104 protein-coding genes and 1 tRNA gene (2 of these 105 only partly in view) are annotated in these 114,346 nt (G+C 71.0%); 46 read left to right on the top strand and 59 right to left on the bottom strand.

Annotated elements, in window-relative coordinates:
- A protein-coding gene (locus OG841_RS29290) for a purple acid phosphatase family protein (RefSeq protein WP_371567125.1) crosses the window boundary here: on the top strand, positions 1-259 show its end. The gene continues 1,304 nt to the left of window position 1, outside the view; 259 of the gene's 1,563 nt are visible here — the last part of the coding sequence; its start codon lies off the left edge, out of view; it ends in the stop codon at positions 257-259.
- 11 nt (positions 260-270) lie between these two features.
- Here OG841_RS29290 and OG841_RS29295 read toward each other — a convergent pair whose 3' ends face one another.
- The 12 genes from OG841_RS29295 to OG841_RS29350 all read right to left on the bottom strand — a co-directional run bounded on the left by OG841_RS29295 (position 271) and on the right by OG841_RS29350 (position 15,681).
- A complete protein-coding gene (locus OG841_RS29295) occupies positions 271-1,164 on the bottom strand; it encodes a DUF4429 domain-containing protein (protein ID WP_328638796.1) in 894 nt (297 codons plus the stop codon).
- A gap of 23 nt (positions 1,165-1,187) precedes the next feature.
- Positions 1,188-2,723, bottom strand: a complete 1,536-nt coding sequence (locus OG841_RS29300) for an RICIN domain-containing protein (protein ID WP_371567127.1) — start codon at positions 2,721-2,723, stop codon at positions 1,188-1,190.
- 125 nt (positions 2,724-2,848) lie between these two features.
- Complete coding sequence (locus OG841_RS29305; protein ID WP_371567129.1) at positions 2,849-4,621, bottom strand: IucA/IucC family protein; 1,773 nt, start codon at positions 4,619-4,621, stop codon at positions 2,849-2,851.
- Complete coding sequence (locus tag OG841_RS29310; protein WP_371567131.1) at positions 4,618-5,169, bottom strand: GNAT family N-acetyltransferase; 552 nt, start codon at positions 5,167-5,169, stop codon at positions 4,618-4,620. The genes OG841_RS29305 and OG841_RS29310 overlap by 4 nt, the downstream gene beginning before the upstream one ends.
- Positions 5,166-6,443 carry a lysine N(6)-hydroxylase/L-ornithine N(5)-oxygenase family protein gene (locus tag OG841_RS29315; protein ID WP_371567133.1) on the bottom strand — a complete coding sequence of 426 codons (1,278 nt, stop codon included), beginning with the start codon at positions 6,441-6,443 and terminating at the stop codon, positions 5,166-5,168. The genes OG841_RS29310 and OG841_RS29315 overlap by 4 nt, the downstream gene beginning before the upstream one ends.
- Positions 6,427-7,869, bottom strand: coding sequence for a lysine decarboxylase DesA (desA, locus tag OG841_RS29320; RefSeq protein WP_328638791.1), 1,443 nt, complete (start codon positions 7,867-7,869; stop codon positions 6,427-6,429). Before desA ends, OG841_RS29315 begins: the two co-directional genes overlap by 17 nt.
- Before the next feature lie 138 nt (positions 7,870-8,007).
- Positions 8,008-8,841, bottom strand: a complete 834-nt coding sequence (locus OG841_RS29325) for a siderophore-interacting protein (RefSeq protein ID WP_371567136.1) — start codon at positions 8,839-8,841, stop codon at positions 8,008-8,010.
- 34 nt (positions 8,842-8,875) lie between these two features.
- On the bottom strand, positions 8,876-9,922 hold the full coding sequence (locus OG841_RS29330; protein WP_328638789.1) for an ABC transporter substrate-binding protein: 1,047 nt from the start codon (positions 9,920-9,922) through the stop codon (positions 8,876-8,878).
- A 128-nt stretch (positions 9,923-10,050) separates the two neighbouring features.
- Entirely contained in the window at positions 10,051-11,211 is a 1,161-nt protein-coding gene (locus tag OG841_RS29335; protein WP_328638788.1) for an acyl-CoA dehydrogenase family protein, read from the bottom strand.
- Positions 11,212-11,218: 7 nt separating this feature from the next.
- The gene (locus OG841_RS29340; protein WP_328638787.1) at positions 11,219-12,139 is read right to left on the bottom strand and encodes a hydroxymethylglutaryl-CoA lyase; all 921 of its coding nucleotides are present in this window, start codon (positions 12,137-12,139) and stop codon (positions 11,219-11,221) included.
- Positions 12,136-14,058, bottom strand: a complete 1,923-nt coding sequence (locus OG841_RS29345) for an acetyl/propionyl/methylcrotonyl-CoA carboxylase subunit alpha (protein WP_328638786.1) — start codon at positions 14,056-14,058, stop codon at positions 12,136-12,138. The genes OG841_RS29340 and OG841_RS29345 overlap by 4 nt, the downstream gene beginning before the upstream one ends.
- A gap of 6 nt (positions 14,059-14,064) precedes the next feature.
- Entirely contained in the window at positions 14,065-15,681 is a 1,617-nt protein-coding gene (locus OG841_RS29350) for a carboxyl transferase domain-containing protein (RefSeq protein WP_371567139.1), read from the bottom strand.
- Between the two features lie 97 nt (positions 15,682-15,778).
- Between OG841_RS29350 and OG841_RS29355 the strand changes: the two genes are divergently transcribed.
- From OG841_RS29355 to OG841_RS29365, 3 genes are all read left to right on the top strand, one after another.
- Entirely contained in the window at positions 15,779-16,372 is a 594-nt protein-coding gene (locus OG841_RS29355; RefSeq protein ID WP_328638784.1) for an SACE_7040 family transcriptional regulator, read from the top strand.
- A gap of 96 nt (positions 16,373-16,468) precedes the next feature.
- The gene (locus OG841_RS29360) at positions 16,469-17,626 is read left to right on the top strand and encodes an acyl-CoA dehydrogenase family protein (RefSeq protein ID WP_365115018.1); all 1,158 of its coding nucleotides are present in this window, start codon (positions 16,469-16,471) and stop codon (positions 17,624-17,626) included.
- Between the two features lie 35 nt (positions 17,627-17,661).
- Positions 17,662-18,537 carry an acyl-CoA thioesterase gene (locus OG841_RS29365; protein WP_328638782.1) on the top strand — a complete coding sequence of 292 codons (876 nt, stop codon included), beginning with the start codon at positions 17,662-17,664 and terminating at the stop codon, positions 18,535-18,537.
- A gap of 23 nt (positions 18,538-18,560) precedes the next feature.
- Here the strand turns inward: OG841_RS29365 and OG841_RS29370 are convergent, their stop codons facing one another.
- Complete coding sequence (locus OG841_RS29370; RefSeq protein ID WP_328638781.1) at positions 18,561-19,349, bottom strand: phosphatase; 789 nt, start codon at positions 19,347-19,349, stop codon at positions 18,561-18,563.
- A gap of 70 nt (positions 19,350-19,419) precedes the next feature.
- Positions 19,420-20,880 carry a PucR family transcriptional regulator gene (locus OG841_RS29375; protein WP_328638780.1) on the bottom strand — a complete coding sequence of 487 codons (1,461 nt, stop codon included), beginning with the start codon at positions 20,878-20,880 and terminating at the stop codon, positions 19,420-19,422.
- Positions 20,881-20,991: 111 nt separating this feature from the next.
- Here OG841_RS29375 and speB point away from each other — a divergent pair, with 111 nt between their 5' ends.
- Together speB and OG841_RS29385 are read left to right on the top strand one after the other, a co-directional pair.
- Complete coding sequence (gene speB, locus OG841_RS29380; protein ID WP_328638779.1) at positions 20,992-21,960, top strand: agmatinase; 969 nt, start codon at positions 20,992-20,994, stop codon at positions 21,958-21,960.
- Positions 21,957-23,639, top strand: coding sequence for a thiamine pyrophosphate-binding protein (locus OG841_RS29385; protein ID WP_328638778.1), 1,683 nt, complete (start codon positions 21,957-21,959; stop codon positions 23,637-23,639). The genes speB and OG841_RS29385 overlap by 4 nt, the downstream gene beginning before the upstream one ends.
- An 8-nt stretch (positions 23,640-23,647) precedes the next feature.
- Here the strand turns inward: OG841_RS29385 and OG841_RS29390 are convergent, their stop codons facing one another.
- Entirely contained in the window at positions 23,648-24,454 is an 807-nt protein-coding gene (locus OG841_RS29390) for an endonuclease I family protein (RefSeq protein ID WP_328638777.1), read from the bottom strand.
- A 189-nt stretch (positions 24,455-24,643) separates the two neighbouring features.
- Positions 24,644-26,881 carry a glycosyltransferase family 39 protein gene (locus OG841_RS29395; protein ID WP_371567152.1) on the bottom strand — a complete coding sequence of 746 codons (2,238 nt, stop codon included), beginning with the start codon at positions 26,879-26,881 and terminating at the stop codon, positions 24,644-24,646.
- A 143-nt stretch (positions 26,882-27,024) separates the two neighbouring features.
- Between OG841_RS29395 and OG841_RS29400 the strand changes: the two genes are divergently transcribed.
- The 5 genes from OG841_RS29400 (at position 27,025) to OG841_RS29420 (ending at position 34,763) form a co-directional block, all read left to right on the top strand.
- A complete protein-coding gene (locus tag OG841_RS29400; RefSeq protein ID WP_365115030.1) occupies positions 27,025-27,867 on the top strand; it encodes a serine hydrolase in 843 nt (280 codons plus the stop codon).
- A gap of 48 nt (positions 27,868-27,915) precedes the next feature.
- Complete coding sequence (locus tag OG841_RS29405; RefSeq protein WP_365115032.1) at positions 27,916-28,941, top strand: esterase-like activity of phytase family protein; 1,026 nt, start codon at positions 27,916-27,918, stop codon at positions 28,939-28,941.
- A 93-nt stretch (positions 28,942-29,034) separates the two neighbouring features.
- The gene (locus OG841_RS29410; RefSeq protein ID WP_365115034.1) at positions 29,035-32,751 is read left to right on the top strand and encodes an ABC transporter ATP-binding protein; all 3,717 of its coding nucleotides are present in this window, start codon (positions 29,035-29,037) and stop codon (positions 32,749-32,751) included.
- A 73-nt stretch (positions 32,752-32,824) separates the two neighbouring features.
- On the top strand, positions 32,825-33,214 hold the full coding sequence (locus tag OG841_RS29415) for a hypothetical protein (protein WP_365115036.1): 390 nt from the start codon (positions 32,825-32,827) through the stop codon (positions 33,212-33,214).
- Between the two features lie 109 nt (positions 33,215-33,323).
- On the top strand, positions 33,324-34,763 hold the full coding sequence (locus OG841_RS29420) for a S28 family serine protease (protein WP_328638771.1): 1,440 nt from the start codon (positions 33,324-33,326) through the stop codon (positions 34,761-34,763).
- A gap of 24 nt (positions 34,764-34,787) precedes the next feature.
- Here the strand turns inward: OG841_RS29420 and OG841_RS29425 are convergent, their stop codons facing one another.
- Together OG841_RS29425 and OG841_RS29430 are read right to left on the bottom strand one after the other, a co-directional pair.
- A complete protein-coding gene (locus OG841_RS29425) occupies positions 34,788-35,429 on the bottom strand; it encodes a hypothetical protein (protein WP_328638770.1) in 642 nt (213 codons plus the stop codon).
- A 134-nt stretch (positions 35,430-35,563) separates the two neighbouring features.
- Positions 35,564-37,348 (bottom strand): glycoside hydrolase family 3 protein, encoded by a 1,785-nt coding sequence (locus tag OG841_RS29430; protein WP_328638769.1) that lies wholly within the window; start codon positions 37,346-37,348, stop codon positions 35,564-35,566.
- Positions 37,349-37,725: 377 nt separating this feature from the next.
- Here OG841_RS29430 and OG841_RS29435 point away from each other — a divergent pair, with 377 nt between their 5' ends.
- From OG841_RS29435 to OG841_RS29450, 4 genes are read left to right on the top strand one after another with little or no spacing between them, the layout of a single operon-like run.
- Positions 37,726-37,983: a hypothetical protein gene (locus tag OG841_RS29435; RefSeq protein ID WP_328638768.1), complete on the top strand. Its 258-nt coding sequence runs from the start codon at positions 37,726-37,728 to the stop codon at positions 37,981-37,983.
- Between the two features lie 60 nt (positions 37,984-38,043).
- Positions 38,044-39,303 carry a 3-phosphoshikimate 1-carboxyvinyltransferase gene (aroA, locus tag OG841_RS29440; protein ID WP_371567159.1) on the top strand — a complete coding sequence of 420 codons (1,260 nt, stop codon included), beginning with the start codon at positions 38,044-38,046 and terminating at the stop codon, positions 39,301-39,303.
- 7 nt (positions 39,304-39,310) lie between these two features.
- The gene (locus OG841_RS29445) at positions 39,311-39,943 is read left to right on the top strand and encodes a GNAT family N-acetyltransferase (protein WP_365115043.1); all 633 of its coding nucleotides are present in this window, start codon (positions 39,311-39,313) and stop codon (positions 39,941-39,943) included.
- A 13-nt stretch (positions 39,944-39,956) separates the two neighbouring features.
- The gene (locus OG841_RS29450) at positions 39,957-40,475 is read left to right on the top strand and encodes a GNAT family N-acetyltransferase (RefSeq protein ID WP_328638765.1); all 519 of its coding nucleotides are present in this window, start codon (positions 39,957-39,959) and stop codon (positions 40,473-40,475) included.
- A 347-nt stretch (positions 40,476-40,822) separates the two neighbouring features.
- On the opposite strand, the gene OG841_RS29455 is transcribed toward OG841_RS29450, so the two are convergent.
- The 4 genes from OG841_RS29455 to OG841_RS29470 form a co-directional block, all read right to left on the bottom strand.
- A complete protein-coding gene (locus tag OG841_RS29455) occupies positions 40,823-42,058 on the bottom strand; it encodes an MFS transporter (RefSeq protein WP_328638763.1) in 1,236 nt (411 codons plus the stop codon).
- Between the two features lie 93 nt (positions 42,059-42,151).
- Positions 42,152-42,952, bottom strand: a complete 801-nt coding sequence (locus tag OG841_RS29460; RefSeq protein ID WP_328638762.1) for a sugar phosphate isomerase/epimerase family protein — start codon at positions 42,950-42,952, stop codon at positions 42,152-42,154.
- Between the two features lie 299 nt (positions 42,953-43,251).
- Positions 43,252-44,184 (bottom strand): bifunctional helix-turn-helix transcriptional regulator/GNAT family N-acetyltransferase, encoded by a 933-nt coding sequence (locus OG841_RS29465; RefSeq protein WP_328638761.1) that lies wholly within the window; start codon positions 44,182-44,184, stop codon positions 43,252-43,254.
- Positions 44,185-44,262: 78 nt separating this feature from the next.
- The gene (locus tag OG841_RS29470) at positions 44,263-44,859 is read right to left on the bottom strand and encodes a dihydrofolate reductase family protein (RefSeq protein WP_371567163.1); all 597 of its coding nucleotides are present in this window, start codon (positions 44,857-44,859) and stop codon (positions 44,263-44,265) included.
- Between the two features lie 246 nt (positions 44,860-45,105).
- Here OG841_RS29470 and OG841_RS29475 point away from each other — a divergent pair, with 246 nt between their 5' ends.
- Positions 45,106-45,699, top strand: coding sequence for a DinB family protein (locus tag OG841_RS29475; protein WP_328638759.1), 594 nt, complete (start codon positions 45,106-45,108; stop codon positions 45,697-45,699).
- 65 nt (positions 45,700-45,764) lie between these two features.
- On the opposite strand, the gene OG841_RS29480 is transcribed toward OG841_RS29475, so the two are convergent.
- Positions 45,765-46,811, bottom strand: a complete 1,047-nt coding sequence (locus tag OG841_RS29480; RefSeq protein WP_326668186.1) for a LacI family DNA-binding transcriptional regulator — start codon at positions 46,809-46,811, stop codon at positions 45,765-45,767.
- Positions 46,812-47,076: 265 nt separating this feature from the next.
- Here OG841_RS29480 and OG841_RS29485 point away from each other — a divergent pair, with 265 nt between their 5' ends.
- Genes OG841_RS29485 through OG841_RS29495 form a run of 3 tightly spaced genes read left to right on the top strand, consistent with a single transcriptional unit; the run spans position 47,077 to position 50,212 of the window.
- On the top strand, positions 47,077-48,234 hold the full coding sequence (locus OG841_RS29485) for a Gfo/Idh/MocA family protein (protein WP_328638758.1): 1,158 nt from the start codon (positions 47,077-47,079) through the stop codon (positions 48,232-48,234).
- A complete protein-coding gene (locus tag OG841_RS29490; protein WP_328638757.1) occupies positions 48,231-49,385 on the top strand; it encodes a dihydrodipicolinate synthase family protein in 1,155 nt (384 codons plus the stop codon). The genes OG841_RS29485 and OG841_RS29490 overlap by 4 nt, the downstream gene beginning before the upstream one ends.
- On the top strand, positions 49,382-50,212 hold the full coding sequence (locus OG841_RS29495; RefSeq protein ID WP_328638756.1) for a sugar phosphate isomerase/epimerase family protein: 831 nt from the start codon (positions 49,382-49,384) through the stop codon (positions 50,210-50,212). The genes OG841_RS29490 and OG841_RS29495 overlap by 4 nt, the downstream gene beginning before the upstream one ends.
- A gap of 705 nt (positions 50,213-50,917) precedes the next feature.
- Here OG841_RS29495 and rbsD read toward each other — a convergent pair.
- The 5 genes from rbsD to OG841_RS29520 all read right to left on the bottom strand — a co-directional run bounded on the left by rbsD (position 50,918) and on the right by OG841_RS29520 (position 56,769).
- On the bottom strand, positions 50,918-51,307 hold the full coding sequence (gene rbsD, locus OG841_RS29500) for a D-ribose pyranase (protein WP_328638755.1): 390 nt from the start codon (positions 51,305-51,307) through the stop codon (positions 50,918-50,920).
- Positions 51,304-52,206, bottom strand: coding sequence for a ribokinase (locus OG841_RS29505; RefSeq protein WP_328638754.1), 903 nt, complete (start codon positions 52,204-52,206; stop codon positions 51,304-51,306). Before OG841_RS29505 ends, rbsD begins: the two co-directional genes overlap by 4 nt.
- 66 nt (positions 52,207-52,272) lie before the next feature.
- The gene (locus OG841_RS29510) at positions 52,273-54,222 is read right to left on the bottom strand and encodes an ABC transporter permease/substrate-binding protein (protein WP_328638753.1); all 1,950 of its coding nucleotides are present in this window, start codon (positions 54,220-54,222) and stop codon (positions 52,273-52,275) included.
- Positions 54,212-55,732, bottom strand: coding sequence for a sugar ABC transporter ATP-binding protein (locus OG841_RS29515; RefSeq protein WP_328638752.1), 1,521 nt, complete (start codon positions 55,730-55,732; stop codon positions 54,212-54,214). Before OG841_RS29515 ends, OG841_RS29510 begins: the two co-directional genes overlap by 11 nt.
- On the bottom strand, positions 55,729-56,769 hold the full coding sequence (locus OG841_RS29520; RefSeq protein ID WP_328638751.1) for a LacI family DNA-binding transcriptional regulator: 1,041 nt from the start codon (positions 56,767-56,769) through the stop codon (positions 55,729-55,731). The genes OG841_RS29515 and OG841_RS29520 overlap by 4 nt, the downstream gene beginning before the upstream one ends.
- A 205-nt stretch (positions 56,770-56,974) precedes the next feature.
- Here OG841_RS29520 and recD2 point away from each other — a divergent pair, with 205 nt between their 5' ends.
- Entirely contained in the window at positions 56,975-59,230 is a 2,256-nt protein-coding gene (gene recD2 / locus OG841_RS29525; RefSeq protein WP_371567170.1) for an SF1B family DNA helicase RecD2, read from the top strand.
- Between the two features lie 231 nt (positions 59,231-59,461).
- A complete protein-coding gene (locus OG841_RS29530; protein WP_057609626.1) occupies positions 59,462-60,751 on the top strand; it encodes a citrate synthase in 1,290 nt (429 codons plus the stop codon).
- Positions 60,752-61,363: 612 nt separating this feature from the next.
- On the opposite strand, the gene OG841_RS29535 is transcribed toward OG841_RS29530, so the two are convergent.
- The 3 genes from OG841_RS29535 to OG841_RS29545 form a co-directional block, all read right to left on the bottom strand.
- Positions 61,364-63,586: a heavy metal translocating P-type ATPase gene (locus OG841_RS29535; protein WP_365115051.1), complete on the bottom strand. Its 2,223-nt coding sequence runs from the start codon at positions 63,584-63,586 to the stop codon at positions 61,364-61,366.
- A gap of 69 nt (positions 63,587-63,655) precedes the next feature.
- Positions 63,656-63,895 carry a heavy-metal-associated domain-containing protein gene (locus OG841_RS29540; RefSeq protein WP_328638748.1) on the bottom strand — a complete coding sequence of 80 codons (240 nt, stop codon included), beginning with the start codon at positions 63,893-63,895 and terminating at the stop codon, positions 63,656-63,658.
- Between the two features lie 138 nt (positions 63,896-64,033).
- Positions 64,034-64,690 (bottom strand): TetR/AcrR family transcriptional regulator, encoded by a 657-nt coding sequence (locus tag OG841_RS29545; RefSeq protein WP_328638747.1) that lies wholly within the window; start codon positions 64,688-64,690, stop codon positions 64,034-64,036.
- 122 nt (positions 64,691-64,812) lie between these two features.
- On the opposite strand from OG841_RS29545, the gene OG841_RS29550 reads away from it, so the two are divergent.
- Both OG841_RS29550 and OG841_RS29555 read left to right on the top strand, forming a co-directional pair.
- Positions 64,813-67,116, top strand: a complete 2,304-nt coding sequence (locus OG841_RS29550; RefSeq protein WP_371567174.1) for an MMPL family transporter — start codon at positions 64,813-64,815, stop codon at positions 67,114-67,116.
- Positions 67,067-68,110 carry a zinc-dependent alcohol dehydrogenase family protein gene (locus OG841_RS29555; RefSeq protein WP_328638745.1) on the top strand — a complete coding sequence of 348 codons (1,044 nt, stop codon included), beginning with the start codon at positions 67,067-67,069 and terminating at the stop codon, positions 68,108-68,110. Before OG841_RS29550 ends, OG841_RS29555 begins: the two co-directional genes overlap by 50 nt.
- On the opposite strand, the gene OG841_RS29560 is transcribed toward OG841_RS29555, so the two are convergent.
- From OG841_RS29560 to OG841_RS29575, 4 genes are all read right to left on the bottom strand, one after another.
- Complete coding sequence (locus OG841_RS29560) at positions 68,091-68,657, bottom strand: GNAT family N-acetyltransferase (protein ID WP_328638744.1); 567 nt, start codon at positions 68,655-68,657, stop codon at positions 68,091-68,093. The two genes, OG841_RS29555 and OG841_RS29560, sit on opposite strands and share 20 nt — an antisense overlap.
- Before the next feature lie 222 nt (positions 68,658-68,879).
- Positions 68,880-69,080, bottom strand: a complete 201-nt coding sequence (locus tag OG841_RS29565; protein WP_020116516.1) for a helix-turn-helix transcriptional regulator — start codon at positions 69,078-69,080, stop codon at positions 68,880-68,882.
- A gap of 439 nt (positions 69,081-69,519) precedes the next feature.
- Positions 69,520-70,398: a helix-turn-helix domain-containing protein gene (locus OG841_RS29570; protein ID WP_365115337.1), complete on the bottom strand. Its 879-nt coding sequence runs from the start codon at positions 70,396-70,398 to the stop codon at positions 69,520-69,522.
- A 204-nt stretch (positions 70,399-70,602) separates the two neighbouring features.
- Complete coding sequence (locus OG841_RS29575) at positions 70,603-71,520, bottom strand: sugar phosphate isomerase/epimerase family protein (RefSeq protein WP_328638742.1); 918 nt, start codon at positions 71,518-71,520, stop codon at positions 70,603-70,605.
- A gap of 131 nt (positions 71,521-71,651) precedes the next feature.
- On the opposite strand from OG841_RS29575, the gene iolC reads away from it, so the two are divergent.
- The 8 genes from iolC to OG841_RS29615 all read left to right on the top strand — a co-directional run bounded on the left by iolC (position 71,652) and on the right by OG841_RS29615 (position 83,053).
- Complete coding sequence (iolC, locus tag OG841_RS29580; protein ID WP_328638741.1) at positions 71,652-72,602, top strand: 5-dehydro-2-deoxygluconokinase; 951 nt, start codon at positions 71,652-71,654, stop codon at positions 72,600-72,602.
- Positions 72,599-73,480: a Cgl0159 family (beta/alpha)8-fold protein gene (locus tag OG841_RS29585; protein WP_328638740.1), complete on the top strand. Its 882-nt coding sequence runs from the start codon at positions 72,599-72,601 to the stop codon at positions 73,478-73,480. The genes iolC and OG841_RS29585 overlap by 4 nt, the downstream gene beginning before the upstream one ends.
- A gap of 10 nt (positions 73,481-73,490) precedes the next feature.
- Positions 73,491-74,306, top strand: coding sequence for a 5-deoxy-glucuronate isomerase (gene iolB, locus OG841_RS29590; RefSeq protein ID WP_326668219.1), 816 nt, complete (start codon positions 73,491-73,493; stop codon positions 74,304-74,306).
- On the top strand, positions 74,303-76,180 hold the full coding sequence (iolD, locus tag OG841_RS29595) for a 3D-(3,5/4)-trihydroxycyclohexane-1,2-dione acylhydrolase (decyclizing) (RefSeq protein ID WP_328638739.1): 1,878 nt from the start codon (positions 74,303-74,305) through the stop codon (positions 76,178-76,180). Before iolB ends, iolD begins: the two co-directional genes overlap by 4 nt.
- Before the next feature lie 14 nt (positions 76,181-76,194).
- On the top strand, positions 76,195-77,697 hold the full coding sequence (gene mmsA, locus OG841_RS29600; RefSeq protein WP_328638738.1) for a CoA-acylating methylmalonate-semialdehyde dehydrogenase: 1,503 nt from the start codon (positions 76,195-76,197) through the stop codon (positions 77,695-77,697).
- Positions 77,698-77,868: 171 nt separating this feature from the next.
- Positions 77,869-80,517: an alpha/beta fold hydrolase gene (locus OG841_RS29605; protein WP_328638737.1), complete on the top strand. Its 2,649-nt coding sequence runs from the start codon at positions 77,869-77,871 to the stop codon at positions 80,515-80,517.
- Positions 80,514-81,380 (top strand): ABC transporter permease, encoded by an 867-nt coding sequence (locus tag OG841_RS29610; RefSeq protein ID WP_311719663.1) that lies wholly within the window; start codon positions 80,514-80,516, stop codon positions 81,378-81,380. The genes OG841_RS29605 and OG841_RS29610 overlap by 4 nt, the downstream gene beginning before the upstream one ends.
- A gap of 146 nt (positions 81,381-81,526) precedes the next feature.
- Positions 81,527-83,053: a vWA domain-containing protein gene (locus tag OG841_RS29615; protein ID WP_328638736.1), complete on the top strand. Its 1,527-nt coding sequence runs from the start codon at positions 81,527-81,529 to the stop codon at positions 83,051-83,053.
- Between the two features lie 26 nt (positions 83,054-83,079).
- Here the strand turns inward: OG841_RS29615 and OG841_RS29620 are convergent, their stop codons facing one another.
- The 3 genes from OG841_RS29620 to OG841_RS29630 all read right to left on the bottom strand — a co-directional run bounded on the left by OG841_RS29620 (position 83,080) and on the right by OG841_RS29630 (position 85,088).
- Positions 83,080-83,718 (bottom strand): chaplin, encoded by a 639-nt coding sequence (locus tag OG841_RS29620; RefSeq protein WP_328638735.1) that lies wholly within the window; start codon positions 83,716-83,718, stop codon positions 83,080-83,082.
- 284 nt (positions 83,719-84,002) lie between these two features.
- Complete coding sequence (locus OG841_RS29625) at positions 84,003-84,278, bottom strand: hypothetical protein (RefSeq protein WP_328638734.1); 276 nt, start codon at positions 84,276-84,278, stop codon at positions 84,003-84,005.
- 75 nt (positions 84,279-84,353) lie between these two features.
- On the bottom strand, positions 84,354-85,088 hold the full coding sequence (locus OG841_RS29630; RefSeq protein ID WP_328638733.1) for a hypothetical protein: 735 nt from the start codon (positions 85,086-85,088) through the stop codon (positions 84,354-84,356).
- A 465-nt stretch (positions 85,089-85,553) separates the two neighbouring features.
- On the opposite strand from OG841_RS29630, the gene OG841_RS29635 reads away from it, so the two are divergent.
- From OG841_RS29635 to OG841_RS29645, 3 genes are all read left to right on the top strand, one after another.
- A complete protein-coding gene (locus tag OG841_RS29635; protein WP_328638732.1) occupies positions 85,554-86,045 on the top strand; it encodes a hypothetical protein in 492 nt (163 codons plus the stop codon).
- A gap of 155 nt (positions 86,046-86,200) precedes the next feature.
- Positions 86,201-86,491: a hypothetical protein gene (locus OG841_RS29640; RefSeq protein ID WP_328638731.1), complete on the top strand. Its 291-nt coding sequence runs from the start codon at positions 86,201-86,203 to the stop codon at positions 86,489-86,491.
- Between the two features lie 154 nt (positions 86,492-86,645).
- Positions 86,646-86,939, top strand: a complete 294-nt coding sequence (locus OG841_RS29645; RefSeq protein WP_328638730.1) for a hypothetical protein — start codon at positions 86,646-86,648, stop codon at positions 86,937-86,939.
- A gap of 129 nt (positions 86,940-87,068) precedes the next feature.
- On the opposite strand, the gene OG841_RS29650 is transcribed toward OG841_RS29645, so the two are convergent.
- The 6 genes from OG841_RS29650 to OG841_RS29675 all read right to left on the bottom strand — a co-directional run bounded on the left by OG841_RS29650 (position 87,069) and on the right by OG841_RS29675 (position 91,106).
- Entirely contained in the window at positions 87,069-87,407 is a 339-nt protein-coding gene (locus OG841_RS29650) for a hypothetical protein (RefSeq protein ID WP_328638729.1), read from the bottom strand.
- 324 nt (positions 87,408-87,731) lie between these two features.
- Positions 87,732-88,076 (bottom strand): hypothetical protein, encoded by a 345-nt coding sequence (locus tag OG841_RS29655; protein WP_328638728.1) that lies wholly within the window; start codon positions 88,074-88,076, stop codon positions 87,732-87,734.
- 121 nt (positions 88,077-88,197) lie between these two features.
- Positions 88,198-88,536 (bottom strand): hypothetical protein, encoded by a 339-nt coding sequence (locus OG841_RS29660; RefSeq protein WP_328638727.1) that lies wholly within the window; start codon positions 88,534-88,536, stop codon positions 88,198-88,200.
- A 36-nt stretch (positions 88,537-88,572) separates the two neighbouring features.
- Positions 88,573-88,818, bottom strand: a complete 246-nt coding sequence (locus OG841_RS29665) for a hypothetical protein (RefSeq protein ID WP_059205245.1) — start codon at positions 88,816-88,818, stop codon at positions 88,573-88,575.
- A gap of 213 nt (positions 88,819-89,031) precedes the next feature.
- Complete coding sequence (locus OG841_RS29670) at positions 89,032-90,444, bottom strand: condensation domain-containing protein (protein WP_328638726.1); 1,413 nt, start codon at positions 90,442-90,444, stop codon at positions 89,032-89,034.
- Between the two features lie 269 nt (positions 90,445-90,713).
- A complete protein-coding gene (locus tag OG841_RS29675; RefSeq protein ID WP_328638725.1) occupies positions 90,714-91,106 on the bottom strand; it encodes a rodlin in 393 nt (130 codons plus the stop codon).
- A gap of 246 nt (positions 91,107-91,352) precedes the next feature.
- Between OG841_RS29675 and OG841_RS29680 the strand changes: the two genes are divergently transcribed.
- From OG841_RS29680 to OG841_RS29690, 3 genes are all read left to right on the top strand, one after another.
- Positions 91,353-91,745, top strand: a complete 393-nt coding sequence (locus OG841_RS29680) for a rodlin (protein ID WP_328638724.1) — start codon at positions 91,353-91,355, stop codon at positions 91,743-91,745.
- A 199-nt stretch (positions 91,746-91,944) separates the two neighbouring features.
- Positions 91,945-92,196, top strand: coding sequence for a chaplin (locus tag OG841_RS29685; protein ID WP_328638723.1), 252 nt, complete (start codon positions 91,945-91,947; stop codon positions 92,194-92,196).
- A gap of 119 nt (positions 92,197-92,315) precedes the next feature.
- Complete coding sequence (locus OG841_RS29690) at positions 92,316-92,999, top strand: chaplin (protein WP_328638722.1); 684 nt, start codon at positions 92,316-92,318, stop codon at positions 92,997-92,999.
- A 71-nt stretch (positions 93,000-93,070) separates the two neighbouring features.
- Here the strand turns inward: OG841_RS29690 and OG841_RS29695 are convergent, their stop codons facing one another.
- Positions 93,071-94,363 (bottom strand): FAD-dependent oxidoreductase, encoded by a 1,293-nt coding sequence (locus tag OG841_RS29695; protein ID WP_328638721.1) that lies wholly within the window; start codon positions 94,361-94,363, stop codon positions 93,071-93,073.
- The gene (locus OG841_RS29700; protein ID WP_328638720.1) at positions 94,363-95,679 is read right to left on the bottom strand and encodes a carboxylate--amine ligase; all 1,317 of its coding nucleotides are present in this window, start codon (positions 95,677-95,679) and stop codon (positions 94,363-94,365) included. Before OG841_RS29700 ends, OG841_RS29695 begins: the two co-directional genes overlap by 1 nt.
- Positions 95,680-95,848: 169 nt before the next feature.
- Between OG841_RS29700 and OG841_RS29705 the strand changes: the two genes are divergently transcribed.
- Complete coding sequence (locus tag OG841_RS29705) at positions 95,849-97,138, top strand: glycoside hydrolase family 26 protein (RefSeq protein WP_328638719.1); 1,290 nt, start codon at positions 95,849-95,851, stop codon at positions 97,136-97,138.
- 28 nt (positions 97,139-97,166) lie between these two features.
- Here OG841_RS29705 and OG841_RS29710 read toward each other — a convergent pair whose 3' ends face one another.
- Genes OG841_RS29710 through OG841_RS29750 form a run of 9 tightly spaced genes read right to left on the bottom strand, consistent with a single transcriptional unit; the run spans position 97,167 to position 106,715 of the window.
- Complete coding sequence (locus tag OG841_RS29710; protein WP_328638718.1) at positions 97,167-98,288, bottom strand: GNAT family N-acetyltransferase; 1,122 nt, start codon at positions 98,286-98,288, stop codon at positions 97,167-97,169.
- The gene (locus tag OG841_RS29715; protein ID WP_328638717.1) at positions 98,285-98,941 is read right to left on the bottom strand and encodes a lipopolysaccharide biosynthesis protein; all 657 of its coding nucleotides are present in this window, start codon (positions 98,939-98,941) and stop codon (positions 98,285-98,287) included. The genes OG841_RS29710 and OG841_RS29715 overlap by 4 nt, the downstream gene beginning before the upstream one ends.
- Positions 98,938-100,092, bottom strand: coding sequence for a glycosyltransferase (locus OG841_RS29720; RefSeq protein ID WP_328638716.1), 1,155 nt, complete (start codon positions 100,090-100,092; stop codon positions 98,938-98,940). Before OG841_RS29720 ends, OG841_RS29715 begins: the two co-directional genes overlap by 4 nt.
- 1 nt (position 100,093) lies before the next feature.
- A complete protein-coding gene (locus OG841_RS29725) occupies positions 100,094-100,837 on the bottom strand; it encodes a polysaccharide deacetylase family protein (RefSeq protein ID WP_328638715.1) in 744 nt (247 codons plus the stop codon).
- On the bottom strand, positions 100,821-102,479 hold the full coding sequence (gene murJ, locus OG841_RS29730) for a murein biosynthesis integral membrane protein MurJ (protein ID WP_328638714.1): 1,659 nt from the start codon (positions 102,477-102,479) through the stop codon (positions 100,821-100,823). The genes OG841_RS29725 and murJ overlap by 17 nt, the downstream gene beginning before the upstream one ends.
- Positions 102,476-103,789, bottom strand: coding sequence for an O-antigen ligase family protein (locus OG841_RS29735; protein WP_328638713.1), 1,314 nt, complete (start codon positions 103,787-103,789; stop codon positions 102,476-102,478). Before OG841_RS29735 ends, murJ begins: the two co-directional genes overlap by 4 nt.
- A 4-nt stretch (positions 103,790-103,793) precedes the next feature.
- On the bottom strand, positions 103,794-105,218 hold the full coding sequence (locus tag OG841_RS29740) for an exopolysaccharide biosynthesis polyprenyl glycosylphosphotransferase (protein ID WP_365115072.1): 1,425 nt from the start codon (positions 105,216-105,218) through the stop codon (positions 103,794-103,796).
- Entirely contained in the window at positions 105,215-106,390 is a 1,176-nt protein-coding gene (locus tag OG841_RS29745) for a glycosyltransferase (protein ID WP_365115074.1), read from the bottom strand. The genes OG841_RS29740 and OG841_RS29745 overlap by 4 nt, the downstream gene beginning before the upstream one ends.
- 49 nt (positions 106,391-106,439) lie before the next feature.
- Complete coding sequence (locus tag OG841_RS29750) at positions 106,440-106,715, bottom strand: hypothetical protein (RefSeq protein WP_365115076.1); 276 nt, start codon at positions 106,713-106,715, stop codon at positions 106,440-106,442.
- Between the two features lie 254 nt (positions 106,716-106,969).
- Here OG841_RS29750 and OG841_RS29755 point away from each other — a divergent pair, with 254 nt between their 5' ends.
- From OG841_RS29755 to OG841_RS29790, 8 genes are all read left to right on the top strand, one after another.
- Positions 106,970-107,209 (top strand): chaplin, encoded by a 240-nt coding sequence (locus OG841_RS29755; RefSeq protein WP_328638709.1) that lies wholly within the window; start codon positions 106,970-106,972, stop codon positions 107,207-107,209.
- Between the two features lie 246 nt (positions 107,210-107,455).
- Positions 107,456-108,118, top strand: coding sequence for a hypothetical protein (locus OG841_RS29760; RefSeq protein ID WP_371567189.1), 663 nt, complete (start codon positions 107,456-107,458; stop codon positions 108,116-108,118).
- Between the two features lie 165 nt (positions 108,119-108,283).
- Positions 108,284-108,565: a hypothetical protein gene (locus OG841_RS29765; RefSeq protein ID WP_328638707.1), complete on the top strand. Its 282-nt coding sequence runs from the start codon at positions 108,284-108,286 to the stop codon at positions 108,563-108,565.
- Between the two features lie 187 nt (positions 108,566-108,752).
- On the top strand, positions 108,753-109,250 hold the full coding sequence (locus tag OG841_RS29770; protein WP_328638706.1) for a DUF5949 family protein: 498 nt from the start codon (positions 108,753-108,755) through the stop codon (positions 109,248-109,250).
- A complete protein-coding gene (locus tag OG841_RS29775; RefSeq protein WP_328638705.1) occupies positions 109,250-109,834 on the top strand; it encodes a vitamin K epoxide reductase family protein in 585 nt (194 codons plus the stop codon). Before OG841_RS29770 ends, OG841_RS29775 begins: the two co-directional genes overlap by 1 nt.
- A 116-nt stretch (positions 109,835-109,950) precedes the next feature.
- Positions 109,951-110,466: a hypothetical protein gene (locus tag OG841_RS29780; protein WP_328638704.1), complete on the top strand. Its 516-nt coding sequence runs from the start codon at positions 109,951-109,953 to the stop codon at positions 110,464-110,466.
- A gap of 178 nt (positions 110,467-110,644) precedes the next feature.
- Positions 110,645-111,136: a tyrosinase family oxidase copper chaperone gene (locus OG841_RS29785; RefSeq protein ID WP_328638703.1), complete on the top strand. Its 492-nt coding sequence runs from the start codon at positions 110,645-110,647 to the stop codon at positions 111,134-111,136.
- Entirely contained in the window at positions 111,120-111,986 is an 867-nt protein-coding gene (locus OG841_RS29790; RefSeq protein WP_328638702.1) for a tyrosinase family protein, read from the top strand. The genes OG841_RS29785 and OG841_RS29790 overlap by 17 nt, the downstream gene beginning before the upstream one ends.
- 86 nt (positions 111,987-112,072) lie before the next feature.
- Here the strand turns inward: OG841_RS29790 and OG841_RS29795 are convergent, their stop codons facing one another.
- From OG841_RS29795 to OG841_RS29810, 4 genes are all read right to left on the bottom strand, one after another.
- Positions 112,073-112,414 (bottom strand): chaplin, encoded by a 342-nt coding sequence (locus OG841_RS29795; protein ID WP_328638701.1) that lies wholly within the window; start codon positions 112,412-112,414, stop codon positions 112,073-112,075.
- A 132-nt stretch (positions 112,415-112,546) separates the two neighbouring features.
- A complete protein-coding gene (locus tag OG841_RS29800) occupies positions 112,547-113,506 on the bottom strand; it encodes a D-2-hydroxyacid dehydrogenase family protein (protein ID WP_328638700.1) in 960 nt (319 codons plus the stop codon).
- Between the two features lie 126 nt (positions 113,507-113,632).
- Positions 113,633-113,727: transfer RNA gene (locus OG841_RS29805), tRNA-Arg, on the bottom strand.
- 98 nt (positions 113,728-113,825) lie between these two features.
- Positions 113,826-114,346: the 3' portion of a hypothetical protein gene (locus tag OG841_RS29810; RefSeq protein WP_328638699.1), read on the bottom strand. Its footprint extends 100 nt past the window's final position; 521 of the gene's 621 nt are visible here — the last part of the coding sequence; its start codon lies off the right edge, out of view; the stop codon is at positions 113,826-113,828.

Genomic DNA, 114,346 nt, shown 5'->3' on the forward strand with positions numbered 1-114,346 from the left:
CCTGTACGCGTTCAGCGCGCCGGACTCGTACGAGGGCCACCTCAACGAGCAGGACTCGGTCGCCTCCTTCATCAACACCAAGGACGGCAAGGTCAACGAGACCGTCGCCTGGTCCCGGGTGCGCTACCTCAACTACTCCTTCCTGCGCGTGGACGTGGAACCCGCCTCCAAGGGCCACTACGCCAAGCTGAAGGTGTCGGGCATCGCCGAGACCGGCGACCGCATCGACCACTTCACGGTGGCGCGCAAGGCCAAGTAACCCGCCTCGGATCACATCCGTTTGAGGATCGCCTGCTTGGCCATCGTGAACTCCTCGTCCGTCAGGACACCCGTGCGGTGCAGCTCACCGAGCTCGCGCAGCCGGCGCAGGAGGGCATCGTGACCGTCCTCGGCGGAGCCGACCGGAGAAGAAGGCGTTTCCGGTCGTACGTCCCGTGTGGTGCGTACGTCGATGGCGGCGGCCCGGGCCGGGTGCGGAAGCCTGGCCTGGACCGCCGCCGCGACCAACGCCATCAGCGGGTCCTTCTTGAAGCCCCACAGCTCCACCGCGTTCGGGTCGTACTTCGGCGGGGCCTTCGTCGGAGCGTGCCGCACGGTGAAGCGCAGGTGGCCGTTCTCCAGGCCGGCCGCGGGCTGCCACTCCACGGCGACGACGTCGGTCAGGGCAAGAGTGCGGGGCCCCGCGGAGGCCTTGGCGTCCTCCGTCTTCCAGTTCCACTCCAGCCGGATGTGCTCGCCGTCGAAGGCGGCGGTGCCGTCACCCGCGGACACGGCGAGGGGGACGGCCGGGCCCGCGAGCAGATACCCGTCCACGGGGTCGGTGGGGACCTGGTCCAGGAGCAGCGCGCCCCGGACCTCGTCCACGAAGTACTCGGCCACGCCGTAGCGGTCCGACTCCACGGTCAGCTGGTAGGGGTCATGCGGCTCGGTCAGCCGGCCGCCGGTCGCGTGCAGCAGGGGATCGGCGCCGTCGCGCAGCCGCAGCCTCAACCGGCCTGTCTTCTTTCCCTGTTCGAAGGAGATGCCCGCCAACGCGCCGAGCGGGACGACGAGTTCACCCAGTTCTCTGCGCAGCAGCCCGACGTTCTTGTCTCTTCCCGGAGTCAGCCGCAGAGCGTCGCCGTCGAAGACCCATGTGCCGTCCTTCTGGAGGATTTCCGCCATGGGGAAATTCTGGCATTCGGGGCTCAGTTGCCCAGCGCCTTGTCCAGGTCGTCGTCGAGGGCGAAGCGGGTCGCCGCGCCGGAGGTCCCGGCCGGCAGCATGCGGATCTCGCCGTTCGTGATCCCCACGGCGATGGCGGGCTTGTCCTGGCAGACCAGGGTGAAGGTCTTGTCCTGGTGGGCCTTGAGGAGGAAGGCCTGGTCCTCGGGGTAGGGGGCCGCGTCTCCCTGCGCGTAGGCGCACGGCCGCAGTTGCATGGGGTCGCCCACCGCCCGGTCGCCCGCGATGTCCAGACAGAACGTCGACGCCACATGCTGCAGAGCGAAGGCCCCGTCCCCGATGTCGACGACCCGCCACTGCTGTGTCGTGCCTCCGTCGCAGGCGCCCGGCGCGGGGATGCTGTCCAGGGCCTCACCGGCGGCCGCTCCGACACAGGTCCCGGGCCCGGCCGCGCTCGTCAGCGCGACGGTCGCGAGCACGGTCCCCACTCCCTGCGAGACCGAGACCGAGGGCGAGGCCGCGGGGGACCGCGGGGGCCCCGCGGGCGGCGGACCGTAGGAACCGGCGCTCCGCTCGCTCTGCCCGACCCCGGACAGCAGATGCAGCGCTACGGCGGTGGCGGCGGCGGTCACCACGACGGCGATGGCGATGGCGAGCACCGGTCGGCGGGGGCCGGGGTCGGCGGAGCGGGGTTCGGTCGGGGTGGGGGGTGCCGGGGGAGGGGCGCCGAGGGCGAGGGGGGCTGAGGGTGCGTTCGGTGCGCCGGTGGCGCTCGGCGTGTCGGAGGTGAGGAGCTTCGCGGCGGCGTCCGGGGCCGCGGGCCGCACCGCGCGGTAGGCCGGGCCGCCCCACACCAGGAGCCGGTCGACGAGCAGGGGCCGTAGCTCCTGCGTACCCCCCGAGGTGAGCGTGCGCAGCAACGTGATGTCGTGGGCGCAGAACTCGCAGGTCTCCAGGTGCTGTTCGAGATCCGCGGGGGTCTCGCGATGCGTGCCGCGGGCGATCGCGCCGAGCATGCCGCCGTAGTGGACGCAGCGGGCGTCGGCCGTGTGCTCGGCACGCAGCCGCAGGAAGGTGTCGGCGAGACGGGAGCGGGCCGACTCCGCCATCGACTCGGCGAATTCCTGCGAGGTGTTCAGCACCCGCGCGGCGAACGCCGGTTCACCCTCCGCCAGGCACAGCCACAGCGCGGCCCGTGACTGGTCGGCCAGCTCCCCGAACGCCCGCAGCAGCGGCGCGTCGTGCTCCACGAGCCGCAGCGTGTCCGTCGTACCGAAGGTCTCGCCCGCACGCTGGGCCCACTCCCGGAAGTCGCGGCGAAGCAGTCTTGAGCGGCTGTCCCGCAGCCACCCGAAGGCCGTGCGCCGTACGTCCGCCAGGAGCGCCGGACGCGCGGCGGGCCCTTGCTGTCCCGTCAGCACCTCCCCGGCGAGCTCCGCCGCCGTGGCGGGCCTGCCGCAGAACGCGCCCGCGTAGGCGTGGACGGCCGCGACGTCCTCCGCCGGTAACCCAATCGCCGGGTCGTGCAGGACCTGCTGCGGCGTGTGCTCGGACGTCATCGTCTCGTCCCCCCAAGGAACGCGGTCACGGCAAGATGCGGACCGTAGTGGCACTCACTATGACGATGCTGTGCACCCCGTGTGCTCAAGAGACGCAAGAAGAGCCAGAAACAGACGGGGCCGTTCTACAGGCCCGCGATGGGGTTGTTCAGCGTGCCGACCAGCTGGAGCGCGCCCGAGGGGTCCGCCAGGTCCACCATCTGCTTGTTGTTGCGCAGCTGGAGGCGGTTGAGGCAGGACAGGGCGAACTCGGGCGCGAACATGTCGTACTGCCGGAACTTGTCGGCCAGTTCGGGCACCGAGTGCTGGTAGTCGCGGGTGACCTCGGCGACCGTGCGCCAGAAGTCCTCCTCCTCCAGGGTTCCCTCGGCGGCGAGGTTCGCGGCGAGGAAGCGGAAGAAGCAGTCGAAGACGTCCGTGAAGATCGACAGCAGCTTCTTGTCGTCGGGGACCTCGACGCGCAGCCGCTCGACCGTCGGCGGCAGCACCGCCTCAGCGTCCATGACGGCGATCTCCTCGGCGATGTCCTTGTAGATCGCCCGCTCGACCACGCCGTCCTTCACGACCAGGACGACGTTCTCGCCGTGCGGCATGAACACCAGGTCGTAGGCGTAGAAGCTGTGCAGGAGCGGGGTGTAGTAGGCGCGGAGGTAGCGGCGCAGCCAGTCGGTCGGGGTGAGTCCCGACCGCTCGATGAGGGCGCCCGCGAAGGACCGGCCCTCGTGGTCGACGTGGACCAGCGAGGCCATGGTGGCCAGCGACTCGCCGTCCTGGAGCGACGGGACCGGGCTCTCGCGCCACAGTGCGGCGAGCATCTTGCGGTACGGCGAGTAGCGGTCGGTGGCGGCCTCGTACTCCAGGTGCCGGTAGCCCACGGCCGCGCGCTCGCGGATGATCGTGAGGCCCGTCGCCTTCAGCACCGGATCGCCCTCGATCAGCCCGGCGAGCCAGTCGTTGATGGCCGGGGTCGCCTCCATGTACGCGGCCGAAAGTCCGCGCATGAAGCCCATGTTGAGGACGGACAGGGCCGTCTTCACGTAGTGCTTCTCCGGGTTCGACCGGTTGAAGAAGGTCCGGATGGACTGCTGGGCCAGGTACTCGTCGTCGCCCTCGCCCAGGCAGACCAGCAGCCCGCGGGCGACCTCGGCGGCGAAGGTGACGGCGAGCTTGTTCCACCACTGCCAGGGGTGGACCGGTATGAGGAGGTAGTCGGCGGGGTCGAGGTCCTTGTCGCGCAGGACGCCGTAGAAGCGCTCGACGGTCTCCTCGCCCAGCTCCTGGCGTACGAAGGACTCGTACTCGATGCCGACCCCGGCCGTGAACGCGGCGCGCGAGCGGTGCGCGGCCAGCCAGACCAGGCGGACCGGGCTCGCGGTCTCGGGGGCGTACGAGAGGTACTCGTGGATGCCGAAGCCGAGCCGGCCGTTGTTGGCGACGAAGCAGGGGTGGCCCTCGGTCATCCCGGTCTCGATGTCCTGGAAGGAGCTCTGCGCGAGTTCGGCGACCGGGACCTGGGGCTTGGTGAGCTTGTAGCAGGTGCCCGAGAGGGTGGAGGAGATCTCCTCCAGGTAGACCGGCAGGATCTCGTCGCTCAGGCCCAGGGTCTGCTTCAGTTCGATGAAGAAGTCCAGGGCGGCGAGGGGGAGTTCGGTGCCGTCGCGGTGGCGGGTGATCGAGTCGGCGTCGATCTGCCAGTGGTCCAGGGCGCGGCGGACGGCGGTGAAGTCGTAGCGGGTGTTGCCGTCGTCGCTGCGGACGACGTACTGGTCCTTGTCGGTCTCCTCGGGCTCGATCAGCCGCTCGTGCGCGAACTCGGCGATGCCCTTGCGGACCAGCAGGCGGTTGGCGGTCTCCCAGCGCTCGGGGGACAGGTGGGCCACGGCGTCGGCGAGGCTCATGCGGTCACCCCCGTGGCGGCCACGCTGTGTTGAATTTTGAAGAAGCGTTCCCGTGTGCAGAAGCTCAACAGGGCCATTTTCTCCGGCTTCTGTATCTCTCGCTCGGGCACGAACCCGACGGCCTCGTTCAGGGCGTGGACCGCCTTGTTGGCGACGTCCGGCTCCACGACGACCCGCTCGACGGCCGGGTCCTCGAAGAGATGGGCCATCACGGCGGTGATGACGGACCGGGTGAACCCGTGGACGGGCGCGCTGGTCGCCGGGGTCAGGAAGTGCATGCCGACGTCGCCGGGCCGGGGCTCGTACAGCCCGACGAGCTCGCGGTGGGCGGGGTCGTACTTCTCCATCAGGAAGGCGGGTTCGCCGTCCTCGCGGAGCCCCAGCAGTGCGTGGTGGTGCTCGTCGGCCGCGATGTCCATGTACGCGCGCTCGACGTCCTCGAGCTTCGCGTCCCGCATCATCCAGAACGCTGCCTTGGGGTGGGTGACCCAGCCGTGCAGGAGCTCGGCGTCCTTCACGGGGTCGAGGGCGCGGAAGGTGAAGGTCATACGGCGAACTCCTGGAACGCGATCGTCTTCTCGACCGGGTAGTACTCGGTGCCGAGCAGCTCTCGGACGATGTAGCTGTTGCGGTAGGCACCCATGCCCAGGTCGGGGCTGGTGATGCTGTGGGTGTGGACGCCGGCGTTCTGGAGGAAGACGCCTCTGCCCGTCACGTCGATCGCGTAGTTGCGGGAGACGTCGAAGTTGCCCTGGGAGTCGTACACCAGGCGGTCCTTGACCGGCGCCAGGAACTCCGGCTCGGCGTACTTGTAGCCGGTCGCGAGGACCAGACCCTGCGACTCGATCTCGAAGTCCTTCTCCTGCTCCTCCTGGCGGAAGGCGAGCGTGTACGTGCCGTTCTCGTGGCGCGCGCTGTTCAGCGAGGAGTTGGTGAGCAGGCGGGTGGGGACCGGGCCGCCGAGGTTCTTCTGGTAGAGCAGGTCGAAGATCTCGTTGATCAGGTCGCCGTCGATGCCCTTGAACAGGCCCTTCTGCTCGGCGGTGAGCCGGTAGCGGGTGGCCTCGGGGAGCTCGCGGTAGTAGTCGATGTACTCCGGGGAGGTCATCTCCAGGGTGAGCTTGGTGTATTCGAGGGGGAAGAAGCGGGGGGAGCGGGTGACCCAGTTCAGCCGGTAGCCGTGGACGTCGATCTCGCCGAGGAGGTCGTGGTAGATCTCCGCGGCGGACTGACCCGAGCCGACGACGGTGATCGACTCCTTCTTCACCAGCTCCGAACGGTGCTGCACATAGCGGGAGTTGTGGATGAAGTCGCCGTCGAGTCCCTGGCAGGCCTCCGGGATGTACGGCGGGGTGCCGGTGCCGAGGACCAGGTGGCGGGCGCGGAACTCTTCACCGGCCGCGGTCTTCACGACGTAGAGGTCGTCCTCGTACGTCACCTCGGTGACCGTCGTGCCGAAGCGGACGTTGCTCAGTTTGTTCGCGGCCCAGCGGCAGTAGTCGTCGTACTCCACCCGCAGGGGATAGAAGTTCTCGCGGATGTAGAACGAGTACAGCCGGCCCTTCTCCTTCAGGTAGTTGAGGAAGGAGTACGGCGAGGTCGGATCCGCGAGGGTGACCAGGTCCGACATGAACGGGGTCTGGAGGTGGGCGCCGTCCAGGAACATGCCGGCGTGCCACTCGAAGTCGGGCTTCGAGTCCAGGAAGATCCCGTCGAGTTCGTCGATGGGCTCGGTGAGGCAGGCCAGGCCGAGGTTGAAGGGGCCCAGCCCGATACCCACGAAGTCATAGGTCGCGGGCGGGTTTTCAGGACGCGCGGTCAAGGGACTCTCCCAGGTACTGCTCGGCGTGGCCGGCGATCAGGTCGAGGACGACGGACATGTCCTCGACCGTCGTCTCGGGGTTGAGCAGGGTGAACTTCAGGTAGTGGCGGCCGCTCACCTTGGTGCCCGCGACCACCGCGTCGCCGGAGGCGAACAGGGCCTTGCGGGCGTACAGGTTGGCGCGGTCGATCTCGGCCGGGTCGGTGACGGAGGCCGGGATGCAGCGGAAGACGAGCGTGGAGAGCGAGGGCTCGACCACGACGTCGAAGCGGGGGTCGGCGGCGAGCAGTTTCCAGCCCTCGACGGCCAGGTCGCAGACCTCGTCGAAGAGCTGCCCGATGCCGTCGGCGCCCATCACGCGCAGGGTCATCCACAGCTTGAGCGCGTCGAAGCGGCGGGTGGTCTGGAGGGACTTGTCCACCTGGTTAGGGATACGTTCCTGCACCATGCGGCGCGGGTTGAGGTACTCCGCGTGGTAGGTGGCGTGTCGCAGGGTCGAGGAGTCCCGTACCAGCACGGCGGACGAACTCACCGGCTGGAAGAAGGACTTGTGGTAGTCCACGGTGACCGAGTCGGCGCGCTCGATGCCGTCGATGCGGTCCCGGTACTTGACGGAGGCGAGCAGCCCGCAGCCGTAGGCCGCGTCCACATGCATCCAGGCGCCGTACTGCTCGCAGAGCTCGGCGATCTCGGGCAGCGGGTCGATGGAACCGAAGTCGGTGGTGCCCGCGGTGGCGACGACGGCCATCGGGACCAGGCCGTCGCGGCGGCAGCGCTCCAGCTCATGGGCGAGGGCGACGGTCTGCATGCGCTTGTCGTGGTCGACGGGGACGGAGACCACGGAGTCCTGGCCGAGCCCGAGGAGCTTGGCCGACTTCTTCACGCTGAAGTGGCTGACCTCGGAGGCGAAGACGCGCAGTGTGGCCGTCGTGTTCGCCTTGGCCTCCTCGCGGGCGAGCAGCAGCGCCTGCAGGTTGGACTGCGTCCCGCCCGAGGTGAACACACCGTCCGCGTTGTCCCCGAGACCGATGCGCGCGGTCGTCCAGTCGATCAGCTTGCGCTCGATGAGGGTGCCGCCGGCCGACTGGTCCCAGGTGTCCAGGGAGGAGTTGACGGCCGAGAGGATGGCCTCGCCGAGGACGGCCGGGATGACGACCGGGCAGTTGAGGTGGGCGAGGTAGCGGGGATGGTGAAAGTAGACCGCGTCCCGGAGATATACCTCCTCCAGCTCGTCGAGCACCGCTGCCGTGTCCAGCAGGGGCTTGTCGAGGTCGATCGCGTCGATGCGGGGAGTGAGGGCGTCGACGGTGACTCCGGTGAACGGCCTTGTGGTGGTGGCGAGTTTGGCCGCCACCCGCTCGATTCCTTCGGTCACGGAGCGGCGGTAGCTCTCCGCGGTCGTGTCATTGAGCAGGTGCGAGCGCATGTGGGGGCCCTCCGGTGGGGAAATCCGTGCGGGACGGGGCAGGAGCGGGGCGGGGCCCGACTCAACTTAGGTAAGCCTAACCTAATTAACGTGCGCGAAAACCTGCCTCACCAGTGACTGGCGTCACTTGGGCGGGAGTTACTCGGCCGCCCGCAGCTGCTCTTCGGTCATCCCCTGCCGCCAGTACCCGACGAAGGTGACCCGGCGCCGGTCGATCCCGCGCTCCCGCACGAAGTGTCGCCGCAGCTCCTTCACACACCCGGACTCGCCCGCGATCCAGACGTACGGGCGCTCGGCGTCCTGCAGCCGGGCGTTCCGAAGGGCGCCGAGGGCCATGGGGGAGCACTCGGCGCCGGTCTCTTCGGTCACGAGCCAGGTGATCTCGGCGTCCGCCTCGGTCGCGAGGTCCTGGATGTCTCCGGCGTCGCGCACCTCCAGCCAGACGCGGGCGCGCTGCCCGGCGGGGAGGGCTTCGAGGATCGCGGAGACGGCGGGGAGGGCGGTCTCGTCGCCCCACAGCAGCACCAGATCGGTGTCCTGCGGCGGCCGGAACCGGATCGCCCGGTTGTCGGCGACGGCGGGCCCGAGCAACTGGACCTGGTCGCCCGCGGCGGCACGTGCGGCCCACCGGGAGGCGGGCCCGGCGGGCTCGTGCAGCACGAAGTCGATGTCGATCTCGTCGGGGTCCCGGCGGAGCGAGCGCAGCGTGTACGACCGCATCACGGCCCGTACGTCGTCGGGGAGTTCACGCCACGCCTGCCACCATCCGTCGCCGAGCTCGACGGGCACCCCGGGCTCGGTCCGGCCTTCGGCGGGGAGGAAGAGGGACAGCGACTGATCGCGTCCGTCGGAGAAGAAGTACCGGAGGTCCTCTCCGGTGAAGCTGACCCGGACGAGGGACGGGCCGAGCCGCCTCGTCCGTACGACCTGGAGGGAGAAGAAACGGAACGGGGCGGCTACGGCCGTGGTCATGTGAGGCTCCCGGGGCTCAGGAAGGGGTGCGTGGTCAGCTGACCTTCTTCGCGGTCTCGATCGCCTTCGCGAGGTTCTCCACCATCGCCACGCACTTGTCGTACGACGGAATCGGCTCCGGCGACCGCGAGATGACCTGCCCCGCCTTCACCGCGGGCAGCTTCTTCCAGGTCGCCTCGGTGATGTCGGCCGGCTGGATGGTGGCCGTACGGTCGTCCATCATGATGATGTCGGCCGCATACTTGTCGACGTTCTCCCAGCTCAGCGACTCGTACCAGCCGCCGGAGGCCTTGAGCGCGGACGCCGGGGGCTCCACGAAGTTCACGCCGAGCGCCTTGAAGTACTCCAGGTCGATGGACAGGTTGGTGCCGGACACGTAGAAGACGTCCTGCGCCGCGGACCCGGCGAGCACCTTGATGTCGGGGTGGGCCTTGGCGGCCGTGCGCAGCCGCTCCGACGCCGCCTCGAACCGCTTCTTCGCGTCGGTGACCTTCGCCGCCGTCATGTCGGCGCCGAGGGACTCGGCCAGCTCCCACACCCGCTGGAGCGGCGTGGTGATCTGGCGGTCGTAGACGGAGACGGCCACGCTCGGCGCCAGCTTGGCGATCTTGGACGCGGAGGCCGCGGGGACGTACCAGAGGGTGCCGGCGCTGTCGAAGGTCGTGGTGATGAGGACCTCGGGCGCGAAGGCCGCGTACTGCTCGACGTTGAACTGGTCCCAGACGTTGCCGAAGACCGTCAGCTTGCTGACGTCCATGTCGCCGGCCTGGACGTCGGCCTTGCCGTCCTTGGTCTTGGTGGGGCCGAAGACGCCCTTGACCTCGATGCCGTAGTCGTGGAGCGCGGCGGCGACACCGACGAAGGCGACGATCTTCGTGGGGACCTCGTCGAGCTTCACGGTCGTGCCGCGGTCGTCCTTGAAGGTCCAGGGGCCGGACTTCGCGGCCGTGGTCTCCTTGCTCGAGCCCTCGCTGCCGGAGTCGTCGTCACCGCAGGCCGCGAGCACGGCGCCGAGGCCGAGTGCGCCGCCCGCGGCGAGGATGCCACGGCGGGTGAGATGGGCGGCTCGTGCGTGGGACATGTGTGGCTGCTTTCGAACGGGGCGAAGCGCCCGCCGGACAAGTTCGAATGTAGGTTAGCCTAACCTCACTGAATGTCCAGAGGGCGGGCGCCGCCCGCCGAAGCTGTGGGTGCCCTGTGGTCCGCGGTCTAAGCCGGCAGCCCCAACTCCCGGGCGATCAGCATCCGCTGGACCTCGCTGGTGCCCTCGCCGATCTCCAGGATCTTGGAGTCGCGCCACATGCGGGCGACCGGGTACTCGTTCATGAAGCCGTAGCCGCCGTGGATCTGGGTGGCGTCGCGGGCGTTGTCCACGGCGATCGTGGAGGAGTACAGCTTGGCGAGGGCCGCCTCCTTCTTGAAGGGCTCGCCGGAGACCAGGCGTGAGGCCGCGTCCCGCCAGGCGAGGCGGGCCGTGTGGGCCTTCATCTCCATGTCGGCGATCTTGAACTGGATCGCCTGGTTGGCGCCGATGGGCCGCCCGAAGGCCTCCCGCTCCTTCGCGTACTTCACCGACTCGTCCACACAGCCCTGCGCGAGCCCGGTCGCGAGGGCCGCGATGGCGATCCTGCCCTCGTCGAGGATGCGCAGGAACTGGGCGTAGCCGCGGCCCTGTTCGCCCAGCAGGTTCGCCGCCGGGACCCGGACGTCGGAGAAGGACAGCTCACGGGTGTCCGAGGCGTTCCAGCCGACCTTCGAGTACGGCGCCGCGACCGTGAAGCCCGGGGTGCCCGAGGGGACGATGATCGAGGAGATCAGCGGCTTGCCGTCCGGCTTGCGCCCGGTGACCGCGGTGACGGTGACCAGGCCCGTGATGTCGGTGCCGGAGTTGGTGATGAAGCACTTGGTGCCGTTGATGACCCATTCGTCGGTGTCCGGGTCGAGGCGGGCCGTCGTCCGGGTCGCCCCGGCGTCACTGCCGCCGTCCGGTTCCGTGAGGCCGAACGCGCCCAGGATCTCGCCCGAGCACAGCCGGGGCAGCCACGCGCGCTTCTGCTCCTCCGTGCCGAACAGGTGCAGCGGCATGGCGCCGAGGGAGACGCCGGCCTCCAGCGTGATCGCCACCGACGAGTCCACGCGCGCGAGTTCCTCCAGCACGAGGCCCAGCGCCAGGTAGTCGCCGCCCATGCCGCCGTACTCCTCGGGGAACGGCAGCCCGAACAGGCCCATGCGGCCCATCTCACGGACGATCTCGTACGGGAACTCGTGGTGCTCGTAGAACTCGCCGATCTTCGGCGCTACGACGTCATGGGCGAACTCCTCGACCGTGCGGCGGAGTTCTTCCAGCTCGGGGGAGAGGCGGTGGTCCATGGGTGGGTCACTCCTGGTGGGAGAGGGCGCGGACGGTACGGGACGGGCTGGGTCGGCCCAGGTGTTCGGCCATCCACACGCTGGTGGCGACGAGACGGCCGAGGTCGACGCCGGTGTCGATGCCGAGGCCCTGCAGCATCCACACGAGGTCTTCGGTGGCGAGGTTGCCGGTGGCGGACTTGGCGTACGGGCAGCCGCCGAGGCCGCCCGCGGAGGCGTCCACGGTGGTGACGCCGTGCTGGAGGGCGGCGTAGGTGTTGGCGAGGGCCTGGCCGTACGTGTCGTGGAAGTGCACGCCCAACCTGTCCACGGGGACGTCGAGTCCGGTCAGCAGAGCCCGTACGTGGCCCGGAGTCGCCACCCCGATCGTGTCGCCGAGGCTGAGTTCGTCGCAGCCCATGTCGAGCAGGGCACGGCAGACCTTGGTGACCTGAGGGATCGGGACGGCGCCCTCCCACGGGTCGCCGAAGCACATCGACAGATAACCGCGGACATGGACGCCCTCGGCCTTCGCCCGGCCGACGACGGGTTCGAACATCGCCAGGGACTCGTCCACGGTGCGGTTGAGGTTGGCCTTGGCGAAGGACTCGGTGGCGCTCGCGAACACGGCGACCCGGCGGGCCCCGAGGGCCAGCGCGCGGTCCAGGCCGCGTTCGTTCGGGACGAGCACCGGGAGGTCCGCGGGCACCCCGCTCAGAAGGGGGAACAGCCTTTCCGCGTCCGCGAGTTGGGGCACCCACTTCGGGTGGACGAAGCTCGTCGCCTCGATGGTCGTCAGCCCCGCCTCGGCCAGGCGGCGCACGAACTCCGCCTTGACCTCGGTGGGCACGGTCGACTTCTCGTTCTGCAGGCCGTCGCGGGCGCCGACCTCGTGGATACGGACGCGGGCCGGCAGGCCGGGCTCGGGAACGGTCATGGGCAGGGTCACCGCGCCACCTCCTCGTGCGGTGCGATCACGGCCAGCACCTGGTCCATGGCGACGGTCGTGCCCGCCGTGACGTCCAGCTCGGCGACCGTGCCGGCGTGGGGGGCGGAGATGACGTGCTCCATCTTCATCGCCTCGACCACGAGCAGACTCTGACCGGCGGCCACCTCGTCCCCGACCGCCACCTTCACGACGGTCACCGTGCCGGGCATGGGGGCGGTGAGGGAGTCGGCGCCGGCGTGACCGCTCCGGGTGAGGGCCGCGGCCACCGGGTCGTGGTCGCGCACCTGCCAGGCGTCGCCGTCACGGCCCACCCAGTCACCGGCGCGGTGGAAGGTGTGGCGGACGCCGTCGAGGGTGACGGTGACCTGGTCGTCGGTGACGGTGTGGGTACCGCGGCTGTGGTGCGTGACCGGTTCCAGTCCCGTCACTCCCAGCGGGAACCCGACGGGCTTCCCGAGGCCCCCCATCCGCCAGCCGCTCGGCACCGAGAACGGATCGGTCCACCCGTCGCCCCGCGGCCGCAGCGCTTCGAGCCGTACGGCCGCCGCCGCCTCGTACACCTCCTCCGGTACGTCCGTGGAGACCAGGTCGTCCACCACGCGCTCGACGAGCCCGGTGTCCAACTCGCCCGCGACCACCGCCGGATGGGCCAGCAGCCGCCGCAGGAACCCCGCGTTGGTCTGCACGCCCAGCGTCACCGTCTGTGCGAGGGCCGCCCGGAGCTTCCTGAGCGCCGTCGCGCGGTCCGGGCCGTACGCGATGACCTTGGACAGCATCGGGTCGTACAGGCTGCCGACCTCCGTGCCCTCGCTGAGCCCGGAGTCGGTGCGGACGCCGTCGCCCTGGGGCTCGTGGAGCCGGAGAACGGTGCCGCCGGAGGGGAGGAAGCCCTTCGCCGGGACCTCGGCGCAGATCCGGGCCTCGATCGCGTGCCCGGTGAGTGTGATGCCGTCCTGCCCGCAGGGAAGCCGCTCGCCCGCCGCCACCCGCAGCTGCCACTCCACCAGGTCCAGGCCGGTGATCAGCTCGGTGACCGGGTGCTCCACCTGGAGTCGGGTGTTCATCTCCATGAAGTAGTACGACGACGGGTCGTCGCCCGGGACGATGAACTCCACGGTGCCCGCGCCCCGGTAGCCGCAGGAGCGGGCCGCCTCGACCGCGGCCTTGCCCATCGACGCGCGCGTGCCCTCGTCCAGGAGGACGCTGGGCGCCTCCTCGATGATCTTCTGGTGCCGGCGCTGGAGGGAGCACTCGCGCTCGCCGAGATGGATCACGTTCCCGTGGCCGTCCGCCAGCACCTGGATCTCGATGTGCCGGGGCCGGTCGACCCACCGCTCCACGAGCAGGGTGTCGTCGCCGAAGGAGGCGCGTGCCTCGCGGCGGGCGGCGGCGATCTCCTCTTCGAGGGCCGTCAGGTCCCGGACCAGCCGCATGCCCTTGCCGCCGCCGCCCGCGCTGGGCTTGAGCAGCACGGGCGCGCCCAACGCGCGCGCGGCCTCGGCGAGATCGGGGTCGCGGCCGCCGGGCACCACGGGCACCCCGGCCGCCTCCACGGTCTCCTTGGCGCGGATCTTGTCGCCCATCAGCGCGATGGAGTCCGCCGTCGGCCCGATGAAGACCAGCCCGGCGTCGGCGCACGCGCGCGCGAAGGCCGCGTTCTCCGCGAGGAAGCCGTAGCCGGGGTGGACCGCCTGGGCGCCGGTGCGGGCGGCCGCCTCAAGAAGCCGCTCGACGGACAGATAGCTCTCCGAGGCCGGCGCCGGGCCCAGTCGTACCGCTGTGTCCGCCTCCCGGACGTGACGCGCGTCCGCGTCCGCGTCGGAGAAGACGGCCACGGAGCGCACGCCCATGGTGCGCAGGGTGCGGATGACGCGGACCGCGATCTCGCCCCGGTTGGCGACAAGCACTGTGTCAAACATGGGTCCTCACATCCGGAAGACGCCGAACTGGGGGTCGCCCAGCGGCGCGTTGGCGCATGCGGTCAGGGCCAGGCCGAGCACCTGCCGGGTGTCGAGCGGGTCGATGACCCCGTCGTCCCAGAGGCGGGCGGTGGCGTAGTAGGCGTTGCCCTGGCGCTCGTACTGGGCGCGGATCGGGTCCTTGAAGGCCTCTTCGTCCTCGGCGGCCCAGGCATCGCCGCGGGCCTCCGACTGATCCCGCTTGACGGTCGCGAGGACCGACGCGGCCTGTTCGCCGCCCATGACGGAGATCTTGGCGTTGGGCCACATCCACAGGAAGCGGGGGGAGTAGGCCCGGCCGCACATGGAGTAGTTCCCGGCGCCGTACGAACCGCCGACGACCACGGTCAGCTTGGGCACGCGCGTGCAGGCGACCGCGGTCACCATCTTGGCGCCGTGCTTGGCGATGCCGCCCGCCTCGTAGTCCTTGCCGACCATGAAGCCGGAGATGTTCTGGAGGAACAGCAGCGGGATGCCGCGCTGGTCGCACAGCTCGATGAAGTGGGCACCCTTCTGGGCCGATTCGGAGAACAGGATGCCGTTGTTGGCGACGATCCCGACCGGGTGGCCGTGGATCCGGGCGAAGCCGGTGACCAGGGTCTGCCCGAACTCGGCCTTGAACTCGGCGAACCGGGAGCCGTCGGTGACGCGCGCGATGATCTCGCGCACGTCGTAGGGGGTGCGGGAGTCGGTGGGGACGGCGCCGTAGAGGCCGTAGGGGTCGACCTTGGGCTCCACGGCGGGCCGGACGGACCAGGGCAGCGGCCCGCGCGCGGGGAGCGTGGCGGCGATGTTCCGCACGATCCTCAGGGCATGGGCGTCGTCCTCGGCGAGATGGTCGGTGACGCCGGAGATCCGGGAGTGCACCTCGCCGCCGCCGAGCTCCTCCGCGGTGACGACCTCGCCGGTGGCGGCCTTCACGAGCGGGGGCCCGCCGAGGAAGATCGTGCCCTGGTTCCGGACGATGACGGCCTCGTCGCTCATGGCGGGGACGTAGGCGCCCCCTGCCGTGCACGAGCCGAGCACGGCGGCGATCTGCGGGATGCCCGCGCCGGACATCCTGGCCTGGTTGTAGAAGATCCGCCCGAAGTGCTCGCGGTCCGGGAAGACCTCGTCCTGCATCGGCAGGAAGGCGCCGCCGGAGTCGACGAGGTAGATGCAGGGGAGGCGGTTGTCGAGGGCGACCTCCTGCGCGCGCAGGTGCTTCTTCACCGTCATCGGGTAGTACGTGCCGCCCTTGACGGTGGCGTCATTGGCGACGACGACGCACTCCCGGCCGCTCACCCTGCCGACCCCGGCGATGACGCCGGCGGCCGGGGCCGCTCCGTCGTACAACCCGTCGGCGGCGAGGGGAGCGAGCTCCAGGAAGGGTGAGCCGGGGTCCAGGAGGGCGTCCACCCGGTCCCGGGGCAACAGCTTTCCGCGCGCGGTGTGCCGTTCGCGCGCCCTCTTCCCACCGCCCAGCCGGGCCGCCGCGAGCTTGTCCCGCAGCTCGTCCACGAGTGCCCGGTGGGCCGCCTCGTTGGCCTGCCAGGCCTCCGACGCGGGGTCCGCCGCGCTCGTCAGCTCGGGTGCCTGATCCATGTCCCGCGGTCCCCTCACCCAGTGATCGCCTGTTAATGAGCGTTAACCATTTCCTCCAGGTTAACGACCGCTAACCTCCCTGTCTAGAATTGCTTCCATGGCCACGAGAACCGACGCACCCACCCGCCGCGAGCAGATCCTCAAGGAGGCCGCGCGGCTCTTCGCCGAGCGTGGGTTCCACGGCGTGGGCGTGGACGAGATAGGCGCGGCGGTCGGCATCAGCGGGCCCGGCCTCTACCGGCACTTCGCGGGCAAGGACGCGATGCTGGCGGAGCTGCTGGTGGGGATCAGCGGGCAGTTGCTGACGGGGGCGAAGCGGCGGCTGGCGGAGTCGGACGGCACGCCCGCCGAGGCGGTACTCGACTCGCTCATCGAGGGGCACATCGACTTCGCGCTCGACGACCGCCCCCTGATCACCCTGCACGACCGCGAGCTGGACCGCCTCCGGGACAGCGACCGCAAGCTGGTCCGGCAGCTGCAGCGGCAGTACGTGGAGCTGTGGGTGGAGATCCTGCGCGGGGTCTACCCCGACCTCGCCGAACCCGCCGCCCGCTCGGCGGTGCACTCCGTCTTCGGGCTCCTGAACTCCACCCCGCACCTCGGCCGCCCCGGCTCGCTCCCGGGCCGCGGTGCCACCGCGGAGCTGCTGCACCGCATGGCGAGGGGGGCGTTCGCCGCCGCGGCGGCGTGACGAGCGTTACGGGATCACCTCTGGACGCCTCTCCTTACCGGCCGGTACCTTAGTGGTCTGAGCAAGCGCTTAGACACGTACCTGGAGGTGGCGGCGGTGCGCCGTACTGTGTTCAACGAGGACCACGAGGCGTTCCGGGAGACCCTGCGCGCCTTCATCGAGGCCGAGGTCGTCCCCGTCTACGACGAGTGGTTCGCGGCCGGTCAGGCGCCGCGCGACTTCTACTACAAGCTCGCCGAGCTCGGCGTCTTCGGTATCCGCGTGGACGAGGAGTTCGGCGGCGCCGGCATCGACTCGTACAAGTTCGAGGCCGTGATGTACGAGGAGACCGCCCGCGCGGGTGTCCAGTTCGGCGGCTCCGGTGTGCACGTCCTGCTCGGACTGCCGTACATCAAGATGCTCGCCACGGACGAGCAGAAGAAGCGCTTCCTGCCGAAGTTCGTCTCCGGCGAGGAGATGTGGGCCCTCGCGATGACCGAGCCGGGCACCGGCTCCGACCTCGCGGGCATGAAGACCACCGCCAGGCTCTCCGAGGACGGCACGCACTACGTCCTCAACGGCTCCAAGACCTTCATCACCGGTGGCGTCCACGCCGACCGCGTGATCGTCTGCGCCCGCACCTCCGCGCCCACCGCCGAGGACCGTCGCCACGGCATCTCCCTGTTCGCCGTGGACACCAAGTCCGAGGGCTACTCCATCGGCCGCAAGCTCGACAAGCTCGGCCTGAAGACCTCCGACACCGCCGAGCTCGCGTTCGTCGACGTCAAGGTCCCCGTCGAGGACCTCCTCGGCGAGGAGAACAAGGGCTTCTACTACCTCGGCCACAACCTCGCCTCCGAGCGGTGGGGCATCGCCTTCGGCGCCTACGCGCAGGCCAAGGCCGCCGTCCGGTTCGCCAAGGAGTACGTCCAGGAGCGCACCGTCTTCGGCAAGGCGGTCGCGTCCTTCCAGAACACCAAGTTCGAGCTGGCCGCCTGCCAGGCCGAGGTGGACGCCGCCGAGGCCGTGGCCGACCGCGCCCTCGAGGCCCTCGACGCCGGCGAGCTCACCCCCGCCGAGGCCGCCTCCGCCAAGCTGTTCTGCACCGAGGTCGCCCACCGCGTCATCGACCGCTGCCTCCAGCTGCACGGCGGCTACGGCTTCATGAACGAGTACCCGATCGCCCGCCTGTACGCGGACAACCGCGTCAACCGCATCTACGGCGGCACCAGCGAGATCATGAAGTCGATCATCGCGAAGGACATGGGCCTGTAAGGTCCCGGAAATTACTGACCAGTAGAAATGGCTTCATGAGCCAGGCACTTCAGGATCTCCTCGATCTGCTCGACCTCGAGCAGATCGAGGAGAACATCTTCCGCGGCCACTCCCGCGCCGCCGTCGTCCCCCGCGTCTTCGGCGGGCAGGTCGCGGCACAGGCGCTGGTCGCCGCCGGGCGGACGGTCCCCGAGGACCGGCTCGCCCACTCCCTGCACGCGTACTTCCTTCGCCCGGGCGACCCCGGCGCGCCGATCGTCTACACCGTCGACCGCATGAACGACGGCCGGTCCTTCACGGCCCGCCGGGTCCTCGCCGTCCAGCACGGCCAGCCGATCTTCGCCCTCTCCGCCTCCTTCCAGCGGCACGAAGAGGGCTTCGACCACCAGGCCGCCATGCCCACGGCCCCCGACCCGGCGACGCTGCCCACCTCGGCGGACCGGCTGCGCGGCTACGACCACCTGGACCCGGCGGTCGTGGAGCGCTTCCTGGAGGCCCGCGAGGCGATCGACCTGCGCTACGCCGACGACCCGCCGTACGGAAGGTTCGGCGAGCCGCGTGAGCCGCACTCCCAGGTCTGGTTCCGCACCAACGGCAAGCTCGGCGGTGCTGTTGACGAACCGCTGCTCCACGTCGTCCTCGCCACGTACGTCTCCGACATGACGCTCCTCGACTCGATCCTCCTCGCGCACGGCCGCGGCGGCTGGGCCGTAGGTGACGTCGTCGGGGCCTCGCTCGACCACGCGATGTGGTTCCACCGCCCCTTCCGCGCCGACGAGTGGCTCCTGTACGACCAGGAGTCCCCGTCGGCCCAGGGCGGCCGCGGACTCGGCCAGGCCCGCATCTACACGCAGGACGGCCGGCTGGCCATCTCGGTGATCCAGGAGGGCGTGGTCCGCGCACCCAGGTGACGGCCGCCCCCCCGGGCCCGTGTCTAGGCCAGGCCCGCTTCCGCCAGCAGATACGCCGTCATCGGGTCGTAGTAGCGCGGGCTCACCACGTGGTCGTCGAGGGGCACGGTCACCTGGACCGTCCCCTCGGCCTCCGCCAGGAACAGCGCCGGGTCGTTGGAGTCGGCGTAGCCCACCGAGTCCACGCCGTGCTGTCCGGCGTAGCCCGCCCAGCCGTGGTCGGCGACGACCAGGTCGGGCAGCGGACGGCCCTCGCGCTCCAGGGCCGTGAGGATGGCCTTCATCGGGTCGCCGGAATGCGTGTGCCACAGCGTGGCGCCGTGCTCCAGGACCGCCACGTCCGCGAACTGCATGACGTACCCCTCGTCCGTCTGGAGCCCGTCCGGGATGACGACGATCTCGCAGCCGGCCGTGCGCAGCGCGGCGGCCGTGGCGTGGTGGACGTCGAGCATGCCGCCGGGGTGGCCGGTGGCGCACAGCACCCGCTGCTGTCCGTCCGCCGCCTTGCGCAGCCGGGCCGCCATCCGCTCCAGACCGCCGACGGTCAGCTCCGGGTCGATGGTGTCCTGGCCGTACCGGTACTCCGGGTCGTCGTTGACCCCCACCCGCTCCGCCATCACCGCGAGCACGTCCTGCTCGTCACTCCAGCGGTCCCCGAGCTCCAGGCCGAACCAGTAGTGGCGGTTGCCGTTCGCCAGCTGGCGGTAGTGGGAGAGGTTGTTCTCACGCGGCGTGGCCACCTCACCCGCGATACGGGTCTTCACAAGGTGGTCGACGAGCTCGGCGCGGCTGGGTGTCCCGGGTATCGGCATGTCTCCCATTCTGATGCACGCCTTCACGGGATCGCCGCGCATCCCGCACGCTGGGACGCGGGTCACGCGATCATGGTCGCCGCAGCGCGAACCACAGCTCCATCCGTACGTCCGGGTCGTCCAGGTCCCGTTCCAGCAGCGTCGCGCACTTCGCGATCCGCTGCCGCACGGTGTTGCGGTGCACGCCCAGCGCGACCGCCGTACGGTCCCAGCTGCCGTGCAGGGACAACCAGGTGCGGAGGGTCTCGGCGAGGGCGGGAGCGAGCGGGGCCAGGAGTGCCCTGGCGTGTGCCTCGGCGTCCGCCTCCGGCACCAGGTCGGCGAGTGCGGGACGGGCCCCGTACCGGACCAGCCCGGCCCGGGTCGCACGGGCGCGGGCCAGCGCACGGCCCGCCTGGGCGTCGGCGGTGGCCCACTCCCGCGGTCCGGCGACGGCACTGACCCCCAGCGTCCACCCCGGCTGCGGGGCGGGTTCCGGGCCGGCGGGCAGCAGCACCCGTACGACCTCCCGCGCCACGTCGATGAGCGGCGACCCGAGCGCCGCGCCCAGGGCGGAGGCGGCGACCGGGTCGGGAGCGGCGAGGGTGTCGGGCCGGGCGTGCACGACGACCCACCGCTCGCCTCCGAGGAGCGGGGCCACGTCCTGTGCGGGGGCGCCGAGCAGCAGCCGTACGAGAGCGGACGAGCGCGCCGCACCCGAGCGGCTCTGATGCTCACCGGTGAGCAACGACAGGAGCACGGCGGCGACGGAGGCGATCGTGTGGTCGCCGGGATCCCGCCGCGGGGCGGCGACCCCGAGCACGAAGCCGTGCCCGGCGCCGAGGGAGTAGGCGGCGAGGTGGACGTCCGCGGTCGCATGACTGGCGGAGGTCGGCGTCCCGGGGCCGGAGGGGCGTACGACCTCCGCGAGTCCGGTCAGCGCCTCCCGGGCGGCTGTCCCCACCGGCCGCCCGGCGGATGCGAGCTCCACCCCGTCGGGCCCGTACAGCACCGCCCACCCCCCGACCCGCCGCGCCAGCTGCCGCAGCACCGACGGCACCGGGTCGGGGCGGGACGCGGCCGCTGCCAGGCTCTGCTGGGCCTCGGTGACGCGGCGCAGTTCCGCGTGGCGGGCCTGGGCCATCAGTTGCCAGACCGCGCGGGCCACGGCGGAGAAGGTCGTCCGGGGCGGGACCTCGATCAGGGGCAGCTCGTAGGAGTCGCAGGCCGCGACCAGGGCGCGCGGGACCGTGTCGTGCACCGGGGCCACACCGAAGCCGAGGGCCGCACCGCCCGCCGCGACGACGCGGGAGACGTAGTCGTCGAAGTAGGTGCCCGACCCCGCCGCCTCCAGGATGTGCACCCCCGCCGTCAGCAGCAGCTCACCGCCCAGCAGATACGGGTACGGGTCCGCCATCTCCGAGGTGTGCGCCCAGTGGACCACCGCGGAGGGATCGGAAGGCCCCGCGATCTGCCGCAGCCCGAGATCCTCGCGGGCCAGCAGCGCGGCCAGCGGGACCGGCGGGGTGGGCGGGACAGCCGGGTCCGGCATGGTGGACGTTCCCTCCATCCAGTACCGCTCGAATGGATGAAACGTACACTTCGCAGCCCCTTTGCGGCCACCTAGTGTCGACGTCAGACGACAGAAGGAAGGCATACGACCATGAGCTCTCCCGAGACCCCCCGCGGCCCCGTCGACTCCTCCCGTATCCCGCGCTACGCCGGCCCCGCGACCTTCGCCCGGCTGCCGCGCCTCGACGAGGTCGGGCGGGCCGAGGTCGCCGTCGTGGGGGTGCCCTTCGACTCGGGAGTCTCCTACCGGCCGGGCGCCCGCTTCGGCGGCAACGCCATCCGCGAGGCGTCCCGGCTGCTCAGGCCCTACAACCCGGCGCAGGACGCGTCCCCCTTCGCGCTGGCGCAGGTGGCGGACGGCGGCGACATCGCCGTGAACCCGTTCGACATCCACGAGGCCGTCGAGACGATCGAGGCGGCCGCGGACGACCTCCTCGGCACCGGCGCGCGCCTGATGACCCTGGGTGGCGACCACACGATCGCCCTCCCGCTGCTCAGGTCCGTCGCGAAGAAGCACGGCCCGGTCGCTCTGCTGCACTTCGACGCCCACCTCGACACCTGGGACACCTACTTCGGCGCCGAGTACACGCACGGGACGCCGTTCCGGCGGGCGGTGGAGGAGGGGATCCTGGACACCTCCGCCCTCTCCCACGTGGGCACCCGCGGGCCGCTGTACGGCAAGCAGGACCTCACCGACGACGAGAAGATGGGCTTCGGCATCGTGACGTCCGCGGATGTCATGCGGCGCGGTGTCGACGAGGTCGCCGACCAGCTCCGTCAGCGCATCGGCGACCGCCCGCTCTACATCTCCATCGACATCGACTGCCTGGACCCGGCCCACGCGCCCGGTACGGGCACCCCCGAGGCGGGCGGCATGACCTCCCGCGAGCTGCTGGAGATCCTGCGGGGTCTGGCATCGTGCAACCTGGTGTCGGCGGACGTCGTCGAGGTGGCCCCCGCGTACGACCACGCGGAGATCACGTCGGTGGCGGCCTCCCACACCGCCTACGAACTGACCACGATCATGTCCCGCCAGATTGCAGAGGCCCGCGCGCAGTGACTCACGACCACGACCTGGTGCTCCGCCCGACCGCCGCCCAGACCGAGGCCGCGCTGAACCCGCCTCCCGGCCGCAGCGGCGGAGACCTGGTCGTGGAGACGCTGGCCGCGCTCGGCGCGACGACCGTCTTCGGCCTGCCCGGCCAGCACGCGCTCGGCGTGTTCGACGCGCTCCGGCGGTCCGACCTGCGCTACATCGGCCTGCGGGTGGAGAACAACGCGGGCTTCGCGGCGGACGCGTACGGCAGGATCACGGGGGAGGCGGCGCCGCTGCTGCTGTCGACCGGTCCCGGCGCGCTGACGTCCCTGGCCGCTCTTCAGGAGGCGGCCGCGGCCTCGGCGCCCGTCCTGGCGATCAGCAGCCAGATCCCGTCCGCCGGTCTGGGGGGCGGCCGTCACGGCTATCTGCACGAACTCCCGGACCAGTCGGCCTCGTTCAGGGGCGTCGTGAAGTCGGTGCACACCGTCCGCGCCCAGTCCCAGATCCCCTCCGCGATCGAGGCGGCCTGGAAGTCGGCGCTGACCGCTCCGCACGGCCCGGTGTGGGTGGAGATCCCGCAGGACGTGCTGCTGTCGCCGACGCTGATCCCCGTGGTGACGGGCGGCGACGCCTTCCCCGAGGAGCTGCCCCCGCGCCCCGAACTCACGGCGGTGGCGGCCGACCTGCTGTCGAACGCGGCCCGGCCGGCGATCATCGCGGGCGGGGGAGTCGTACGGGCGGACGCGTCCCGCAAGCTGCGCCAGCTGGCGGAGACGCTCCAGGCCCCGGTGGTCACCACGCCCGGCGGCAAGGGTGCCTTCCCCTGGACGCACCCCCTGTCCCTCCAGTCCTGGCTCGAGGACCGCCACACCACGGACTTCCTGGAGGACGCGGACGTACTCCTGGTGGTCGGCTCGGGGCTGGGCGAACTCTCCTCGAACTACCACACGTTCAAGCCGCGAGGCCGGGTCGTGCAGATCGAGGCGGACCTCGGCAAGCTGGAGTCCAACCACCCCGCGCTGGGCATCCACGCGGACGCCCGACTGGCCTTGCAGGCGCTGCTGGAGACGGTGTCACCGAGGGAGGACGTGGAGGCCGCCGAGCGGGTCCGTACCGTCCTCGCGAAGGTCTCCGACCGTATCGCCGCCCAGGAACTCACCCTGGAACAGGAGCTGTTGGCGTCGGTCCGACGGGCCCTTCCCACCGACTCCCCGTCCTTCTGGGACATGACGATCCTGGCGTACTGGGCCTGGTCGGCGTTCGACGCCAAGGGCCCCAACCACATGCACTCGGCCCAGGGCGCCGGCGGCCTCGGCTACGGCTTCCCCGCGGCTCTGGGCGCGGCGGTCGCCGACCCGACCCGCCCGGTCCTGGCGGTCTCCGGCGACGGCGGCGCCCTGTACTCCATCGCAGAACTGGCCACGGCCCGCCAGTACGACCTGAACGTCACCTGGCTGATCGTCGACGACGGCGGCTACGGCATCCTGCGCGAGTACATGACGGACGCGTTCGGCCAGGCCACGGCGACGGAGCTGACCCGCCCCGACTACGTGGCACTGGCCGAGTCCTTCGGCGTCCCCGGGGTCCGTACGACCCCCGCGGGCCTCGCGGACGACCTGGCGAAGGCGCTCGGTTCACCGGGGCCCTCGGTGGTCGTCCTGCCGGCGGTGCTGCGGATGTTCGCGCCCACGCACCTGTAGCCGGGTTCCTACCAGATCGCCTCGACCCACTCCGGGTGGTCGATGAACGGGTTGCGGTTGTGCTGGTAGGTGTCGTAGATGACCTGGTTGCGCTTCTCCTCGAAGGCGCTCGGCGGGTCCGCCTCGTTCCAGGCCTTGAGGACGGAGAGCTTGCCGATGTAGGGGTTGGAGCCGTTGCCGACCTTCTCGTTGGGCTCCAGGTCGGCGAAGCCGTCGCCGCCGTCGTAGCGCACGGCCATGTAGAGGATCATCCGGGCCACGTCGCCCCGGTCCGCGGCGCGCGGCGCGAAGGAGTCGGAGTCGACGGTGCTGCCGCCGCCGTTGGTGACGGCGCTGCCGCCGTTGTCGAAGTCGAGGTTGCCGCGGATGCTGTTGACCTGGACGTCCGCGGGGCGCAGATGGTGCAGATCGGTGCCGGGTCCGGTCACCTCGCCGAAGTCGCCGTGGGACTTGGCCCACACGTGCTCACGGTTCCAGTCGCCGGTGTCACCGCCGTTGAGGGACTTGCTGCGGGAGACACCGCTGTACAGCAGGATCACGTTGCTGCTGTTGTTCGGGTCCTGGTCGGTGACCTTGAGCGCGTCCCAGACCGCGGAGTACGAGATCTTCGAGACGTTGGCGCTGATGATCGTGTGCAGGGAGGACTTCAGGGTGGTGCCGGTCTTGCCGACCGCGTTCTTGTAGTACGTCGAGTCGTACGCGGTCGTCGTGGCGGCGGCCGGGGTCGTGGTCACGACCGGGGCCGCGAGCCCGACCAGCACGGCGGCGGTGGTGAGCGCCACCGACTTCCAGCTGCGGATGCGTGTCGCCGGCATGTGGGGGGTCCCATCTACGCGGGTTGAATGGAGGCGGCAGATGGGAGCGTGACATGGACATGCGGCCGTGTAAATGGATGGTGCGTGTCCATTAGGTGACCTGAAACGGCAAATCGGGCCTTGTCTACGCGAGTTGACACGTCGAGCGGCCCCCGACGCGTGATCGGGGGCCGCTCTGCCGGGACTTGGTCAGCCGACGTCCGACGGGTCCAGGCGGTAGACCGTCGACGCGCTCGTACTTGTGCTCGTGTCCGACGTCGAGCTCTTGCTCGTGCTGTAGTCGCTCTCCTTCACCGCCGTGCCGTTCTTCTGCACCCAGCTGGTGATCTCCTGGCTCAGGCTGCTGTTGCCGCCCATACCGCCGCCGCCGAGCTGGATGTAGTGCAGCTCGCCCTTCTTCACCAGCTCCTTGAGCCGGGCGAGGGTCATCGCGTTGTCGGTGCCGGTGAAGCCCCACATGGAGATGACGGGCTTGTGCGTGCTGAGGATCAGCTGGCCGGCGCTCTGCGAATTGGACACCGCGAGCAGCCACTTGGCGCCGTCCTGGTGCTTCTCCAGGTACGAGATCAGCGCGCTGTCGACGCTGCCGCCCATGCCGCCGCCGGGGCCACCGGTCATGCCGCCGGGAGCCGTACCGGACTCGCCCGTCCGACCGTCGGCCGTGCCGCCGGGAGCCGTGCCACCCCCCGGGAACTCCCCGTTCGTGCCGCCGGGCGCGCCGCCCTGCGGGAGCTCACCGGTACCGCCACCGGGCTGCATCTGGCCGCCACCACTGCCGCCGGGGAACTCCCCGCCCGCCTGGCCGCTGCCCTGCTGGGTGCCGCCCGGCATCCGGCCGGGGCCGCCGTTGCCGCCGCCGAAGCCACCTCGGCCACCCCCGCCGCCGGGACCGCCCATGCCGCCACCGGTCGACGGACCCGCCGTCGGGTTGGTACCGCCCATGCCGCCGGTGGTGGCGGAGAAGGCCGGCGAGGCGGCGTACGCCGTCGGACCCGCGAGGGCCGCGACGATCGCCGCGACGACGGACACGCCCAGCAGCCGCGCCCTGGTGCCGGAACCCGCCGTACGGAAGACGCACAGGCCCACGATCGCGAGGACCATGACCACACCGACGACCGGCCACAGCCAGGTGTTCCAGCCGGTGGCCCGGCGCAGCAGCACGATCGCCCAGAGGCCGGTGACCGCGAGCCCGGCCGGCAGCACCCAGGACCAGCGGGCGTCACCGCCGCGGAAGGCGCGCCACAGCATGACGCCGCCCGCGCCGGTCAGCGCCGCGATGCCCGGAGCGAGCGCGGTCGTGTAGTACGGGTGCATGGTGCCCTCCGCCATCGCGAAGGTCAGGTAGTGCAGCACCAGCCAGCCGCCCCACAGGACGAGCGCGGCGCGGGTGGGGTCGGTGCGCGGGGCCCGGCCGCACAGCACCAGACCGGCGACGAACGCGAGGAACGCGAAGGGGATCAGCCAGGAGATCTGGCCGCCGAGGATGTCGTTGAACATACGGCCGAGGCCCGCGGTACCGGCGAAGGTGCCGCCCCCGCCACCGCCGCCTCCGCCGTTGCCCTCGCCGCCGAGGACCCGGCCCAGGCCGTTGTAGCCCATGATCAGGTTCCAGGCGGAGCCGTCGGTCGAACCGCCGATGTAGGGCCGGTCGTCGGCGGGCACGAGCGAGACCGCCGTCGCCCACCAGAAGCTGGAGACCGCCAACGCGACAGCCGCGAGGGCCAGGTTGACGACCTTCTTCTTCCAGCCGAGCCGCGACGCGTACACGTACACCGCGAAGACGGCGGGCAGGGCGATGTAGCCCTGGAGCATCTTGGTGTTGAAGGCGAGGCCGAAGAGGACCGCGGAGCCGATGAGCGGCAGCAGCCTGTCGGTGCGCACCGCGCGCAGCGCGAGGGCCGCGCCGCCGACCATCAGCAGGACGAGGAGGGTGTCGGGGTTGTTGTCCCGGTTGATCGCGACGGTGATCGGGGTGAGCGCGAGGACGAGCGCGGCGATCGCGGCGGCCGCGTGCCCGAACACCCGCTTCACGGAGGCGTGCAGGATCCAGATCGTGCCGAGGGCGGCCGCGACCTCGGGCAGCATCATCTGCCAGGTGCCGAAACCGAAGATGCGGCACGACAGCCCCATGACCATCAGTGCGAACGGCGGCTTGTCGACCGTGAGGAAGTTCCCCGCGTCGAGCGACCCGAAGAACCAGGCCTTCCAGCTCTGCGTACCGCTGTAGATCGCGGAACTGTAGAAGCTGTTCAGGCCGGACCCGGACAGATTCCAGCCGTACAGGACCCCGGCCAGGACCAGGATCGCGAGCAGCGCGGGCAGCGACCAGCGCGGGGCCTTGTCCGGGGATGCCGCGGGCGGGGCCGGGGGCGGCCAGTCGGCGGGCACGGTCTCGGTGTGGGGGAGGGGATCGGTGGCAGATGTCACCCGGGCATCGTGCGAAGGGCAGTTGGGTGAGGGCTGTGACGTACCTGGCGCCATCCTGTGAAAAGGCCACGGGTTAGGTAACGACTCGCACAACCATTCCCCATGCGTACAACCATTCACCCGGACCCGAGAGTCAACAGGGCATGACACGGGGGATATCAAGACACGCGAAATGGATCGCGGCCGGTGCGCTGGCCGCCTGCGTCGCCGCCGCCACGCCGGCCGCCGCCGCGACCGCACCGGCCGTCAGCTGCACGTCCGCGAAGGCGGGCCTCGCCGACAAACTGAAGCGGGACATCACGTCCGCCCTCTCCAACCGCTCGGGCACGATCGCCGTGGGCCTCTACGACCGTACGACCAAAACCACCTGCACCCTGCGCTCCTCCACCGCCTACGACTCCGCGAGCGTCGTCAAGGTGACCGTCCTCGCCACACTGCTGTGGGACGCGAAGAAGCACAACCGGTATCTGACCACCACCGAGAGCAACCTTGCCAAGGCCATGATCACCAAGTCGGACAACGACGCCACCAGCAAGCTGTGGCGCCAGCTGGGCCTGACCAAGATCAAGGGCTTCCTCACCGCGGCCGGCATGACCCAGACCAAGCCCGGGGCGAACGGCTACTGGGGCCTGACCCAGATCACCGTCACCGACGAGCAGAAGCTGCTCAAGCTGGTCACCGCGAACAACACGGTCCTGAGCGACAACGCCCGCGCCTACATCCTCAAGTTGATGGGCCAGGTCATCTCGTCGCAGCGCTGGGGCACACCGTACGGCGCCGGATCGGGCATCTCCTGGCACGTCAAGAACGGCTGGCTGCAGCGCTCCACCCACGGCTGGCGGGTGCACAGCGTGGGCACCTTCAAGGGCGGCGGCCACGACTACATGATCACGGTGCTCACCCACGGCAACAGCACCATGAACTACGGCATCACGACGATCCAGGGCGTCGCGAAGGTCATCCACCGGGATCTCGCGGCGAGCTGACGCCTGCCGGACTCCCGTACGTCACCGACCCGCCCTACGGTGACGCCCATGCAGCTGAGAACCGCACTCGCCACCACCACCGCGGCCGTCGCGGCGGCGGCCTGCCTCGCGGCCACGGGCCCGGCGCAGGCCGCCACGCCGGTGAGCCACGTCTGCTCCCCTTCCGTCTCGCTCGACCGCTTCTCCGACGCGCTCGACAAGACGACGTACGACGGCACCTTCGTCGGCAACTTCTCCGCGCTCGCGGTGGACGGGGACGGCTCACTCGCCGCCCTCTCGGACCGCTCCTCGCTGTTCTCCCTGGACGCGAAGAGCCTCGAGCCGAAGGCGGTCGTCCCGCTGGTCGACGAGAAGGGCGCCGCGCTGGACTCCGAGGGCCTGGTGATCGACCGGGACGGCACCCGGCTGATCACGTCGGAGACCGAGCCGTCGATCCGCCGCTACGGCACCGACGGCACGCTCCTCGACCGCCTCCCCGTCCCGGCCTCCCTCCAGGTGGCCCCGGCGGGCCGCGCCACGTCGAACCAGACCTTCGAGGGCCTGACCCTCATGAACGGCGGCCGCACCCTGCTCGCCTCCATGGAGTACGCGCTCTCCGGCGACACGGCCGGCCTCGTCCGCTTCCAGACCTGGCGGCGTCACCACGGCCGTTTCGAGCTCGCGGCCCAGTACGCCTACCGCACCGACGCCGCCTTCCTCGGCGTCCCCGAGGTCCAGGCCCTTCCCGACGGCCGCCTCCTCGTCCTGGAGCGCGGCTTCACCTCCGGCGTCGGCAACACGGTCCGCCTGTACCTCGCCGACCCCCGCCACGCGACGGACACGAGCGGCGTCGAGAACCTGACGGGCCGGTCCGGCGTGCGCCTGATCAAGAAGACCCTGCTCACGGACATCGCGAGCTGCCCGACCCTGGGGGCGACGGCCAAGCAGCCCCAGCCGAACCCGCTCCTCGACAACATCGAGGGCATGGTCGTCACTGGCGGGAGCAAGGACCGCTTCAAGGTCCTCCTGGTGAGCGACGACAACCAGAACGCGGTGCAGACGACGCGGTTCTCCTACCTGAGGGTGCGGGTCTGACCCTCGGGAACGTTGCGGAGGGATGAAATCCGCTTGGTTTGGCGTTGGTGCCTTCCGGTAGATCAGGTCGAGGGACAAACCGGAGGGCACCGCGTGGAACCGCAACGGGGATGGGCACGACGACTGGCCGGGTACGCCTGGCGTTACCCCAAGGACGTCGTCCTCGCTCTGGTCTCGTCCCTCGGCGGCATGGCCGTCATGGCGGTCGTCCCCCTGATCACCAAGGTGATCATCGACGACGTCATCGGCGATCACACCCGGGACATGGCCCCCTGGGCCGGCGCCCTGGTCGTCGCGGCGGTCCTCGTCTACGTCCTCACCTACATCCGCCGCTACTACGGTGGCCGCCTCGCCCTCGACGTCCAGCACGACCTCCGCACGGAGATGTTCGGCACGATCACCCGTCTCGACGGCCGCCGCCAGGACGAGCTGTCCACGGGGCAGGTCGTCGGCCGGGCCACCAGCGACCTCCAGCTGATCCAGGGCCTGCTCTTCATGCTGCCGATGACGATCGGCAACTTCGCCCTCTTCCTGATCTCCCTGATCGTGATGGCCTGGCTGTCGATCCCGCTCACCCTGGTCGCCCTGGCGGTGGCCCCGGCCCTGTGGTGGATCGCGCGGCGCTCCCGCTCCAAACTGCACCCCGCCACCTGGTACGCCCAGGCCCAGGCCGCCGCCGTCGCGGGCGTGGTCGACGGCGCCGTCAGCGGCGTACGCGTGGTCAAGGGCTTCGGTCAGGAGGACCAGGAGACCGGAAAGCTCCGGGAGGTCGGCCGCCGCCTGTACGCGGGCCGCCTGCGCACGATCCGCTTCAACTCGAAGTACACCCCGGCCCTCCAGGCCGTCCCCGCCCTCGGCCAGGTCGCGATGCTGGCCCTCGGCGGCTGGCTCGCGGTCCGCGGTCACATCACGCTCGGCACCTTCGTCGCCTTCTCCACCTATCTCGCCCAGCTCGTCGGCCCGGTCCGCATGCTCGCCATGGTCCTCACGGTCGCCCAGCAGGCCCGCGCCGGCACCGAGCGCGTCCTGGAGCTGATCGACACCGATCCGTACCTGAAGGACGGCACCAAGGAACTCCCCGCCGACGCCCCGGCCACCGTCGAGTTCGACGACGTGTCCTTCGGCTACGACCGCGCCCTCGGCAAAACCAGCCCCGTGCTCGACGGACTGAGCTTCGAGATCCGCGCCGGCGAGACCCTCGCGGTCGTCGGCTCCTCCGGCTCGGGCAAGTCCACCGTCTCCCTGCTCCTGCCGCGCTTCTACGACGTCACCCACGGCGCTGTCCTCATCGGCGGCCACGACGTCCGCGAGCTCACCCTCGACTCCCTGCGGGCCGCGATCGGCCTGGTCCCCGAGGACTCCTTCCTCTTCTCGGACACGGTCCGCAACAACATCGCGTACGGCCGTCCCGAGGCGACCCAGGAGGAGGTCGAGAAGGCCGCCCGCGCCGCCCAGGCGGACCGTTTCATCGCCGCGCTCCCCGAGGGCTACGACACCAAGGTCGGCGAGCACGGCCTCACCCTCTCGGGCGGCCAGCGTCAGCGCGTCGCGCTCGCCCGCGCGATCCTCACCGACCCGCGCCTGCTCGTCCTGGACGACGCCACCTCCGCCGTGGACGCGCAGGTCGAGCACGAGATCCACGAGGCCCTGAAGCAGGTCATGGAGGGCCGCACCACCCTCCTCATCGCCCACCGCCGCTCCACCCTGAACCTCGCCGACCGCATCGCCGTCCTGGAGAACGGCCGCCTCGCCGAACTCGGCACCCACGAGGAGCTCCAGCACCGGTCGCCCCTCTACCGCCGCCTGCTCACCGACCCCGACGGCCTCGGCGGCGTCTCCCCGGGCCACGCCCGGCCGGCCGCCGTACAGGAGGACACCTCCGTACGCGACGAGCTGGATGCCGAGTTCGACGCCGAGCGCGGAGTCACCCCCCGCCTGTGGACCGGCGACCGCGAACCCAAGGACACGGCTCTGGCCGGCACCCCGGCCACCCCGGAACTCCTCGCCGAGGTCGACGCGTTGCCCCCGGCGACGGACACCCCCGACATCGACGAGGCACGCGCGGTCACGCCCGAGGAGTCGTACGGCCTGCGACGGCTGCTGCGGGGCTTCGGCCGCCCGCTGCTGATCAGCCTGGGCCTGGTCGCCGTGGACGCCGGCATGGGCCTGCTGCTCCCGGTGATGATCCGGAACGGCATCGACGACGGCGTCACCCGGATGGCCATGGCCGCGATCTGGACGGCGACCCTGTTCGCCCTGCTCTCGGTCCTCGCCCAGTGGGCGGCCCAGATCGGCGAGACCCGGATGACCGGACGCACCGGCGAACGAGTCCTGTACTCCCTGCGTCTGAAGATCTTCTCCCAGCTCCAGCGGCTCGGACTCGACTACTACGAGCGGGAGCTGACGGGCCGGATCATGACGAGGATGACGACGGACGTCGACGCCCTCTCGACCTTCCTGCAGACCGGTCTGGTCACCGCGTTCGTCTCGGTCGTCACCTTCTTCGGCATCATGGGCGCCCTGCTGGTGCTCGACGTACAGCTGGCGCTGGTCGTCTTCGCGACGCTCCCGCCGCTGATCGTCGCCACGTACTTCTTCCGCAAGGCGAGCGTGAAGGCGTACGAACTCGCCCGTGAACGCGTCTCGCTGGTCAACGCCGACCTCCAGGAGTCGGTGTCCGGGCTGCGGATCGTGCAGGCGTTCCGCCGGGAGCGGGACGGCGGGGCACGCTTCGCGGAGCGCAGCGACAGTTACCGCCGGGCCCGCGTCCGGGGCCAGTGGCTGATCTCGATCTACTTCCCCTTCGTCCAGCTGCTGTCCTCGGTGGCCGCCGCGGCCGTGCTGATCGCGGGCGCGGGCCGGGTGGACGCGGCGACCCTGACGACCGGCGCCCTGGTCGCCTACCTCCTCTACATCGACCTGTTCTTCGCCCCGGTCCAGCAGCTCTCCCAGGTCTTCGACGGCTACCAGCAGGCGACCGTCTCCCTGGGCCGGATCCAGGAGCTGCTCCGGGAACCGACGTCCACGAAGGCGGCCGAGGAGCCGCTGGACGTCCTGTCGTTGCGGGGCGAAGTGGCCTTCGAGAACGTGCACTTCGCGTACGGGGACGACGAGGAGGCCCTCGGCGGCATCGACCTGAAGATCCCCGCCGGTCAGACGGTCGCGTTCGTCGGCGAGACGGGCGCGGGCAAGTCCACCGTGGTCAAGCTGGTGGCCCGGTTCTACGACCCGACGGGCGGCCGGGTCACGGTCGACGGCACGGACCTGCGCGCCCTGGACCTGACCTCCTACCGCCACCGCCTCGGCGTGGTCCCCCAGGAGGCCTACCTCTTCCAGGGCACGATCCGCGACGCCATCGCCTACGGCCGCCCGGACGCCACCGACGCCGAGGTCGAGGCGGCGGCCCGTGCGGTCGGTGCCCACGAGATGATCGCCACGCTGGAGGGCGGTTATCTCCACGAGGTCGCCGAACGCGGCCGCAACCTCTCCGCGGGCCAGCGCCAGCTGATCGCGCTGGCCCGGGCGGAACTGGTCGACCCGGACATCCTGCTGCTCGACGAGGCCACGGCAGCCCTGGACCTGGCCACCGAGGCCCTGGTCAACCAGGCCACCGACCGTCTCGCGGGCCGCCGCACCACCCTCGTCGTGGCCCACCGCCTGACCACGGCGGCCCGCGCGGACCGCGTCGTGGTGATGGCCCACGGCCGCGTGGTCGAGGACGGAACCCACGACGAGCTCCTCGCGCTGGCGGGGCGGTACGCCGAGTTGTGGCGGACGTTCGTGGGGGAGCCGGCCCAGGTGTCAGGCTGACGGTCGTGCAACCGTCCGACATACGTTCTGCGTCCGTACACCTGTACGCCCAAGAGCTGCGGGAGGGACGGCAGTGAAGAGTGGAGCGATACGGCGGCTGGCGATGGGACTGGCCGTGACGGCGGCGGCCGGGATGCTCGGGGTCGCCGTGCCGGGACAGGCGCAGGCCGCGGCCTCGTCCTGCGAGGGGCGCAAGGTCAGGTCTTTCCCGTTCGCCACCGGCACGGTGGAGGTGTACAAGCGGGGCGGTTACGTGTGCGCGGTCACCCTTCCCAAGCACCCCGGGGTCCGGCAGCACATGAAAGTGAGTCTGCGGGCGTACGGGCTGCGGCCGGTCGAGGACGCGGGCCGGTACAAGTACCGGGCCGGTCCCGTCACCGTGCACGCCGGGCAGCGGAAGGTGTGGGTGAAGGGCGAGGTCGGCCGGGGCACGTACGACTCGGACGGCTGGATCCGGCTCTGAGACAAAGGTTTCTCACAGGGTTTTCCCCACGAGGTGTCACCTCCCCTGGTGCGGAGCGGACGTGCGCCGCTAGCGTCCGGCGCACATCTGTACTCACAGGGGAGGGTGCATGCGCAAGGCGCTCAGATGGCTCCTCACGCTGGTCGTGCTCATCGGCACGGTCAGTACGGCAGGGGCGGCAACCGCCGCCGAGCCGGAGGCCGACGGCACCAGTGCCACCACCGACATCAAGGATCAGCTCCTCGCCATCCCGGGGATGAGCCTGATCGAGGAGAAGCCGTACACCGGCTACCGCTTCTTCGTCCTGAACTACACCCAGCCGGTCGACCACCGGCACCCGTCCAAGGGCACGTTCCAGCAGCGGATCACCGTGCTGCACAAGGACGTCAGTCGGCCGACCGTCTTCTACACCGGCGGCTACAACGTCTCCACCACGCCTCGCCGCAGTGAGCCGACCCAGATCGTGGACGGCAACCAGGTCTCCATGGAGTACCGCTTCTTCACGCCCTCCCGGCCCGACCCGGCCGACTGGACGAAGCTGGACATCTGGCAGGCGGCCAGTGACCAGCACCGCATCTTCAAGGCGCTGAAGAAGATCTACTCGAAGAACTGGCTCTCCACGGGCGGCTCCAAGGGCGGCATGACCGCCACCTACTACGAGCGCTTCTACCCGCGCGACATGGACGGTGTCGTCGCCTACGTCGCCCCCAACGACGTGGTGAACAACGAGGACTCGGCGTACGACCGCTTCTTCGAGAAGGTCGGCACCAAGGAGTGCCGCGACCGGCTGAACGCGGTGCAGCGCGAGGCCCTCGTGCGGCGCGAGCCGCTGGAGAAGAAGTACGCCGACTACGCGGCGGCGGAGGGCCTCACCTTCACCACCGTCGGCAGCCTCGACAAGGCCTACGAGGCCGTCGTCCTCGACTACGTCTGGGGCTTCTGGCAGTACAACCTGCTGGCCAACTGCGGTGACGACGCACTGATCCCGGCGAACGCGAAGACCGCGACCGACGACCAGATCTGGAACTCCGTCGACACGATCTCCGGCTTCTCCGCCTACGCCGACCAGGGACTGGAGACGTACACGCCGTACTACTACCAGGCGGCCACCCAGCTCGGCGCTCCGACGATCAAGTTCCCGCACATCGAGAAGAAGTACATCCGCTACGGCTACCAGCCGCCGCGCAACTTCGTCCCGCGCAGCATCCCGACGAAGTTCCAGCCGTACGCGATGCGGGACGTGGACAACTGGGTGCGGGGCAACGCCCGTCACATGCTCTATGTCTACGGCCAGAACGACCCGTGGGGCGGGGAGCGGTTCCGCGTCGACAAGGGAGCGAAGGACGCGTACGTGTTCACCGCGCCCGGCATGAACCACGGGGCGAACGTCGCCGGTCTGGTCGCCGACCAGAAGGCGTTCGCCACGGCCAGGATCCTCGCCTGGGCGGGCGTCCCGGCGACGGCCGTCACCGCGGCGAAGCCGCTCGCGAAGTTCGACAAGAAGCTGGACGTACGGGACGTGGAGCGCGAGCCCACCCTACGTCCGTAGTCCGCGCGCCGCGCCCGGCCGGGATCACAACGGCCGGGCGCAGCCCACCGGCTGGGCGCCGCCGAGCTGGACGTACAGGGCTGTCGACAGCGGGCACCGGCTCCGCTCGGCGACCGCCTTCACCACCTTGTACTGCGGTTTCTTCGCGCCCTTGCCATCACACGCGGTCTCCCTGACCTGCCCGCTGCCCGCGCCGTACACGCAGTCGCCGACGATGGTCCGCGGGCCGCCCCCGCCGCCGGGGTCACCGGGGTGCGGCGGTTCCAGGTTGCGCATACAGGCGTATCCCTGCGGGACCGCCCCGTCGCCGTCCTCGTCGGAGATCTGGCTCTGCTCGCTGATGTGCAGCACGAAGTCGGTGGTCGCCGGGCACGGCGGCCCGCCGACCGGGGTGCCGTCGTGCCGGGCCACGACCCGTGCCGCCGCCCGCTCACTGGTGCAGGGCACCTCGGTGAAGCTGGCCTTGCCGAAGGAGCTGCACTCGTCGACCGCGAGGAACACCGCGCCGAAACCGGAGGCCCGGGTCGCGGAGGGCGAGACCGAGGCCGTGGCGCCGGTCCCCTCGTCGCTCTCCCCGCCGGCCGCCGGCTGGGTGCACCCCGTCAGCAGGGCGGCGAGCAGCGCCGGCAGTACATACACCGCCCCCGTGGACAACCTGTCGCGCATCGCCATCCCCCCCGCACTGCCCCCGCCGTCCAGCGTGACCGTCGCGGCGGGGCCACGCCAGACGTGTGGGGTACTTTGCGCCTTTCGGGGGTGATGTGCGAGTTGCGAGTCGTACGCGAACTACGTCCCGCGCGCTATCGGCCGTACGACAGCCCGTGCCCGACCGGGTACAGCACCTTCGCCGGATCGTCCGCCCGCTGTACCGGCACCGGCAGCCTCCCGCGCGGAGCCGCCTTTCCGGCGATCACCCGTGCCGCCGCCCGCAGTTCGACATCGGTCCAGGAGTAGGCCGCCAAGTATGCCGGGACGGTGGGCAGTTGGGCCACGTCGTAGGGATTGCGGATCGCGACGGCCACCACCGGCCTCCCGGTCGCCACGAGCTGCTCGACGAGTGTCTTCTGGGCGGCCGTGATGTTGTACGTCCCCACGATCACCGCGTCCGCGTCCTGCGCGGCGGCGACGGCCTGGGCGACGGTGGCCGCCGAGGGGGCCGTACCAGTCGGCAGGGCGGTGGCCGTGAAGCCCAGTTCGGTGAGGGCGGCGGCGAGGACCCCGGTCGGCGGGCCCGTCGTACCGGAGGGAGAGGCGGGGTCGGCGCCCACCACGAGCAGCTTGCGGTGGGTGTGGCGGTTCAGGGGCAGCAGTCGCCTCTCGTTGACCAGCAGGGTGGTCGTCCGCTCGGCGATCCGGTCGGCCGCGGCGAGGTGGGCCGGGGTGCCGACGGTCCGGGTGACGCCACCGTGGTTGACGTACGGCTCCTCGAAGAGCCCCAGCCGGGCCTTGAGCCGCAGGATCCGCAGGATCGACTCGTCCAGCCGCGCCTCGGTGAGCTCGCCGTCCTGTACGGCCTTCAGGACGGCGTTCCACGCGACGTCCAGGGAGGGCGGGTTGAGGAGCTGGTCGACACCGGCCTTGAGGGCGAGGACGGGGACGCGGTCGTCGCCGTACTTCTGCCGGACGCCCTCCATGCCGAGGGAGTCCGTGACCACGACCCCGTCGTAGCCGAGTTCGCCGCGCAGGATGCCGGTGAGGATCGGGTGGGAGAGGGTGGCCGGGTCGCCCGAGTCGTCGAGGGCCGGGAACTGGATGTGCGCGGTCATGATCGAGTCGATGCCGGCGCGGATCGCGGACCGGAAGGGGACGGCGTCCAGTTTCTCCCACAGTTCCCGGCTGTGGGTGATGACGGGGAAGCCGTAGTGGCTGTCGACGGCGGTGTCCCCGTGCCCCGGGAAGTGCTTGGCGGTCGCGGCGACCCCGGCGCCCTGGTACCCGGCGACCTCGGCGGCGACGAGCCCGGCGACTGCTTGGGGGTCGGAGCCGAAGGAACGGACGCCGATGACCGGGTTGGCCGGATTGACGTTGACGTCAGCGACGGGGGAGTAGTTCTGCCGGATGCCGATGGCCCTGAGCTCCTGCCCGGCGACACGGCCCAGGGAGTGGGCGTCCTTCCGTGAACCGCCGGCGCCGATCGCCATGGCGCCCGGGAAGAGGGTCGCGGGCTCGCCGACGCGGCAGACGATCCCGTGCTCCTGGTCGGTGGAGATGAGGGCGGGCAGCCCGCGCGGCTGTCGCAGTGACGCCTGCTGGATGCCGTTGGACAGGTCGGCGATCTGGTGCGGATCACGGGTGTTGTGCGCCCAGGTGAAGTAGATGATCCCGCCCACCCGGTACCTGGCGATCATCTCGGCGGCCGTACGGACGCCGATCTCCTTGAGGTTGGCGTCGATGTCGGCCTGGTCGGGGGCGGTGGCGGAGTGGCCGTAGACCCGCATCACGAAGAGCTGGCCGACCTTCTCCTCGAGCGTCATACGGGAGACGAGGGAGCCGAGCTTCTTGTCGTTCGCGTGTGCGGTCCCGCTGAGGGCGAGTGAGGCGGCGACGCCTGCTGTGGCGGCGAGGACGGTACGTCTGGAGGGCACGTGCGCTCCTTCCGGAGGCGATCCGCTGAAGGAAACTTCCGAGAAGTCACCAATAACCGGGAAGTTTCTGCCAGTCAAGGGAGCGCACAGCGCACAGTAGGCAGGGAGGGGCCGCCATCGGCGCAGTTGGAGGGGGGCGCGCCGATGACGGCGTGCTGCCGGCCGCAGTACGGAGGAGAGGGTTGGTCAGCGTTCGCAGCCAGCAGCGAGGCCGACGCCGTACCACGGTGACTCTCCGGCAGCTTGCGCATTGGACGAGCGGCGGCGGGGCGGGGTTCCCGGCTCGGGCCGGATTTCCCCAAGTTGGTGCGGCCGGGGTCAACGGGACGGATGAGCCGCCATATCGGGTCGGCCACGCCCCGGCGTAGGGTCGGCGCATGAGCCAGTTGCTGCCGCTCCTGACCGTCCTCGCCGGTCTTGCCGTGACCCTGGCCCTCTTCGCCCTGCTGGCCCGCCACGTTCGCCGCCGCGGGACGGCGGGCGGGGCCCTGCGCGGGGCGATGGCGGCGCACGACGAGGCGTGGCACGGGACGGCGGCCGACTCGTACTACGAGCTCCAGGTGCAGACGAACCGCAAGGCGCCGCTCCCGGACGACCGGTGGAGGCGGGGGCCACGCTCCGGGCGTCGCGCCTGAACGGGGTCCACCCCGTGGACGTCCCGGCGTCGGAGGGGGTCGTGGGCGATCATGAGGGGCATGCCCGCCGACACGCCCGTCCCGCAGACCCTCTCCCTCCCCGGCTCGAAGTCCCTCACCGCGCGGGCTCTCTTCCTGGCCGCCGCGGCCGACGGAGTGACCACCCTCGTACGCCCCCTCCGCTCGGACGACACCGAGGGCTTCGCCGAGGGACTCGTACGGCTGGGCTACCGGGTGGGCCGTACACCCGACGCGTGGCAGGTGGACGGCCGCCCGCAGGGACCGGCGGTCGCCGAGGCGGACGTGTACTGCCGTGACGGCGCGACGACCGCCCGCTTCCTGCCCACCCTGGCCGCGGCCGGCCACGGCACCTACCACTTCGACGCCTCGCCCCAGATGCGCAGGCGTCCCCTGCTGCCGCTGTCCCGTGCGCTGCGCGACCTGGGCGTGGACCTGCGGCACGAGGAGGCGGAGGGGCATCACCCGCTGACCGTGCGGGCGGCGGGCGTGGAGGGCGGCGAGGTGACGCTGGACGCGGGCCAGTCCTCCCAGTACCTCACCGCACTCCTGCTGCTCGGCCCCCTGACCCGCCGGGGCCTGCGCATCCACGTCACGGACCTGGTGTCGGCGCCGTACGTCGAGATCACCCTCGCGATGATGCGGGCGTTCGGGGTGGAGGTGGCGAGGGAGGGCGACGTCTTCGTGGTCCCGCCGGGCGGTTACCGCGCCACGACCTACGCGATCGAGCCCGACGCGTCCACGGCGAGCTACTTCTTCGCGGCGGCGGCTCTGACCCCGGGCGCCGAGGTGACGGTCCCGGGCCTGGGCACGGGCGCGCTCCAGGGCGACCTCGGCTTCGTGGACGTACTGCGGCGGATGGGAGCGGAGGTGTCCGTCGGCGCCACGGCCACCACGGTCCGGGGCACCGGCGAACTGCGCGGCCTGACGGTCAACATGCGGGACATCTCGGACACGATGCCGACGCTCGCGGCGATCGCCCCCTTCGCCTCCGCCCCCGTCCGCATCGAGGACGTGGCGAACACGCGGGTGAAGGAGTGCGACCGCCTGGAGGCCTGCGCGGAGAACCTGCGGCGGCTGGGCGTGCGGGTGGCGACCGGCCCGGACTGGATCGAGATCCACCCCGGAGCAGCCACCGGGGCTCAGGTGACGTCGTACGGCGACCACCGCATCGTCATGTCCTTCGCGGTCACCGGCCTTCGGGTACCGGGAATCTCGTTCGACGACCCCGGATGCGTACGCAAGACTTTCCCCGGTTTCCATGAGGCGTTCGCGGAGCTGCGAAGGACCATCGGGAGTTGAACGGGCATTGAGTTTCCAGCTGGAAGGGCCGGTCCTGACAGGCGCGTTGGTGCGCCTGGAACCGCTGGACCACGGGCACACGGCGGACCTGGCCGTGGCGGCGGAGGAGAACCGCGGCACCTACGCGTTCACCTGGGTGCCCAGGGCCGACGAAGTCGGTGACTACGTCGACGCGCAGCTCGCGCGGGCGGCGACGGGGCGGCTCGCGCCGTATGCGCAGGTGTCGGTCGCGACGGGGCGGGCGGTGGGGGCCACGTCGTTCTGGGAGCCGCGGTGCTGGCGGTCGGAGGACCGACTCGACGCCGTGGAGGTCGGTTTCACCTGGCTGGCGGGGTCGGCGCAGGGGACGGGCATCAACGCCGAGGCCAAGCTGCTGCTCTTCCGGCACGCCTTCGAGGTGTGGGACGTCTCCCGGGTCGACCTGAAGACGGACGCCCGCAACGACCGCTCCCGCGCGGCGATCGAGAGCGTCGGCGCCCGTTTCGAGGGCGTCCTGAGGAACTGGTCGCGCTCCTGGGCGCCCGGTGAGGACGGACGGCTGCGGGACTCGGCGATCTTCTCGATCACGGCCCAGGAGTGGCCGGGGTGCCGGAAGCGGCTGGAGGAGCGGGTGGCGGGGTTCGTGGCACGGCGGGGATGAGGGGAGCGGCAGCATGCGGTTGCGCGATGTCACGATGGACGACGTGGACGCCTACGTCCGGATGCGCTGCGACCCCGTCATGATGGCCGAGCTGGGCGGGCCGTTGCCGCGGGAGGGCATCGAGGACAAGGTGCGCCGGGACGCGGAGGAGGCGGCTGCCGACGAGTCCTGGATCAAGATGATCGTCCCCGAACCGGACCGGCCCGACGTGGTGGCGGGGTCGGTGACCGTCTGGTCCCACGACCCCGGGGACGGGCCCCTCTCCGAGATCGGCTGGATGGTGCTGCCGCACTTCCAGGGACGGGGACTGGGCAAGTGGGCGGTCCGTGCGCTGCTCGAACGGGCGTGGAGCGAGGACCGCTGGGGTGACATCCACGCGTTCCCGGCCACGAGCAACGGCCCCTCGAACGGCATCTGCCGCTCACTGGGCTTCCGTCTCGTCGGCGAACTCGACATGCCGTTCGCGGACCGGGTCCTGCGCAGCAACCACTGGACGATCACGCCCACTGCTCATCAAGCCCGACAGCCGTAGTCGGTCCAGGACCGTCGCCGGCACCGGGTCTCCCTCCGCCCCCGTCCGCACCGCCGCGAAGACGTGCCGGGACGGGGGCGTCCCGTCGTCCGTCGTCAGCAGGGCCAGGTCGCGGTGGGCGTATGCCGGGCGGACCGGGCGGGGGGCCGGCTCCACTCCCTGGCCCGCCTCGACCGGCGCACCCCGGTCGTTCACCGCGTGCCGGATGTCCGGGGTGAACCCGGCCGCCACGTACACCGACCGCGCCACCGCGCCCACGCGCGTCCCCCGGCGATCGCCGAATTCGCCCCACCTGCCCTGGAGTTCACCCTCGCCGGGTCCACCCGCCTGGTCGCCGCCGACATCCTTCACGCCTCGTCCGTAGCCGGAACCGCCCGCAACTCGGGTGTGCTCGCCCCGACATAGCCCACCGCGGCCACACACATGAGACCGCCCGTGATCAGCGCCGTCACGCCCGAGCTCCAGCCCGCGACCAGGCCGCCGCGCAGGTTGCCCAGGTGCGGGCCCGCCTGGCCGACGATCATCTCGGCGGCCGTGACCCGGCCGAGCAGGGCGTCGGGGGTGCGGGTCTGGACGATGGTGGTGCGGGACAGGACGGCGAGGGCGTCCGCCGCGCCGGCCAGCGCCAGGAAGCCGAGGCCCGCCCAGGCACTGGTGGCCAGGCCGAACAGCGCGAGGGCCGCGCCCCAGGTCGCCGACGCGCACAGCATCACCGGGCCGGGGCGGGCCAGTCGGGTGACCGGGCCGGAGAAGACCGTCGCGGCGACACCGCCCACCGCGAGCGCGGACAGGAACAGGCCGAGCGTGCGCGGGTCGCCGCCGAAGCGCTCCTCGTTGACCAGCGGGAACAGGCTCACCGGCATGGACAGGACGGTGGCGGCCAGGTCGGTCAGCAGCGCGCCGCGCACCACCCGGTGGCCGGTCAGGAAGCGCAGCCCGTCCAGGACACCGTGCAGACCGGGGCGGGACTTCTCGCCCTCGGGTGGCAGCGCGGGCAGACCGTAGGCGCCGTAGAAGGACATCGTGAAGCTCAGGGTGTCCAGGAGGTAGCAGACGCCGATGCCCCACCAGCCGAGCACGACCCCGGCGACGGCCGGCCCGACCAGCATCATCGCCTGGCCGGTGACCTGCTGGAGCGCGAGACCGGCGGCCACCTGCTCGCGGGGCAGCAGACGCGGCACGAACACGCCGGCGGCCGGCGCGCCGAGTGCGGCGAAGGAGGTCTGCGCCGCGACCAGCAGCAGCACGACGACCACGGGCGCGTGCCCCGCGAAGCCCTGCACGGCCAGCAGCAGGGAGCAGACCGCCGAGCCGACGGTGCCCGTGAGGTAGACCCGGCGCCGGTCGGCCCGGTCGACCCAGGCGCCCGCGAACAGGCTGACCCCGACCATCGGCACCGCCTGCGCGACACCGACGGCGCCGCTCCAGATCGTGCTGTGGGTCATGTCCCAGACCTGGAACATGACGGTGACCATGGTCATGAAGGTGCCGAGCGTGGACACCGTGCGCCCGAACAGCAGCCGCCGGAAGACCGGGGAGGCGCGCAGGGGCCGTACATCGAGGAACGTACGGCTGAGGCTCATGACGGGGGGACCGGGGCAGGGGCGGGCTGATGCACCCCGGGACGGTAGCGGGCCGCCCCCGTCCCGGCCACCGAATTACCGGCTCGACGCCGCTTACGCCGAGTCGTTCAGCAGCCGCGCCAGGTGCTCGCGGCCCGCCCCCAGCAGCTCCTCCAGCGGCGCGGCCGCCTCGTACCACCGCTTCTCGTACTCCCAGCACAGCCAGCCGTCCCAGCCGTGCCGGGAGAGGACCTCCACGCACTCCGCGAGCGGCAGGACCCCGGAGCCGAGCGCGACCGGGGTGGTGTCGTCGGCCGACGCGATGTCCTTGACCTGGACGTATCCGAGGTACGGGCCGAGGGCCGCGTAGGTCTCGGAGGGCTGTTCGCCGCCGAGCCAGGTGTGCATGACGTCCCAGAGCGAGCCGACCTGACGGTGGCCGACCGGTCCGAGGACGCGGATCGCGTCGGCGCCGGTGCGGTGCGAGTCATGGGTTTCGAGGAGGATGCGTACGTCGAGGTCGCCGGCGTACTCCGCGGCCGTACCGAGCCGCCTGGCGGCCGTGGCGTCGGCCTCCTCGCGGGACTGGTCGGAGGCGGCGCCCGGGAAGACGCGTACGAAGCCGGCGCCGAGGTCGCGGGCGAGGTCCAGGAGACGGTGGATCTCCTCCACGACGGGTTCGTCGTCGCCGGGCGCCGCCACACGCGCGTACCCCGCGAGACCGAGGACCTCCACGCCTGCCGCCTTGAACTCGGCGACCGCGTCGGCCCGTTCGGCGAGCCCGATACCAGGGTGCACCGGCTCCTCCGGATGCGCGCGCAGTTCTACTCCGTGATAGCCGTGCGTGGTCGCGAGCCGCAGCACGTCGGTGAGGGGGAGGCCGGGGACACCGAGGGTGGAGAACGCCAGTTTCATGGGCCCTACTCTCACCCGGTCGAGTCGGTGAGGTCCAGTCCGGACGGGCGGCGCGGGTGCGTGGCTGACCCAATGGGCGGCTCGGCCGCCGCTCACGGGCCGCCCGGCCCCACCTCAGTCACCCGTGCCGGTCAGGTCCAGTCGCCAGTCCCGGCCGTCTGGCTGAGCCGCCTCTCGGCCGCCCCTCTCCCTCACCGGTGCCGGTCGCCTCCTGCCCGGCCGCCTGGACGTGGCCCCTCATCCTGCCCCGTACCGGTCCCCCCGGCCCGGCCGCCCGGAGGAGACCCTCGGCCGCCCCCTCACTCACCCGTGCCGGTCAGGTCCAGTCGCCAGTCCTGCCCGTTCAGGTCCTTGCCGAAGGAGCGGTGGGGTTTCTCGGCGGCGAGGACGAAGCCGTGCCGCTGGTAGACCCGGCGGGCGGCGGCCAGGACGTCGTTGGTCCACAGGACCAGGTCCCGGTAGCCGACACCGCGCGCGAAGTCGACGACGGCCGCCACCAGCCGGTCCCCGATGCCGAGTCCACGCGCGTCGGGCTCGACGAGGAGCAGCCGCAGCCGGGCCGTGGCGGGCGCCTCGTCCCGTACGCACATGACGCATCCCACCGGCCGACCGTCCAGCTCGGCGATCCACACCCGCTCCAGATGCGGATCGTGATCCTCCGCGAAGTCGGCGACGATCCTCGCGACCAGTCCCTCGTAGTCGGCGTTGAAGCCGTACTCGGCGGCGTAGAGGGCCGCGTTCCGGGCCACGATCCAGCCGAGGTCACCGGGTCGCGGCTCGCGCAGCAGGACGTCCTCGCGGCGGGGCGGGCGGCCGTCGGACAGGAGCGTACGGACGGTCCGCATCGCCTCGGAGAGCCGGGGCCGGTCGGCGGAGGGGACGGTCGCGAGGAGCGCGCCCACCGATTCGTCGGCGCGCTCGGCGAGCAGCGCGGCGGTCTCCCGGCCGCGCGCGGTGAGCGCGACCCGGCGCCGGCGCGGATCACGGGCCGAGGTCGTGCGCTCGATCAGTCCGTCCTGCTCGAACTTGTTCAGAATCCGGCTCAAGTACCCTGCGTCCAGCGAGAGTTCGGTGCGCAGATCGGCCGCGTCGGTGCGCGGCGAGTGCGCGAGCTCGTAGAGCACACGGGACTCCGTGAGGGTGTACGGGGCGTAGAGCTGGCGGCTGTAGTCGAGGGCCCCGATGACGTTGGTGTAGAAGCGGTTGAAGGCGCGGATGTCCTGAACGGTCATGATGCGGTCGACCCCCGGATGCTTGACTCAGTCAGAGATATCGATGGACTGAGCGTAGGACGTCCGCGCCTCCCGCGGCTACCCCTCGGTAGCGGGCCGGTAGACGCACACCTGGACGCCGGTCTTCCCGGTGACCGTGGACACCAGCTCGAACGGCCGCTTCCCGCCGTCCTCCGGGAAGATCGACTTGCCTCCGCCGAGCAGGACCGGCATCACGATGAGCTGGAGTTCGTCGACGAGCCCTTCGCTGATCAGCGTGCGGACGAGCGTGGGGCTGCCCATCATCGCCAGGTCACCGCCCTCGCGCTCACGCAGCGCACGGATCCGCGCGACGGCCTCGGAGCCCGGGATCCGCTCGGTGTTGTTCCAGGTCAGCTCTGAGTCGCCGAGGGTGTCCGTCACGACGTACTTCTTGAGGGAGTTCAGCCGGTCGGTGAACGGGTCCCCGGCGCGCTCCGGCCAGGCCCCCGCCATCGTCAGATACGTCCGCCGCCCGTACAGCAGCGCCTCGGCCCGCTCCATCCCCTCGGTGAACGCCGGTCCGAGCACCTCCTCGTCGAAGTACGGGTGCGACCAGCCGCCGTGCGCGAACCCGCCGTCGGTGTCCTCCTCGGGCCCGCCGGGCGCCTGCACGACGCCGTCCAGACTGATGAACTCACTGACCACGATGCGCATGGGACTCACTCCAGTTCCTGGTGGGTTACGGCATTGCAGACCGAGGTGGGGCGCGGAACTCATCGGTGCGGGGAGCGTACGGCGTCTTCGGGTTCAGCCCCACCAGAACCGTGTAGTCCGGGAACGGTGTCGGCGGACCGTCCATGAGCGGCGTCGACAGCGAACGAGGCTCTGGTGCCGCGGTGTTGAAGGGGTGCCCGCCCGATTTTCGGTGGACAAAGATCGTGCCGCCGACAGACTGATCCGATGACCGCACAAGACGCCGCCACCGACCTTCGCCTCTACCTCCAGGACGCCCGCGACTCCCTGCTGCTGAAGATCGAGGGCCTCTCCGAGTACGACGTCCGCCGCCCCCTGACCCCGACCGGCACCAACCTCCTGGGACTGGTCAAGCACCTCACCGGTGCCGAGGCGATCTACTTCGGTGAGACCTTCGGCCGGCCGCTCCCCGGGGCCCAGCCGCTGTGGATCACCGGCGCCGCCGAACCGAACGCCGACCTGTGGGCGACCCCCGAGGAGACCCGCGAGGAGATCGTCGACGGCTACCGCCGGGCCTGCGCCCACGCGGACGAGACCCTCGACACTCTCCCCCTGGACACCGTGGGCCGCGTCCCCTGGCCCCCGCACTCCGAACTCACCCTCCACCGCATCCTGATCCACATGATCGCCGAGAGTCACCGCCACGTCGGCCACGCCGACGTCGTACGCGAACTCGTCGACGGGTCGGTGGGGCAGCGGGCGGAGGGGGACAACGTGGCGCCCGGGGACGGAGATTGGTGGGAGCAGTACCGGAACCGGGTGGAGGAAGCGGCGAGGAAGGCTTCCGCGGCGGGCAACTGAACCCACCTGAGGGGCTGCGGCTGCCGCCGCGTGGGCGCGACCGGCCCCCACCCGCCCACGCCCCCTCAGCCCCGAGGCGCCCCCGACGACCCCCGCACCATCAGCTCCCCCCGAACCGTCGCGATCCCCCCGGGCGGCGGCTCCTCCCGTCCCATCGCGATCCGCCCCGCCCGGGCCCCCGCCTCCGCCAACGGCAACCGCACCGTCGTCAGGGCAGGCACCGCGTCGATGCTGAACGGCAGGTCGTCGAACCCGGCGACGGACACGTCGTCCGGAATCCGCAGCCCGGAGTCCCGCAGGGCCGCGCACGCGCCCAGCGCGACGGAGTCGTTCGCGGCCACGACAGCCGTCAACGAGGGGTCCCGCCGCAGCAGTTCCAGCGTGGCCTCGTACCCGGACCGCCGGTCGTAGCGGCCATGGACGGTCCACCGCGGGTCCTCGGTGATCCCGTGCGCCTCCAGCGCCGCCCGGTGTCCCTCCAGCCGGTGCCGGGTCGTCGTGCGCTCCTCCGGCCCCGCGATGTACCCGAGCCGCCGGTGTCCGAGCCCGATGAGGTGCTCGGTGAGTTCCTTGCCCCCGCCCCGGTTGTCGAAGGTCAGCGCGAACGCCCCGGTCTCCGGCGCCGGCGGCCGCCCGCACAGCACGATCCGCGTCCCGGCGTCAGCGAGCTTGCGCAGCTTGGCGGACATCGCGGCCTTGTGTGGCGCGTCCTCCACCGCCCCACCCGTGAGGACGACCGCCGCCGCCCGCTGCCGCTGCAGCAGGGTGAGATACGTCAGCTCCCGCTCCGGAGAGCCCCCCGTGTTGCAGACGACGCCGAGCCGCTCACCGCCCGCGCGCCCGCCCGGCCCCCCGATCTCCGACTGGATGGCACCGGCCATGATCCCGAAGAAGGGGTCCGCGATGTCGTTCACGAGGATCCCGACCAGATCCGACGTGGCGGCGGCGAGCGAGCTCGCGGGACCGTTGAGCACGTAGTCCAGCTCGTCCACGGCCCGCAGCACCCGCTCACGCGTGGTCGCGGCCACGGGGTAGTTCCCGTTCAACACGCGCGACACCGTCGCGGGGGAGACCTGGGCGCGGGCCGCCACGTCCGCCAGGGTCACCGTCATCTCGTTGTCCTCCGGTCGCGCGCCGCAGCGCATCTCAGTCGTACTCCGTCGTACACGCGGGCACCAAGGTCCCGGTTCCGGGCCGACCTTAAGGCCATGACGCCCAGCTGTTCGCCCCCTCGAACAACTCACCCGGTTCGCGGTCTTGTCCAGACCGCTGCTCAGAGGCTAGCTTCTTCCTAGATAGAAAGCGCTTGCTGTAACGCTCATCAGTGGAGCGTGCGCGGCGCGCACGACCGCGTACGACTCCTACGAAGGGAATGACGTGACACGCAAGACGGTGCGTATCGCCATGAACGGTGTGACGGGGCGCATGGGCTACCGCCAGCACCTCGTCCGCTCGATCCTCGCGATCCGCGAGCAGGGCGGTCTCGACCTGGGTGACGGCACGGTGCTGTGGCCCGAGCCGATCCTGGTGGGCCGCCGTGAGCACGCGCTCAAGGCGCTCGCCGAGCAGCACGGCCTGCGTCTGGACAACATCTCCACCGACGTGGACGCGGTCCTGGCCGACCCGACCGTCGAGATCTACTTCGACGCTCAGGTGACCTCCGCGCGCGAGGAGGCCATCAAGAAGGCGATCGCCGCCGGCAAGCACGTCTACACCGAGAAGCCCACCGCCACCGGCCTCGACGGCGCCCTGGAGCTGGCCCGTCTCGCCAACGAGAAGGGCATCAAGCACGGCGTCGTCCAGGACAAGCTCTTCCTCCCCGGCCTGCTCAAGCTGAAGCGCCTCATCGACGGCGGCTTCTTCGGCCGGATCCTCTCGATCCGCGGCGAGTTCGGCTACTGGGTCTTCGAGGGCGACTGGCAGACCGCCCAGCGCCCCTCGTGGAACTACCGGGCCGAGGACGGCGGTGGCATCGTTGTCGACATGTTCCCGCACTGGGAGTACGTGCTCCACGAGCTCTTCGGCCGGGTGAAGTCCGTCCAGGCCCTCACCGCCACCCACATCCCGCAGCGCTGGGACGAGAACGACAAGCCGTACGACGCCACCGCCGACGACGCGGCCTACGGCATCTTCGAGCTCGAGGGCGGCGCCATCGCCCAGATCAACTCCTCCTGGACCGTCCGCGTCAACCGCGACGAGCTCGTGGAGTTCCAGGTCGACGGCACCGAGGGCTCCGCCGTCGCCGGTCTGCGCAACTGCCGCGTCCAGCACCGCAGCGCCACCCCCAAGCCGGTCTGGAACCCGGACATCCCCGCCACCGAGGTCTTCCGCGACCAGTGGCAGGAGGTCCCGGACAACGCCGAGTTCGACAACGGCTTCAAGGCGCAGTGGGAGCTCTTCCTCAAGCACGTCTACGCCGACGCCCCCTACCAGTGGGACCTCCTGGCCGGCGCCCGCGGCGTCCAGCTCGCCGAACTGGGCCTGAAGTCCTCGGCCGAGGGCCGCCGTTTCGACGTACCGGAGATCTCGCTGTGACGATCCGACTCCCCGACTTCAAGGGGGGCTTCAGGGCCTACGAGCCCCGCCAGGAGCCCTTCGCCGCCACGCCCGGCACCCCCTTCACCTCCCGTACGGTCTTCTCGGCGGCGCACGTCGTCGCCGACCCGTTCGCCGACTCCACGCCGGACTCCCCGGCCGTCGTCGACTGGGACGCCACCCTCGCCTTCCGCCGCCACCTGTGGTCGCACGGGCTCGGGGTCGCCGAGGCGATGGACACCGCCCAGCGCGGGATGGGACTGGACTGGGCGGGCGCGGCCGAGCTGATCCGCCGCAGCGCCGCCGAGGCCACGTCGGTCGGCGGCCTCATCGCCTGCGGTGTCGGCACCGACCAGCTCACCGGCCCCGCGACCCTGGACGAGGTCCGGGCCGCCTACGAGGAGCAGCTCGCCCTCGTCGAGGAGTCCGGCGCGCAGGCCATCCTGATGGCCTCCCGGGCCCTCGCGGCGGCCGCCAAGGGCCCCGAGGACTACCTCGAGGTCTACGGCCACCTCCTGCGCCAGTCCGCCGAGCCGGTCGTCCTGCACTGGTTGGGCCCGATGTTCGACCCGGCCCTGGAGGGCTACTGGGGGTCGAGCGACCTGGACGCCGCGACGGACACCTTCCTCGAGGTCATCGCGGCCCACCCCGACAAGGTCGACGGCATCAAGGTCTCGCTCCTGGAGGCGCGGCGCGAGATCGACATCCGCCGCCGGCTCCCGCAGGGCGTCCGCTGCTACACGGGCGACGACTTCAACTACCCCGAGCTGATCGCGGGCGACGAGCAGGGCTTCAGCCACGCCCTGCTGGGCATCTTCGACCCGCTGGGCCCGCTGGCGGCCGAGGCGGTCCGCGTCCTGGACACCGGTGACGCCAAGGGTTTCCGCGAACTCCTCGACCCCACCGTCGAGTTGTCCCGCCATCTCTTCCAGGCACCCACCCGCTTCTACAAGACGGGCGTGGTCTTCCTGGCCTGGCTGGCCGGCCACCAGTCGCACTTCACGATGGTCGGCGGCCTCCAGTCGGCCCGCTCCCTCCCGCACTTCGCGCGCGCCTACGAACTCGCCGACGGCCTGGGCCTGTTCCCGGACCCGAAGCTGGCGGAGGAGCGGATGAAGAACCTGCTGTCCCTGTACGGGGTGACCCAGTGACCGACCTGTCCCGCTTCTCCATCAACCAGATGACGGTCAAGCAGCTGTCACTGCCGGAACTGGTCGAAGCCTGCGGCCGGTTGGGCGTCGTCAACGTCGGTCTGTGGCGCGAGCCCGTCCAGACGTACGGCCTGGAGGCGACGGCCAAGCTGATCCGCGACGCGGGTCTGACCGTCACCACGCTGTGCCGGGGCGGCTTCTTCACGGCGATCGACCCGGACGAGCGGGCCGTGGCGCTGGACGACAACCGGCGCGCGGTCGACGAGGCGGCGACGCTGGGCACCGACACCCTGGTGCTGGTCTCCGGCGGTCTCCCGGCCGGCTCCAAGGACCTGCACGGCGCCCGCGAACGCATCGCGGACGCCCTGTCCGTCCTGGGACCGTACGCCGAGGAGCACGGGGTGAAGCTGGCCATCGAGCCGCTGCACCCCATGTACGCCTCGGACCGCTGTGTGGTCTCGACGCTCACCCAGGCCCTCGACCTGGCGGAGCGCTTCCCCGCCCAGCAGGTCGGCGTCACGGTGGACACGTACCACATCTGGTGGGACGACAACGCGCCCGCGCAGATCGCCCGCGCGGGCGCCGCCGGCCGTATCCACACCTTCCAGCTCGCGGACTGGACGACCCCGCTGCCGGAGGGAGTGCTGAACGGTCGCGGACAGATCGGCGACGGCGCGATCGACATGCGGGAGTGGCAGCGGTACGTCGAGGCGGCCGGCTACACGGGCGCGATCGAGGTCGAACTGTTCAACGACGCGCTGTGGGCCCGGGACGGCCGTGAGGTGCTCGCCGAGACCGCCGAACGGTTCGTGGCGAACACCCTGTGAAGCGGGGGCCGGAGGGGAACCTCGGGAGTTCCCCTCCGGCCCCGTCCGGAGCCCCTGCGGATTCCGGAAAACCGTCGTGAACGCGCGGTCGAAGCGCCGTGCCGCCAGGTCCGCGCGCTGGATCGACAGTGGACGGTGGCACCTTCCAGGCCGTCGATCCAGGGATTCCACTCGGCCATTAGCACCCAGTCCGCGAGGTCGTCCGACACCGGATCGCCGCCTCCCCAACGCCCCGCCTCCGCCTCCCTGACCGCGCACCACACGGCCTTCCCGACGGGGTCGGAAAAAAATCCGGAGAGTCGTACAACCCTCTCCTGACCTCGCGGGTCGTACGTGGCATCAGGACTCTTGGAGGGGGATCTGGGGGGATCGCGGGGGTTCTGATGGGGAGGGAAACCCGAGGGGGCCCGGTCATCGACCGGGCCCCCTCGAAATGCGCGGGTGGGTGTCGGTGCCCGCCCCTACCGTTCCCCCATGACTCCTGAGCACGGCCTGCCCGGGCTGTCTCGCCGACCAGGGCTACCGGGTCCGCGACGAGGAAGCCTTCGTCGCCTTCGTCGATTCCCGTCCGATGAACGCCCCCGCACCCGACCACGCGCGCGTGGACCGCGCCCTGGGCAACGCCCACACCACCCGCACGGCGCCCGGTCGAGACCGTACGGGAGCCGATCCGGCTGGAGCTGTGCGCCGCCCTGGTACTGGACGTCAGAAGAACACCCCGCACCTGAGGAGCACGTTCGCGTACGGCCGGGCCTCACCCGTGCGCACGACCAGCCGCGCGCCCGCCGACAGCTCCTTGAGCTTCTCGTGGGTGACCAGGTGCAGTTCGGGGAGCCGGCTGTCCAGCAGTTCCGCGGCCGCGGGATTGGCGCCCCGCACCTCCTCCGCCGCCGTCCCCCCTTCCACGACCAGCTCGGCGAGCAGCCCGTCGAGGACCTCCGCGAAGGACGGCACCCCGGCCCTGAAGGCCAGGTCGACCACGCGCGGCCCGTCGGGGATCGGCATCCCGGCGTCGCACACCAGCACCCCGTCCCCGTGCCCCAGCTCGGCGAGCGCGCCGGAGAGATGACGGTTCAGTATTCCGGCCTTCTTCATACGGCGTCGACCTCCTTCGCCGTGGGGAAGGAGTCCTGCGCACCCTGCCGGGTCACCGCGACCGCCCCGACCCGGGACGCGTACGCGGCCGCCTCCGCCAGTGCCGAACCGGCCCCGAGCCGGAACGCCAGTGCCGCCGTGAAGGCGTCCCCCGCACCCGTCGTGTCCACGGCGTCCACCTTCACCGACGCCACCCGGGTCACGCCCGCCGAGGAGGCCACCAGCGACCCCTGCGCGCCCAGCGTCACCACCACCGACCGCGGCCCCTTCGCGAGCAGCAGCCGCGCCCAGTCCTCCGGCGCGTCACTCACACACGCGTCCCCGAGGATCACCTTCGCCTCGTGCTCGTTGACGATCAGCGGATCGCAGGCCGCGAGGACCTCGGTCGGCAGCGGCCGCGGCGGCGACGGGTTCAGCACGAACCGGCTGCCCGGCGCCAGATTCCGCACGACCTCCACGACCGTCTCCAGCGGGATCTCCAGCTGGGTCGACACCACCCGCGAGGCGTGGAAGAGGCTGACCGCGCTCCGTACGTCCCCCGGTGTGAGGCGTCCGTTGGCACCCGGCGACACCACGATGCTGTTGTCCCCCGACGGGTCCACGGTGATCAGCGCGACCCCCGTCGGCGCCCCGCCCACCAGCACACCCACCGTGTCGACCCCGGCCGCCCGCTGCGAGTCCAGCAGCAGCCGCCCGTGACCGTCGTCGCCGACGCGGGCCAGCAACGCCGTACGCGCGCCCAACCGGGCAGCCGCGACCGCCTGGTTGGCGCCCTTGCCCCCCGGATGCACGGCCAGGTCGGAGCCGAGCACCGTCTCGCCGGCCGCCGGCCGCCGCTCCACGCCGATCACCAGGTCGGCGTTGGCCGACCCCACGACCAGAAGGTCGTAGTCGTCCATGAATGACTCCCCTAGTCAGTGACGCGGGGCGGGCAGTCGAAGCGCCCGCCCGCCCGTGCGCCGTCGTCAGCCCGTGAAACCGGCCACGTTCTCCTTCGTGACCACCTTCACCGGCACCTTGATCGTCTCCTCGACCTTCTTGCCCTCGAGAGCCTTGAGCGCGTTGTCCACCGCGATCTTGCCCAGCTGGGAAGGCTGTTGTGCCACGGACGCGTACAGCGTGCCGTCCTTCACCGCGTTCAGGCCGTCCGGCGTGCCGTCGAAGCCGACCACCGAGACCGACGTGCCGGCCTTGGAGCCCAGTGCCTTGATCGCGCCGAGCGCCATCTCGTCGTTGGCGGCGATGACACCCTGGACGTCCGGGTGGGCCTGGAGCAGGTTCGACATCACGTCGAGCCCCTTGGTGCGGTCGAAGTCGGCGGGCTGCTGCGCGACGACCCGGATGCCCGGGTACGCCTTGAGACCCTGGGCGAAACCCTCCGCGCGCTCACGGGCGGCCGACGTGCCCGCCTGGCCCTGCAGGATCACGATCTTGCCCTGGCCGCCGAGCTTCTCGCCGATGGACTTGGCCGCGAGCTCTCCGCCGGCGACGTTGTCGGAGGCGACCAGCGCGTCCACGGAGGCCTTGTTGACGCCCCGGTCCACCGCGATGACGGGGATCTTCGCCTTGTCGGCGGCCTTCACCGAGTTGCTCGCCGCGTCCGAGTCCACCGGGTTGACGATGATCGCGCCGAGGTTCGAACTGGTGAAGTTCTGGAGCTGGTTGGCCTGCTGGGAGGCGTCGTTCTGGGCGTCCGTGACGGTCAGGTCCACGCCCAGCTTCTTCGCCTCGGCCTGGGCGCCCGACCGGATCTGCACGAAGAAGGGGTTGTTGAGGGTCGACAGCGACAGACCCACCTTCGGGTTCGCCGTCGAGGACGAGCCGTTGTGCAGGAAGGAGGTCGCGCCGACGATCGCCACGGTGACCACGGCCGCGAGTCCGTACGTCACCGCCTGGCGCCCCTTGCCGCCCTGCGAGGCACCGGCCACCGGGGTCGCCCCGGCCTTGCGGCGCAGGGTGTCGAGCAGCACGGCCAGCGCGATGACGACACCGATGACGACCTGCTGCCAGAACGCGGACACGTTCAGCAGGTTGAGGCCGTTGCGCAGCACCGCCAGGATCAGCGCGCCGATCAGCGTCCCGGACGCCTTGCCGGTGCCACCGGCCAGCGAGGCACCGCCGATGACGACCGCGGCGATCGCGTCCAGCTCGTAGCCGTCGGCGGCCTGCGGCTGCGCGGAGGACAGCCGGGCGGCGAGCACGACACCCGCGACGGCGGCGAACACACCGGACAGCGCGTAGATGGCGAGCTTCTGCTTCTTCACCCGGAGGCCGGAGAGACGGGCCGCCTCCTCGTTGCCGCCGATCGCGTACATCGAGCGGCCGATGTACGTCCGTCCGAGCACGAAGGCCGCGAGGAGCCCCATGACGACCATGACGAGCACGGGCACCGGCAGCCAGCCGCCCAGCGTGTCACCGAGGTGCGAGACCGAGTCGGGGAACGCGATCGGGGAGCCCTCGGAGATCACCAGCGACAGACCGCGGGCCACCGAGAGCATCGCCAGGGTCGCGATGAACGGGGGGAGTTTGCCGTACGCGATCAGGAAGCCGTTGACGAGACCGGCGGCGATGCCGGTCACGACGGCCAGCAGGACCGCTATGAGGACCGGCACCCCGTGTGACGACGCGCTCCACGCCAGGACGGTGGCCGACAGGGCCGCCACCGAGCCCACCGACAGGTCGATGCCCGCCGAGACGATCACGAAGGTCACACCGAAGGCGAGGATGGCGGTCACGGCCGCCTGGACACCGACGTTGAGCAGGTTGTCGGTGGTCAGGAAGTCGCCCGACAGCGCCGACATGGCGATGACGAGGACGATCAGCGCGGTCAGCGCGCCGTTGTCGAGGAGCAGCCGGCGCAGGCCGCCGGTGGCGCTATCAGCGCTCGATGTGCTCTTGAGCGTGTCAGTGGCCACGAGCGGCCTCCTTGTCGGTCGTGGGGTTGCTGACGGCGAGTGCCATCACGGAGTCCTGCGTGGCCTCGTCGGCGGCGAGTTCGCCGGCGATCCGGCCCTGGGCCATCACCAGCACCCGGTCGCTCATGCCGAGCACCTCGGGCAGATCGCTGGAGATCATGAGGACGGCGGCACCGGCCGCGGTGAGTTCGTTGATGAGCTGGTAGATCTCGACCTTGGCGCCGACGTCGATCCCGCGCGTGGGCTCGTCGAGGATCAGCACCTTGGTGTCGGCGAGCAGCCACTTGCCGATGACGACCTTCTGCTGGTTGCCGCCGGAGAGCGTTCGGACGTGCTGGTGCAGGCCCGCCATCCGCACCCCGAGCTGCTCGGCGATCCGCGCGGCGGCCTCCCGCTGCCCCTTGAGGTCGACGAGCCCCGCGCGCGTGGCGGCCCGCATGGTCACCAGGCCCAGGTTCTCCTCGACCGACTGGTCGAGCACCAGACCCTGGCCCTTGCGGTCCTCGGGGATCAGACCGATCCCGGCCGCCATGGCGGCGCCCACGTCATGTCCCTTGAGGGGAGCTCCGGAGACCTTCACGGCCCCCTTGTCGTACGGGTCCGCGCCGAAAACGGCCCGCACCACCTCGGTACGGCCCGCTCCGACCAGCCCGGCGATGCCGACGACCTCTCCGGCGTGCACCTCGAAGCCGATGTCGTGGAAGACGCCGTCGCGGGTGAGCCCCTCGACCTTCAGAAGCGCCGCTCCGGTGTCGCCGCGCTCGCGCGGGTACTGCTGCTCGATCGACCGCCCCACCATCAGGCGTACGAGCTCGTCCTCGGGCGTGGAGGCAGGCACCTGCCCGACCGACGTCCCGTCCCGGATGACCGTGACCCGGTCGCCCAGGGCGGCGATCTCCTCGAGGTGATGGGTGATGAAGACGATCCCGACCCCGTCCTCGCGCAGCGTGCGCACGATCGCGAAGAGCTTGTCGACCTCCTCGGAGGTGAGCACGGCCGTCGGCTCGTCCATGATCAGCACGCGCGCTTTCAAGCTCAGCGCCTTGGCGATCTCGACCATCTGGAGCCGGGCGATGCCGAGTTCCCGCACACGCGCGCGGGGCGACACGTTGACTCCGACGCGCTTCAGCAGCACCTCGGCGTCGGCCTCCATCGTCTTCCGGTCGATCATCCCGAGGCGGCGCGGCTGCCGGCCCAGGAAGATGTTCTCGGCGACGGTCAGATCGGGGACGAGGTTGAACTCCTGGTAGATGGTGGCGATCCCCAGCCGCTCGGCGTCCTGCGCCCCGCGGATGTGCACCTCCCGGCCGTCCACCAGCACGCGGCCCTCGTCGGGGTGGTAGGCGCCCGACAGCATCTTGATCAGCGTGCTCTTGCCGGCGCCGTTCTCGCCGAGCAGTACGTGCACCTCGCCCCGGCGCAGGTCGAAGTCGACGCCGTCGAGCGCGACCACGCCGGGGAAGGACTTCCGTATGCCCTCGATGCGCAGCAACTCGTCCTCGTTGCTCACGACTCGCTCCTGTTCGTTACGGGGTTCACTGCGACGTTCCTGGGGGAGGGCTCGCCGCAGGAGCGGCGAACGACGAGACGGGCGGGGAGGGTGACCGACTCGGGGGGCCGGCCCTCGATGCGGTCGACGAGCGCGCGCACCGCGGCCCGCCCCAGCTCGCCCGTGGGCTGGGCGATCGCGGTGATCGGCGGATCGGTGTGCACGAACCACGGGATGTCGTCGAACGCGGCCAGGGCGATGTCCTGCGGTACGCGCATCCCACGCGCGCGTACGGCGTCCAGCGCGCCGAGCGCCATCAGGTTGTCGGCCGCGAAGACGACCTCGGGCGGCTCGGGCAGGTCGAGGAAGCCCTCGGTGACCCGCCGCCCGCTCTCGGCCTGGAAGTCGCCCTGCCCTATGTAGGCGTCGGGCAGATCGAGGCCGTACGCCTGGAGGGCCTCCCGGAAGGCCGCGACACGCTCCTGGCCGGTGGTGGTCGCCGCCGGGCCCGCGATGATGGCGAGCCTGCGGTGCCCCAGCCCGTGCAGATGGGCGACGAGATCGCGTATGGCGGCCCGACCGTCGGACCTGACGACCGGTACGGCCACGCCCGGCATCCACCGGTCCACGAAGACCATCGGCGTCCCCGCGCGCACGGCGTCCAGCATCAGCGGGGAGCCGCCGTCGGTGGGGGAGACCAGGAGTCCGTCGATCCGCCGGTCGAGCAGGTTGCGTACGTGATGATCCTGGAGCTCTGGCCGCTCGTCGGCGTTGCCGATGATCACGCTGTACCCCAGCGCGCGGGCCTCCTCCTCGACGGAGCGGGCCAGCTCGGTGAAGTAGGGGTTCATGACGTCGCTGATGACCAGGCCGAGGGTGTGGGTCTGGTCGGTGCGCAGGGAGCGGGCGACGGCGTTCGGGCGGTAGCCCAGCGTCTCCACGGCGGCCAGCACGCGCGTGCGTGCGTCCGCGCTGACCGACGGATGGTCGTTCAGGACCCGCGACACCGTGGCGACGGAGACCCCCGCCTCGGCAGCGACATCCTTGATGCTCGCCATCGCCGCTCCACCTCCTCGTGGAACTCGTGGAATCGATTACACGACTCCGTACAGGGAGGATTGGAATCGATTTCACGACGGTTTGGCAAGACCCTGAGACAGGATCGTGATGTCGAGGGGCGGGCGGAGCGGAGGGCGTGGCGACGCCGCCCGCCCGATCCGGGGTGACCGGGGCGCTGTCGGTGTCGGGCGGTACCGTCGGATCATGTCCAATCAGGCGGGGGCCTCCACGGGTGAACGACGACTGGCCGTACTCGAAGGCGTGCTGGAGCGGATCACGTACGCCAACGAGGACAACGGCTATACGGTCGCCCGCGTCGACACCGGAAAGGGCGGCGGCGACCTCCTCACCGTCGTCGGCGCGCTGCTCGGCGCCCAGGCGGGGGAGTCCCTCCGGATGGAGGGGCGTTGGGGCTCCCATCCGCAGTACGGCAAGCAGTTCACCGTCGAGAACTACACGACCGTCCTGCCGGCCACCGTCCAGGGCATCCGCCGCTATCTGGGCTCCGGGCTCGTCAAGGGCATCGGCCCCGTCTTCGCCGACCGCATCACCCAGCACTTCGGCATGGACACCCTGAAGATCATCGAGGAGGAGCCGAAGCGGCTCATCGAGGTTCCGGGGCTCGGCCCCAAGCGCACCAAGAAGATCGCCGACGCCTGGGAGGAGCAGAAGGCGATCAAGGAGGTCATGCTCTTCCTCCAGAGCGTCGAGGTGTCCACCTCCGTCGCCGTGCGCATCTACAAGAAGTACGGCGACGCCTCGATCTCGGTCGTGAAGAACCAGCCCTACCGGCTCGCCGCCGACGTCTGGGGCATCGGCTTCCTCACCGCCGACAAGATCGCCCAGTCCGTCGGCATCCCCCACGACAGCCCGGAGCGCGTCAAGGCGGGCCTGCAGTACGCCCTTTCGCAGTCCGCCGACCAGGGGCACTGCTACCTCCCCGAGGAACAGCTGATCTCCGACGCGGTGAAACTCCTCCAGGTCGACACCGGCCTGGTCATCGAGTGCCTCGCCGAACTCGCCCTGCCCGACGAGGACTCCGGCGAGCCGGGTGTCGTACGGGAGAAGGTGCCCGGGTCGGAGCCCGGATCGCCGCCCGTCACCGCCATCTACCTCGTCCCCTTCCACCGCGCCGAACTCTCGCTCTCCGCCCAGCTGCTGCGGCTCCTGCGCACCGACCAGGACCGCATGCCGGCCTTCCACGACGTGGCCTGGGACAAGGCACTGGGCTGGCTGAAGTCCCGTACCGGAGTGGAGCTCGCGCCCGAGCAGGAGGCCGCCGTCCGGCTCGCGCTGACCAAGAAGGTCGCCGTCCTCACCGGCGGCCCGGGCTGTGGCAAGTCCTTCACCGTCCGCTCGATCGTGGAGCTGGCCCGCGCCAAGAAGGCCAAGGTCGTCCTCGCGGCCCCGACCGGCCGCGCCGCCAAGCGCCTCGCCGAACTCACCGGCGCCGACGCCTCCACCGTCCACCGCCTGCTGGAGCTGAAGCCCGGCGGCGACGCGGCCTACGACAAGGACCGCCCGCTCGACGCCGACCTGGTGGTGGTCGACGAGGCCTCCATGCTGGACCTGCTGCTCGCCAACAAGCTGGTGAAGGCCGTGCCTCCGGGCGCGCACCTGCTGTTCGTCGGGGACGTCGACCAACTGCCCAGCGTCGGCGCGGGGGAGGTCCTGCGGGATCTGCTCGCCGACGGCGGCCCGATCCCCGCGGTGCGCCTCACGCGCGTGTTCCGGCAGGCTCAGCAGTCCGGTGTGGTGACCAACGCCCACCGGATCAACGCCGGGCAGCACCCCGTCACCGACGGCATGAAGGACTTCTTCCTCTTCGTCGAGGACGACACGGAGGAGGTCGGCCGGCTCACGGTGGATGTGGCGGCCCGTCGGATTCCGGCCAAATTCGGCCTCGATCCGCGCCGGGACGTTCAGGTGCTCGCCCCCATGCACCGAGGCCCCGCGGGCGCCGGCACGCTCAACGGTCTGCTGCAGCAGGCCATCACCCCGGCCCGTCCCGACCTCGAGGAGAAGCGGTTCGGCGGCCGGGTCTTCCGGGTCGGCGACAAGGTCACCCAGATTCGCAACAATTACGAGAAGGGCACCAACGGTGTCTTCAACGGCACCGTGGGCGTGGTCACCTCGCTCGATCCGGTCGAGCAGCGCCTCACCGTGCTGACGGACGAGGACGAGGAGGTGCTCTACGAGTTCGACGAACTCGACGAACTGGCCCATGCGTACGCGGTGACCATCCACCGTTCACAGGGCAGTGAGTATCCCGCCGTGGTGATCCCGGTCACCACCAGCGCCTGGATGATGCTGCAGCGGAACCTGCTGTACACGGCGGTCACGCGGGCGAAGAGCCTGGTCGTCCTCGTCGGTTCGCGCAAGGCGATCGGTCAGGCGGTGCGCACGGTCTCGGCGGGGCGGCGCTGCACGGCGCTCGACTTCCGGCTCGCGGGCCTGTGACGAGCGTCAATGGTGAGGCAACACAAAAAATGATCGATCAAATGAGTCACGTGGGTCACAGAGGCCTTCCGGAAGCGGTTGCGGACGGGCAGGATGAGCAAGTTGGCGGCACTCAGTGCCGCCGATACGCCCAACGGCCGACCCCGAGTGCACTCTCCTGCGCCAAATGGGGGATGGTAGAGACAGTCAGGGCAACCTCGAAGAAGAGGCACAACGTCGGTGAGGGATGACGTGAGCGACAACTCTGTAGTAGTGCGGTACGGCGATGGCGAGTACACCTACCCGGTGATCGACAGCACCGTCGGCGACAAGGGCTTCGACATCGGAAAGCTCCGCGCCCAGACCGGTCTGGTCACCCTGGACAGCGGCTACGGCAACACCGCCGCCTATAAATCCGCCATCACCTACCTCGACGGCGAGGCCGGCATCCTCCGGTACCGCGGCTATCCGATCGAGCAGCTGGCCGAGCGCTCCACGTTCCTGGAGGTCGCCTACCTCCTGATCAACGGTGAGCTTCCGTCCGTCGACGAGCTCTCGGTGTTCAAGAACGACATCACGCAGCACACCCTGCTGCACGAGGATGTCAAGAACTTCTACCGTGGCTTCCCGCGCGACGCCCACCCGATGGCCATGCTGTCGTCGGTCGTCTCCGCGCTGTCCACGTTCTACCAGGACAGCCACAACCCCTTCGACGAGAAGCAGCGCAACCTCTCGACGATCCGCCTGCTCGCCAAGCTTCCGACGATCGCTGCGTACGCGTACAAGAAGTCGATCGGTCACCCGTTCGTCTACCCGCGCAACGACCTCGGTTACGTCGAGAACTTCCTGCGCATGACCTTCTCGGTCCCGGCGCAGGAGTACGAGCCCGACCCGGTCGTGGTCTCCGCCCTCGACAAGCTGCTCATCCTGCACGCCGATCACGAGCAGAACTGTTCGACCTCCACGGTCCGCCTCGTCGGCTCGTCCCAGGCGAACATGTTCGCGTCGATCTCCGCCGGCATCAACGCCCTGTGGGGCCCGCTGCACGGCGGTGCCAACCAGTCCGTCCTGGAGATGCTCGAGGGCATCCAGGCCAGCGGCGGCGATGTCGACTCCTTCATCCGCAAGGTGAAGAACAAGGAGGACGGCGTCCGCCTGATGGGCTTCGGCCACCGGGTCTACAAGAACTTCGACCCGCGCGCGAAGATCATCAAGGCGGCCGCGCACGACGTCCTGTCGGCCCTCGGCAAGTCCGACGAGCTGCTGGACATCGCGCTCAAGCTGGAGGAGCACGCGCTCTCCGACGACTACTTCGTCTCGCGCAGCCTCTACCCGAACGTCGACTTCTACACCGGCCTGATCTACCGCGCCATGGGCTTCCCGACCGAGATGTTCACGGTCCTGTTCGCCCTCGGCCGCCTTCCGGGCTGGATCGCCCAGTGGCACGAGATGATCAAGGAGCCCGGCTCCCGCATCGGCCGCCCGCGCCAGATCTACACGGGCGTGGTCGAGCGCGACTTCGTCCCGGTGGAAGAGCGCTGACACCTGCTGGTGAGGTCGTCGAGGGGCGTCGCTTCGGCGGCGCCCCTTCGCCGTCCGCGGCGCCCAGGCCGTCGTAGCCGATGAAATGCGGAAGGCGCCCTGGCGCCGGTCCCCCCACGGGCCGGCGTCCAGGGCGCCTTCCCATGTCCCGGTGCGGATTCCCCCCACGGGATCCGGCCGGGCGTCTGAGAGACCAGCGCCTGAATCGCTGTCTTTCCGGTACTGCTGGTACTGCTGTTGAGCAGAACGAGCAAAACTCCTCGTACTACTCCTGTGTGCGGTCTGCCGGGACAACGCACGGTCGGGAGGGCCGCTCAAAGCTTCCCTAAGTGCGTGCCCCGGCAACGCAGCTCCGAGGAAGTCCCCCAAGACATCCTCAGATGCCAGTCAACGCCCCCCAAGACGCTGCCTGACATCGCCAACTTAGACCTTTGAACCCCTTCGATGGTTACGTTCACATCACTGTGATCTGCGTCTCTTGCAAATGTCCGTTAGATGCGCAAGAGCCCGGATACGGCGAACGAGACCCAAGCGTAAGGACGATGCGCGAGTCTTGTGAAGAGCTTATGTGAGCCTGGCCCCGGACTCCAGAGGCGTCGGTCAAAGGAATCCTCAACGAAAGGCACGCAGCCGCAGGCTGTTGGTCACCACGAACACCGAGGAGAACGCCATCGCCGCCCCGGCGATCATCGGGTTCAGCAACCCGGCGGCGGCCAGCGGCAGCGCCGCCACGTTGTACCCGAAGGCCCACACCAGATTGCCCTTGATGATGGAGAGCGTGCGCCGCGAGAGCCGGATCGCGTCCGCGGCCACCCGCAGATCTCCGCGGACCAGCGTCAGATCCCCCGCCTCGATCGCCGCGTCGGTCCCGGTCCCCATGGCGAGCCCCAGGTCGGCGGCGGCGAGCGCGGCCGCGTCGTTGACCCCGTCACCGACCATCGCGACGACACGTCCCTCGCCCTGAAGCCGCCGTACGGCATCGACCTTGTCCTCGGGCAGCACCTCGGCGATCACCTCGTCGATTCCGACCGCCCGGGCCACCGCCTCGGCCACCACCCGGTTGTCCCCGGTCAGCAGCACCGGCGTGAGCCCCAGCGCCCGCAGTGACCGCACCGCCTGCGCACTGGTCTCCTTGACCGCGTCCGCGACGGCCAGGACGCCGTGCGCCACGCCGTCCCACCCGACGACGACGGCCGTACGACCGTCCCGTTCGGCCTCTTCCTTTGCATGGGTCAGTTCGGCGGGCAGGACGTCGATCAGCCGCCCCACGGCCACCTCGTGGCCCTCCACGTGCCCGCGTACGCCCTTCCCGGGGACGTTCTCGAACCCTTCGGCCTCGGGCAGCGGTCCGACCCGCGCCTCGGCGCCCACGGCGATCGCCCGGGCGACCGGGTGCTCGGAGGCGTGCTCCAGGGCGCCCGCGAGCCGCAGCACCTGCTTCTCGTCGGCGTCCTGGACGACGTGGACCTCCTGGAGGGTCATCCGGCCGGTGGTCACCGTGCCGGTCTTGTCCAGGACGACGGTGTCCACGCGCCGCGTGGACTCCAGGACCTCGGGCCCCTTGATGAGGATGCCGAGCTGGGCGCCGCGTCCGGTGCCGACCATGAGCGCGGTCGGTGTGGCCAGGCCCAGCGCGCACGGGCAGGCGATGATCAGCACGGCGACGGCCGCCGTGAACGCGGCGACGGTGTCCCCGGTGACGCCGAGCCACCCACCGAAGGTGCCCACCGCGATGAGGATGACGGCCGGTACGAAGACCGCGGAGACCCGGTCGGCCAGCCGCTGCACCTCCGCCTTGCCGTTCTGCGCGTCCTCCACCAGCTTCGCCATCCGCGCGAGCCGCGTGTCGGCCCCGACCCGCGTGGCCGCCACGACGATCCGCCCACCGGCGTTGACGGTCGCGCCGGTGACGATGTCCCCGACGCCGACGTCCACCGGTACCGACTCACCGGTCAGCATGGAGGCGTCCACGGCGGAGGCACCTTCGACAACGGTGCCGTCGGTCGCGATCTTCTCGCCGGGCCGTACGACGAACCGGTCCCCGACACGCAGCCGCTCCGCCGGAATCCGCACCTCGCGCCCGTCCCGCAGCACGGAGACGTCCTTGGCCCCGAGTTCCATCAGGGCCCTGAGAGCCGCCCCCGCGCGGCGCTTGGCACGAGCCTCCAGATACCGGCCGAGCAGGATGAAGACGGTGACTCCGGCGGCCACCTCGAGATAGATCGTCGAGGCGCCGTCCATGCCGCCGGCGGTGAGCTCGAACCGCTCCCGCATGCCCGGCATGCCGGCGTCACCGAAGAACAGGGCCCACAACGACCAGCCGAACGCGGCGAGGGTCCCGACCGAGACGAGGGTGTCCATGGTGGCCGCGGCGTGCCTGATGTTCGTCCAGGCGGCCCGGTGGAAGGGCCACGCACCCCAGACGACGACGGGCGAGGCGAGGGTCAGCGCGAGCCACTGCCAGTTGTCGAACTGGAGGGCGGGGATCATGGAGAGCGCGACGACAGGGACGGCGAGCGCGACGGAGACGAGGAGCCGCTGCCGGAGGGCGGTGAGCTCGGGGTCGTCTCGAGATGGCTCGTGCGCGGGTGGCGCGGGCTCCTCGGCCGTGTACCCGGTCTTCACCACGGTCGCGATGAGGTCGGCGACGTCAACCCCCGCGGGGTAGCTGACCCGGGCCTTCTCGGTCGCGTAGTTGACCGTGGCGGTGACGCCGTCCATCCGGTTGAGCTTCTTCTCGACCCGGGCCGCGCACGAGGCACAGGTCATCCCGCCGATGAGCAGCTCGACTTCGGAGGTCGTCCCTATGGGTGCGGGTTGGGTGACGCTGGTCATGTACGGCAACTCCCTCAGGGGCGCGGGGCCGCAGCGGGGTGCGGCCCCGTACCCCCTGATACGACGTTCTCAGGCCCGTCCGACCAGCTCGAACCCGGCCTCGTCCACAGCGGCGCGTACCGCCTCCTCGTCCAGCGGCGCGGAGGAGACGACCGTCACCTCCCCGCTGGAGGCGACCGCCTTCACCGAGCTGACCCCGTCGATCTCGGAGACCTCCCCGGAGACGGCGCCCTCGCAGTGCCCGCAGCTCATCCCGCTCACCTTGTAGACGGCGGTGACGGAGCCGGCGGTGTCGGTCTGAGTGGTCATGTCGTTCTCCTGATGGCTCATGAGAGGTGTGCACGGTCTATGATGCCCACCCTATACCCCTAGGGGGTATTTCTCCAAGAGAGGTCTCGAAGGGAGCGAGTACCCCGCGCGGGCGTGCTGGTGCCGGTGCCGGGCCTGCTACGGCGTCGTCGCGGGACCGGGTCTGCCGAGCCGGTCGCCGACCAGCGGGTCGAGATAGCGGGTCAGCGCGGCCTTCACTTCCCGGATGTACGCATCGCGCTCGGCGCCCTCGTGGGCGAGGACCAGTTCCAGGCCCGCCATGTAGATGCCCAGCACCATCTGCGCGGTGCGCTTGATGTCGGCGACGGGCGCTTCGGGGATGATCGCCGAGAGCAGCCCTTCGACCCGGCCCACGAGGGCCACGTGCAGCGCGTCGTGCTCCTCGGTGAGCCGGCCGGGGATGTCGGGCCCGTGCATCAGCGCGAAGAACACCGGGTGCCGACAGTTGAAGGCGATGAACCGGTCCACGGCGGCGCCGACCGCCTCCTCCAGCGGGGTCGCCGGGTCGACCGGGGCGAGCGCCTCGCCGTACGCCGTCTGCATCTCGTGCACGAGCCGACCGCCCAGCTCGATCGCGATCGCTTCCTTGTTCGGGAAGAACTGGTAGAGCGTGCCGGGCGAGACGCCGGCCTCGCGGGCGATGGCGTTGGTGCTGGCCGCGGTGTAGCCCGTGGTCGTGAAGACGGTGGCCGCCGCATCCAGGAGCTGGGCGATCCGGCGTTCGCCGCGCGCCTGACGGCGGCGCGGCTGTTCCTTCTCCTCGTTGTCGGGCACGCGCTATCCCCAGTTCTCCGTACATGGTTGACAAACACGAGCGGGCGCTCGCATTCTGGAAATGCGAGCGATCTCTCGTGTTTTGCATTCTACGGTTTCCACGGTGAAGGGGACACCGCACCATGACCGAAGTCAACAGCCCACCTCGTGTCGGCCGATGGACCCGCCTCGTCACCGCCCGTCCCAGGTTGTCCCTGCTCGCGGCCCTGGTGCTCACGCTCCTCGCCGTACTGGCCGGCAGTGGTGTCGCCGACCGTCTGGGCGCGGGCGGCTGGGAGGACCCGGACGCGGAATCGACGTACGCCACCAAGGCGTTGGAGCGACAGTTCCCGGACTCCCAGCCCAACCTCCTGCTGCTCGTCGACGCGGGCGACGCCTCGGTGGACGACCCGGCGGTGGCCGCCGAGGCCAAGCGCCTCACCGCCCGCCTGGCCGCCGAGAAGGACATCACCGGGGTCGGTTCCTACTGGGCCGCCGCCTCACCGGCCCTGCGCGCCGAGGACGGCCATGAGGCGCTGATCGCCGCCCGCATCACCGGCGACGAGAAACAGATGGGGGAGACGCTCGACCGTGTCGCCCCTTCCCTCCGGGGGACGCACGGCCCGGTGAAGGTCGAGATCGGCGGCATCGTCGCGGTGCGACACGAGATGCAGACGATCATCCAGGAGGACCTCACCCGGGCCGAGATGATCGCCCTGCCGATCACGCTCCTGCTGCTGGTGATGGTCTTCGGCAGCGCGATCGCGGCCCTGCTCCCGCTCGGCATCGGCATCGTCGCGATCCTCGGGACGAACGCCGTGCTGCGCGGCCTGACCGAGTTCACCGACGTCTCCGTCTTCGCGATGAACCTCACCACAGCCCTCGGACTGGGCCTGGCCGTCGACTACGCGCTGTTCATCGTCCGCCGCTTCCGCGAGGAACTGGCCACCGGTGTCGACCCGTCGACGGCCATCGGGACCACCCTGCGCACGGCGGGCCGCACCGTCCTCTTCTCCGCCCTCACGGTCGCGGTGTCCCTGGCGGCGATGCTGCTCTTCCCGCAGTACTTCCTACGGTCCTTCGCCTATGCCGGGATGGCCGTCGTCCTGCTGGCCGCGGCAGCCGCCCTGATCCTCCTCCCGGCCGCCCTGATCCTGCTGGGCCACCGGGTCAACTCGCTGGACCTGCGGCGGCTGTTCGGGCGCGGAGCACCGAAGAGGACCGATGCGCAGGACGGCGGCACCGCCTGGGCGCGCGGGGCGGCCCTCGTCATGCGCCGCGCCCCCTTCTTCGCCCTGGGCACGACCGCCGTCCTGGTCCTGCTCGGACTGCCCTTCCTGGGGGTGAAGTTCGGCACCGCGGACGACCGCCAACTGCCCGCGTCCGCAGAGTCCCATGTGGTGCAGCAGCACCTCAGGGACGGCTTCCCCGGCAGCCCCGGCGGCGGCCTGGAAGTCCTGGCCGAGGGCAGGGCGACCCCGGCGCAGTACGCCTCCTACAAGGAGCGGATCGCGGCTCTCCCCGAGGTCCTGCGGGTCGACGGCCCGTTGGTGAAGGGAGACTCGGCGTACTTCACGGTCCAGCCCAGGGGCGAGGCCGTGGACGCCGGGGCACAGCGCCTGGTCGGCGAACTGCGCTCCACGAAGGCACCCTTCGACACCAAGGTCACCGGCACGGCCGCCGTCCTGGTCGACTCCAAGCACGCGATCGGTGACCGCCTGCCATGGGCGGCGGTCTTCATCACGATCGTCACCCTGCTGCTGGTGTTCCTGCTGACGGGCAGCGTCCTGATCCCGATCCAGGCGGTCCTCCTCAACGCCCTCAGCCTGACGGCGATGTTCGGCGCGGTGGTCTGGGTCTTCCAGGACGGACACCTCTCCGGCCTCCTCGGCTTCACCAGTCCGGGCTCCATAGAGACGACGCTCCCGGTCCTGATGTTCTGCGTCGCCTTCGGCCTCTCCATGGACTACGGCGTCTTCCTCCTTTCCCGCATCAAGGAGGAGTACGACAGGACGGGCGACCACGAGGAGGCGGTCCGCCACGGCCTGCAACGCACGGGAGGCCTGATCACAGCGGCCGCGGTCATCCTCGCCGTGGTGATGGTGGCGATAGGCACGTCGAGGGTGACCAACACGAAGATGCTGGGCCTGGGCATCGCGCTGGCGGTGCTGATGGACGCGATGATCGTCCGCAGTCTGCTGGTCCCGGCGGTGATGAGGCTGACGGGCCGCGCGACCTGGTGGGCACCGGCTCCTCTGAGGCGCTTCCACGAACGGTTCGGACTGAGCGAAGGGGAATCCGGACGCCCCGGGGGCGCGGGGCTGGATCGCCATGCGGCCCCGCGGGGTGCGACCAGCGACGATGTACCGACAGAGGAAAGCGGCGAGGGGATGACAGATGCGAGCGGTGATCTTCGAACGATACGGCGAACGCCTGGAGGTACGTGACGTCCCCGACCCCCGCCCGTCGGACCACGGCGTGATCGTCCGAGTGGAAGCCACAGGCCTCTGCAGAAGCGACTGGCACGGCTGGCAGGGGCACGACCCCGACATCATCCTCCCTCACGTACCGGGCCATGAACTCGCCGGAGTCGTGGAAGCCGTCGGCCCCCGCGTGAGCGCCTGGCACCCCGGCGACCGGGTGACGGTCCCCTTCGTCTGCGCCTGCGGCACCTGCGCCTCCTGCGCCACCGGTGACCACCAGATCTGCGAGCACCAGACACAGCCCGGATTCACCCACTGGGGTTCCTTCGCCCAGTACGTGGCGCTGGACCACGCGGACGTGAACCTGGTGGCCGTGCCGCAGGACATGTCCTTCGCCACGGCCGCCTCCCTGGGCTGCCGTTTCGCCACGGCGTTCAGGGCGGTCGTGCAGCAGGGCGGGGTCACCGCGGGGGAGTGGGTCGCGGTGCACGGCTGCGGCGGTGTCGGCCTGTCCGCGGTGATGATCGCGGCGGCTTCGGGAGCCCGGGTGGTGGCGGTGGACGTGTCTCCCCAGGCCCTGGCCCTGGCAAGGAAGTTCGGTGCGGCGGAGTGCGTGGACGCGACCGGCACGAAGGACACCGCGGCGGCGATCCGCGACCTGACCGGCGGCGGGGCCCATGTGTCGCTGGACGCCCTCGGCTCACCCGTCACCTGCGCGGCCTCCGTCAACTCCCTGCGCCGCCGCGGCCGGCACATCCAGGTCGGCCTGCTGCCCTCGCCGGACGGCACGACCCCGGTCCCGATGGCCCGCGCGATCGCCCTGGAGCTCGAACTCCTCGGCAGTCACGGCATGGCCGCCCACACCTACCCGCCGATGCTGGAACTGGTCCGGGCGGGCGCCCTGCGACCGGATCTGCTGGTCACGTCCACGATCACACTGGACGCGGTCCCGGACGCCCTGGCGGCGATGGGCACGGCACCCGGAGCGGGGGTGACGGTCATCGAGCCGTGGAGCTGAGGGCGGCCCACTCACGGTCGAGGATGCCCATGATCACCCAGTCCACCCACTCGCCGTCCCGCAGATCGGCCTCCCGCCGCACGCCTTCGACCACGAATCCGGCCTTCTCATAGACCCGCAGGGCACGGGAGTTGTAGCCGTAGGCCTCCAGCTCGACCCGGTGCAGGCCGAGTTGCTCGAAGCCGTAGCCGACGATCAGGCGGGTGGCCTCGGTGCCGAGGCCCCGGCCGCGTCCCCGGGGGCCGATGAGGGTCCGGAAGGTGCAGCTGCGGGCGTTGCTGTCCCACTCGTACAGGACGGCCTCGCCGACGAGTTCGCCGGTGCCGCGGTCGGTGACGGCGAGGTCGAGACGGTCGGGCTGCTCGGAGCGGGTGCCGTACCAGGACCGCAGCCGCTCCAGGGTGAGTTCGCCGGAGGGAGCGCCGGTGAAGCGGACGACCTCGGGGTCCTCGATGATCTCCGCCATGACCTCGGCATCCGCCTCCGTGAACGGCCGCAGCACGGTTCTGTCGCCGGTCAGCACGGGTTTGACGGAGAAGTCGCTCATGGGCCGACTGTGCCAGACACCGGCTCCTCCCGCCCCGGGATTTTCGGCGGACGGGCACAGGACGACTGCGGCGTCCCAGGTGCCGCCGGTGGGTCATCGGTGGGTTGCCCGGTGGGTCGTCGGTGCCGGAGGTGAGATCGTCGCCCGCCGACATCCCACAGGGACGGAACCCGGCCAGGTCCGGCTTGAGGCTCGCGGTGGTGTCACCGGGCGACCCGGCTCTCAGTCCTCTCTTCGCCCCCGGTTGCCCGGCCGGGACGCGACCCATGCGCGCACGGTGTCCGCGTACCAGAAGGGCTTGCCGCCCTCGACGTGATCGGGGGGCGGCAGCAGCCCGTGCTTGCGGTACGACCGCACGGTGTCCGGCTGCACACGGATGTGTGCCGCGATCTCCTTGTACGACCAGAGCCTTCGGTCGGTCATGTGGTGCACCTCCCCGCGCGCACCGCGGCGGCGACCGGGAAAGGCCGTCGGGGGTACCGGGCGCTGCGCTGGCGATCACAAAGCCTGTGCCCGGTGAACGACGCGCGGTTCCTTTCCGTCAGGGCCCGTGTGCCTGGTGTGACATGGAGCCCGCATACCCGGGACATGTGTGACAAGGAGGGGGAGTTTGTGACAGAGGTGACGCAAAGGCGTACGCGGGCGCGAGGGCGTGGCGCGTTGACAAAGGGGCGGTCTCAGATCCCTGCGGCTTCCCCTGGTGGCTGACGGCGCTGCAGGCGAGACGCACTCCGAACGCCAACCGCCGCCACTGACGGCGCACTTCGCGAGGGCGGACCGGATCCGCTGCGCCGGACCCGGCCCGCCGGCTCCCCCCGGCCGGTCCCCCCGGATCAACCGGCTGGACGCGCACAGCGTGCAGTCAGGCGGTCCCGTCGGTCTTGGAGAAATCCGCACTCCGCCCGAAAGCATCGGACGCACCAGGCGTACCAGGCGTACCAGGCGTACCGGGCGTGCTGGACGCACCGGACGCAAGGATCAGGCTCGTCGCCTCGCCGTCCATCCGGTCCCCGGGCGGGGCGACGGCGAAGGGCAGCCGCCGGGCCGTCGTGAACTCCCGAGGCGTGCACCCGGTCATCGCCTTGAACTCGCCGCTCAGATGCGCCTGGTCGTAGAACCCGCAGGCCGCCGCGGTCTCCGCCTGTCCGCGCCCCGCGGCGAGCAGCCGCCGAGCCCGCTGCAACCGCAGGACTCTCGCCGCCGCCTTGGGCCCCAGCCCGATCTGCTCACGGAACCGGTTCTCCAGATGCCGCACACTCCAGCCCACCTCCTCGGCGAGCCGCCGCACCGGCATGCCACCACACGTCCGCACGAGCTCCGACCAGGCCCGCACCACCTGGGCCGAACAGGGCGTACCGGCGTCCCACCATCGCGCGAACACGTCGTCCAGCAACCCGAAGCGCTCCTCCCAGGAGGGCAGCACGGCCAGCGCGGCGGCGAGTTCACCGACCCGCCGGTCCAGGGCGTGCGGAAGCGTGTCGGGATCGACGACCCGATCGGCGAGCTCGTACTGCGGGGTCCCGAACAGCGTGAACGCGGCCCAGGGCGTGAGCATCACCTCGATGCCGGACAGCCGGCCGCCGTGTTCGCCGACGGCGGGTGTGGTGGTGGGCCCGCAGAAGACGGAGACGAGTGTCTCCGGAGGCCGGCCCCCGCGCGTGATGCGCACGGGCTGCTCGAACCCCAACAGCAGCGTGGCGGCCCCGACGGGCGTCTCGAGGCGCCGCCGCGGCCGGTCCATCGCCAGCCGAACCCCGCGATAGCTCAACACCCCGGGCCGCAGCCGAGGATGAGGCGCCCCGAGGGCGAACTCCCAGAACTCACCGGACCCACGCCCGGTACGGACCAACACCATCGCCCCAGCTTCACAGCCGACGGGCCACAGCAACACCCTCTGGGAGCACCAGGAACTGCGCTGCCGCGACCACCGGCCCGCAGCCGAAAACTACGCCCCGCAGGAGCGCAGGAACGCCCTGGTCCGCTGAGCGATCGGCAACGGCCGATCCGGCTCGCACGGATACATGTCCTGCTCGACGATCGCGAACAGATCGACATCCAGCCGCCCCGCGGCCTCCAGCACAGGACCGAGCGCCGGCACACCCGAAGGCGGCTCACACATCACACCCTGCGCCACCGCGGGCCCGAACGGCGTCCCCTTGGCCCGCACGTCCGCGAGGATCTCCGGATCCACCTGCTTGAGGTGCAGATACCCGATCCGCGGCCCGTACGTCTCGATCAGCTTGACGCTGTCGCCGCCGCAGTACGCGTAGTGCCCGGTGTCCAGGCACAGCGACACCAGGGAGGAGTCCGTCCCGTCGAGGAACCGGGCCACGTTCTCCTCGCTGTCGATGTGGGTGTCCGCATGCGGGTGGACGACGATCTGGAGGCCGTACTCCTCCCGCACCCGCTGCCCCAGCCGCTCGGTCAGCGAGGTCAGGTTCCGCCACTGCTCGGGCGTCAGCGAGGACGACTCCAGCACCTCACCCGTCTTGTCGTCCCGCCAGAACGACGGAATCACGACAAGGTGCCTGGCCCCCATGGCCTGCGCCAGCACCGCGTTGTCCGCGACATGCGCCCAGGTCTTCTCCCACACGGCCTCGCCGTGGTGCAGGCCGGTGAAGACGGTACCGGCGGACACCTTCAGGCCACGCCGGGACACCTCCTCGGTGAGGACCGTGGGGTCGGTCGGCAGATACCCGTACGGCCCCAGCTCGATCCACTCGTAACCGGAGTCCGCGACCTCGTCGAGGAAGCGCTGCCAGGGGACCTGCTGGGGGTCGTCGGGGAACCACACGCCCCAGGAGTCGGGAGCCGAGCCGATCCGGATGCGGGACAGTGAGGGCTGAGGTGCGGGCGCTGTCATGCCGGTCAGCTTCGGTTCGGACAGCAAGCGCTGTCAAGGTCTCGTCCGAATGTCTGGACAAAACATTGACAGGGCTCGGCGTCCGGGGCTACAAACGCCGGGAGAGCCGACGCAGGTACGAAGGGAAGCCGATGGCGTACGACCTGATCACCATGGGGCGGATCGGTGTGGACCTGTATCCACTCCAGACCGGTGTCCCGCTGCCGCAGGTGACGTCCTTCGGTAAATTCCTCGGAGGATCGGCGACCAACGTCGCGGTCGCCGCGGCACGCCTGGGACGGCGGACCGCGGTGATCACCCGCACCGGCGACGACCCCTTCGGCGCCTATCTGCACGAGGCCCTCCAGGGCTTCGGCGTGGACGACCGCTGGGTCACCCCGGTCCCCGGCCTGCCGACCCCCGTCACCTTCTGCGAGATCTTCCCGCCGGACGACTTCCCGCTGTACTTCTACCGGCAGCCCAAGGCCCCCGACCTGGAGATCGACGCCCACGAGCTGGACCTCGACGCGATCCGCGAGGCGAGCATCTTCTGGGTCACCGGCACCGGCCTGAGCGAGGAGCCCAGTCGTACGGCAACCCTGGCGGCCCTCGCCCACCGCGCGAAGGCGGGCACCACCGTCTTCGACCTGGACTGGCGCCCGATGTTCTGGAAGGACCCGGCGGAGGCCCGCCCCTTCTACGAAGAGGCCCTGCGGCACACCACCGTCGCCGTCGGCAACCTCGACGAGGTCGGGGTCGCCACCGGCGTACGCGAACCGCACGCCGCCGCCCGCGCCCTCCTGGACGCCGGTGTCGAACTGGCGGTCGTCAAGCAGGGCCCCAAGGGCGTCCTCGCCGTCAACAGCAGGGGCGAGTCCGCCGAGGTCCCGCCCCTGCCCGTGAACGTCCTCAACGGCCTCGGCGCCGGTGACGCCTTCGGCGGCTCCCTCTGCCACGGCCTGCTCAACGGCTGGGACCTGGAGAAGATCATGCGGCACGCCAACGCGGCCGGGGCCATCGTCGCCTCCCGTCTGGAGTGCAGCTCGGCCATGCCGACGACCGACGAGATCGACAGCGCAATCGCGGCGGGAGCGGTCAAGTGAGGGTCGACATCGCGGAACTCGTCCGCCTGCGTGCCGAACACCCCGAGGCGATCGCCGAGGCGGCCGCCCGCCGCACCCGCAGGCCGCTGCTCAACGACAGCGGCCGTCTGATGATCGTCGCCGCCGACCACCCCGCCCGGGGCGCCCTCGGCGTCGGCGGCAACCGGATGGCCATGGCCAACCGCGCCGACCTGCTCGAGCGCCTCTGCCTGGCGCTGTCCCGCCCCGGCGTCGACGGCGTCCTCGCCACCGCCGACATCCTGGACGACCTGCTGCTGCTCGGCGCCCTGGACGGCAAGGTCGTCCTGGGCTCCATGAACCGCGGTGGCCTCCAGGGCGCGAGCTTCGAGCTCGACGACCGCTTCACCGGCCACCGCCCCGAGGACATCGAGCGCCTCGGCTTCGACGCCGGCAAACTGCTCCTGCGCATCGACTACGACGACCCGGGCTCCCTCACCACCATGGAGTCCACGGCCCGCGCCATCGACGACATGGCGGCTCGCCGACTCCCCGTGTTCGTCGAGCCGTTCATCAGCGGCCGCACCACCGAGGGCAAGGTCAGGAACGACCTCTCCGCCGAGGCCGTCAGCAAGTCGATCGCCATCGCCTCGGGCCTGGGCGGCAGTTCGGCCTACACCTGGCTCAAGGTGCCGGTCACCGACAACCCCGACGACATGGCCGAGGTCATGGCGACCTCCACACTCCCCGCCGTACTGCTGGGCGGCGAGGTCGGGGACGACCAGGACGGCGCGTACGAGAAGTGGCGCGGCGCCCTCCAACTCCCCACCGTGCGCGGCCTGGTGGTCGGCCGTTCGCTGCTGTACCCGGCGGACGGCGACGTGGCCGCCGCCGTGGACACCGCCGTAGGACTGCTGTGAGGGCCGCCGCATGACACAGAACGAGCTGTACGTCCCCAAGGGTGGCTCCACCAACGCCCAGTACACGCTGGACATCGACCCCAAGCGGGCGGGCTGGACCCACAGCAGCCTGCGCATCGTCGAGCTGGCACCCGGCGGCACCCACACCTTCACCTCCGGTGACAGCGAGTGGATCGTGCTTCCGCTGGAGGGCGCCTGTACCGTCCACACCGATAACGAAGAGTTCCAACTCCTGGGCCGGGAAAGCGTGTTCGCCGGAGTCTCGGACTTCGCGTACGTGCCCCGGGACGCCCAGGCATCGATCGCCTCCGGCGCGGGAGGCCGCTTCGCCCTGGCAGGAGCGAAGTGCGAGCGACGACTCCCCGCCCGCTACGGCCCCGCGCCGGAGGTCCCCGTCGAAGACCGCGGCAGTGGCAGCCAGTTGCGGCACGTCCGCAACTTCGCCTCCGCCGACGCCTTCGACTGCGACAAGCTCATCGCCGTCGAGGTGGTCACTCCCGGCGGCAACTGGTCCTCGTATCCGCCGCACAAGCACGACGAGCACCGGCCCGGCGTGGAAGCGGAGCTGGAGGAGATCTACTACTTCGAGATCGACGGCCCGAACGGTTTCGGCTATCAGCGCGTATCCCCCTCCCGTGAGGGCGGATCCGACGTCCTCGCCGAGGTCCGCTCCGGCGACGCCGTCCTCGTCCCCGACGGATGGCACGGCCCGTCCATCGCCCAGCCCGGCCACGACATGTACTACCTGAACGTCATGGCGGGACCGGGTGAGACGCGGGAGTGGCGGATCTGCTTCCACCCGGACCACACGGAGGGTTACCGATGACCACCCGCCTGACCGTCGCGCAAGCGCTGGTCCGCTTCCTCGCCGCCCAGTACACCGAACGCGACGGCGTACGGCAGCGATTGATCTCCGCGACCTGGGGCATCTTCGGCCACGGCAATGTCGCGGGCCTCGGCCAGGCGCTCGTCGAGTACGCCGACGACATGCCCTACCACCAGGGCCGCAACGAGCAGTCCATGGTGCACGCGGCCGTGGGCTACGCGCGTCAGTCGAACCGCCTCTCCACTCACGCCGTGACGACCTCCATCGGGCCGGGCGCCACCAACCTGGTGACGGGCGCGGCCCTCGCGACCGTCAACCGCCTCCCGGTCCTGCTCCTGCCCGGCGACATCTTCGCCACCCGCGTCGCCGACCCGGTCCTCCAGCAGCTCGAAGTGCCCTACGCGGGCGACATCAGCGTCAACGACTGTCTGCGGCCCGTGTCGAAGTACTTCGACCGTGTGACCCGTCCGGAAGCCCTGATCCCGGCCGCCCTCCAGGCGATGCGGGTCCTCACCGACCCCGTCGAGACCGGCGCCGTGACCCTCGCCCTCCCGCAGGACGTCCAGGCCGAGGCCCACGACTGGCCGGACGAGTTCTTCGCCGAGCGCACCTGGGTCGTACGACGTCCGGGCGCCGATCCCACCGAACTCGCGGAGGCCGTGCGGGCGATCAGGTCGGCCCGGCGCCCCCTGCTCGTCGCCGGCGGCGGAGTCCACCACAGCCGCGCCGAGGAGGCCCTCGCCGAGTTCGCGAGCACCACCGGCATCCCGGTCGCCTCCACCCAGGCCGGCAAGGGCTCGCTGCGCCACGACCACCCCCAGGACGTCGGCGGCGTCGGCCACACCGGCACCGCCACCGCCAACGAACTGGCCCGCCAGGCCGACCTGGTGATAGGCGTCGGCACCCGCTGGACCGACTTCACCACGGCCTCCGGCACGCTGTTCGCCGCCGACGGCGTCCGCTTCCTCAACCTCAACATCGCGCCCTACGACGGCCACAAGCTCGCCGGTGCGCCCCTGGTCGCGGACGCCCGCAGCGGCCTCCAGGAGCTCACCGAAGCACTCCAGTTGCACGCCCACCGGGTCACCGGCGCGTACGTCGACGAGTACACGCTCGACAAGGAGCGCTGGGAGCAGCGCGTCGACGCCTGCTACGAGGCCGACGAGCCCGACATCAGGCCGACCCAGCCGCAGGTCCTCGGCGCCCTGGACGCCCTGGTGGACGAGTCGGACGTCGTCATCAACGCGGCCGGCTCCCTCCCCGGCGACCTGCACAAGCTGTGGCGCGCCCGGTCGAGGGACCAGTACCACCTGGAGTACGGCTACTCCTGCATGGGCTACGAGATCCCGGCCGCGATCGGTGTGAAGATGGCCGCGCCCGACCGCAACGTCTGGGCCCTGGTCGGCGACGGAACGTACCTGATGATGCCGACGGAGATCGTCACGGCCGTGCAGGAGGGCATCGCGATCAAGCTGCTCCTGATCCAGAACCACGGCTACGCCTCCATCGGCGGCCTGTCCGAGACGGTCGGTGGCGAGCGCTTCGGCACGGCGTACCGCTACCAGTCGGACGACGGCACCTACACGGGCGCCCCGCTGCCCGTGGACCTGGCCGCCAACGTGGCCAGTCTCGGTATGCGCGTGCTGCGCGCGAAGACCGTACGAGACCTCCGCGCCGCCCTCGAAGAGGCGCGGGCCGCCGACACTCCCACATGTGTCTACGTCGAGACCGAAACGGCCGACACAGTGTCGGGCGCGCCTCCGGCGCAGGCCTGGTGGGATGTACCTGTGGCCGAAACCGCGACCCGACCGTCAGCGGTGAAGGCCCGAGAGCTGTACGAACGGCACGTCTCCACCCGACGCCGCCATCTGTGAAGGAGTACTCGGTCATGACGAAGATCGTCAACCACTGGATCGGCGGCAAGACCGTCGAAGGCGCGTCGGGGAACTACGGGCCGGTCACCGACCCGGCGACCGGCGCGGTCACCACCAAGGTCGCGTTCGCGTCGGTCGACGAGGTCGACGCCGCGGTCGCCGCCGCCAAGGACGCGTTCGCGACCTGGGGCACCTCCTCGCTCGCCAAGCGCACCACGATCCTGTTCCGCTTCCGGGCGCTGCTCGAGGCGAACCGGGACGCGATCGCCGAGCTGATCACCGCCGAGCACGGCAAGGTGCACAGCGACGCCCTCGGTGAGGTCGCGCGCGGCCTGGAGATCGTCGACCTGGCGTGCGGGATCACCGTGCAGCTCAAGGGCGAACTGTCGACCGAGGTCGCCAGCCGCGTGGACGTCTCCTCCATCCGCCAGCCGCTCGGTGTCGTCGCCGGCATCACGCCGTTCAACTTCCCGGCGATGGTCCCGATGTGGATGTTCCCGATCGCCATCGCGACCGGCAACACCTTCGTCCTCAAGCCGTCCGAGAAGGACCCGTCGGCCTCCCTCAAGATCGCCGAGCTGCTGGCCGAGGCCGGCCTGCCCGACGGCGTCTTCAACGTCGTCCACGGCGACAAGGTGGCCGTCGACCGCCTCCTGGAGCACCCGGACGTCAAGGCCGTCTCCTTCGTCGGCTCGACCCCGATCGCCCGCTACATCCACACCACCGCCTCCGCGAACGGCAAGCGGGTCCAGGCCCTGGGCGGCGCCAAGAACCACATGCTGGTCCTGCCCGACGCCGACCTGGACGCGGCCGCCGACGCCGCCGTCTCCGCCGCCTACGGCTCCGCGGGCGAGCGCTGCATGGCCATCTCCGCGGTCGTCGCGGTCGGCGCCATCGGCGACCAGCTGGTCGACAAGATCCGTGAGCGCGCCGAGAAGATCAAGATCGGCCCCGGCAACGACCCGGCCTCCGAGATGGGCCCGCTCATCACCAAGGTGCACCGCGACAAGGTGGCGTCCTACGTCACGGGCGCGGCGGCCGAGGGCTGCGAGGTCGTCCTGGACGGCTCCGGCTTCACCGTCGAGGGCTTCGAGGACGGCCACTGGATCGGCATCTCGCTCCTCGACAAGGTGCCGACCACCGCGAAGGCCTACCAGGACGAGATCTTCGGCCCGGTGCTGACCGTGCTGCGCGTCGACACCTACGACGAGGGCATCGCCCTGATCAACGCCTCGCCGTTCGGCAACGGCACCGCGATCTTCACCCGGGACGGCGGCGCCGCCCGCCGCTTCCAGCTGGAGGTCGAGGCCGGCATGGTCGGCGTGAACGTCCCGATCCCGGTCCCCGTCGGCTACCACTCCTTCGGTGGCTGGAAGGACTCGCTCTTCGGCGACCACCACATCTACGGCAACGACGGCACGCACTTCTACACCCGTGGCAAGGTCGTCACCACCCGCTGGCCCGACCCGGCCGACGCCCCGGCGGGCGTGGACCTGGGCTTCCCGCGCAACCACTGAGCGCGTACGGCGCCCCGACCCTCCGCGGAGAGTCGGGGCGCCGTCGTGTCACCGGCCGTCGGCCGTACCGCGAACGCGGTACACGTGGACGCCGTGGTACCCCCACGGGATGGCCCCGGTTCACTCCCTGGTCGGCGGCTCACCGACCTTTTCACCCCGTACCGTTGACACATGGATCTTCGACTGCCGCCGCTGCGTGACCTACGACGGCGGCCACGACGGCTCGCCGCCGCCGTGGCCGCCGTCGTCGTGCTCGCCGGTGCCGGGACATGGACGTCCGTCGCCGACGACAAGCCGGCCCCGGTGCACCGGGAGGACCAGGTCATGGCCCTCGACGGCGTCCGCATCGACACCTCGTACTTCACCTCGTCCGACGCGGGTCGCCGCCCCGCCGTGCTGCTCGCGCACGGCTTCGGCGGCAGCAAGGACGACGTGCGGCAACAGGCCGAGAACCTGGCCCGGGACGGGTACGCGGTACTGACCTGGTCGGCGCGGAGTTTCGGCAGGTCCACCGGGAAGATCGGACTCAACGACCCGAAGGGTGAAGTCCAGGACGTCAGGAAGCTGATCGACTGGCTCGCCCGGCAGCCGCAGGTCCGGCTCGACAAGCCCGGCGACCCCCGCGTCGGCGTCGCGGGCGCCTCCTACGGCGGCGCGATCTCCCTGCTGGCCGCCGGCTACGACGACCGCGTGGACGCCATCGCCCCGGCGATCACCTACTGGAACCTCAGCGACGCGCTCTTCCCGAACGGCGTGTTCAAGAAGCTCTGGGCGGGCATCTTCGTCAACTCCGGCGGCGGCTGCGCGAAGTTCGAGCCGCAGCTGTGCCGGATGTACGAGCGGGTCGCCGAGTCCGGCACCCCGGACGCCCAGGCCGAGAAGCTGCTGGACGAGCGCTCGCCGTCGGCCGTCGGCGACCGCATCAAGGTGCCCACCCTGCTGCTGCAGGGCCAGACCGACTCCCTCTTCCCGCTCGGCCAGGCCGACGCCGCGGCGAAGGCGATCCGCGCCAACGGCGCCCCCGTCGACGTCGACTGGATCGCGGGCGGGCACGACGGCGGCGACATGGAGACCGGCCGGGTCCAGGCCCGGGTCACCTCCTGGTTCGACCGCTACCTCAAGGACGACAAGGGCGCCGACACCGGCCCCGGCTTCCGCGTCACCCGCACCCTCGACTCCGGCACCGGCGACGGCGAGACCCGGCTGAGCGGCGTGGACGCCGACACCTACCCCGGCCTCGAAGGCGACCCGCGCCCGATCGCCCTCGCCGGACGCGAGCAGTCCTTCGAGAACCCGGCCGGCTCCAGCCCGCCCGCCGTCTCCGCCCTGCCCGGCATCGGCGGCGCCGGCGGCCTCGCCCAGCTCTCGACGCTCGGCGTCGGGATCTCCCTCGACTTCCCCGGCCAGTACGCCGCCTTCGAGTCCGCCCCCGTCAAGGACGACCTGCAGATCACCGGGTCCCCGACGGTCACCGTCCACGTGAAGTCGACGAGCGACGACGCGGTCCTCTTCGCCAAGGTGTACGACGTCGGCCCCGGCCGCGGACAGCAGGTGCTGCCCTCCCAGCTGGTCGAGCCCCTCCGCGTCGAGGACGCCAAGGCCGGCAAGGACGTCACCCTCACCCTCCCCGCGATCGACCACGAGGTGCAGGACGGCCACCGGTTGCGCCTGGTCCTCGCCTCCACCGACCTCGGCTACGCCTCACCGGCCGCCCCCGCCACGTACACGGTCTCCCTCAAGGGCGACCTGAAGGTGCCGACCACCCTCGCTGGCAGCGACGCGGCCGCGCCGCTGCCCTCGTGGGTGTGGTGGCTGCCCCTGACCGGCGCGGTGACCGCGCTCGTCCTCCTCCTGACGGCGAGGCGCCGCACCACGGCCCCCGCCCCCGACCCGGGCCTCGCCGAAGTCCCCCTCCAGATAAGGGACCTGAGCAAGCGTTACGCGAAGTCCGCAGACCGGTACGCGGTCCGCGACCTGTCCTTCCGGGTCGAGAAGGGCCAGGTCCTCGGCCTGCTCGGCCCGAACGGCGCGGGCAAGACGACCACTCTGCGCATGCTGATGGGCCTGATCACACCGGACGGTGGTGAGATCCGCGTCTTCGGCCACGCCATCGCGCCCGGCGCCTCCGTGCTGTCCCGCGTCGGCGCCTTCGTCGAGGGCGCGGGCTTCCTGCCGCACCTGTCAGGCCGGGAGAACCTCGAGCTGTACTGGCGGGCCACCGGCCGTCCGCCCGAGGACGCCCACCTGGACGAGGCCCTGGAGATCGCCGGCCTCGGCACCGCCCTGGAGCGCGCCGTCCGTACCTACTCGCAGGGCATGCGCCAGCGCCTCGCCATCGCCCAGGCCATGCTCGGCCTGCCCGACCTGCTGATACTGGACGAGCCGACCAACGGACTCGACCCGCCGCAGATCCGTGAGATGCGCGAGGTGATGATCCGCTACGCGGCGGCCGGCCGCACGGTGATCGTCTCCAGCCACATGCTGTCCGAGGTCGAGCAGTCCTGCACCCACCTGGTGGTGATGGACCACGGACAGCTCGTCCAGGCGGGCCCGGTCGGCGAGATCATCGGCTCCGGCGACACCCTGCTGGTCGGCACGGCCGGCCCACTCGACGAACCCCTCGTCGAGAAGGTCGCCGCGCTGCCCGGCGTGGCCTCGGCGGTCCGTACCGACGGCGGGCTGGTGGTCCGCCTCGACGCCGACGGCAGCGCCCGGCGTCTTGTCGCCGAACTCGTCCGGCTGGAGGTCCCCGTGGAGGCGGTCGGCCCGCACCGCCGCCTCGAAGACGCCTTCCTCACCCTGATCGGAGACTCCGCATGAGCAGCACGCTGATCGACAGCGCGGAGGTCGCCGACGGATATCGTGCCGGCCGCACACTGCCCCTGAGGGTGGAACTGGTCCGGCAGTTGAAGCGACGCCGCACGATGGTCATGGGCGGGATCCTGGTCGCCCTGCCGTTCGTGCTGCTCATCGCCTTCCAGGTGGGCGGCGGCCCGGGCGGCGACAACAACCGGGTGAACCTGATGGACACGGCCACCCTGTCCGGAGCGAACTTCGCCGCGGTGAACCTGTTCGCCTCGGCGGGCTTCCTCCTGGTCATCCCCGTCGCCCTGTTCTGCGGGGACACCGTCGCCTCCGAGGCCGGCTGGTCCTCCCTGCGCTATCTGCTGGCGGCGCCCGTGCCCCGGGCCCGGCTGCTGTGGTCCAAGCTGGTCGTCGGACTCGGGCTCAGCCTCGCCGCGATGCTGCTCCTGCCGCTCGTCGCGCTCGCCGTCGGCACGGCGGCCTACGGCTGGGGCCCGCTGGAGCTGCCCACCGGCGGTGAGCTGGCCGCCGGCACCGCGGCGCAGCGCCTCCTGGTCACGGTGGCGTACATCTTCGTGTCCCAACTGGTCACCGCGGCCCTGGCGTTCTGGCTGTCCACCAGGACGGACGCCCCGCTGGGCGCGGTCGGCGGCGCGGTCGGCCTGACCATCGTCGGCAATGTGCTCGACCAGGTGACGGCGCTCGGCGACTGGCGGGACTTCCTGCCCTCGCACTGGCAGTACGCCTGGCTCGACGCCGTCCGCCCCCGACTGGAGTGGTCCGACATGATCCAGGGAACGGCCCTGTCGATAACGTACGCCCTCGTGCTGTTCGCGCTGGCCTTCCGCGGTTTCGCCCGCAAGGACGTGGTGTCGTAGGTCACCGGAGGATCACCCACCGGTCTCGAAGGCCGTCGTCCGTGCCCTGTTCGAGATTCATCCGCAACCCCCCGTAGCGCACGTTCCGGCCCCCCGGCCCGTCACAGTCACAGACACGGCGTCAACTGGCCAAGGGGGCACGGACGATGGACCGGTACCGGACACGGCGGCTGCGGGCCGCTCTCCTCGCGCTCACCGCGACGGGCGGCCTGCTCCTCACGGGATGCGGGGCGGGCGGCTCGGGCGACAGCAGCAGCACGGACCGGGCGAACGGCGCGAGTGCCTTCCCGGCCCCCGCCCCCGAGTACAGCCCGGGAAACGGCGAACGGGACGACGCGTCCCGCGACACCGCCCCCGACCACCTCTCCACCTTCGCCCTCGACGTCGACACCGCGTCCTACGGCTACGCCCGCCGCACCCTCGCCGACGGACAGCGCCCCGACCCCTCGACGATCCGCCCCGAGGAGTTCGTCAACAGCTTCCGTCAGGACTACGAGCGTCCCGACGGCAACGGCTTCACGGTGACCGTCGACGGCGCCCGCACCGACGAGAAGGACTGGTCCCTGGTCCGCGTGGGCCTGGCCACCCGGAACGCGGCCGGGCCGAGCGGCGAACGCCCGCCGGCCGCCCTCACCTTCGTGATCGACATCTCCGGCTCCATGTCCGAACCCGGCCGACTCGACCTCGCCCAGAAGTCCCTCGACGTGATGACGGACCGGCTGCGAGACGACGACTCGGTCGCGATAGTCACCTTCAGCGACAAGGCGGAGACCGTCCTGCCGATGACCCGCATCGACGCCAACCGTGACAAGATCCACGCCGCGATCGACAGCCTGGAGCCCACCTTCTCCACCAACCTCGCGGCGGGCGTCGAGACCGGCTACGCCACCGCCGTCAAGGGCCTGCGCGAGGGCGCCACCAACCGGGTCGTCCTGATCTCCGACGCCCTTGCCAACAACGGCGACACCGACCCCGACGCCATCCTCGACCGCATCGACGGCGCCCGCCGCGAGCACGGCATCACCCTCTTCGGCGTCGGCGTGGGCAGCGACTACGGCGACGCCCTGATGGAACGCCTCGCCGACAAGGGCGACGGCCACACCACGTACGTCTCGGACGCGAAGGACGCCCGCGAGGTCTTCTGCGAGCAACTCCCGCAGAACATCGACCTCACCGCCCGCGACGCCAAGGCCCAGGTCGCCTTCGACCCGGAGACGGTCACCGACTTCCGGCTCGTCGGCTACGACAACCGTCGCGTCGCCGACGACGACTTCCGCGACGACCGCGTCGACGGCGGCGAGGTCGGCCCCGGCCACACCGTCACCGCCCTCTACGCCGTCCGCACCCGGCCGGGCGCGGACGGCCACCTCGCCACCGCCACGGTTCGCTGGCAGGACCCCGAGACCCGCACCCCGCACGAGGAGTCGGGCCAACTGGAGTCGGACAGCCTCGCCGACTCCCTGGGCAGCGCGAGCCCACGCCTCCAGGTCACGGCGGTGGCTGCCTACTTCGCCGACGCCCTCCGCCGGGGCGACGACCGCTGGAGCCCCCTGCCGGGAGCCCCACGCCTGAGCGAACTGGCCGACCGGGCGGACACATTGGCGGACATCACGGAGGACCGGGCGGTACGACAGCTCGCCGACACCATCCGGCAGGCGAGGCACCTCGAGTGACCATCCCGCCGGGCCGCCGGCCGGGATCACCCCTGGAGGGCGCCCGCGCTCGGACGAGAGCGCCGGTACAGCACCGCTCCGGCGGTCAGCAGAGCCAGGCTCGCCACGCTCGGCACCCAGAGGCTGCCCGCTCCCGTCTCCGCGAGCGCGGCGGCCGCCTCCTGCTGTGCGACGGCGGGGGACCCCTCCGGCGCGTAGTGCGCCTTGGACGGGTGTGACGGCTGGTGATGGACCGGCGTGGACGGTACGGACCGGTCCTCGGACTCGTTGGGACGGTCGACCGGGCCGTTGACCGACTCGTTGCCGAAGGCGGGATTGCCGATCCCCACCAGGTTCGCGCTGTTGCCGCTGAGGTTCACGGGCAGGTCAATGGGAAGCTGGACGTTGTTGCCGGAGACGACGCCCGGCGAGTCGTGGGCGCTGCCGTGGGCCGCGGCCCCGTCCGGCGCCCCGGACGCTTTGCCGCCCCCGGCTTTGCCGCCCTCGTTGGCGCAGCGGTTGCCCATGGCGGGGTTGAGGAGCCCGACCACGTTCAGGGTGTTCCCGCACACGTTCACCGGGACGTCCACGGGCAACTGGATGTTGTTGCCGGAGAGCACCCCGGGCGAGCCCTCTGCGGAGCCGTCAGCGGTGGAGTCGGCCTGCGCCGGCCCCGCGACTGCCATCGCACCAGAAGCGACGGCGACGGCGATCACACTGTTTCGGATAGCCCGTTTCATGGGTCCCTGCCCTTCAGACGTGTCGCGGGCACTCACCCGCACTTGGTGAAACATGCGTGAAACCATGGAAGTAATGGTTTTTCAGTCTTTTGCCCGGAACGGGGTTGTGTGCGTACACCAGTTGGGACCCGTTCGCGCGGCAGGCCGCTCCACAGAAAGACCCTCGCCCCGCACCGTGAGCGTCTCGGCGCAGGGGAGGGTCAAGGCCGCCTGTGGGGCGGTGAAGTCGCTCAGAACGCCTGGTTGTCGCAGCCCATGTCCGAACCGAGGTGGTTCTGCTGCGCACCGGGGTTGCCCTCGCCGTTCAGCACGTTGCCTGCCAGGCCGGTGAGGGCGCCGACGCTGCCGAGCACCTCGATGTTCATGTCGTGCGAGCGGCATTCGATGCCCTGCGTGATGTCGAAGTCGTTGCCGGGGTCACCGTGTGCCATCGCGGTGCCGGCGCCGAGGGAGCCGACACTGCTGAGGATGGCGCCCACGAGGACTGCCTTGTGGAACGTGCGCATGGGGTACTCCATTTCGAGCGGATGGGGTCTGCAACAGATCGAGCTGGGATGCGGTGGACGAGGCTCGGGCGGCCGTCAGCCGAGTCGGGGAAGCCCCAGCTGGCCGACGGGAGGCGCCGCGAGCTGTCCGAGGCCGACCGGAGCCAGCTGCGGTGCGCTCGCCGGCGCGAGCTGCGGGTTGAGGAGCGGGTTCACCTGCGGGTTGACCTGTGGGTTCACCTGAGGGGTGACGGTCGTCGGCGGCTCCGGCGCGAAGGTCTGGGGGACGGCCAACTGGGGGGCGACCTGTGGCATGACCTGCGGCATGACCTGGGGCTGTGCGGGTGCGGGTGCGGGTGCGGGTGCCGGTGCGGCGGGTGCCGACTGCGCGGGTGCCGCCTGCTGCGCGTACGGCGAGGCGGAGGCCTGGGCCGATCCCTGCGACGAGGCGGCGGCGTAGCTGGTGTGCTGAGGTGCCTGCTGGTAGACGGGCGCCGGGGCGGCCTGCGGTGCCGGCTGGTAGACGGGTGCCGGGGCGGGCGCGGCCTGGGGAGCCGGCTGGTACACGGGTGCGGGTGCGGGCGCGGCCTGCGGTGCCGACTGGTACACGGGCGCCGGGGCGGCTTGAGGTGCCGACTGATAGGCGGGTGCGGGCGCGGCCTGCGGTGCCGACTGGTAGGCGGGCGCCGGGGCGGCCTGCGGAGCCGCGTTGTCGGGAGCCGGCGCCGGCGGGGGAGTGATGGGAGAGTCGGCATGGCTGATGCCGGTGCCCATGGCGGACAGACCGCTGGCCGCTGCTACGAGGAGCACGGCCTTGTGAAGCTTGCGCATGAAACTCTCGGCCCTTCATACCTGAATAGGGAAGTCCATTGCATTGAGTGCGGTCACACGTGCAATCGGTGCACCGCTCCCAACTGCACGACGAGCAGCGGTGATCCCGAGTGGCACGCGGACTTCGCATCCAAAGCCGGCAGCGACTCGCCTCACCCTCTTCAGGTCCACGACCGCTGCCCTCTCCCGGTTGGAACGAGGACACCTGGCCGTGGTCACGGAATTCCAGGGCCCGTCACCCGTTTGCCGCCCGGGGGGCGCGTGTCGCGGCCCGCACGCCGTTTGCGGCAAATGGGTGACCACGCCACGGCGCCCGTATCCGCGTCTCTTCTCCTGTCGTTCCCCACGGGGCAAGGACGTTGGTCCATCGCAGCCGCTCAGGGCAGTGGGAACAGCTGCAACTGCGCTGCCGTATCAGCGTTTCCCCAGATTTCGTGCACAGGTCAATGAAGGGCCGAGAATTCCATGCGCAAGCTCCACCAATTCGCGCTCGTCGTCGCAGCGGCCGGCGGACTGACCGCCGTCGGGGCAGGATCGAGCTCAGCCGTCACGCCCGTCGCCCTCAACGGGGCTGTGCCGCCTCCTGTTTCGCAGCCGGACGCCCAGGCCGCCACAGCCACGTCCGCCCAGGCGACCACGCAGAGCTACGGCGCGCCGACCGCTCAGCAGCCGGCCTCGCAGCGCGGCACCCAGGTTGCACCGCAGCTCAACCCGCAGCTCAACCCGCAGATCAACCCTCAACTCTCCTCCCCGGCCCCGCAGACGGCGCAGACGTCGCCGGCGGCGCAGGGCTTCGCGCCGGCCCAGAACAACCTGTTCCGGCCGGCCCAGGAGTGCAGCCCGCAGTCCCTGCTCGACGCGAACGTCCCGGTCGCGGTGCTCGCCGCCTCCCAGACCAGGGGCATCGAATGCACCCAGGCCAACAGCCAGTCGAACGCCCTCGCCAACGCGCGCTAGCTCTTCGCACGCGATACGACTTTCGGGTGTTTTCGCTCAGAGATCACGAAATCGGCGCGCCTCTGACTGTTTTGGGATACTTCGCACTAATCTCTTGTAACTGTAAGGAGTCGATCTGGCACAGATCGCACCCGTTCACTCTCACCGGAGATGACATGCGCAAGCTTCGCAACGTTGCCGTCCTGGTCGTTGCCCTAGGCAGCATCGGCCTCGTGGGTGGCACCGCCCACGCCGGCGGTCAGGGAGGGAAGGAAGGCGAGCACGGGGACAAGTTCAACATCTCGCAGAGCTCCAACTGCCGCTCGCACGACCTGAACCTTGACGTCCTCGGCGAGGTCGGCATCCTCAACGGCCTGCTGGGCAACGGCCTCAACGGCGAGGGTAACCCGGGCGCTCAGGCCACCGACATCGGCTCCACGATGGGCTGCAACAACAGCGCCTTCTGAGGTTCTTCCCGGCGCCCAGGCGCCGAACACCGCGAATGGTCCCGGCGCAGGGCCGGGACCATTCGCGTGCCGCCAGGCCTGCTCCTTCGGCCTTCATGACCGTACTGATGTCGATCAACACGGATCGCGTCCACCTCACTTCACCGGAGATGACATGCGCAAGCTCCGCACGGCTGCCGTCCTCGTCGCCGCATTCGGGAGCATCGGCCTCCTGGGTGCCGGCACCGCCCACGCCGACCACGGTGGAGGCCGGGGTGGTGACGGCGGCGGTTTCAGTGTCCTGCAGACCAGCAAATGCACGTCGCACGACAGCAACGTCGACATCCTCGGTGAGGTCGGCATCGGCAATGGCCTGGGCGGCAACCTCCTGAACGGCGAGGGCAACCCGGGCGCCCAGCAGACGTCCCTGGGATCGAGCATGGGCTGCAGCAACACGGTCGGCAAGTAAGACACAGTCTTTCCCCGGTGCCCCGGAACACTGACGGGGCACCGGGGATTTTCTTTGCGCCGACAGGACTTCCCCCAGAACCGAAATGCCGGGCCGGGAATCATCCCGGCCCGGCATTCGCCGTCATGCTCAGAACTCGATGTGCGGCTTCTTGAAGTCCTTGGGCAGAGTGGCCTTGTTGGAGCACTCCACGACCGGCCCGACGTTCGCGGACCCGCCGTCGAGCATCTGGTCCTGCCAGTCCACCACGTGCGGCTGGTCTGACGCCGAGCAGTCCTGCTTCTGCTCGAGGATATGCGCGTCAGCCTTGTCGATCTGCGTCTCACTCTTGCGAATGCAGACGGTGTCACCCTGTGCGGTGGTCGCGCAGTTGCCGTCGTCCGCGTAGGCGTAGGGGGCGCCGAGGCAGATCGCGGCGAGACTGGTGACGAGCCCCGTGACAGCGGCGATCTTCTGCGGAGTGAACATGTGCGGTCTTCCTTTACGACGGAGGCCCGGGCGCACGTGCCGTTGACCGGTGTGCGCTCGAGCCCGAGAAGGTCGAAACAGAGCATTCTGCGTCTGGACGTGCTGTCGGCCGTGCCCGACGGCAACACGGCCGCAGCCCGGACGCGTGCCCTGATCGAGCGGCGCGTCCGGGCTGCATTCGCCACGGGGATTCACTCAGCACACCGTTGGACCCGCTGAAGCGGTGCGGGACCGAGACGTTGAGTTCGTGCACTGTGCGTCAGGCTTCCCGGGAACGGGGGTGGATCCGTTGTGGCGCTGTGCGGATGGCTTGCGGCACGGTTCTTACTCTTCGCCGTGCTGCTCCTCGCCCTGAGCCTCCGGCTGGGCCTCGGGCTGCTGCTGAGCCTCCGGCTGGGCCTCGGGCTGCTGCTCCTCCGGCTGAGCCTCGGGCTGCTGCTCCTCCGGCTGACCCTCCGGCTGGGCTTCCGGCTGGCCCTCAGGCTGGGCCTGCGGCAGGGTGTAGTAGTCGCCGCCCCCGAAGGCGACGGCGTTGGCCGACGAGTTGGCCACGGCGCTGATCGGCGGAGGCGCTTCGCCGTTGTCGCCGGCGAAACCGACGCCGGCACCGAGGGTGGACAGCCCCGCAATCGCCGCCGCTACGACTGCAGCGCGCTGAAACATACGCATGGTTGACCCTTTCTCACCCGGGCAGGACCGCCCGGCTTGGCTACTCAATGTGAGCATATACACACACTGTGTAGCTATCGAGGATCTGCGTTCCCCATGTCGCGTCGTCGGTTTGTGGGGCTCAGCCCAAGAGGCCGGTCTCCTCCGGTGCGGTGCCGGTCGCGTCGGGTGCTGTCGATGCCGGGGCGGCACAGGTCACCTCGGGGCCGAGCCGCGCCCTGCCGTTGCCCAGGGCGGCGGGCAGTGTCACGGGCTCAACCGGCTTGCAGGTCTCCTGGTGGGGGATGACGCCGTCTTCGGGAATCACTCCTGTGATCCGCTGGGTGCAGGTGAAACCGAACAGGTCGCGCGTGCAGGTTCCCGGGCCCGCCGCGGCCTGTGCCTGGGTGATGCCGACGCAGGCCATGAGGAGGCTCCCGGTCAACACCGAAAGGGCCGCGATCTTCCTTCTGTTGAACATCTGATGCGTTGTCCTTTGTGGTGGTGCCCGCCGAGTTCAGCCCTGGAATGCGGTGTTGAACTGGCCGCAGGTGGTGTCCGTGGTGGTCGCGAGGCCGAGCACGCCGATCGGGACGTTGTTCTCGGCCACCGTCTGCGGACTGCACTCCTGGTAGGGGCGGTAGAGGTTGTTCACCTGCAGCCCCCCGTCAGAGGTGTCGGCGGCGGCGGTGCCGGCGCCGACGGCGGACAGGCCGCCGGCCGCCACTGCTGCTGCGATCACGACCTGCTGAATCTTGCGCATGGAACACCTCGTTCGTCGCTCGTACGTCACGCATGATTGCCTAGCGTGACTGACCGAATACTAGCAGTAGTCACGGTAGGCGCCACACGCAACAGGCGTGTTCCTGAGGGGGATACACCCCGCACCGTCAGCGGGTTGACGCCAACTGCCCGCCTCGGGTCACGGGTTGCCGGGGGTGACGGGCCGACGCGGTGGGAGCGAAAGCAAATCGCGTCAGGTGAACACCGGCTCCGCGACCCGCAAGCGACCATGTGCGGGTACGGAGGCGATCACGTCCCGTAGTCCTTCGGCGTAACGCCGCACGTTCTTGTGGGCGATCTCGGTGTCCGGGTAGCGACAGGCGAACCACAGGCCCTCGTGCAGCCGGTTGACCCAGGCGCACACCTGGTCGCCGTACGACACCCGGATCAGCCCGTACGCCCGCTGCTCCGTCCAGCGGGCCGAGCCGGGAATGAGGCGGGCGTCCACGTACGAGACCATCGAGTACATGTCGGGTGACGTCGGACGGAAGTCCGTGCCGAGCAGACGCAATACACGGGCCAGCGGAATGCGCGCCAGCGACCGGTTGGCCCGCAACTCGGCGCGGACCGCGACGAGTGCTCCCTCGAAGTCCCGGGCCGCGGGCACCTCGATCGGGGCGCCGCCGACGTACCAGCCCACGGAATCCGACCATGCCGATTTCAGCCGGGTGTGGAACGGTACGACCGTGCGGTAGACCGGCTGGCCGCCGAGTTGGTGGACGATGAGACTGGTCGCCGCCAGGATGCCCACCAGACTGCCGCCGTAGGGACGGCAGTACTCCTCGAACGCGGCGGCGGCGCTCGCGTCGACGAGCGGCTCGCACAGCAGCTTCTGGGCGGGCAGAACCCCACCGGGCTGCACGCCGAGGTCGACGGGGAACTCCGGGAGCCTTCCGTCGCACCGGCTCACGAACTCCCGCCAGCGCGCGACGATCGCGTGGGTGTCGTCGATCCCGTCCGCGTTCGCCCGCTCCTGCTCGCAGAAGTCGACGTAACTTCCCACAGGCGTACCGACGACGGGCTGTCCCGTGACGCCGGCCATGTACAACTCGCTGATCTCCTCCGGGATGCGCTGCAGGGAGTAGGCGTCGACATTGGTGTGGTCGAAGGCCATGTACACACTGACGGAGTCCTCGCGAACGACCGCCGCGTACATGAGATTCGGCCAACCCAGCGCGTCCGCCGCGATGTCGAAGCGGCCCTGGAGGTAACTGACCAGCGCCTCCGGTTCGGTGAAGTCGCCGACCACCTCGCGTTGCAGCGACACGTCCCTCGCGTCGAGTGTGAAGCGCTGCATGTCGTCCCCGGCCCACCTGAATCCGCTGCGCAGCGTCTCGTGCCGCAGCGTCCAGTCCCGCAGAGCGCCTTCCAGCGCACCGAGGTCCACACGGCCCGGCAGGTCGAAGGCCGCCCCGAGCCACGTCGGCACGAACAGACCGTCCTCACGCACCGATCGCGCCGTCCTGACGTGCGACTCCTGGATGTACGCCGGCGGCCGCGGATCCGGTGGCAGCACCGCCGCAGCCGCGACGGTCGCCGCACTGACCGTCCACTCGACGAGTTGTCCTGGCCGGACCTCGCAGCGCTGCATGTCAGAAATTCGCACGGTGGTGTCTCCTTCGCAGAAGACACCAGCTTGATCAAGAGGTCGCCCTGTGACAGCAGTGGCCGCCGTGTCGCCGTGATTTCAGCAACACGTGTGACACGTCGAACGACGAAGCGATCCCTGGGAGACACCAGGACGAGACGGCCGAGTTGAGCATGAGTGTCGCACAACCACTGTGGACGGCAAGCGGGTTGACGTCCCTTCATCCGGTCGAGGGCGCAAGAAGGGCGGGCCACCGATCAGTTCGGTGGCCCGCCCTTCCGTCGATGTCAGCCCTCGCCGTTCTGGGACAGGACCGACACGTCCTCCAGCAGGTGCGCCAGCGCGCCGTCACGCTTGGTCTGCGTGGAGTTCTCGGCACACTGCTGGGTCATGTCGTCCGAGAGGATCGGCACGTCGTGGATGGGGACGAGGTTGACGACAGGGACGCTGACGTCGTCCAGAGCGAGGCACGGCTTGTTGAAGGAGCCCTGGATCAGAGCCATCTGGGGGCTCATGTTGCCGTACGTGCTCGAGTTGCCGAAGCTCTGCATCGCGCCGTTGCCGTTCGAGGAGACCGGCCCGGCGTCGTCACCGAGCGCCATCGCCTGCGGAGCCGCGGCAGCGGCGGCGCCCATGACGGAAGCGGCAATCGCGGCGGTGGCAAAAACCTTCTTGATCACTGGCCAGTCCTTTCGGAGGAAACGTCTGCGTGGGAGCGATCTGGTTCAACTGGATCGGCGCAGCATGGTTTCTCCCATTCACTCCGTCGGCCCATACCGAAACCGCCCGGCGAGTGTTGTCGGCCCTGGTGATCAGGTGCACCGGCATTTCATGCGGGCCAACCGGGTGAATCCCCGCAACCAATTCACGAGGGTCCGGTTGATGAGGCCGTAGGACATGCGTCGCTACGACGAAAGGAAAGCGAAGTGCTCAAGAAGGCAATGGTCGCCGCGGCGGCTGCCGCTTCTGTCATTGGCATGTCGGTGGCGGCCGCGCCCCAGGCGCTGGCCCTCGGCGACGACAAGGGGCCGACCGTGGCCAACGGCAACGGCGCCTCGTCGAAGTTCGGCAACTCGGCGACCAAGGGCGACATGAGCCCGCAGCTCTCCCTGGTCAACGGGACGCTGAACAAGCCGTGCGCCGCCCTGGACGACATCAACGTCGCCGTCTTCAACGGCATCCCGGTCCAGGACGTGCCGATCCTCTCGGACGACCTGACGCAGCAGTGTGCCGACAACTCCACGCAGGCCAAGCGTGATGGCGCGTTGTCGCACGTCCTGGAGGACGTGTCGGTCCTGTCGGCGAACAGCGAGAAGTAGGCCGCCTCGCAGGGTGAGGGTGTCGGCGGCTGTGTAGCTCTTTCGGCGGTACGGCGGCGGTATTGTGCGGCCCATCCGAGTGAATTTCGGAGTGTCGTACGTTGATTTTCCCTTCTTTGGTCAATTCCTCGTGTGCAGGCTGCTGGTCATGGTGCGAGCCGTACGGCTGTGCTCGCGCGGTTTCGGCCGTCAATGAGGCATGACCGCAGAGAAGGGAAAGTTCATGAAGAAGACCGCTGCTGTCGTTGCGGGCGTGATCATGGCTCTGGGTGCGGCCACTCCGGCTTTCGCTGACGCGGACGCCCAGGCTGTCTCCGTCGGTTCCGGAGGATTTCTGTCCGGCAACGTGATCCAGGTTCCCATTCACGCGGCCATCAATCTGTGTGGCAACTCCGTGAACGTCATCGGGGCCTTGAACCCGGCGTTCGGCAATGTGTGCGTGAACGGCTGACGTCGTTCCGCACCAGCCGTACGGCTGCTTCATGGCCGGCCTTGGACATCCTTGTCCGTTCCAAGGCCGGCTTTCCCATTTCTTCAAGCAGGTTTCTTCAAGCAGGAAGACGATCAAGAGTGCGACAGACCCTGAGCAGGGGAATGTTCGCGGCCGCCGCCGCGACGAGCCTTCTCTCCCTGTGCGGTAGTCCCGCCATGGCCGATTCGCAGGCGAACGGGTCCGCCGTGGACTCGCCGGGTGTGGTGTCCGGAAACGACGTGCAGGTTCCGGTCGACGTGCCGTTGAACCTGTGCGGCAACACGGTCGACGTGATCGCCGCACTCGACCCCGCTTTCGGCAACGACTGCGCGGCGCGGGACGAGGGCGCTGAGGACGACTCCGCATACGGCTCGGGTCATGACCACGACGAGGACGCGGACGGCGGCACCGAGGGTTCGCCCGGCGTCGGCTCGGGCAACGACGTGCGGGTCCCCGTCGAGGTGCCGTTGAACGTGTGCGGCGACAGCGTCGACCTGGCCGCCGTGCTCGACCCCGCTTTCGGCAACACCTGCGCCGAGGACAGCTCGGACGGATACGGCGACACCCCTGCGACGACTCCTCCGTCCACCCCGCCGCCCGGGGGGAAGAGCACGCCTCCCCCCGGCCACGGCGACCACGTGACCCCGCACACCGGAAACGAACAGCCCGCTCTGGCCGAGACCGGCAGCGAGGCCCTGCTGGCCACATCGGCCGCGAGCGCCGCACTGATCGCGGCCGGATCCGTCCTATACCGGCGAAGCCGAGCAGCGTCCCGTCGATGACACGTGGGGGGCCGGCCGGGCACGCCCGGCATCCTCCCCGCGGATGCCGGGCCACCCGGCCAGGAGCCGGGTCAGGGACGCACGGCGGGCGCCGGCCCGCGCTGTCCCCGGCCGCTGGGCGCCGGGATCGTTCCGCCGGGTGTGCCCGTGCGCAGGTGACGTTGCACTCCGCCCACGAGCGTGCTCGCCGTGAAGGTCGCCCCGTGCACGAAGCGCATGGCCGGGCCGAAGCCGGACGCCGTCACCAGACCCGCGAGGAACAGCCCTGGACAGGAGGACTCGAAGTCCCGCCCGACCTGCGGGGCGCCGTCGGCCAGCGTCGCCAGGGAGCCGCGCAGTTCGTCGGAGAGCAGCCGCAGCCGCTCCCCCGTCGCCCGGAAGCCGGTGGCGGCGATGACATGCTCGGTCTCCAGGGAACGCAGGACCCGCCCCGCCCCCGACGGTTCCGATCCGCCCCCGCCGCTCACCACATCCAGCCGCACCCCGCCGCGCACCGGACGGGCCGCCGCCACCTCGTGGCCGAGCCGCACCTCGACGACGGGCTCGATGCGGTCCCGCAGCCACCAGGCTCCGGCCGGGCCCAGCGCCGTGGCGCAGATCCGCGTCCGCCTCGCCTCGGAAAGCCGGTAGAAGAGGCCGGGGCGTTCGGAGTAGAACCAGTTGCGCCAGCCGGGGCCGAGGCCGCTGTGCGGGGCGCGCGCCCTCTGCCACCAGGGGCGTTGCCAGGGCGGCGGCACGTCGTTCCACTGCAACTGGTCGGCGCGCGCCAGGACCCGTACGCGCGTGCCCTGCTCGGCGAGGAGGGCCGCCGTCTCCAGGGCCGCCTGGCCACCGCCGATCACGGTGACGTCCCGGTCGCGGAAGCGGACGAGGTCGTCGTGATGGCTGCTGTGCGACACCAGGGAGGCGGGGAGGGCGCGCAGGGCGGCCGGCAGCTCCACGAAGGGCATCACTCCGACCGCCAGCGCGACCGTGCGGGCGTGCAGGGTCTCGCCGTCCTCGGTGACCGCCTCGAAGCCGCCCGGGCAGGGGGCGATCCGCGTGACCGTGCGCTCGTCCACCTCCGGTACCGCGTTACGGGCGAACCACTGGCCGTACGCGGCGAACATCTCCACCGGGATCGGCTCCCCGTGCTCGGCTGCCACGCCCTGGCCCGCGCAGTACGCGTCCAGCCGCAGACGTCCCGCCGGGTCCGACAGGTTGGACGCCCACGGCTCCGACTTGAGGAACATGCCGCGCGGCATGTGGTCACGCCACGAGGCCATGGGGCGGCCGAACACCCGCAGCCGCAGTCCGGCGGCCGCGGCATGGGACGCGATGGACAGACCGTACGGGCCCGCGCCCACCACCAGGAGGTCGTACATCAGCAGCTGCTCACTTTCTTTTCGTCGGACAGCCCGTCGGGGAGCCCGTTCGCAAGTGCGGGGGACAGGTAGGGCGTGGCGGGGGAGGGTGGTGGCACGGACACGGTGGCCGCGACCAGGCGCCCGGTTCCGTCTCCGCCCGGCCGTCGCAGTCGTTCCCGCACGCGGCGGGACACATGGCGTGCCCACAGCCCCCGCATCACCCGGCCCGGCTCCGGGTCGTCCTCCGCGTGCCAGGCCAGTTCACGTCCGTCGGGAGCGGGACGCAGCAGGGTGAGCGGGGAGTAGTTCTCCACCACGAAGGCGCGCCCCGGCAGGGGCGAACCCTCCGGCAACGGACGGTGGGTCAGGTCCAGGTGCAGGGCCCGTACGACGTCCAGGTCCGCGCTGTCGGCGAAGAGCCGGAACTGGGCACCGGGGCGCGGGTTGAAGTCGAGCAGGTGGTAGGCGCCGGTCGTGCCGCAGCGGCGGAAGTCGAGATCGAGGATTCCGCGGTAGCCCAGTGCGTCGGTGAGCCGCTCGGCGAGCGCCTGCACGTCCGGGTTCGGCCGCCAGCGCCCCACCGCGGTCAGGCCCGCCGCGCGCGGCCAGGACCGTTCCTTCACACCGGGGCCGCCGCCGATCACCGCGCCCGAGCGGGCGGCGTAACCGTGGAAGAACCAGTCGCGGTCCGGGCCCGGCGGCAGGAACGCCTGCAGCAGCAGCCGGCTGCCCGCCTCCTCGGTGCGCAGGTACAGCTCGTGCGCCTCCTGTGGGCTGCGCACCACGACCGTGCTGCGCAGCCCGCCCGTCGTCGGCAGCAGCCAGGGGCGGCTCCACTTCGCCACCACCGGAAGGCCCAGCCGCCAGGCCGCGGCGGCGGCCTCGCCGGCACTGGCCGGGACCACCGTCTCCGGATGCGGGATGTCCGCGGCCGCGCACATCGCCGCCAGTTCGGCCTTGTCGGCCACCCGCTCGGGCAGCGCCGGGGGTTGCTGCGGCAGGAGGTAGGAGGGGGCCAGCTCCTCGCGCAGCCGGCCGACGGCGACCGCGCTCGCGTCGTCCATCGGGATCAGGACGGCGGGGCCGGCGATCCGGGCGGCCACCTGACGCAGTACGACGGCGATGTCGGCCGGGGACGCGCCGGGCGGCGGCGGGTGGTGCAACTGCCGTACGAAACGGGACGCGCGGACCGGACTTCCCGCGCAGTCGGCGACCAGGTGCACCTCCAGACCCGCCCGGCCCAGTGAACGCACGGCACCGAGCGTTCCGTGGTGAAAGGGATTGGGGTCGATCCGCAGCAGTACTGCGGGGACCCGGCTGTCGAACGGCGACACGGCATCGTCCTTCGGTTGTTTCACTCGTGCGGGCGATCGGAATCCACGAAAGCCGTAAGCACGGTGGCGGAATTCATATTGATATGACTGAGTGTCAGGTAAGGGAAAGGCCTGAGGGCGAGGCAAAGAGAGCGAAAGCGAACGTCCGAGCGTGGAGAGAGGAGCAGGCATGGCCCCACAGCATCGACGGACCCGGTCCGGGCGGTTGGCCGTCGTCGCGGCGTCGGTCGTCGCGACGACGACACTGGCGTCCGGTCCGGGATACGCCGCGGGTGCGGGGGTGGCGCGGATCGCCGGTCCTCCCGCTCCGACACCCGCCGTCACACCGGTCCCCGTGATCCCGGCCCTGCCCGAGCGGCCGAGGGTGACCCCGCCGCCGCCCCTCCCGGCCCCGGCGTGGCCCGGAAAGCTTGCTCCCGCGTTCGGCGCCTACCTCGACTACGGCCCCCGTGGCGTGGCCCGCATGCTCGACCTCAGCCGCTGGCTGGGTGGTGCCGAACTGCGCGTCGGCCACACGTATCTGCCCGGTGACCGCTGGAGCAACATCGAGGGCGCCCCCGGCTTCCTGGACGCGTGGGCGCGTTGGCGCACCGGTCGGGACGACCGGATGTTCGTCCTCAACGTCCCCATGCTGGAGCGCAACGAGGAGCAGGTCTCCGACGCCGAGGTACGGCAGTTGTTGCGCCAGGGCGCCGCCGGCCGGTTCGACCGTCACTTCCGCGCCCTGGCCGAACGGCTGGTGCGGCTGAAGGTGCCGGACACGGTGATCGTGCTCGGCTGGGAGATGAACGGCACCACGTACACCCATCGCTGCGGGCCCGACCCGGAGTCCTGGAAGACGTACTGGAACAGGATCGTCACGGCCATGCGTGCGGTGCCGGGGCAGAAGTTCCGGTTCGACTTCGCGCCCTCCCGGGGGCGGGACGCGGTGCCCTGGACGCGGTGTTATCCGGGGGACGACTCGGTCGACATCGTTGGCATGGATTCCTACGACCAGCCGTCCGGGGTGACATTCGACGAACAGGTGAATGAGCCCTACGGCCTTCAGTCGCAGGTGAATTTCGCCAAGGCCCACGGCAAGCCCGTCTCCTATCCGGAATGGGGACTGTTCCGCAACGGGGACAACGCCGAGTACATGCGGCGCATGCTCGCCTGGATGAACGAGCACAAGCCGCTCTACAACACGCTGACCGACTACTGCCCGCACGGAGTGTGGCAGTGCCCGGACAACCCGAGGGCGGCAGAGATCTACCGGTCCCTCCTCTCCGGCACCATCACCGACCCCGTCACGGAGCCGGCCGAGCCCACCGACCCCGTCACGGAGCCGGCCGAGCCCACCGTCCCCGCCAGCCCGACGAGTCCGCCCACGTGCTCGCCGGTGGATCTGGGCGACTGGGTCGAGTACTGGCTCGGCGGGAAGCTGTGCCTGCGCTTCGACTGGTGGGCGCGCAACCGGTAGCGCGGCCGGCCGGTGGCGGCGGACTCCCTCAGGACCCGCCGCCACCGTGACGCTCCTTCCGCTCCGTCCAGTCCTGCCAGTGGAGCAGCAGCTCCTTGCCCCGCCGCCGCGCGGCCACGTCGCACTCGACCGCCGCCAGCAGCGGGGCCGTGCGCCGCCGGGCCAGCAGCAGCCGCTGGTTGACGACCGGCTTGGGCCGCCAGTGGTGTTTGTACGGTTCGTTCCCGCGCAGCAGGCTCAGCGTGCCGTGCCCGCCGTCCTGGGTGTGCCGGCTGCACGCGTCGAGCAGCATCACCGCCACGTCCGCCCTGCGTTCCCGCAGGCACGGATGGGCGCCGTACAGGTAGCCGCCCGCGAGCCGCCGTGACAGCAGGGTCAGGTCCACGGCCACCACGTCGTCGTCGAGGCGGAACTCGGTGACCACCGCGTCGCCGGAGCGCACCATCGGCGCGACCGAGCGCACCAGGTGTTCGCGGAACCGCGGCCGCAGATGCTCGGGCGTCACCCCTCGCCCCTCCCACTGGAGTGCGTGCAGCTCGATGAGCCGCCGCAGCGCCTTGTCCACCTCGTCCGGTGTCACGGTGTGCCGCTGGATCCCGAGCGCGGTCAGCTTGCGCAGCTTGGCGCGGACCCGCTGCTGGGCCTTGGCCGTGGGCAGGCGCGTGATCAGTTCGTCCATGGACACGGCGGGCAGTTCCAGGCACACCGAGTCGTCCACCCGGCGTCGGGGTCCGCTCCAGTGGCCGTAGATCCGCTCGGCGGCCCCGCCGGGGCGGACCTCGCGGAGGTCGATCAGGGCGGTGCGGGCGGCCGCGGACAGGCCATCGGCGAGCGCGGCGACCGCCTCCGGGCCGCGCTCCTCGTCCAGCAGGACATCCCCGTAGTCGGAGATGGATCCGCCGAGCGGCACGAGCGAGGGTACGGGGCGGTCCACGCGCATCAGCGGCGCGGCGGCGGCCAGCTCGGCCCCGTCGCGCACCAGCACCAGCCGCAGCCGGCCGCGTCTGCCGTACGACAGCCACCAGGAGTGCAGCCAGGCGTGACTCTGGAAGGGGGTGGCGGACCCGCACCGGCGGTACAAGTCCCCCCACTCCGCAGCCAGTTGGGCGAAGTCCCGCTCTGTGGTGACGAGTTCCGCCCGGTACCTCACAGCTGCCCGTGGGCGTCGGCGGCCAGGGCCGGACCCGGTACGGACGCAGGGCGCCCGGCCGTGTCCCCGGACCGCCTGGGCCGGGCCAGCAGCGCCAGTCCGCCGAGCAGGCCGCCCGCGCTCGCGCCCACCAGGCCGATCAGGGCCGGGGAGGCCGAGGACGGCTCGCTGGGCTTGGTGGCCCGGGCGAACTGCTGAAGCTCGACGCGGGTGGCGTCCTTGGTGTCGTTCGCGTGCCGGGTCAGCGCGCGGGAGACGGCGTTGGCCATGTCGGCGGCGAGGTCGGGGCGGGTGGAGGTGGCCGTGATGGAGACCATCGGGGCGTCCGGTGAGGTCTCCGTCCGCACGCTCGACTTCAGTGTCGTCACCGGCACCCCGGCCCACACCTGCGCGTCCCCGAGCACCGCGAGCTGGGTGGCGACCCGGCCGTAGGCCTGCGCGAAGCCGGTCGCGGTCGCCGGGTCGGACTTCGCGGTCGGGACGGCGACGACGTAGGACGTGGCGGTGTACTCGGGCGGCTGGACGACCCCGTACACCCCGCCGAGCAGGCCGCCGACGAGGGTTCCGGCCGCGATCAGGGACCAGGGCGGCAGGGTCCTGACGCGGGCCAGGCCGGTGGCCGGGTGGCTTGGTCCGGTGGGGTTCTCGGTCATGAGGAAGGGACTCCCTGGGGTGATTCAGACATGGAAGGGGCGGCCACCGCGGCCGCGTAGACGTTCATCAGGCGATCGGCGCTGCGGGTGATGCTGTAGCGGTCGGCGGCCCCGGGCGCGGTGCGCGGGCCGGGGCCCATGGCCCGGGTGGCGGTGACGGCCCGCGCGAAGGCCTCGGGGCCGCCCCGGACGAGACGCGCGGCCCCGGCGGTGTGCGCGGGCAGGTCCTCGAGCGCCGGACACGAGGAGTAGAGGACGGGCAGCCCGGATGCCAGCGCCTCCACCATCGCCAGACCGAAGGTCTCCTCCGGGCAGGGGGAGGCGAGCAGGTCCATCGCCGAGGTGAGGGAGGGCAGGTCGGGGCCGGGGGTGCCGTCGGGGACGTAGGGGCGTTCGCCGGTGAACAGCACGCGGTCCGTGACTCCGGCGTCCTGAGCGGTCCGCCGCAGAGCGTGCTCCTCCGGTCCGCCGCCGGCCAGCAACAGCCAGTGGTCGGCGGGGAGTCGGGCAAGAGCCCGGATCAGGACGTCGAAGCGTTTGGCGGCTGTGAGCCGGCCGATGCCGCCGATGAGATACGCCGTCTCGGGCAGGCCGAGCCGCTGTCGGGTGCGCAGGCGCCGGTCCGGGTCGAAGCGGAAGCGGTCCAGGTCGACGCCGTTGGGGACGACCTCGATCCGGGGGGCCGGCACTCCCCAGTGCCTCAGCCGTTCGGCGACGGCCGGGGAGACGGCGACCGTCGTCCGGCCCAGGCGCTCGCTGGCCAGGTAGAGCCCACGTACCCCCGCGGTCAGCGGGCGGCCCTCCATCTGCGAGTCACCCAGGGAGTGTTCGGTGGCGACGATCGCCCGGACGCCCGCGAGCCGCGCTGCGAGCCGGCCGTAGACGCAGGCACGGTAGAGGTGGGTGTGCACGAGGTCGTAGCCGCCCGCGCGGATCAGCCGGACCAGGCGGGGCAGCGCGCCCAGGTCCCGGTTGCCGGCCATCCCCAGGTGGGTCACCCGCACCCCGTCGGCGGCCAGCCCGTCGGCGACCGTGCCCGGGTTGGTGAGCGTGACGACGTCGCAGTCGACCGGCAGGTGCCGCAGCAGGAGCCGGAGCTGCTGCTCGGCACCGCCGACGCCCAGGCCGGTGATGACATGCAGGGCCCGCACGTCAGACCCCCTCGACAGGACGTCGGCGCAGGCGGTGCAGCCGGTACTTCAGAAACAGGCGTACGGCGTTGTCGTCCTGGCCGATGTACAGGCGGGGCAGTGCGTACGGGCCGTTCAGCGGACCGGGGTCGATGGCGCAGGCGTACGTGTATCCGGCGGCGCGGACGGCGTTCACGGCACGCTGGTCGATCGTGCCGTACGGGTAGCAGAAGCCGTTGACGGGAGAGCCCGTCAACTGTTCCAGCGTGGCCCGGCTCTCGACGACCTCGGCCTTCACCAGGGCGTCGTCCGCCTTGGTCAGGTCGACGTGGGTCAGCCCGTGCGAGCCGATCTCCACCCCCTCGGCCGCCGCCTGCCGGATGCCGTCCGCGGTGAGCAGCGGCTTGCGCGGGCCCAGCCGGTCCCAGGCGTTGTCCCCGCCGAGCCGGCCCGGCAGCGCGAAGAGCGTGGCGCCGAAGCCGTAGCGGCGCAGCACCGGCAGGGCATGGTCGACGAAGTCGGCGTAACCGTCGTCGAAGGTGAGTCCGACCAGTTTGCGTCCCTCGCCGCGGGCCCGGGCGGCCAGCAGGTCGGCCACGGAGACACCGGTGAGGCCGCGTCCGCGCAGCCAGCGCAGCTGCCGGTCCAGCCGCTCGGGCGTGACCGTGACGCGGTAGGGGTCGTCCGAGTCGTCGCCCACGGAGTGGTACATCGCCACCCAGGGCACCGGGCCTCTTCGAGGGGCGCTGTCAGCGGAAACGGGCATACGAGAGCCTTCGGGTGACGGTGCGTGCGGAACGCAGTGCGGAAGCGACGCCCTGGACGTCCAGGGCCCGGGCGAGCAGGACGAAGACGGTGACCACGGTCAGGGAACCCGCGGCCAGACCCGGTACCGCCGCGTCGAATCGGCTCGCCGTGAACGCGCCGGCGACGGCTGCGACGACCGCCGCGCACAGCGTCCTGCCGAGTCCGCCGAGAACCAGCCGGGTGCGGATCGGGACGTTGCGCGGGCCCATGCCGGCCAGCAGCACCATGGCCGTGACGGTGATGCCGATGGCGTTCGCGGCGGCGATCCCGGCCACTCCCCACGGGCCCACCGTCCAGGTGCCGACGCCGGCGGTGGTGACGATGCCGGCGGCCATCGCGCCGAGCGGGTACCAGGTGGAGCGGCCCGCCGAGAAGTGGGACCGGACCAGGCACCCGACCAGGGTCTGACTGAGCAGCCCGAGGGCGTACACGCGCATGACCCCCGCGGTCGCCGCCGTGTCCGCCGCGGTGAACTCGCCGCGCTGGAAGAGGAGTTCGACCATCTGGGGGGCGCAGGCGATCACCGTGGCCGCGCCGAGCAGCACCAGACACGCGGCCAGCGCCAGGTCCCGCTCCACGCGGTCCCGGGCCCGCTCCGTGTCGCCGTCGGCCAGCGCCCGCGCCACCACCGGGAAGGTGACGGTGCACAGCATCAGCGACAGCGTCATCGGGATCTGTGCCACCTTCTGCGCGTAGTTGAGGTGCGAGATGGCGCCGGCCGGGAGGGCGGAGGCGAGAAAGCGTTCGATGAGGACCTGGGACTGCCGGCACAGGGCGAAGAGGAGGACGGTGGCGACCATGGCCAGCGTCATGCTCTGCCCCGGAGCTTCGGCGGAGGCGATCCGAGGCGCTGCCCGGCGTCGTGACTGCCGCCAGACGGACGGCAGTTGGATCGCCACCATCAGTCCACCGCCCACCGCGACCCCTGCGGCCGCCGAGCGCACGCCCCACTGCCCGCCGAGCACGAACATCGCGGTGATGATGCCGGCGTTGTAGGCCACGTAGATGGCGGCCGGCGCGAGGAAGGTCCGGTGCGCCCTGAGAGCGGCGCTGCAGTACCCGGCGAGCCCGAAGCCCAGCACGCTCAGCGCGGTCAGCCGGGTGCAGTCGACGGCGAGGCCCGGGTCGGGCAGCCCCGGTGCCAGGGCCCCGACCACGTAGGGGGCGGCGCCGATGACCACCGCGGACACACCGACGAAGGCCAGCGACAGCCAGGGGAGCGTGGCGGCCACCAGCGAGCGGACCGGGTCGCCGGGAGCGCCCTGCGCACGACGGGCCAGCGCCAGGCTGAACGCCGGGATCAGCGCGAAGGCCAGCCCGTCCTCGATGAACAGGGTGGAGGCGAACTCGGGCACGGTCCAGGCCACCAGGAAGGCGTCCGTCTCGCTCCCGGCACCGAACAGCCGGGCCAGCGCCTGGTCACGGACCAGCCCGAGCAGGGCGCCGACGATCGAGAGGGCGGCCGTGATCAGGGTGGCCTTGGCGAGGAATCCGCCGGAGACGGGGGTGAGTTCGCTCGTGTCGGCGGTGCGGGCGGCGGGAACCACCACCGTGCCGTCGGTGTCGGCGTGCGCGTCGGGCCTGGGGGGCGTCACCTTCATCGCACCGTGCCCCACGCCGTCGTTCCGCCGCTTCCGACCAGCGCCCACCAGGCCACCAGCCCGAAGCACACCGCCGTCAGCACGGTCGAGGGGCCGCCGATATCGGCGTACAGGAAGTCGGTCAGCTGCCAGATCAGCAGGCCGCAGGCGACGAGTGCGCAGTCGAGCCCCGGGCCGTCACGCCGGACCCGGAACAGCCCGCGCAGCCCGCACACCAGCAGGCCCAGCCAGCAGCCCGCGAGCGCGAGCAGACCGAGCAGGCCCTGTTCGGCGAGGACGAGGAGGTACATGTTGTGCGGGGACAGCAGCGGCTGCTTGCGGAAGTCCGCGCCCGCGCCCTCCGTGTCGCTGCCCGCGGACAGCGCGAGCGAGGCGTGCGCGTCCCGGTGCTCGGGGAAGCCCTTCAACCCGACGCCCGTGAGCGGATGTTCGCGCCACATGCCGGCCGCCGCCGCCCACAGCGTGTAGCGGTCGGTGACGGACTGGTCGGGCGCGTCGGTGACCCGTGTGACGCTGTCGATCCGCTCCTGGAGCTGCGCCGAACCCAGTCCGAACCCGCCCACCAGGATCACGCCCGTCGCGGCCACCACCGCTGCCACCTTCAGCGCCCGCCGCAGCCCGGCCAGCACCAGCTGTGCCCCGCACGTCACGGCCGTCGCGATCCACGCGCCGCGGCTGAAGGACAGCGCGAGCGGCAGCAGCAGCGCGACCGCGCAGCCGGCGGCAACCGCCCGCTGTCGTACGGAGTTCCGGCCCAGGGCCAGCCCCACCGAGCACACCAGCCCGAAGGAGACGACGGTCGCCATCCCCATCACGTCGCTCGCCCCGAAGGTGCCGACGGCCCGGATGTCCTGGCCCTGGTACGAGGCCCCGGTCCCGGTCATGTACTGATGCGTGCCGATCGCGCCCTGCCACCCGGCGAGCCCCACGAACGCCCAGGCCAGCAGCCGGAAGTCGCCCCGGTCGCGGATCAGCAGCAGGACGGCGGCCGGGACCAGCACGAACACCTGGAGGTAGCGGCCCATGCCGCCGATCCCCGCCCCCGGTGAGGCCGCCCCCGTCGCGGCGAGCGCGAGCCCGGCCACGGGCAGGCCCAGCAGCACGACCGCCGTACGGGACAGGGGGCGCCGCCGGTCCCGTACGAGACGGATCGCGCAGTACACGACGACGAGCGCGGAGACCGCGTCGGCCGGTCCCGCGCCGCCCTCGTCGCCGGGCGTGAGCGGCAGTGCGAGCAGGGCGATCACGGCGAGCACGGGCAGGACGGGGGGCCACTGCCGGACGCGGGGCAGGGTCAGGGCGTGGGTCATGTGCTCAGCTCCCTGTCGGGCGCACGAGCGCGGCCGCGGTGCGCAGCAGGATGCAGATGTCCTGCCACAGCGACCAGTTGTCGATGTAGGCGTTGTCGAAGCGGGCCCGGTCCTCGATGGAGGTGTCCCCGCGCAGGCCGTGGATCTGGGAGAGGCCGGTGATGCCGGTCCGCATGCGGTGGCGGGCCGCGTAACCCGGGTGGGCCTGGCTGAACTTGGCGACGAAGTACGGGCGTTCGGGACGCGGTCCGACCAGGCTCATGTCGCCCCACAGGACGTTCCACAGCTGGAGCAACTCATCCAGTGAGGTGCGGCGCAGGAAGCGGCAGAACCACGGCATGCGGTGTTCGTTCGCCACACTCCAGCGGGTCGCCGCCTCGTGCTCGTCGACCGGGCGGTGGGTGCGGAACTTCAGCAGGGTGAAGGGCCGGCCGTCCTGGCCGATGCGCTCCTGCCGGAACACCACACCCGGCCCGCCGGTCAGCCGCAGCGCCACCGCGCACACCAGCAGCAGCGGGCTGACCATCAGCAGCAGCGTCCCGGAGACGGCCACGTCCAGCGCCCGCTTGCCGAGGCCGCCGCGCCGCCGCGAGCCCATGTCCAGCCGACGACAGGAGAACCCGGCGAGCTGGTCCTTCGAGGCGTACGACGGTGAGTCCGGCTCCACCTCCCACACCGCGCAGCCCGACTCGGCGAGCGCCCGCAGCAGCGGCCCTTGCGCGGACCGTGCGGAGGGATGGACGACCAGGACCTCCCGCACACCGTTCTGGATGAGGGCCCGCTCGACCTCCTCGCCGGTCGTCAGCACCGGCAACTGACCGCCGCCGTCCGGCTGTTCGGTCACGATGCCCACCGGCCGCACCCCGCACCGCGGATGCCGCAGCACGGCGGCGGCCACCCGCTGCGCGGTCCCGGCCGGGCCGACGACCAGCGCGGCCCGCGGCCGGGCGCGCCGCAGCACGCGCCGCCGCCAGTGCACGGTGCCCCGGGTCGCGCAGGCCGTCGCCGACTGGAGCACGAAGCCCGCGGCGAGGGTGCGGGCGGACAGGGCGTGGTGGGGCGCGTACGCGGCGACGAGCGCCGCGACCGCCAGCCAGGCGATCGCGATCCGGCCGCACACGGTGGGCAGTTCGTCGAGGATCCCCGGTACCGGCCGGGTCGGTTGCCGGCGCAGCAGCATCGACGCGGTCACCAGCAGCGCCACAAGGAGTACTTGGTGCTCGGTGCCGGCGAGTGTCAGGGCGCCCAGCAGCGCGGCGACGCTGTCCGCGGCGAGCAGCGGGGCCGGGGAGGCGGGGCGGGAAGGGGGTCTTCTGGCCGGGAAGCGGAAACCGGCCGCGGTGCTGCGCGACGGCTTGACGAACAGGGGCGCGAAACCGGGATCCCGTGGCTGGGCACCGGGCGAGGGGACGGTACTTTCCGCGGTCACGAGTGGATGAACTCCCTGTACTCGGTGGGCACGGCGCATGCGGCGGCCGGGCCGCCGAGCACGTCGCGGTACACGGCCGCCACCGCCTCGGCGGTGAGCCGTACGTCGTGCGTGGACAGGACGTGGCGGCGGCCCTGGTGGCCGAGCGCCTCGCGCAGCAACGGATCGAGCAGCAGCGTGGTGACCGTCTCGGCGAGCGGCGTCGGATCACCGGGCGGCACCAGGCAGCGGGGGACGAGCGCGGGCGGCAGGCTCTCCCGGGCACCGTCCACGTCCGTCAGCACCACGGGCCGGCCGCAGGACATCGCCTCCAGTGGGGCGAGCGCCATGCCCTCCCAGAGCGAGGGCAGCACGACCAGGTCGGCGGCCTGGTACCAGGGCGCGGTGTCGGTGACGGCCCCGGCGAACAGCACGGACCGCGGTGCGCGGGAGCGCAGCCGTTCCTGGTCGGGCCCGTCACCGACGAGCACGAGCCGGGCGTCCGGCACGCGCCGCGACACGCTGTCCCAGGCGTCCAGCAGGACGTCCTGCCCCTTCTGCCGGCACAGCCGCCCCACGCACACCACGAGAGGGGCCGCCGGGTCGACACCCGGAAGGACATCGGACCGTACGGTGTCGACGGGGGCGGGGTGGAAGCGTTCGGGCCGGATGCCGTTGGGGACGACCGTCCACCGCCCGCCGATCCCGGCGCGCACGCCGGTCGCGCGCTCCGCCGCGCTCACACACACCACCTGGGACGCCCAACGCGCCCCCCACCGCTCCCACCGCAGCGCGAGCGCCGCCGTCATCCCGCCGACCGCCTCGAACGACCAGGCGTGCGGCTGGAACACGGTCGGGATCCGCCCCCGTACCGCGAGCCGGCCGACCAGTCCGGCCTTCGCGCTGTGCGCGTGCACCAGGTCGGGCCGCACGTCCTCGAGCACCTGACCGAGCCGGCGTACCTCCCGCACGAGCGCCAAACCCGGTGAGCGGGTGGCGTGCCAGTGCCGTACGTCGGCGCCGAGCCCGCGCAGGGCGGGGGCGAGGGGGCCGTCCGGGCAGGCGACCGTCACGTGCAGACCGGCCGCGAGCTGGGCTCGGGCCAGGTCCGTCACCACACGGGCGACCCCGCCGTCCACGGGCTGGGTCAGATGCAGGACCCGCGGCCGGGGGTCGGGGACTGACTGGTGCATGCGCGTTTTCCTCGCTCACGGACGGCGCTCGGGACGGGAGGGAAGGCGCCTACGCGCGGGCGGCAGCAGCGACGAAGAGCACGCCGGCCCAGGCCGCGTCGCGCTGGGAAACGAGCCGGATGGCCGAGTGGTCACCACCGGACCGCGGCGCCTTGCCGAGTTCGAACAGATCGGAGGCGTGCTCGAGGGCGTTCATGCCGAGGCCGCGCAACCGCATCCGCATCCCGAGACGGGAGTTGAGAGCCAAGGCCCCGTCGAAGTCGTTGTCCGCCGCGCGGACGCCGCCCCTCGCAACGTGGCACAGCGGGACCCAGGAAATACGCATGACCGGCATGGCCCTTTCGGGAAGGTGGCGTGACGAATGCGATGCGCTGGCTGCATGGGTGCGTCAAGAGCTTCGCAACCCTATCCGGTATGCGCATTTAGTCCGTGAAGCCCGACATGTGTGTCGGGGCGGTGAGGCACGTTCGTTCGTGAGATCACCCCATTGGCGGCACAACCCTCGCGGGCGCCGCGCGTTGACACAGCGCCGGGCATCCCCGCCCGGTTGTTTGTGTCAACCCCAAGGAGCACCTCTCCATGTCGCGTATCGCGAAGGGCCTGGCCCTGACCACCGTTGCGGCCGCCGCCGTTGCGGGCACCGCAGGCATCGCCGCCGCCGACAGCGGCGCGCAGGGCGTTGCCGCCCACTCCCCGGGCTTCCTGTCGGGCAACGTCATCCAGGTCCCGATCCACGTCCCGGTCAACGTCTGCGGCAACACCGTCAACGGCATCGCCGCGCTGAACCCCGCGTTCGGCAACGAGTGCGAGAACGACTGACGTCGGCTCTCCGCCTTCGCCGGCCGCACTCCCGTGGACCCTCCACGGGAGTGCGGCCGGTCCGTGTTTCCCCGGATGGAGGTGGCCCGCGGAGAGGATGGGCCCGGCCCTGACGCGCCCCTCACCAGGGGTGATGCGAAAAGGGCGCAGGTGGGGCGGTGTCAGGGTGTGATCGCTGGGTTGCAGGGCGCGGTGGTCGCTTCCACGGTGGGCTCAAGATCCGACGCACATCGAAAGGAACCACCCATGCGTGGTCTGTCCGCACGGTGTATCGCCTCCTGCGCACTCTGCGCCGCACTTCTCGTCGCGGTCGCCGGTCCCACCGCGGCGGCCTCCCGTGGGCCCGTGCCCGTCCCCCACGCGGACGCGCTCCGTCCCCAGGTCGAGGCTCTGGCCGAGCTGGGCGGCGTGCTCACCCCGGTCGCCGACCTGCTGAACACCGTGCTCAAGGCCGACAACGGCCAGATCTCCGCCGAGCAGGCGGCCAAGCTCGGGGACGCCGTCAAGGACGCCACCGCGAAGATCGCCGAGGAGGCCTCGGCGGCCGCCGTCACCCCGCCCGCCACGGGCATGACGACGACACCGAGCACGCCGGCCGGCAGTACGACGACGCCGACCCCCTCCCTGCTGCTCACGCTCATCCAGAACGGCGACGACGCCGGGGCGCGGTCCGTCAAGGCGCCGGCCGACCTGCTGGACGACGCGATCGACGCCCTGGAGAAGGCGATCGACGACCTGCTCACGGCGGTCACCTCAGGAGAGCCCACCCAGGTCGAGTCCACCCTCCCCGCCGTGATCAGCGGCCTGGTCGACGCCGTCGCCGCCACCATGCTCGACACCGAACTGCCCGCTCCCGACCTGGCGGGCCTGTCCTCCCTGCCCAGCAGCTCGCAACTGCCCGTGTCGTAAGGCGCCCGCACCACAGGGATGCCGGTCTCTCCCGAGGGCCGGCATCCCGGCATTTTCATGAAAGCCCAATATCCGCGCACGGAGTTTCCGCTCCGGCCGGGGCTCGTTGGGCACGGTGTCGGACTTGCCCGCCCGATGACATGAAGTGCCGAAGAGAGGAACACGATGAAGTCCCTGAAGGCTGCTGCTGTTGTTGCCGGTTCCCTGGTTCTTGCCGGTGCCGCCGCGCCCGCGTTCGCTCAGGACACCGCCGATCTCACGCCCACCAGCCTCAACGGCGCCGTCAACTCGCTCACCAAGGGCCCCCTCGACGTGCGGCCGCTGCAGCACCAGTCGGACGCGCTGAACACGGAGAAGAAGAAGTCGGTGCTCCACACCGCCAAGAAAGCGACCACCAAGCTGAACTCCAGGCCAGGACTCCTCGGTGGACTCCCCGTGGGGCAGTGACGTCGTCCTCCACGCCGGGGCCGATCTCCCAGCGGCGACTGCCGCCCGGGATCGGCCCTTCGTGCTGTTCGAGCGCGACAGCACGGCGCGGCGACGCCTCCCTCGATCGGATGGAGACGGCGGCAGCGCTCCCCCGCCCGAGTGAGAAACGCCCGCCCCCCGTCCGGCCCGTGGGTACGGTCGCGCGATGACCACCACCTCCAGCGAAGCCCGCTCCCTGCGCACCGCCGATCTCGGCACTCTCGTGATCATGGCCTGGAGCGGCGAGGCTCCCGACGGCCACGACATGCCCTACCTCCTCGCGTGTTCCCTCGGGGACGCTCCCGACGGCCCCGAGGCCGCGACCGCCGCCGTCGAGGGGCTGCTGAACGACAACGGCCTGCCCGTCGGCGGTGACCTTGTCGACGGCAACGTCAGGCCGAGCCTGCCGGTCACCCTGCTGGTGGTGGCCGGGCACGCCGTCGTCACCATGCCGGGGCTGAACGCCAAGTGCCCGGTACGGCCGCAGTGGCTCGCGGCGGCCGCCAAGCGCGGTTACGCCTACTTCGTGTTCACCACGCGCCCCTGGCCCGAGGCCTCGGGCCAGTCCGTCACCCCGGACCAACTGGCCGCGTTCGCGGGTTCCGACGAGACGCTGAAGGCCGCCGCCCACATCGTCCTGCCGGCGCGCAGCCTGCGCTCCTGATGCGGCGGGCCGAGAGCGGCGGTCGCGGGTTCGCCCTGCTCCTGCTGTTCACGGGCGCGGCGGGGCTGCTGGCCTCCTGGGTCATCACCCTCGACAAGTTCAAGTTGCTGCAGGACCCCGGCTTCACCCCGGGATGCAGCCTGAACCCGGTGGTGTCCTGCGGCAGTGTCATGGAGAGCGACCAGGCCGAGGCCTTCGGCTTCCCCAACCCGATGCTGGGACTGGTGGCGTACGGCATCGTGGTCTGCGTCGGCATGAGCCTGCTGGCCGGCGCCGCCTTCCCTCGCTGGTACTGGCTGACCTTCGACGCCGGCTGTCTGTTCGGCGTCGGGTTCGTGTCGTGGCTGCAGTTCGAGTCGCTGTACCGCATCAATGCCCTGTGCCTGTGGTGCGCTCTGGCGTGGATCGCCACGATCGTCCTGTTCTGGTACGTGACCTCGTTCGCCGTCCGCCGCGCGTTCCTGCCCGCGCCCGGCTGGGCGCGGGCCCTCTTCGCCGAGTTCACCTGGGTGATCCCGCTGGCGCACGTCGGGATCGTCGGCATGTTGGTCCTGACCCGCTGGTGGGACTTCTGGACGAGCTGACCGCCGTACGTCGTACTACTGCGGCAATCGAGGGAATCTCGCGCTGGTCACCGCACCAGGATCGTTACCGGTACGGACGTTGAGCCTGCCGAAACCTGAAAGGGACCGTATCTGCCATGAGGTCGACCACCCGAGGAACCCTTGCCGCCGTCATCACGGGCATCGCGGCCGCGGTGGGAGCTGCCGCGTCCCCCGCAGCGGCGGTGGGCACGGTCCCCGTACCCGTGCCGCTGGAGGGCGCCGAGCGCGCCCTCCACATGGAGCTGCCCGAGGTCGGCGGGAAGATCCCGGTGCCGACGCCGGGCGTCCCCGAGGCACCGAAGTTCGTCGAGGGCCGGCTCATGCCGGAGCGGGCGATTCCGCGCGTGCCCGTCAACGGCGGGCTGCCCGGCGCCGACCTGACCGCGCCGGTGCCCCACCTCCTCGACGACGACGTCGACCACCTCGGCCTCGACGCGCCCGCCGCCGACGTACGGACGCTGACGCCGGGCCTGGCCCTGGACGCCCCGCTGACCGCCCCCAAGCCCGGCAGCGGCGCTCTGCCGGCGCCGAAGCTCCCGGAGGCGGGCGTCCTGCTGCCGATGGTGCAGGCCGCGCCGGGCGCCGACCTGACCGCGGGGCCCGGCCTGTAGAGCGCGTCGACCCGTCCGACGGGGCCCGGACCGTGACACGGCCCGGGCCCCGTCGGTGTTTCGGGCGCGGAGGGTTCACCCCCTTGGGCCTCGGACGGTGACCGCGCGGGCCGTCGGGCGGTTACCGGTACGGACAACGGAACCCGACCCCTCTTGCGTACGAGACGAGGAGCACACGATGGTCATGAGCGTCGGCCGAACACCGGTGGGCGCCGACCCCTCCCGAGCGAGCCCGGAGAAAGGCACCCCTGCCCGCCGGAGCAGGCGGGATCTGCTGCTCGGGCTCTTCGGCCCGGCCGCCGTCGCGGTGGCGCTCACCCCGGTCGTCCTCGCCTCGCGGGGGCCGCGCGCGACCGAATCGGCCGCCCATCCCGACTTCGACGAGACGTACCGGGGCCGCCGGATCCGCGGCATCCGCGGCTCCGCGGCCGCCGCCGGCGCCGGCGCTCTCGGCGCCGGAGGGTGGCACGTCACCGTGGACGGACGCCCGCTGCACCTGATGCGCCGCGCCGACGGCACCTGGCTGAGCATGGTCGACCACTACCGGTCGTACGCCACCGCGCTCGACGCCGCCCGGGCGGCCGTCGACGAGCTGGGGCCCGGCCGGCAGTTGCAGGAGACGAGGAGCGACGGGGCAGACATGGGGGGACACAGTGGCGTACACGCGTAAGGACGTCAGCACACTGACCGCGGCCGAGAAGCGGCGGTTCGTGCAGGCGATGCTGGAGGTGAAACGACGCGGCGAGTACGACGAGTTCGTACGGATGCACATCGACTTCTACGTCTCGGACGGCGAGGACGGACTGCGTACGGCGCACATGGCGCCCTCCTTCCTGCCCTGGCACCGCCGCTTCCTGCTGGAGCTGGAGCGGGCCCTGCGCCGCGTCGACTCCTCGGTGACCGTGCCGTACTGGGACTGGACCCGCGACCGCACGACGAGCACGGCGCCCTGGACGGACGATCTGCTCGGCGGCACCGGCCGGCTGCCGGACCGGCGGGTGACGACCGGACCGTTCGCCTACGCGACCGGCAACTGGACGCTCAAGGAGCGCATCACCGATGAGGACTACCTCACCCGGGAGCTCGGGCGGCCGGCCGATCCGATCGAACTGCCCACACGGAGCGACCTCGAGTGGGCCCTGCAGGACCCCGTCTACGACACCTCGCCCTGGGACTCGACGTCCACCAAGGGGTTCCGCAACAAGCTGGAGGGGTGGGGGAGAGGACAGGGCGCGGCCGCCTGGCGCAACCACAACCGGGTGCACCGCTGGGTCGGCGGGGTGATGGTGAGCGGCGCCTCCGTCAACGACCCGGTGTTCTGGATGCACCACGCCTTCGTCGACCTGTGCTGGTCGCGCTGGCAGCAACGGCACCGCGACCACCGCTATCTGCCCGCGGGACCGCCCGGCCGGGGCAGCGCCCAGCGCGGTCGCATCGTCGCCCGCCACGAGAAGCTCCCGCCGTGGGACGTGACCCCGGACGAGCTGGAGGACCACGACAGGATCTACCGGTACGCGTAGGCCGTACGGCGGCACGGAACCCCGCGTCCGGACACACAAGAGCCCCGGCGCTGGAAGGTGCCGGGGCTCTGGGTGGGTACGGGCGATCAGCCGCCGTAGCCCTGCCCGTGGCCGCTCTTGTGGCCACCGGCGCGGTGTTCCTTGTGGGCGCCGTTCTTGTCGGAGCCCTTCGACTCCTTGTGGTCGCCGCTGTTGTTCTCGCAGTGGTTGCCGAACGCCGGGTTCAGCAGACCGATCACGTTGACGGTGTTGCCGCACACGTTGACCGGGATGTGGATCGGGACCTGGACGACGTTGCCCGACAGGACGCCGGGCGAGTGGACGGCCGCGCCGTTGGCGCCCGCGTCCGCCATGGCCAGGCCGGCGCCGCCGATCATCACGGCACCGGTGCCGAGGGCGACTCCGGCTGCCTTCGCGATGCGAGACATCACGTTCTCCTTTGGTTCGGGGGGTACGACGGCAGGACGCGCCGTCGCACTCCCCGTTCAACGCCGCCCGTCACGGCTGGTAACGGCGCTTCGGCGCAGATCACCCGTTTTGAACAAGGACGCTGAGAGACATCAGGGCAGTCGCCGTACCGGAGAGCCGGAGAGGAAGGCCCGGATGTCCTCGATGGCCTGGCCGTAGTACGTCGTGTAGTTGGCGCGGGAGACGTAACCGAGGTGGGGGGTGGCGAGCAGGCGAGGGGCCGTGCGCATCGGGTGGTCGGCGGGCAGGGGCTCCGTGTCGAAGACGTCCACGCCCGCGCCGGCGATGCGGCCCTCGTGCAGGGCGGCGAGGAGGGCGTCCTGGTCGACGATGGCGGCGCGCGAAGTGTTGATCAGGTAGGCGGTCGGCTTGAGGAGGGCGAGTTCGGCCGGGCCGAGCAGGCCGCGGGTGCGGTCGCCGAGGGCCAGGTGGACGGAGACGAAGTCGCTGGTGGCGAGGAGGTCCTGCAAGGAGGGGGCCAGGTCGGCGCCCGCCTCGTCGGCGCGCTCTTCGGTGAGGTTCTGGCTCCAGGCGCTGACCTGCATACCGAAGGCGAGGCCGACCCGCGCCACCCGGCTGCCGATCTTCCCGAGGCCGAGCAACCCGAGCCGGCGGCCGTGCAGATCGGCGCCGACCGTCCGCTGCCAGGGGCCGTTGTCGCGCAGGGCCCCGCTCTCCTCGACGATCCCCCGGGCGAGGCCGAGCAACAGGGCCCAGGTCAGCTCGACGGGTGGGGTGGAGGAACTCGCCGTACCGCACACGGTGACGCCGTGTGCCTCGGCGGCGGCGTAGTCGATGACGGTGTTGCGCATGCCGGACGCGACGATCAGCTTCAGCCGGGGCAGGCGGGTGATCAACGAGTGGGGGAAGGCCACGCGTTCGCGCAGGGTGACCACGATGTCGACGTCGGCGAGGGCCGCGGCGAGCGCGTCCTCGTCGGGGAAGTGGGTGTCGAAGGTGACGACGTCGACCTCGTCGGCCAGCGGTGACCAGTCGGCGACCTCGGTCGCCACGTTCTGAAAGTCGTCCAGCACAGCACAACGCAGCCGCACGTCGGGTCCCTTCGATTCCGCTCCACCGTCAACGCGGCCGACTCTACGGGGCGATGGCAGGCGCCTTGCGGGCGAAGACCACCTGAGAAAACCCCCCACCTGTTGTTGCTGGTGAGAGGGTGTTTGCGCCCCCGGCAGGACTCGAACCTGCGGCCAAGCGCTTAGAAGGCGCCTGGTGTGATCGTCGGCGCATCTCTCCTGACCTGGAGCGCTACGGACGCCGAGCGCGATAGATCGGCGCCTTCGACACGCATTCGACAGGGGGCGCCGATGCAGCCTAGAAGCCACAGAGCGTGGAGTCCCCTGCCATCGGTTCAGGTTAGAGGGTCTCCAACTGCCCAACTCCGCCCGCCCAGGCCGGGCTCTTGGCATACTCCTTTAGCCAATCGACCATCGCTTCACAGCTCGCGATGTAGTCCTGGGCGGCACCAGTGGTCGGGAGACGCCTTCTGTCTCGGAGCTCCCGTGAGATTGCGTGGAGATCACGCAGGGACTGCGCGATGTCATGGGGGAAGTACCGTTCACTCCAGAAGAGGCGCGTCAAGGTGGTCTCGCCGACCCTGCCGTAGGTCGTGTGCTCCAACACCATGCGGCTGATAGTCGAGCGAACTTGACCCCACGCTTCGAGCATCGCGTTGGTCGGGTCAATGTAGGGAGCTGTCGGCCGCGCATCACGTTCATGTCGCTCGGCAACTGTCGCGGTCGACGGCACTGGCAGTTCGCTGGCCTGCGGCTCGGCCTGTGCCACTGCCTCCTCCACCTCAGCGCTGGCCTGCTCAACCGCTTCCGAGAACTCAGCGTCCACACCCACAGCGCTCAGTGCTTTGACTCGCCGGAGCA

Source organism: Streptomyces canus (genome assembly GCF_041435015.1).
Lineage (GTDB): Bacteria > Actinomycetota > Actinomycetes > Streptomycetales > Streptomycetaceae > Streptomyces > Streptomyces canus_G.

Bases quoted from the DNA above. Each gene is read 5' to 3' on its own strand.
- OG841_RS29295 (WP_328638796.1), bottom strand. From the start codon at position 1,164: ATGGCGGAAATCCTCCAGAAGGACGGCACATGGGTCTTCGACGGCGAC.
- OG841_RS29300 (WP_371567127.1), bottom strand. From the start codon at position 2,723: ATGACGTCCGAGCACACGCCGCAGCAGGTCCTGCACGACCCGGCGATT.
- OG841_RS29305 (WP_371567129.1), bottom strand. From the start codon at position 4,621: ATGAGCCTCGCCGACGCCGTGGCCCACCTGTCCCCCGAGCGCTGGGAG.
- OG841_RS29310 (WP_371567131.1), bottom strand. From the start codon at position 5,169: ATGACCTTCACCTTCCGCGCCCTCGACCCCGTGAAGGACGCCGAGCTC.
- desA (WP_328638791.1), bottom strand. From the start codon at position 7,869: ATGCGCTCGCACCTGCTCAATGACACGACCGCGGAGAGCTACCGCCGC.
- OG841_RS29325 (WP_371567136.1), bottom strand. From the start codon at position 8,841: ATGACCACGGCCGTAGCCGCCCCGTTCCGTTTCTTCTCCCTCCAGGTC.
- OG841_RS29330 (WP_328638789.1), bottom strand. From the start codon at position 9,922: ATGTCCCACGCACGAGCCGCCCATCTCACCCGCCGTGGCATCCTCGCC.
- OG841_RS29335 (WP_328638788.1), bottom strand. From the start codon at position 11,211: ATGGACCACCGCCTCTCCCCCGAGCTGGAAGAACTCCGCCGCACGGTC.
- OG841_RS29345 (WP_328638786.1), bottom strand. From the start codon at position 14,058: ATGTTTGACACAGTGCTTGTCGCCAACCGGGGCGAGATCGCGGTCCGC.
- OG841_RS29350 (WP_371567139.1), bottom strand. From the start codon at position 15,681: ATGGATCAGGCACCCGAGCTGACGAGCGCGGCGGACCCCGCGTCGGAG.
- OG841_RS29355 (WP_328638784.1), top strand. From the start codon at position 15,779: ATGGCCACGAGAACCGACGCACCCACCCGCCGCGAGCAGATCCTCAAG.
- OG841_RS29365 (WP_328638782.1), top strand. From the start codon at position 17,662: ATGAGCCAGGCACTTCAGGATCTCCTCGATCTGCTCGACCTCGAGCAG.
- OG841_RS29370 (WP_328638781.1), bottom strand. From the start codon at position 19,349: ATGCCGATACCCGGGACACCCAGCCGCGCCGAGCTCGTCGACCACCTT.
- OG841_RS29375 (WP_328638780.1), bottom strand. From the start codon at position 20,880: ATGCCGGACCCGGCTGTCCCGCCCACCCCGCCGGTCCCGCTGGCCGCG.
- speB (WP_328638779.1), top strand. From the start codon at position 20,992: ATGAGCTCTCCCGAGACCCCCCGCGGCCCCGTCGACTCCTCCCGTATC.
- OG841_RS29390 (WP_328638777.1), bottom strand. From the start codon at position 24,454: ATGCCGGCGACACGCATCCGCAGCTGGAAGTCGGTGGCGCTCACCACC.
- OG841_RS29400 (WP_365115030.1), top strand. From the start codon at position 27,025: ATGACACGGGGGATATCAAGACACGCGAAATGGATCGCGGCCGGTGCG.
- OG841_RS29405 (WP_365115032.1), top strand. From the start codon at position 27,916: ATGCAGCTGAGAACCGCACTCGCCACCACCACCGCGGCCGTCGCGGCG.
- OG841_RS29420 (WP_328638771.1), top strand. From the start codon at position 33,324: ATGCGCAAGGCGCTCAGATGGCTCCTCACGCTGGTCGTGCTCATCGGC.
- OG841_RS29425 (WP_328638770.1), bottom strand. From the start codon at position 35,429: ATGCGCGACAGGTTGTCCACGGGGGCGGTGTATGTACTGCCGGCGCTG.
- OG841_RS29435 (WP_328638768.1), top strand. From the start codon at position 37,726: ATGAGCCAGTTGCTGCCGCTCCTGACCGTCCTCGCCGGTCTTGCCGTG.
- aroA (WP_371567159.1), top strand. From the start codon at position 38,044: ATGCCCGCCGACACGCCCGTCCCGCAGACCCTCTCCCTCCCCGGCTCG.
- OG841_RS29450 (WP_328638765.1), top strand. From the start codon at position 39,957: ATGCGGTTGCGCGATGTCACGATGGACGACGTGGACGCCTACGTCCGG.
- OG841_RS29455 (WP_328638763.1), bottom strand. From the start codon at position 42,058: ATGAGCCTCAGCCGTACGTTCCTCGATGTACGGCCCCTGCGCGCCTCC.
- OG841_RS29460 (WP_328638762.1), bottom strand. From the start codon at position 42,952: ATGAAACTGGCGTTCTCCACCCTCGGTGTCCCCGGCCTCCCCCTCACC.
- OG841_RS29465 (WP_328638761.1), bottom strand. From the start codon at position 44,184: ATGACCGTTCAGGACATCCGCGCCTTCAACCGCTTCTACACCAACGTC.
- OG841_RS29470 (WP_371567163.1), bottom strand. From the start codon at position 44,859: ATGCGCATCGTGGTCAGTGAGTTCATCAGTCTGGACGGCGTCGTGCAG.
- OG841_RS29475 (WP_328638759.1), top strand. From the start codon at position 45,106: ATGACCGCACAAGACGCCGCCACCGACCTTCGCCTCTACCTCCAGGAC.
- OG841_RS29480 (WP_326668186.1), bottom strand. From the start codon at position 46,811: ATGACGGTGACCCTGGCGGACGTGGCGGCCCGCGCCCAGGTCTCCCCC.
- rbsD (WP_328638755.1), bottom strand. From the start codon at position 51,307: ATGAAGAAGGCCGGAATACTGAACCGTCATCTCTCCGGCGCGCTCGCC.
- OG841_RS29505 (WP_328638754.1), bottom strand. From the start codon at position 52,206: ATGGACGACTACGACCTTCTGGTCGTGGGGTCGGCCAACGCCGACCTG.
- OG841_RS29520 (WP_328638751.1), bottom strand. From the start codon at position 56,769: ATGGCGAGCATCAAGGATGTCGCTGCCGAGGCGGGGGTCTCCGTCGCC.
- recD2 (WP_371567170.1), top strand. From the start codon at position 56,975: ATGTCCAATCAGGCGGGGGCCTCCACGGGTGAACGACGACTGGCCGTA.
- OG841_RS29535 (WP_365115051.1), bottom strand. From the start codon at position 63,586: ATGACCAGCGTCACCCAACCCGCACCCATAGGGACGACCTCCGAAGTC.
- OG841_RS29540 (WP_328638748.1), bottom strand. From the start codon at position 63,895: ATGACCACTCAGACCGACACCGCCGGCTCCGTCACCGCCGTCTACAAG.
- OG841_RS29550 (WP_371567174.1), top strand. From the start codon at position 64,813: ATGACCGAAGTCAACAGCCCACCTCGTGTCGGCCGATGGACCCGCCTC.
- OG841_RS29555 (WP_328638745.1), top strand. From the start codon at position 67,067: ATGCGAGCGGTGATCTTCGAACGATACGGCGAACGCCTGGAGGTACGT.
- OG841_RS29560 (WP_328638744.1), bottom strand. From the start codon at position 68,657: ATGAGCGACTTCTCCGTCAAACCCGTGCTGACCGGCGACAGAACCGTG.
- OG841_RS29565 (WP_020116516.1), bottom strand. From the start codon at position 69,080: ATGACCGACCGAAGGCTCTGGTCGTACAAGGAGATCGCGGCACACATC.
- OG841_RS29570 (WP_365115337.1), bottom strand. From the start codon at position 70,398: ATGGACCGGCCGCGGCGGCGCCTCGAGACGCCCGTCGGGGCCGCCACG.
- OG841_RS29575 (WP_328638742.1), bottom strand. From the start codon at position 71,520: ATGACAGCGCCCGCACCTCAGCCCTCACTGTCCCGCATCCGGATCGGC.
- iolC (WP_328638741.1), top strand. From the start codon at position 71,652: ATGGCGTACGACCTGATCACCATGGGGCGGATCGGTGTGGACCTGTAT.
- iolB (WP_326668219.1), top strand. From the start codon at position 73,491: ATGACACAGAACGAGCTGTACGTCCCCAAGGGTGGCTCCACCAACGCC.
- iolD (WP_328638739.1), top strand. From the start codon at position 74,303: ATGACCACCCGCCTGACCGTCGCGCAAGCGCTGGTCCGCTTCCTCGCC.
- mmsA (WP_328638738.1), top strand. From the start codon at position 76,195: ATGACGAAGATCGTCAACCACTGGATCGGCGGCAAGACCGTCGAAGGC.
- OG841_RS29605 (WP_328638737.1), top strand. From the start codon at position 77,869: ATGGATCTTCGACTGCCGCCGCTGCGTGACCTACGACGGCGGCCACGA.
- OG841_RS29610 (WP_311719663.1), top strand. From the start codon at position 80,514: ATGAGCAGCACGCTGATCGACAGCGCGGAGGTCGCCGACGGATATCGT.
- OG841_RS29615 (WP_328638736.1), top strand. From the start codon at position 81,527: ATGGACCGGTACCGGACACGGCGGCTGCGGGCCGCTCTCCTCGCGCTC.
- OG841_RS29620 (WP_328638735.1), bottom strand. From the start codon at position 83,718: ATGGCAGTCGCGGGGCCGGCGCAGGCCGACTCCACCGCTGACGGCTCC.
- OG841_RS29625 (WP_328638734.1), bottom strand. From the start codon at position 84,278: ATGCGCACGTTCCACAAGGCAGTCCTCGTGGGCGCCATCCTCAGCAGT.
- OG841_RS29630 (WP_328638733.1), bottom strand. From the start codon at position 85,088: ATGCGCAAGCTTCACAAGGCCGTGCTCCTCGTAGCAGCGGCCAGCGGT.
- OG841_RS29635 (WP_328638732.1), top strand. From the start codon at position 85,554: ATGCGCAAGCTCCACCAATTCGCGCTCGTCGTCGCAGCGGCCGGCGGA.
- OG841_RS29640 (WP_328638731.1), top strand. From the start codon at position 86,201: ATGCGCAAGCTTCGCAACGTTGCCGTCCTGGTCGTTGCCCTAGGCAGC.
- OG841_RS29645 (WP_328638730.1), top strand. From the start codon at position 86,646: ATGCGCAAGCTCCGCACGGCTGCCGTCCTCGTCGCCGCATTCGGGAGC.
- OG841_RS29650 (WP_328638729.1), bottom strand. From the start codon at position 87,407: ATGTTCACTCCGCAGAAGATCGCCGCTGTCACGGGGCTCGTCACCAGT.
- OG841_RS29655 (WP_328638728.1), bottom strand. From the start codon at position 88,076: ATGCGTATGTTTCAGCGCGCTGCAGTCGTAGCGGCGGCGATTGCGGGG.
- OG841_RS29660 (WP_328638727.1), bottom strand. From the start codon at position 88,536: ATGTTCAACAGAAGGAAGATCGCGGCCCTTTCGGTGTTGACCGGGAGC.
- OG841_RS29665 (WP_059205245.1), bottom strand. From the start codon at position 88,818: ATGCGCAAGATTCAGCAGGTCGTGATCGCAGCAGCAGTGGCGGCCGGC.
- OG841_RS29685 (WP_328638723.1), top strand. From the start codon at position 91,945: ATGACCGCAGAGAAGGGAAAGTTCATGAAGAAGACCGCTGCTGTCGTT.
- OG841_RS29695 (WP_328638721.1), bottom strand. From the start codon at position 94,363: ATGTACGACCTCCTGGTGGTGGGCGCGGGCCCGTACGGTCTGTCCATC.
- OG841_RS29705 (WP_328638719.1), top strand. From the start codon at position 95,849: ATGGCCCCACAGCATCGACGGACCCGGTCCGGGCGGTTGGCCGTCGTC.
- OG841_RS29715 (WP_328638717.1), bottom strand. From the start codon at position 98,941: ATGACCGAGAACCCCACCGGACCAAGCCACCCGGCCACCGGCCTGGCC.
- OG841_RS29725 (WP_328638715.1), bottom strand. From the start codon at position 100,837: ATGCCCGTTTCCGCTGACAGCGCCCCTCGAAGAGGCCCGGTGCCCTGG.
- murJ (WP_328638714.1), bottom strand. From the start codon at position 102,479: ATGAAGGTGACGCCCCCCAGGCCCGACGCGCACGCCGACACCGACGGC.
- OG841_RS29735 (WP_328638713.1), bottom strand. From the start codon at position 103,789: ATGACCCACGCCCTGACCCTGCCCCGCGTCCGGCAGTGGCCCCCCGTC.
- OG841_RS29745 (WP_365115074.1), bottom strand. From the start codon at position 106,390: ATGCACCAGTCAGTCCCCGACCCCCGGCCGCGGGTCCTGCATCTGACC.
- OG841_RS29750 (WP_365115076.1), bottom strand. From the start codon at position 106,715: ATGCGTATTTCCTGGGTCCCGCTGTGCCACGTTGCGAGGGGCGGCGTC.
- OG841_RS29755 (WP_328638709.1), top strand. From the start codon at position 106,970: ATGTCGCGTATCGCGAAGGGCCTGGCCCTGACCACCGTTGCGGCCGCC.
- OG841_RS29760 (WP_371567189.1), top strand. From the start codon at position 107,456: ATGCGTGGTCTGTCCGCACGGTGTATCGCCTCCTGCGCACTCTGCGCC.
- OG841_RS29765 (WP_328638707.1), top strand. From the start codon at position 108,284: ATGAAGTCCCTGAAGGCTGCTGCTGTTGTTGCCGGTTCCCTGGTTCTT.
- OG841_RS29770 (WP_328638706.1), top strand. From the start codon at position 108,753: ATGACCACCACCTCCAGCGAAGCCCGCTCCCTGCGCACCGCCGATCTC.
- OG841_RS29775 (WP_328638705.1), top strand. From the start codon at position 109,250: ATGCGGCGGGCCGAGAGCGGCGGTCGCGGGTTCGCCCTGCTCCTGCTG.
- OG841_RS29780 (WP_328638704.1), top strand. From the start codon at position 109,951: ATGAGGTCGACCACCCGAGGAACCCTTGCCGCCGTCATCACGGGCATC.
- OG841_RS29785 (WP_328638703.1), top strand. From the start codon at position 110,645: ATGGTCATGAGCGTCGGCCGAACACCGGTGGGCGCCGACCCCTCCCGA.
- OG841_RS29795 (WP_328638701.1), bottom strand. From the start codon at position 112,414: ATGTCTCGCATCGCGAAGGCAGCCGGAGTCGCCCTCGGCACCGGTGCC.